Source organism: Shewanella vaxholmensis, assembly GCF_031932135.1.
Lineage (GTDB): Bacteria > Pseudomonadota > Gammaproteobacteria > Enterobacterales > Shewanellaceae > Shewanella > Shewanella hafniensis.
Genome location: NZ_JAUOEV010000005.1, coordinates 115,343 through 222,340 on the forward strand (window position 1 = coordinate 115,343; position 106,998 = coordinate 222,340).

Below are 106,998 nucleotides of genomic sequence, written 5' to 3' on the forward strand. Positions count from 1 at the left end.
ATCTTTATCTTGCAGCAGCCTTTGTGCTTGTTTGTACGCTGTTAGCAACTATCTTTTTTGAAATTATCATCAACATGATAGCCCAGGATTTTTCGTGACTAGGCATCGGTTAGCAAGCTTAAATAGACTTCATGATTTTGCTGTGGCAGATAGGTAATATCAGCCATCCAGACCGGTACAGGTTGCAAAATACTCTGTAGAAAGGATTATTCTAAAGTCTAGGCGTAAGTAAAGATTACCTGCTTGAGTTAGTTTCATGTTGAAAAATGTTAATTAACAAAATCAGTTGGTTCAAAGGTGATTCATCTCAAGATTATGAAATTTAATGTTTTTTATCGATATTTTATTTTGGTTTCTCAATTAAATTAACTTTTTCGGTGATATTTTGTTTAAAAAAACACCTTTCGTAAAATTTTTTATTCATAGCGCATCTTTACACTAGTTTTTAGTCGGCCGAAATGTTGACACAGGTCAACATTTTGTGAAATGATGCCAGCGGGTCTATGCCTGTAAGGGCGTAGGAAAGGGAAGAAAAAACTAAGAATCACAAGAGAAAGACGAACTTACAGTAATTTTTTCGGCGAGCATTTTTTGCTTCTCGTTTTGTTGCTGGTAAGTTAAACCTTTTTATTCACTTCAAATTGGTTGGGAACTATGTCCAAGGTAAGCAATAGAACAAAAATCGCTACTGCACTTGTTGGCGTGCTGGCATTAGCGAGCAGCAACTTCGTGGTTGCAGATCCTCTTACCGACGTGCAGAAAGCGGATAGTATGATCCATGCTGATGCTGCAGCGTCGCAAAAGAATGTTGATAAGTATTTCGATCAAGCACAAGACATGCTTTTTGAGTATGGTTCTGTCGCGGATGAGCGTGAATCACTGAAATCATATAACGATTACGTTGCCAGCTTAGTTGCTGATCAACAAAAGACAATGGATTCAGTACAAAGCGACATTAATGGTGTTGATAAACTTCGCCAAGGTGTTGTGCCATTAATGTTTAAAATGGTTGAATCATTAGAACAATTCGTTCAATTAGATTTACCTTTCAACTCTGAAGTACGTACTAATCGTGTTAATGAGCTGAAAAACCTTCTTAATACTGCTGAAGTGACTTTAGCCGAAAAATACCGTTTAATCCTTGATGCTTATAGCATCGAGCGTGAATATGGTAGCGCGGTTGCTGTTAACCAAGGTAAGTTAAACCTAGATGGTAAAGAAGTGTTGGTTGACTTCTTTAACTTAGGTCGTGTTGCTCTTTATGCACAGAGTTTAGATCAAAAGACTGGCTGGATGTACAACCCAGAATCTAAGGGTTGGGATAAGTTAGATGACAGCTATTTGCGTGAACTGACTAAAGGTATCCGCATTGCCCGTAAACAAGGTGCTCTAGATCTATTTGCGTTACCAATTCCTGCTGCGGAGACTGCACAATAATGAAGAAGTTAATTACTACAGCTGTGTTGGCTGCAAGTTTCTCTTTAACTGCTGGTATGGCTAGCGCTGCAGATGCGCCTAAGTCGATTGACCAATTATTGCAACAAGTTAAAGTTGAACGTGCTGCAGAAGGCAAAATCAACAGTAAACGTGAGCAAGAATTCCAAGCTGAACGTGGTGATAAAGCTGCACTGTTAAAGCGCGAGAAAGATGCTTTAGCGGCTGAAAAACAACGCGGCAAAGATTTAAACCAAGCGTTCTTAGATAACGAGCGTAAAATTGCTCAGTTAGAAGAAGATCTGAAAACTGCTCAAGGTGACTTGGGTGAGATGTTTGGTGTTGTTAAAGGTGAAGCCGGTGATTTCGCTGGTAAACTGGCAAGCTCAAACATCAGTGCTCAATACCCAAATCGTGATAAATTCATCGCTGATTTAGGTGCACGTAAACAATTACCTAAAATTGAAGAGCTAGAGCAATTTTGGCAAGAACAGCTGTTTGAAATGGCTGAGTCTGGCAAGGTTGTTAAGTTTGAAGGTTCAGTTACTGGAATCGACGGTAGCGTTAAAACAACGACTATCCATCGTGTTGGTGCTTACAACTTAACTGCTGATGGCAAGTACGTTGTTTATAACCCTGAGTTAGGTTTAATTCAGCAGTTATCTCAACAACCAGAAGGTTACCAAGTTAGCGCTGTTGCTGACTGGGAAAAAATCACTTCGGGTACTGCGCCATTCTATGTTGATCCTGCACGCGGCGTGCTGCTAAACATCTTCACCAACAAAGCTAGCTTTGAAGATCGTTTAGAAGCTGGTGGTACTATCGGTTACATCATTATTGCTCTGTTGGCACTTGGTTTATTAATCTCTATCGAACGCCTTGTCACTATGACGATTATTGGTGCTCGCGTGAATAGCCAACGTAAGAACGTCGATAAGCCTGGCAATAACGCTTTAGGTCGTATCTTGAAAGTTTACCAAGAAAACAAAGACGTTGATGTTGAAACGTTAGAGTTGAAATTGGATGAAGCGATTCTTAAAGAAACTCCAGCATTGGAAGCGCGTATTTCAATCATCAAAGTATTGGCCGCTATCGCACCTATGATGGGTCTGTTAGGTACAGTGACGGGTATGATTGCAACCTTCCAAAGTATCCAATTATTTGGTACTGGCGATCCAAAACTGATGGCTGGCGGTATTTCTATGGCGCTTATCACTACAGTTCAAGGTCTGGTTGCTGCTCTGCCGTTAATGTTAATGCATGCAGTGGTTGTTGCCCGTAGTAAGTCAATCGTTCAGATCCTTGAAGAGCAAAGCGCTGGTATTATCGCAGCACATGCTGAGAAGAGGGCTGACTAATGACGCTATACCTGATGGACATTTGGGATTCCGTCAGGGGCTTCATGGCCTCCGGAGGCGACGTCCTCTGGCTTGTAGCGGGTGTTCTGTTCTTAATGTGGGTATTGATGCTTGAGCGTTATTGGTATCTTAATTGGATATCACCAAAGCAACATAAAGCAATCATAGCTGCATGGGACGCAAGAGAGGAAACGACCTCTTGGTATGCACACCGCATCCGTGAAGCTTGGATGTCCCAAGCGAAGCAAGATTTGAATGCACGTATGCTGATTATTAAAACCTTAGTGGCAATTTGTCCAATGATAGGTTTGTTAGGTACCGTAACAGGTATGATTTCAGTGTTCGATGTGATGGCAGTTCAGGGGACGAGTAATGCTCGTTTGATGGCGGCTGGTATTTCAATGGCGACTATGCCTACGATGGCAGGTATGGTTGCAGCATTATCGGGAGTATTCTTCAGTACTCGCCTCGATGCCAAAATGAAAATCAGTTTAGAAAAGCTAAAAGACAGCATGCCGCACCACTAGAGAGAGATTGAACATGGCACGTAAAAAGCATTCCAGTATAGATGAGGAAGCGCAAATTGATATGACACCGATGCTCGACATCGTGTTCATCATGCTAATCTTCTTCATTGTAACAACGTCATTCGTGAAACCATCTGGTTTGGACTACAACAAACCAAAAGCTTCACAAGCGACTTCAAAGCCTTCGGCTAACATCTTTATCGGCGTCAGTAAAACAGGCGTGATCATGATGGAAAACCGTCAGGTTGATATCGAACGTGTAACAGCAAACGTTGAGCGTATGCTGGCTGAAGCTCCTGAAGCAGCTGTATTGATTCAGGCTGATAAAGACGCAATGCACGGCTTAGTTGTTAAAGTTCTAGACCAAGTGAAAGCAGCTGGTATAGATAAAATTTCGGTATCTGCGGGGAACGATTAATATGCTAAGAGCACTAGTATCGATCATTATTGGTGCTGCTGTGACTTTTGGTCTGTTCGCTTTTATGGCGTTCTTGGTCGGTGGCGGCGCACAGCGCGGCGAAACATCGGCCGAGACCCCTGTAATTGAAATCACTATGGATAGACAGGATTCAAAAGCACAGAATAAGCCAAGGGTAGTGCCTAAGCCACCACCACCACCAGAGCAACCACAGAAGCCTGATACAACGCCACCTGATTCATCAAGTAATATTGATACGTCAATGTCGTTCAATATGGGTGGTGTAGAGGCTGGTGGTGCAAGTACCGGTTTTAAATTAGGCAATATGATGACTCGCGATGGTGATGCAACGCCTATCGTTCGTATCGAACCACAGTATCCAATTGCTGCGGCTCGTGATGGTAAAGAAGGTTGGGTACAACTTCGCTTCACTATCAACGAACTCGGTGGTATCGATGACGTTGAAGTTATTCAAGCAGAGCCAAAACGTTTATTTGATAAAGAAGCGATCCGAGCACTGAAGAAGTGGAAGTACAAGCCAAAGATTGTTGATGGCAAGCCACTGAAGCAACCAGGTCAGACGGTTCAGCTGGACTTTACCTTAGATAAAGGAGGCAAATAACGATGCGTAATGTTAATAAAATCGCAGCTCTATTATTGCTTTCTATTTGTGGCGGATTATCTGTTTCATCTGCGGTAGCAGCTGAAAAGTGTGAGATCGATAAACGTCAATCTAAAGCTGTAGGTGAAGGCGCTGCGAAAAAAGTTCAGAAGTCGTTTGAAGCTTATACCAATGGTCAGCTGGACGAAGCCATTGCTATTTTGCTCGAAGCAAATGCAAAGAACGATTTCGATAAAGCCTATGTTGCACGCATGCTAGGTAACTTTTATGCCGAGAAAGGCAAAATGGATACTGCGATCAAGTACCTAAAACAAGCTGTTGAAGCTGATATTTTAGGTGGAACAGATCATGCTGCGACCATGCGTCTTTATGCGGATTTACTGTTACAAGAGAAGAAATTTAAGGAAGCGATTCCTTACTATTACAAGTGGATGGATTTTACTTGTAAAGCTGACTCTCAAATTTATCGTCGTATTGGTATTGCACACTCTGAGCTAAAACAGTGGGATAAAGTGATTGAAGTGGCCGATAAAGGTCTTTCATTAGCTGAGACTCCTGATAAAGGCTTATATCAGATGAAGCTAACTTCTTACTTCAATCAAAAGAAGTATAAGAAAGCTGTTGGCGTGTTAGAAGTCATGGTGCCATTATTCCCGGATGATGGCAGATTATGGGTTCAATTAGCGCAGTTTTATCTGATGGTTGAAGACTATGACAAGTCTCTTGCAACTTACGATTTAGCTTATAGAAATGGTTTCTTAGATAGTGCGGGTAACATTACTCGTTTAGCACAATTGATGGCACAGAAAGGTGCTCCATATCAAGCCGCTAAAGTCTATCAGAAGCATATGAAATCGGGCTTGATCGCTGAGGATGCTAAGTCTCTAGAGATTTTGGCTGGTTTTTATCAGAATGCAAAAGAGTTTAAACAAGCCGCTGAGTATTATGGTAAAGCTGCAGCTATCAGCAATGATGGTAAGACTTACTTGAAACAAGGTCGCTTACTGAACTTGAATGAACAATACACTGCAGCGATCCCTGTGCTTGAAAAAGCCATATCTATGGGTATTGATCATCCTGGCGAAGCAAACTTCGAATTAGCTTTGGCTCATTTAAGTTTGAAACAGTACAAGTCAGCTTATAACCGTGCAGTATTAGCCGCCAACGATAAAAAGACTGAGAAGAGTGCAAAAAGCTATATCTCTTATATCAAAGAGAAAGCACGTATGCATAACATCACACTGTAAGTGCTTGGCAGTTTTGTATCAGATTTGAAAGCCCCGTAAGGGGCTTTTTATTTGATGTAATTTAATGTCAAAAATTTACTGTAAGCGGATTAAAGCTTGAGATTGATCATGATTTTTTTCAAGATCTTGTGAGAGTTGGCTGACATTGCTGAAGAGCGATTCGATTTTGTTTTCTTGCGTCGGTAAGCAAATGCAGGCGGCCAGTTTATAATCGATTGTCAGTTTATGATTTTTACCAAAATTTTGATTGAAATCAGAAATTTGTTGTTCTATTCGTTTTAACACCACCTCAGCTCCCTCCTCATCTATGTTGAATAAACCCAGTGCGAAGTGATTATGATCAAGTCTAGCTATCATATCTGTTGCTCTTAATAGTGCTTCTTGCACTTGTTTGGTAAAGAATTCGAGTAAATGGGGTTGTTTGACGGTTTCATGAATGTGAGGGCACAGATACAATAGTGCCAAGCTTTGGTGTTCTCTTATATGACGATGCCATTCTCGGTTGAATACTTCCATGAAATAGGTTTGGTTATAGACTCCAGTTTCTGGATCCCTGAAACCTGAGTTGCGGAACGAGTAGATCATAGATTAACTCCGATAGCAGACCTTGAACTAAGTATAGAAACAGTTCTGCAATAGCGGGCCAAAAAGGAGAAATAATAAAATGAAATTGGGTTTATTGGCAGGATCGATAGCGTTAATCTTTGCCCTTCAAGGTTGTTCTAAGCCTGAAGCCACGGCAGTTCAAGAAAACAGTCAATCAAATGCCGTTGCTGAGCAGGGCGAAACACAAACAGCAGAGCAGCGCTATTTATCGCTAGTGGATGCTTATTTTAAAGATTACCTAAAGCTTGAGCCTATTTACGCTACTTTTGTTGGTGTTAATGACTATAACGCTGATTTCGGCGGTGATTTAACTGAGGATTACCTCAAGGCTCGCCATGATCTTAACACTCACTATTTAGCCCAGGTGCGCGCGATAGATCCAAAACAACTGCCCGCGGATCTACAGTTAAGTTATGACCTGTTTGTCTATGACCGAGATATGGCGTTAGTTGACGAAACTTTCCCTTCACGTTTTATGCCGATAAGCCAGTTCTATAGCACTGTCATTACTATGGTGCAGCTTGGTAGTGGCGAAAGTGCGCAACCTTTTAATACTGTCGATGATTATCGTAATTGGGAACAGAGGGTTGATGGTTTTATCAAGTGGGTAACGCTTGCTGAAAATCGGATGAATCAAGGCATTGAAAGTAAAGTGGTGCTACCGCGGGTGTTAGTAGAGCGCATTATTCCCCAGTTAGACGCTATGCTAACGACTGATGCGACTCAGAGTATTTTTTACTCACCCATTCAACATTTCCCCGAGAGTTTTTCTGAGCAAGATAAAGCCGAATTGACCACCCGTTATCAAGCCATGATAGCCGAGCGTATCGTGCCAGCGTTGACGGACTTGCGTGATTACTTTAAGCAAACCTATTTACCTAAGTCGCGGGCGACTGATGGTTGGTCTGGTTTACCTAACGGCAAAGCTTGGTATCAGCATCTGGCTAACTCACATACGACCACCACTATGTCTGTGGATGAAATTCATCAAATTGGCTTAAGTGAAGTGGCGCGAATTTTATCTGAGATGGATAAGGTACGTGAGCAAGTCGGTTTTAAGGGCGATTTAAAGGCATTTTTCGCCTCTTTATCATCCGAACCTCAGTATTTCTACAGCGACCGTCAAGGTTTGATTGATGGTTATATGGTGTTGAAAGATAAAATCAATCAAGTGCTCCCTAACTACTTTAATGTGATGCCTAAAGCTGATTACGTGGTTAAGCCAGTTGAAAGTTTCAGAGAGCAATCTGCAGCGGGTGCTTCTTACGAATCACCAGCGGTGGATGGCAGTCGTCCAGGTGTGTTCTATATCAACACTTATAATCTTAAGGCGCAGCCAAAGTGGGGCATGACGACCTTATCTTTGCATGAGGCTGCTCCTGGGCATCATTTCCAAATTGCGATCAAGCAAGAGCTAACTGGTGTGCCTGAGTTCCAGCGTTTTAGTGGTTATACGGCATTCGAGGAAGGTTGGGCACTTTATGCTGAGTACTTAGGTATTGAGATGGGCTTGTTTACTGATCCTTATCAGTATTTTGGCAAGCTTTCCGATGAAATGCTGCGTGCGATGCGCCTAGTGGTGGATACCGGTCTTCATTCAAAAGGCTGGAGTCGTGAACAAGCAATTCAGTACATGAAAGATAACTCGCCGATGGCTGAAAGTGACATAGTCGCTGAAGTGGAGCGCTATATGGCAATCCCTGGTCAAGCTTTGTCTTACAAAGTCGGCCAGCTGAAGATCCTGGCACTGCGAGCCCGCGCTGAAAAAGCCTTGGGTGATAAATTTGATTTAAAAGCGTTCCACGATCAAATCCTCACCTCAGGTTCATTACCTATGGCGGTTATGGAAAATAAAATTGACCGTTGGATAGCGTCTAAACAGGCTTAGCCCGTAATATGCCGTTATTTGACTTTGATGTGAATGACGGCATTTTAAGACTTTTTTATTCAACAGAAAGTTTTTATACTGTTGATTCAAAACCTGTTAAAACGGATGTTTTAATGGGAATATCAATGATATTTGGGGCAAATGTCTCATGATCCTCACAGGAGTTTTACTATGGTCCAGGCAACAGCAAGACATTTGTTAGTCAGCAGCGAAGAGCAGTGTCAAGCGCTGAAACAGCAAATATTGGAAGGCGCGGATTTTGCTCAAATTGCTCGCGCGCACTCTTCTTGCCCATCAGGTGCCCAAGGCGGCGAATTGGGGTCATTCGGTCCTGGTATGATGGTGAGAGAGTTTGATGAAGTTGTCTTCAGCGCGCCATTAAACGAAGTGCAAGGTCCAGTTAAAACGCAATTTGGTTTTCATTTACTCGAAGTGACCAGCCGCGCGTAAGTTTTACGGCTTATTTGATACAGCTTGTTTGATACGGCAGCGTTTGCTGCCGTTTTTGTTTTATCAGCTCATCACGGAGTCACTATGCTGGAACTCTACACCGATAGATTGAAACTCAGGAGCTTACAAGATAGCGACTGGGAACAGTTTTATGCGTTGCACAGCGATCCTGAGATTAATCGCTATGTGCGAGTGCCAGAGTCGCAAGAGGTGATCCGCAGTAAGTTTCAGCAGCGCTCCGATACTTGGTTTTACGGTTCAGGCGATTGGCTCACCTTAGTGATTGAGACCGTAGATACAGGGCAATTTGTCGGATTAACAGGCCTTTATTGTCAAAGCCTTGATGAGCAGCGTGCAGAAGTGGGTTACTTACTGGCCGCAGAGGGCCACGGCAAAGGTTATGCGACTGAGAGCTTAATGGCGGTTATTGATTGGGCCTGCTTAAGTTTTAATGTGCATAAATTTGTTGGTCATTGCGCCAAAGATAATCATGCATCGGCGCGGGTTCTTGAAAAGTGTGGCTTCAGGCTTGAAGGCTTACTCAGGCAGCAATTCAAAGTCGGTGAAAACTGGCTTGATGAATCGGTCTTCGGCTTACTTGCCGATGAAAGACGTCTCTAGCCAAATTATCTTCAGCGGATTTTATGCGGTGCTGGTATAATGCCGCAGGTTTATTTTTAGAAGGCGTGTATTAAGTGGCGCAAATTAATCAATTGGCTTTGCATTCTGGCGAAGATTTCATTGAATTGTACAAAGTATTAAAAGTGCAGGGCATGAGCAATGCTGGCGGCGAAGCCAAGCATTTTATCGAGGAAGGTCAAGTCACTGTGAACGGTGAAGTTGAAACTCGTAAGCGTAAAAAAATTATTGTGGGCGATATCGTCAGCTTTAATGCTGAATCAGTTCAAATCATTGCGGCAGAATAAGCCTGAAACAGTGGAGCAAGATATGCAATTTCCAGATGATGACAATGGTAAAATGCTGGCCGCAATGGCTGAAGCAGGAATCGATTTAACGAAAGAGTTAGATGTTGATTTCTTTTTGGTTTTTGATGATCAGCGCGATGCCGAAACGGCGTTAGAAGAACTCACAAATTCTGACTTGCAAGGCGAGCTTGAGTTGAATCTGAATGATGAGCTGGGCAAGTGGGAAATCATTGTTTGCCTCAATATGGTACCTGATTACGATACTTTGGTTGAGCAAGAAGTCATGTTGAATGATTTTGCTGCCGAATTCGGTGGCATGACCGACGGTTGGGGCGTAATGCAACACCAAGACGGTGACGACGAGTTTATGGACGATGATGACCATGAACATGTCCACGGTGCTCATTGCAATCACTGATCCTGATTTGCTTTGACCTTTGAGTTTGAAACCACCTTCTTGGTGGTTTTTTATTACCGTTTTTCTGCGCTCATTTGCTGCGTTTATTTTCAGTACTCCATAGCTTTATTTAGCACATATAGCGTTATTGCACCTTGCTGGAATGGCGAAATTCCAAATGTTGTTTAATGGCGATAAGGGGCAAACACTTCTAATAACCAGTCAATAAAGGCTTGGGCTTTTAACGGCAAGCTAGGGGACTTGGGCGTGAGTAAGTAATATCGATAGGGGCTAGTGAAAGGGGCGTCGAAGGGGATGACTAAACTACCGTTTGCCAATTGCTCTTCGATAAAAAATCGCGGAATTAGTGCTGCACCCATGCCACTGGCTGCCGCTTGGCTCAGCATGTAGAAATGCTCGACGCCAAAGGATTGCGCTTGAGTGAGTGTTAAGCCCACTTTGTCTGCCCAATATTCCCACAGTTCGGGTCTCGTTGTGTGTTTTAGTAAGGTGACGTGATTGATATCCTCAATATTTTGCAGTTTTGGCGCTAACGATGGCGCGCAAACTAAGCACAAGTCTTCATCCATCAGCTTGATATAATTCGCGCCCTTAGGAATGGCTGTGCAGCTGCGAATCGCAATATCATAACGGCCTTGACTAAAGTCCACTGCAAAGTCGCCAATCGACAAATCAACATAAAGGTGTGGATGGCGGGATTTAAACTGCTCCATTCTTGGAATAAGCCAATTAATGGTTAAGCTTGGCAGCACATTGATGGCTAAGGTCTGCGGCTTAGATGGCAGACGACGTAGGTCACTCGTTGCACTTGACAGGGTTTGCAGCGCGGCTTGGACATGGGGCAAATAGCGCTTGGCTTCATCGGTTAAACTGACTCTTTTATGTAGGCGTACAAAAAGCGCAAAACCCAAATAATCCTCTAAAACTCGGATTTGTTTACTGACCGCACCATGGGTGACATGTAACTCCTTGCTTGCCAGTGTCATACTTTGCAAGCGCGCGGCGGCTTCAAAAGCGCGGAGGGAATTCAGTGGCGGCAGTTCGGTCAACATTTTATCTCCTATAACTGGGCAAATCCGAACCGGATTATAGATTTTGCGTGAGTTTAGCTCACGCAGTGGCGACAATAACTCCTTTGCGTTTATTTGGCAAACGCAGTCTAATGCTCAGCAATTACTCCCTTTTTTATCAGAAGAATAATAAATCATTATGGAATTTGAACTGACTCTACAGATCGCAGCGATACTTTTTGCCGTCGCTATGGTGGCTGGTTTTATCGACTCTATCGCCGGTGGTGGTGGCTTGTTGACGATCCCTGCACTCATGTGGGCAGGCTTGCCGCCTGCGGTTGCCTTAGGCACAAATAAGCTACAGGCCTGTGGTGGTAGTTTTTTTGCGAGCTTGTATTTCGTCCGCAAAGGGTTAGTGGATCTTAAATCCGTAAAGTTAGCTTTGATTTGTGCGTTTATCGGCGCGGCATTGGGCACGATTCTCGTTCAACTCGTCGATACTAAAGTGCTGGAATTAATGTTGCCATTCTTGATTTTGGCAATTGGTTGTTACTTCTTATTTTCGAAAAAGATTTCTGAAGACGATAAGCATCAAGTGCTGACACCTACCGCATTTGCTTTTACTGCTGCTTTAGGCGTGGGATTGTACGATGGTTTTTTTGGTCCTGGTACGGGAAGCTTTTTTGCACTGGCGTTTGTATCGTTAGCGGGGTTTGGTCTGGCGAAGGCGACTGCCCATGCAAAACTACTTAATTTCTCAACCAATATAGCTTCGCTGATTTTCTTCGCCTTGGGTGGCAAAGTGATTTGGTTATTGGGGTTAGTCATGCTGGCTGGGCAAGCGATTGGTGCGACTTTGGGGTCACGTTTGGTTGTGACTAAAGGCACTAAGATCATCAAGCCGCTAGTGGTCACTATGTCCCTTGCTATGAGCTTTAAACTCCTCGCAACGCAATATCAATTGTTCTAATAGATTGTTTATTATTAATAAATTTAGCCTTAAGCGGTGAATAAGTTAATCTTGGCGCGTAAGCTTAAGTTAATTGATATTATCTGAGTGATACCCTCCTTGGCTTAAAAGTGAAGCTGAGGTGGAAATCGCTCAGAATATCCTCTAAAGATGATCTAAATATCCCTCCTACTTTGCAATAGGTGTACTCTTTCAAGGTTTTTGAATAGTATAACTTGTCAATTTCAATGCACTTTTTAGGCTTCTCAATTTTCTCTGTGCATGTAAACGCGATGTTTTTATTTAATACGATTCAACCCGATTTATATGCGTGCAGTGTTTATCTCGTGTGCCTTCTTTTTGCATTGATGTGCTGGTACATACTCAGGTTTAGCGCTACCACTTCTTTAAAAGAGCGATTATGAAATTTATCCACACCTCGGACTGGCACATAGGTCGTCAGTTACACAATCAGTCATTACTGGATGATCAAGCCTTTGTGCTCGAGCAAATTATTGCCTTAGCAGCTGAGCACAAGGTGGATGCTGTGATTGTGGCGGGGGATATTTATGACAGATCGATTCCGCCAGCAAACGCGGTTGCGCTGTTAGATGATGTACTCAACCGTTTAGTACAAGATTTAGGCCTGCAAGTGATTATGATTGCCGGTAATCACGATGGCCACGAGCGCTTAGGGTTTGCGGCAAAACAAATGGCGGCAAGTGGCTTATATATTGTGGGGCCCTTGAGTGCTGACATTCATCCTATTACTTTGTCGAGCACAAGTGGTGATGTGGTTTTTTATCCCTTGCCTTACGCTGAACCAGCAACAGTGCGGCAAGTGTTTGAGTGTGAGGCATCGAGCCACGAAATGGCCATGGATGTATTACTGGAAAAAGTGCGCCAGCACGATAGCCAAGGCTTACCCAAAGTGGTGATAAGCCATTGCTTTTTGGATGGTGGCAGCGAATCCGAATCAGAGCGGCCGCTCAGTATTGGTGGCGCCGATAAAATATCGCCAAAGCTCTTTACTGAGTTTGATTATGTTGCCCTTGGGCATTTGCACGGACCGCAATACAAAGGCGCCGAGCATGTGCGCTACTCAGGCTCGATTTTGAAGTATTCCTTTAGTGAACAACATCAACACAAGTCGGTGACCTTAGTTGAACTAGGCGCGCAAACGCCGATTGATATCCGTTTATTGCCGTTAACCTCGCTGCGTGATGTTCGCATCTTAGAAGGGGAGTTAGACACCTTACTCGCCCAAGGTAAAACGGATATCAAGCGTGAAGATTACCTTATGGTCAGGCTCCTCGATAAACATGCCATTTTAGACGCTATGGGCAAACTCAGGGCGATCTACCCGAATGTGCTGCATTTAGAGCGTACAGGCTTGATGGCGGGGCAGCAGCAAGTCGCCTTGAGCCGGGATCATATCAAAAAAGGCGAGATGGATATGTTCTGTGACTTTTTCTCTCAAGTGTCTGGTGAATCTTTAACGCAAGCACAGCAAGCCGTGATGGATGACCTCCTGACTAAGCTACACAATGAGGAGCGCCAAGCATGAGACCCCTTAGCCTTTCAATGTCAGCCTTCGGCCCCTTTGCATCGACTCAGACACTTGATTTTACCGCCCTTGGAACCAATCCATTATTTTTAATCAACGGGCCTACAGGCGCGGGTAAGACGACCTTGCTCGATGGCATTTGTTTTGCGCTCTATGGCAAAACCACAGGTAATGAGCGTGAAGGCAGCCAGATGCGCTGTGATATGGCCGACGATAGTTTACTAACAGAAGTCACTTTCAGTTTTCTGCTCGGTAGTAACAGCTATCGTATTCGCCGGGTGCCAGAGCAAGACAGAGTTAAGAAAAGCGGTGACGGCTCGACAGTGCAAAAGCCTGAAGCGCAGCTCTTTAAAATTGACGCCGATGGCAATGAAAGCTTATTAGTTGCCAGCAAAGTGTCCGAGGCCACCGCTGAGATTGAAGCTTTGACTGGGCTCGATGTGGAGCAGTTTCGCCAAGTGATGGTATTACCTCAGGGTAAGTTTCGCGAATTATTAATGGCGGACTCTAAAGCGCGTGAGCTGATATTTAGTCAATTATTTCAAACGCATATTTATCGCCGGATTGAAGATACCTTAAAAAATAAGGCTGCCGATATTAGCGGCTTAGTGAAAGATCAACGCAGTCGCCGCGATGGTATTTTACAAAGTGCTGGCCTAGCATCCGATGACGAGCTAAGCCGTGAATTAGCTAAGCTCACGCCTGAACTTGCGCTCGCTCAAAGTGCTAAGGAACAGGCATTACAACAGCAGCAATTAGTGATTAAAGCCAGCGATGCCGCCCAGCATCTACTGGCTGAATTTGCGCAGTTTGATACCTTAACTCAAACCGCAGCAGCGCTCGAGGCGCAGCAAGAAAGTATCGCTGCACAAACCCATAAGCTGAACTTAGCCAAACAAGCGCAGCGTTTAGCGCCTATGGTTGAGGTGTTTTTAGCCCGTGAACAAGAAGCAAAAGCTGCCAGTCTCGCCTTTAGCCATGTGCAAACGGCGTTGACTCAAGCCAAGCAAGCCTTTGATGATGCCGAGCTCAAAGCGCAAGATTTACCCGTATTGGAAGCGTCGCTACTGGAGCAGGAACAAGCCAAACAGCAACTGAATGCGCTAGGGCCGCAGCTAAGAGAACTGGATAGGCTCAATAAAACCCTCGAGCAAGAGCATGCACAGTTAGTTAAAGCTAAAGCACAGCTTCAGATCAGTAAAAATGAGTTAATCGCCGCAACCCAAAAACGCCGTGAACTGGAATCGGCTTTGCCACCATTGCAGGCCAATAGCGACACTCGTCTCTCATTGCAACAGGCGCACCAGCAGCAACAGCAGTTATTGTCGACTTATCAGCAATGGCAACAAGTGGCGGCAAGGGTATCGTCGACACAGGCAAAACTTGCCAATGCGAAAGCGCAAGGGCAACAACTCAATGCCGAGCATCAGCAAGCACAGGTTGCGCATAAAGCCTTATTAATGACTTGGCACCAAGGACAGGCAGCCATTTTAGCGCGGCAATTACAGCAAGATGAACCTTGTCCCGTCTGTGGTAGCCAAACCCATCCACAGCCAGCACAGAGCCAAGAGCCGCTCCCAAGTGATGAAGCGCTGCAATTGGCCCAAGACGCTGAAACGACGGCCCAAGAAGTCCTGAGCAAAGCCAGAGCGGAATATCGCGGATTACAGACACAGTTAGAAACCTTGCAGCAACAAGCGCAAGATCTCGCGGCCCAATTGGGCACAGCGGTTGATATTTCTCAAGATGAACATGCGCATACCTTGTCGCAATATGCTTTCTCACTCACGCAAGCTGAGCAAGCTCATCAAGATTTGCAGCAGTTACAGCAAGAAATTGTATTGTTGCACGCGCAGGAAACGCATCTGCAACAAAAGCTGGAGCAAGGACAAACACACGACAGTGCGCTGCAATCTAAAGTGGATTTATTGCAGGGGCAGTTGGCGCATATGCAGCAAAGCGTCCCGCCTGCGCTTGCAACGCTTGAGGCATTAACCGTAGCAATCACGCAAAACCAGCAACAGATAAGCCAGATTAAACAGCAGATTGCTGACGTGAGGGCGCTTCAGCAACAAACAGGGCAAACCTTTGTTGCAGCTAAAGCGGCGCTTAATGGTGCTGAAAATACCGCAGAGGCGGCATTAGCTCAGCAAACGCGTGCCCAGCAGCAACTCAATCAGCAATTAGTCGCAGCGGGATTTACCGACCAACAGGCCTTATTAGCGGCCATGCTGGATGAAGATCAACTGCATGCATTAGCCAGCGAGATTGAGGCTTACCAGCAGCGCAGTGCTTTGACTAAGGTGCAGTGCGAGCAGTTAGCGCTGAAGCTCAAAGATAAAGTACCACCCGATAGCATTAAGCTCGCTGCCGAGCTTGAGTCGGCGCAGCAAGCATTATACGCAGCAGAGCAGGCATGGCAGTTACTTCACACTCGAACAGTACTACTGACACAAACCCAAACCCAGCTCAGTATTGCAGATACGAAAGCTAAGGCGTTAGATGATGAATATGCGGTTATCGGCACGCTTGCCGATGTGGCGAATGGGAAAACAGGCAATAAGATCAGTTTGCAGCGTTTTGTGTTAAGCGTACTGCTCGACGATGTGTTACTCGAAGCGAGCCATAGGCTGCATCTGATGAGTAAGGGACGTTATCGCTTGCTGCGTAAGGAAGATAGAGCAAAGGGCAACAAGGCGTCTGGGCTCGAGTTAGAAGTGGAAGATGCCTACACCTCAAAAGTGCGCCCTGTGGCAACCTTAAGCGGCGGCGAAAGTTTTATGGCGGCCTTGTCCATGGCGTTAGGGCTATCCGATGTGGTGCAAGCTTATGCCGGGGGGATCAAACTCGACACCTTATTTATCGATGAAGGCTTTGGCAGTTTAGACCAAGATTCATTGGAATTGGCGATTCGAACCTTGATGGTTCTGCAGTCTTCGGGCCGCATGATAGGGGTGATCTCGCACGTTTCTGAGATGAAAGAGCAGATAAATACTCGCATCGACATCAATAAAACCTCACATGGGAGCGAAATGACGATAGTTTTGCCTTAGTCGCTCGTTCTCTCAGAGTCCAATAAATAACCTGCTGTTTTGTATATGTTATTTATTGTGACTCTTGCGTGTTTAACATTAGGATAATGTGCGCAAACTGAGTTGAAAATGCCAACTGGCGCATGTTTCTTGTTAATAGTCAGGTAAAAGTACGAAATAGCATTTGTCATAATGGGATTTTTGGGATAAGTTGGAAAAAATTCGGGCTTCCCTCATAGGGACTGGTTCAAAAATAAAACGCAAAGTTAACGAAAGGTGAAAAGCGTTGCAGACAGGCAAACCCAACTTTATCAACTTATCGCAAACCCGTTTGCAGAACTTATCATCGACCCAAAAAAACATTCTATTAATGGGTGGTTTGTTGATTGGCGCTGCTATGTTAATGCCGAATAATGGTCATGTTGTGCCAACTGCTCAGCGTATCCCTGTTGTCCTCGATATTGAAAATATTCTCCCCCAAGTTTCTGAACCTGAAGTCCAAGATCAAGCAGCCCTTATTAATAACGCTCCACAGTTTGAGCGAATTATCGTTTCTGGTGATACCTTAAGTGGGTTATTTTCGAAAGCGGGTGTTGATCAGCAGACCATGTATAAGGTGTTAGAAGCTGATTTAAATATTTTGGCACTTGATACCTTATTGCCTGGTAACAGAATGCAATTTTGGCTCGATAACGAAGGCCAATTACAGAAATTAGAACTTTATTTTAACGCCGCTCGCCAAGTGGTGTTTACACGTTATGAAGACGGCAGTTTTAATGTTGAAGAAGTCAACGTTGAAGGCGTTTGGCAAAATCGTATTATATCTGGCGATATTAAAGGTTCGTTTTACGTCTCTGCACAAAAAATGGGCTTAGCTGCGGCAGACATTCAGCGGATTGAAGATTTACTCAAAGAAAAATTGAATTTCGCCCGTGATTTACGCGTTGGCGATAAATTCTCTGTTTTGGTAAATGATCAATATGTTGAAGGTGAAGCAACGGGCAGTAGCCAAATTTTAGGCGTGAGTATTAAAACAGGCCGTTCTGAAATTAGTGCATTTCAATATACTGACGGCAGTTATTACGATGCCAAGGGCCAGAGTTTAGTGCGTGCGTTCCAGCGTTATCCATTAGCTAAGCAACCCCGCATGAGTTCTCGTTTTAATCCTTATCGTAAGCATCCAATTACTGGCCGTATTTCACCCCATAACGGAACCGACTTTTCAGTGCCTATCGGGACTAAAGTGATTGCTCCTGGTGATGGTGTTGTTAGTTTAGTGACTGATCACCAGTTCGCTGGTAAGTATATTGTGATTGACCACGGTGGTAAGTACCGTACCCGTTACCTGCATTTATCTAAGGCGCTTGTGCGTAAAGGTCAGCGAGTGACTCGAGGCCAAGTGATTGCTTTATCAGGTAATACTGGTCGCTCAACGGGTCCACACTTACATTATGAATTCCATATCAATGGTAAACCTGTTGACCCGTTAAAAGCGGATATTCCTATGTCTAGCAAGTTAGCGAATCAAGACTTACGCACATTTACCAATATGGTGAAGAGTCGTGAAGCTATGATGAACCTTGGCTAATAGAACTAAGTCTCGCCAAGTCTGAATAAACGATAGTACTGGCTTTTCTTGAAGAGTTTACCAATGCCGATGAAATGCAAATTTCATCGGCATTTTTGTTTCCATCATTCTTCTTGTTGTAGATATTTTTCTGCTATCACAAGTATTCTTACAAGTTGTAAGGAAGCTTTAAATTTATTCGATCCGCAGTACTAGCGATATAAACAGAAGGGGATAAATAGAGCGGATGTGGTGAGCTTCAGTTAGGGTGTTATAGCGAGTTATTCTTTTGACAGTTAAGAGACTCAATTTGGCAGCTGATGACCTTTAAAGCTAACTAGCACTCTTTATTAGGGACTGAACAGAACTAAATACCTAGCGTTAAATAGCGTCTCTCAGCTTGCTTGGCGTCTTTGCATAACTTTCAATGCACACTTACACAGTTTACCTTTTAGAGCGGGGCAGCCACCGCAGGGAGACTTTTTAAAAGGACGTAATGCAAAGCTGTGTTCTGTGGGTAAAGGAGTGAGCCGAGTAATCATAGTCGATGAAAATGTCGCATCATTAGCGGCAATAAACTTAGCCTTTGCCAGTTTTAACTGTTTCTTGAGTGCGGATTTATCGCTATGGGCAAATTCTTGTTGTGAAATATGTTTCGTGAGTAATTTGGTGAGGTGCTTACGCTGAGCTTTTTTATTCGTCAAAGATTTATCAGTCAGTGTGTTCAGATGAGATAAGGATGGAATCGCTTTTCCTGAACTTGGAACAGATCTCGGCTGTGTTTTGAGTAACTTTTTAGCTTGTTTTTTACACCACTTGCTCAAAAGTTTATCGATATTCTGTTTCGTCATTGTCGTTACTGAATTCTGCAGCGTGAGATACTTCAATATTCTAAATGAAAACTATTATCAGTCAAGTTGTGGGCGAAAAATATACTAAGGTCAAGTGTCGGCTTTATCTGCGGAATAAGGGGATATGTTGGCGTCGATACAGGTCAATAATAAGCGTAAATCAAATTCAAACTGGTGATAATCCGGCTCCATATGAGTACACAAATTATAGAAAGCCTTGTTGTGATCTTTTTCTTTTAAATGGGCTAATTCGTGTACGACAACCATACGTAATAAAGGCTCTGGTACGCGTTTTAAACGTGAAGAGATGCGAATTTCGTTCTTAGCTTTGATTTTATTGCCTTGAACTCGCGCGACATAGGAATGTAAGCCAAGTGCATGATGACTAATGTTAATTTTGTCATCAAAGATCACTTTCGAGAGTGGTGACGACTGGCGTAAAAATTGGTTTTTAATCGCTTGGGTGTAGTCGTACAGCGCTTTATCACTGCGAACGCTATGTATGACAGGATGACGTTTCAACAGTAGCTTAGGTAATGTGCCAGCATCGAGATGTTGCTGTACCTGCTGTTGAATATCTGGGCTGTAACCGCTTAAGTATTTTAATGGATTCATAGGGAATTTGGCTCCGAATGACTTCGGAGCCTGAGTCATCGCATTACTTAAACTTTGCCGAAAATACGGCGATTTTGCTGGGCGTAAGCGGCTTCGAAAGCTAACTGCTGCACTTTTTTAAGATCTAAACTATCGAAATCAACCTGTGGTGGATTGCGCTTGTTTTGCTCTTTGATAGTGACAGGAGACAGTAAGCTGACAGGTAATTCACCTAATTGAATCGCGGCTTCAAGTTTAAAACTTGTGGCTGAGCCCGCCAATTTACCTTTTTGTTCACGTTCAATGATGACAACTTCATCAACGCGATAATCTTGCATAAGCTTATGAAAAGCGAAGTGAAACTCACGAATAGCTTCTGTGGTAGCAGATTGGGAAACGGTGAAAGACACCTTACGGCATTCTGGCACATTGAAGGTTTCACCTTCATAGCTCAATAAACTGATAATGGCTTCGCCACCTTTTAATTCAACACCACAAACTCTCATGTTACACCTTCAAAATATCGATAATAGCGCTATTGTAGCTGGAAATGACGTGAGGATCAGTGTTTACCCTGCGCTTTTGATTCGCTTGGCGACAGACTGATACGCTTAGTGCGTCAATTCCCAGTATTCGATCAGCCAATGTAATGGGTATCAGAAATAAAATCTGATGTTAAATCCACCGGCATGTATGCTTTAATTTGTTCTAAACTTCTTCTGTATCATTGTCTTGCAGTAATTTCGCCGCAGCAGGCTTTTTACGCATTGGTGCATCGCCAATGTCCACGCCCGTGATAAAACGCTTATCCCGTGAAGGCGCCGGTGTGGCTGCTTTAGTTCTTTTGCTCTTACCTTTAGCAAGCTCGGCTTTAGCAACACGTTTTGCTGGTGTCTGTTTAGCTTTGCTTTTTAGACCACTAAATTTAGCTTCTAGACCTGGAATAGTACTGATCTCAAAGGTCTTTCTAAGGAAGACTTGGACTTTCTTAAAGTTGTCCCAATCTTTAGGCCCGACGAGCGATATAGCATCACCTTTCGCGCCAGCACGGCCAGTACGACCGATACGATGCACGTATTCTTCGGCAAATTTAGGCATGTCGAAGTTAACGACCAAGGACACATTAAGCAAATCCAGACCACGAGAGGCGACATCGGTCGTCACGAGAACTTGTTGTTGGCCACGGGCAAATTGGTCCATGATTTGGTTGCGTGCGGCTTGCTTTAAATCACCGCTGAGTGCTGCGGTTGCAAAACCTTGCGCAGTTAATTTAGCGGCTAAGCGCTCTGTATCTGGGCGTGTCGCGGTAAAGATGATCACTTGCTTATGGGTTTCATCTTTGAGCAAACGGGCTAATAACGCTTCTTTATGGTCTAAGTGGTCACATAAAAAGATACGTTGGTGAATGTCGTTATGCTCAGAGTGAGCCGCGCCAATCGCTACGTGCGCTGGATTTTTTAACAGCGTTGCCGCGATATCATTGATTTCGTCATGATCTAATGTGGCAGAAAACATAAGCGTTTGACGACGTTTATGATCGGCAGCATCGTTGATGGCTTTTAACTGCGGGGCAAAGCCTAAATCTAACATACGGTCGGCTTCATCGAGCACGAGTAATTCTAAGCCATTTAGGAATAGATGTTTTTGCTCTAAATGATCGGCGATACGACCTGGCGTCGCGACAATGAAATGCGGCTCTTTCGCTAAGGCTTTCGCTTGATCGTTAAAGTTTTCACCGCCCAGAACGCTGATGGCCTTGTATTGGGTGTTGGCGACCAGCAGGCGAAGCTGACTATACACTTGATGTGCTAGTTCGCGGGTCGGTAATAAAATCAATACTCTAGGATCGCGTTTTGACAGTGAGCGGGTAGAAATGACTCTTTGCAATGCGGGCAACAAAAACGCTAAGGTTTTACCTGAGCCCGTTTTTGATGACGCCATTAAATCTTTACCTGCCAATGCGATAGGCAGTGCTTGTTCCTGGATGGCGGTGGGTTCTGTGATCCCCATATGTTTTATGCTTTGAAGCAGACGCTGGTCCAGAGAAAAATCGGTAAATTGCAAAGGTATATCCCCTAAATCTTAGTAAGGGCAGATTATAGCCTTAATCGCCCTAACTCAGCTATCCACATCGGCGATTATCTCTGTTTCATACATGGATTTATCGCCAAAGTGTGTCATTTACACTCTGTTGCCTGCATTTGTTTACATTGACGTTACAAGAACTTAATTGTCTTGGTTTCACTAATTGACAGTGGATTTGGAAGGAGTTTACGTTATCGTGTAGCGGGTAGTGTAACAGGAGAATGATTATGGCTAACGGAACAACCCCTTCGGTGGGTATTGCCTTGGGTAGTGGCGCTGCGAAAGGTTGGGCACATATAGGCGTGTTGAATGGCCTTGCCGCCATGGGGATCAAGCCCGATAAAGTCGCGGGATGTTCGGTAGGTGCTTTAGTCGGAGCCGCTTACGCCCATGATAATTTACCTGAGCTAGAAGAATGGGTTCGGAGTTTCTCCAGCTGGGACGTGCTTGGCTTGATGGATATACGATGGCGTAAAGGCGGGCTTATTGGCGGCGATAAGGTATTTGATGTGCTGCAAGCTCGGATAGGCGATGTGAATATTGAGAACCTCAATCGTCCCTTTGCCGCGGTGGCGACCGATTTGTATTCGGGGCAGGAAATATGGTTTACGGAAGGGGATTTACGTCAAGCTGTGCGCGCGTCTTGTTCCATGCCGGGGATTTTAGCGCCCGTAAAACAGGGAGACCGCTGGCTCGTTGATGGTGCTGTGGTGAATCCAGTGCCAGTTTCTGTTAGTCGTGCCATGGGCGTTGATCTGGTGATTGCCGTGGATTTATATGGTTATCATTCTGGCCGTATTCAAGTATTGCCGGTGAACATGACGAGTCAAAAGATAACGGAACCTGAAATGGATCCATCTGCAAGACAAGAAACTGGATTTATGGATTTGTTTGCCCGTGGCCGAGATTATGTCAGCAATCTGACCGATAAGTTTTCACTTGGCACTAAATCGAATCCTGGCATGATTGCTGTAATGTCGCAATCAATGGGCATTTTAGAGCAAAGACATAAACGGGCGCGCTTGATGGGCGATCCGCCAGATATTTGTATTGTGCCTGAGGTCGGCAATATCGGCACTATGGAGTTTCACCGTGCCGATGAGGCGATTGCCGCTGGCGAGGCTGCCGTTGAAAAGGTGGCCCACTTGATTGAAGCTGCGATGTGGAAGGGCTAATCCGTTAAAAGATAAACAGTTGACTATCAAATAGAAAAAGTCGGTATAACTCGCGTTATACCGACTTTTTGCTATCTAAAACTGAGTCTTGTTATCTAAACAGAGCGTTTATGTCACTTTGATGGCGAGTTACGCTAATTTCACCAACATTTTACCGCGATTCTTACCTTCAAACAGACCGATAAAGGCATCCGGTGCTTGTTCAAGCCCTTGATAAATGGTTTGTTCAGCTTTTACTTTACCTTCAGCTAACCATTGAGCCATTTTAGCGGCAAACTCAGGATAATGTGCCCAATGTTCGGATACGATAAAACCTTCTAGTTTAAGTTTACGCATCACTATTAGGGCCAAGTTGTCTGGACCAGGTGTTGGCGCTGTGTCGTTATACTGCGAAATCATACCGCAAACGGCGATACGACCATGATCTTTCATATTGCTCAGCGCTGCGGCTAAGTGTTCGCCACCAACGTTTTCAAAGTACACATCAATCCCTTCTGGCGCGGCCTTTGTGAGCGCTTGGGTGAGATTGCCACAGGTTTTGTAATTGATGATGGCATCAACACCATAGCTTTGCAGCAATGCCGCTTTTTCATCTGAACCCACAGAGGCGATTACGCGAGCCCCCATCAGTTTACCAATCTGGCAAGCAACACTGCCGACGGCGCCTGATGCGGCAGAAACAAACAGGGTTTCACCTGCTTTTAAATCTGCGATGCGAGTCAGTCCCGTCCACGCTGTCATGCCCGGCATACCCAGCACGCCGAGGAAATGTGAACTGTCTAATTCGGTTTGCGGCAGAGCGGTCAGTCCAGTCGTGTCGGTGACAGCGTGCTCGCGCCAACCTAACATACTGCTGACTTTAGTGCCTACTGGGAAATCACTGTTTTTAGACGCGATAACTTCACCAATCGCGCCGCCTTCTAAGACTTGATTCAAGGCGAAGGGCGGAACATAACTCTTACGATCTACCATGCGGCCGCGCATATAAGGGTCGACCGACATCCACAGGTTTTTTATCAACACTTGGCCATCGGCGAGCGGTGATAAGGGTTTATTTACTAAAGCAAAGTTCTCTGCCGTAGGCATGCCTTCAGGGCGACTGGCTAAATGGATTTCACGGGTTTGGGTAATAGTGCTACTCATAGAAAATTGACCTTTTGTTTGTGCGCAAACTAACTGCGTCAACTGTACGTGGCTTCATGGCACAATGCAAATATTTTGCGCGCAAACTAGATGCAATTGGGCGGATCGGATAAGATAGCGCTATGTTTGAATGACAGGCGCTTAAACGTGCAAAATTGTTTATCTCACCCAGAGCTCGGATCTACAGAGCAGAGTCAAAACCCAGAGCTACAAAACCCAGAGTCACAAAGCCTAGCGCCAAGGGATGCACTGTGTTTATCTGATAATGTGTGCTTCGCGTTATATTCTGCGAGCAATGCCTTAGTGCGCGCTTATCGGCCTTTACTCGAGGCATACGAGTTAACTTTTCCTCAATATCTGGTGATGCAAACCCTGTGGCGTCAAAATGGCTGTAGCCAAACCCAGTTATCAATGGCGACTAAGCTCGATATGGGGACGCTAACGCCTATCGTTAAGCGGTTAGAGGTAAAAGGCTTGATCACGCGTTTGGCCTGCGTTGAAGATGAGCGGAAAAAATTGATCACTCTGACGGCTCAGGGAGAGGCGATTAAGCATGAAGCCCTAGCTTTGAAGCAAACCTTACTAAATAAAGTGCAGATGGATGCCGAGGCACTCGATTTACTGAGGCGGCAATGTCTTGCCCTTATTGAAGATTTACAGTCCTAGAGATAAACCTACGGGTGCTGTTCGCTACCCGAGAATTCAGGCTCTGCACAGATTAATACTTGATTGGCTTAGTTTTTGCTTTAAAACCGTCATTGAGTCTTAGACGCCGAATTTTTGACGATGAATTCTATTTTAAATGCCTTCAATCTTAATCGCAGCAGTACCAGTATCGCCGATGCCTATGGTGCCAATAGCCAAAAGACGAGTACGGCTAAAACCGATGCGACCACTGAGACCAAGAAAACTCAGACGGATGCCGCTAAACCCGACACTGGTAGAGCCGATGAGATAGCGCTGTCGCCACGGGCGCAACGTGCACAGAAAATTCAGTCGATGGCGAAGGATTTTTTTGCTGATGGCAAATTTGGTGTCGCCGATATTCCCGCATTAGTGTCACGTTTACAAAAAGACGGCATTTTATCGGACGTGCAACTCGACCGTTTATCGAAAAACGGTATTACAGTTCCGAGCACAACCACGCCGAGCAAGCAGTCGCTGCAAGATTTCTTAGATGATGAACTCAAATCATTAGCCAAAAAATCACCGAACAACCCCCTGATAAATACCTTGGTCGATGCAAAAAACGTTTTGACCAATATGGATGATGCTCAGTCGCCAGTGCTCGCTCAAAAAGCCACCAAAGTCCTTGGTCAATTAACGGATTATTTAAATTCCGAGCCACCACTAACGGATACCCAAAAGCAGCAATGGCAGGGGCTTAAATCTATGATGCAACTCGCTTCGTCTATGGGCTCGCATCAGTCGGCATCGGGCCAACTCAGTAGTTATCTCGCACTCGCTAAGCGTTAATCTTGAGTTATGGTGCTTGATCATCACTGATTTCAGGCATCAACTAGCTGGGTTTAATCAGCAGGTCAAGGCGCAATTTTCAGATAATTGGACCTAGCTGCAGTTCTGGTTTGTTCTTTTATTTCTTCCTAAAAACTATGATCTGGATCATGGACGCTTCATCGTCGTTGTAGCCTAATGCTCTACATATTGTGTTTTATTCTTTTAAAATCACTAGATGTAGTGTTAATTTTTAGGCGAGATGGAGAGGAACTGAACAATGCCAGTCGTAATTAAGCGTGATGGTTGCCGCACACCTTTTGATGAAACAAGGATAAGGGATGCAGTGAATGCCGCTGCAAACTCAGTTGGAATAGAGGATGGCGACTATGCAGCGACAGTGGCAGCGTGTATCAGTCAAAGTGTCGCGACCTTAACCGAAGTTGATATCCATCATTTGCAGGATGCGGTTGAAAACTTGTTGATGGAAGGGCCGTATAAATCATTAGCGCGAGTGTATATCGAATACCGTCACGACAGAGATGTGTGCCGTGAAGCGACCAGTAAACTCAATCTCGAAATCCGTGGTTTAGTCGAGCAAAGCAATGCGGCCTTACTCAATGAAAATGCCAATAAAGATTCGAAAGTTATTCCCACTCAGCGGGATTTGCTCGCGGGCATAGTTGCTAAACATTATGCCAAGAGTCATATCTTGCCTAAGGATGTGGTCGCTGCCCATGAGGCGGGCGAGATCCATTACCACGACCTAGATTACTCGCCGTTTTTCCCGATGTTTAACTGCATGTTGATTGATTTAGCTGGCATGTTGACCCATGGCTTTAAAATGGGTAATGCCGAAATTGAAACCCCAAAGTCTATTTCAACGGCGACAGCAGTGACCGCACAGATCATTGCCCAAGTGGCGAGCCATATCTATGGCGGCACAACTATTAATCGTATCGATGAGGTGTTAGCCCCATTTGTCGCTAAGAGCTACGACAAACATTACCAAATTGCCCTGAATTGGAAGATTACCGACGCTAAAGCCTTCGCCACGGCGCAAACTGAAAAAGAATGTCATGATGCATTTCAATCTTTGGAATATGAGGTCAATACTTTACACACTGCCAACGGTCAAACACCGTTCGTGACCTTTGGCTTTGGATTAGGCACCTCGTGGGAATCGCGCTTAATTCAGCAATCTATGCTCAAAGTACGGATGGCGGGATTAGGTAAAAACCGTAAGACGGCAGTTTTCCCTAAGTTAGTGTTTGCGATTCGTGATGGCATTAATCATAAAGCGGGCGATTGCAATTACGATGTCAAACAGATGGCGCTCAAATGCGCGACTATGCGCATGTATCCCGACATTCTCAACTACGAGCAAGTCGAGAAAGTCACAGGTTCATTTAAAACCCCAATGGGTTGCCGCAGCTTTTTAGGCACCTATGAGGAAAATGGCGAACTCGTGCATGAAGGGCGCAATAATCTTGGGGTAGTGAGCTTAAACTTGCCGCGGATTGCCTTGGAAGCGAAGGGCGATGAGGCGGAGTTTTATCGTCTTTTAGATGACAGATTAGTCTTAGCCCGTAAAGCGCTGGATACGCGTATCGAGCGACTCAATGGCGTTAAAGCCCGCGTGGCACCTATCCTCTATATGGAAGGTGCCTGTGGTGTGCGTTTGCGCGCCGATGAAGATGTCTCTCAAATTTTTAAAAATGGTCGCGCATCGATTTCACTCGGTTACATTGGTCTGCATGAAACCATGAATGCACTCTATGGCACCCAAACCCATGTATTTGACGATGCACAATTAAGGGACAAAGCCGTCGCTATTGTGGCTTATCTTAAAGCCGCCACGGATGCGTGGAAGGCTGAAACAGGTTATGGCTTTAGTCTGTATAGCACCCCAAGCGAGAGTCTTTGCAGCCGTTTTTGTAAACTGGATGCGAAGCAATTTGGCCTAGTCACAGGGGTGACGGACAAGGGCTATTACACTAATAGTTTCCACCTCGATGTGGAAAAAAGCGTAAATCCCTACGATAAAATTGATTTTGAACAGCCATATCCCGCAATTGCGAACGGCGGCTTTATTTGTTACGGCGAATACCCCAACATGCAGCATAATCTCGAAGCGCTTGAAAACGTTTGGGATTATAGCTATAGCCGCGTGCCTTACTATGGCACGAACACGCCAATCGACGAATGCTATGACTGTGGCTTTACTGGCGAATTTAGCTGTACTAGCAAAGGATTCACTTGCCCTAAGTGTGGCAACCATGAGCCAAGTCGAGTGTCAGTCACGCGCCGTGTGTGCGGTTACTTAGGCAGCCCTGATGCGCGGCCCTTTAATTATGGTAAGCAAGAAGAAGTAAAACGTAGGATCAAACACTTGTAACATTATTACCTTATTCTGCCTGTTAGACTTATTCCGTGGCATCAATGGTGTCATGGGGTAAGTACCAATGTTAAAAGATGAAATGCACTGTGAGTGACCATCAATGAATTACCATCAGTATTTCCCTATCGATGTGGTCAATGGCCCAGGTACCCGTGCGACCTTGTTTGTCTCTGGCTGTGAGCACCAGTGCCGCGGTTGTTACAACCAAAGCACGTGGGATCCCCGTTCTGGGCATGTATTTGATAGGACGATGGAAGATAGGATTATTGCCGATCTTAATGATAAGCGGATTGTGCGCCGTGGTTTATCGCTTTCGGGCGGAGATCCTTTATTGCCTGTCAATCTCAGTGCCATTTTGACGCTCGTCAAACGAGTCAAGGCTGAGTGTAAGGGGAAGGATATTTGGCTGTGGACAGGTTATGTGCTCGATGAGTTGAGTGATGAACAGCGCGCCGTGTTGGCCTATATTGATGTGCTGGTGGACGGAAAATTTGAACAAAGTCTTGCCGATCCGAGTCTCGTGTTTCGCGGTAGCAGCAATCAGATCATTCGTTTGTTATAAAAGCGGTAACGAGGATCTGTAACTTGCTGCTATAATCTCAGGCCTTGACACAGACGCTAGCATAATCAGGCTAAGATTTTACTGTGGCTAACTTAGGTAATTTAAGGTAACAGAATGAATTTAAAGCAAGAACTGCAGCAGCTTAACGATAAATTAGATAAATTTCGTCGTAAACTTGCTGCGGCTGAACAAAGAGGCGATGACGTCATTATTGCCCAGTTCAAACGCGAAATCGCTGCGGTCACTAAGCAAATCGGCAGTGTGAAAGGCCAACAAACCCGCTTATTGAATAAGCAAGGGTCAGATATCAAAGGTTTGCCTTTCCATCGTGCTTTGACAAAAGCGGAACAAGCAGACATGGGCAAACTGAAAAAGTCTGTGAAAGGGCTTGTGGTAATCCACCCTATGACGGCTATCGGCCGTGAAATGGGGCTAACGGAAGTTACTGGATACGCTCCCGCAAAATTTTAATGTGGGATTGGATGTCACTGGCACGGGATCGAGTGTCGATCGCGTGTTTGTGCTCCTTGTATTTAATGCACTGCTTCGTTTTAATCCATTCCTTCGTGCTGCCCATCGAAAAGACATTCATGTTTGGTTTAGTTGATTAAAACACTAAAGTATTTCTGGATTGTTCGAAAACACTTTAGAATAGTGCGCTTAGTTGGCTAAGTGCCTAATCCTCGTTTTGTTTCTAGGGATCTTATTCGTCTCATGGAATGAGAGTTGTCGTTAAGGTTAAGTATGTCGATAAAATATGTCGCGACGTCAAAGTTACCCACTCCTTGGGGCGTGTTTGCCATGCATGGTTTTGAAGATACCGAATCAGGTAAAGAGCATGTTGCGCTCACATTCGGTACGCTCAGTGCGGATGAACCTGTGTTGGGCCGTATTCATTCCGAGTGTTTAACCGGCGATGCTTTATTTAGCTTGCGTTGTGACTGTGGTTTTCAGTTACAAGCTGCCATGCAAAATATTGCGGAAACGGGCAGTGGCTTTATCCTCTATTTACGCCAAGAAGGCCGTGGCATTGGTTTGTTGAATAAAATACGCGCCTACGAGTTGCAAGATAAAGGTGCCAACACAGTTGAGGCCAACGAGCAGTTAGGTTTTGAGGCCGATATGCGTAAATATGACATGATCAAACCTATGCTAGAACAGATAGGCGTGAAGCATGTGCGCTTGATGACCAATAATCCTCGCAAAGTAAAAGCGATGAAGGAATTTGGCATCGAAGTGGTTGAACGCGTACCGCTGCAAGTTGGTAAGAATCGTTACAACGAAGCCTACTTAAAGACCAAATCCACTGAGCTTGGACACATGATGTCTGAATATCATTTTATGGATGAAAATAAGTAGCTTTGTATTTATGATGGGTCGACCGATTGAGTCAGAAATGAGTAAGGTTTAAGTCAATTGAGCCATTTTTTCAGTCGGTTGCCATTATGTTTGTCGTTAATTTGCTTAGTGTTACTGAGCATTGTTTCTGACGTTTTCGCCAATAGTACATCCCCCGCAAATACGTTCGCATCTGCGACATTTACGTCTGCGTCTCAAGCAAATGATGTTGGCGTGCCTGTCGTTCCTGTTTCTATCAGTTATGCGCCGAGCAGTAATGCCAATGGCAGCAATCCGATAGAGTCGAGCAGTAATCCCAACTCTGTTTACGCCTTTGGAAGTTATCTCGGTACTGGAGTGTATCGCGCCGCCAACCAAAATGCGACCGTCGTTAGTATTCCGCTAAGTTTTGATTTGAAGAAAGACAGCGGTAGCCAGACTTGGTTACGTTTACCTATCTCCTTTGGATTTTTTGATTATTTAGCCAAAGATATCACCGAAGGTGAGTTACCGTCATCGATAGGGACTATGACCATTACCCCAGGTTTTGAGCATCATTGGCAAGCGAGCGAAAACACTCGAATGGAAGGGTATTTAGATATCGGCTTTGGTACAAACTTCGATAAAAACGATAACGTTGCCATTATCGCATCTGGGATCAGCAGTTTGTATGATTTTACCCTAGCTGGGCAAGATGCGGTGTGGGTGTCGAGATTACGTTTCGCTGGGTACAGTGAGCATTATGGTAAGTTTGCCGATCAATTTGCGGTGTTACAAACAGGCGTGGATTTAGGATTAGCGCCGCGCTGGCAATGGCGGGATCTGCAGGTGCAACCAAGGGTCTTTGCTGTGGGTTATTGGTATTTCAATGAACTCAGATTTATCAGCGAGATAGAGCAAGACACCATAGTTTCTGGCAGCTATGAGGCCGGTTTTTCCCTCGCATTTTCTAAGCCCCTTGGGGGCGAATTGCTGGGTGTTGATCGTATTGGATTCAGCTACCGGCGTGGCGATGGCTTGAATATTTGGCGTTTGATGTTCAGTTTTCCTATCTAAGCAAAGCGGGTGAATAATTGTCGGTTGATTTTGTACAGGCTTGGTAACTAAACTATCTTTAGTTAATCTGACTTTTTAGCATCTTGCATCTTTTTATCCAACAAGGTGGCGATTTGACCACTAAGTAACATTATTTGTTCTTGCAGCATCTTACGTTGCTGATCTGCAGCTTCTGAGTCATCTCCCTTAAGCTTGGCTAGCATCTCTTGTAATTCTTTGATTTGCTCTTTTATCTTTTTGATTTGTTCGTCAATTAACGTTAGGGGTTCCTCTTCTGTTGTTGTGATTTCAGTTTCATTTTTTTTAGCCAAGGCTTTCTCTCTTAAAGGGGCTCCGAAGTCGTTGGATAAAGCCGCGCGGCCCGCATTAGAAATGGAGACTGTCTCTTGGGTATCTTGTGAGTCAGTGGACTCACTATTCGCCGTGGGGGTTTTTATTGCGGCTGGTGTCGCTGCGATATATGCGCTTGATACGGCGGTGAAACCTGAGCCAGTTGCGTTACTGTTTATTCCATTAATGTTCATTTAACACTCCATTCATGCAAATTTGGATCATGCTCCACTTCTATCGGCCATCAATTTGAAAACTGAAGTCACTTTTTGTCGCTCAGCCAAAAAGAGTGCTTGCTCATGGCTCACAGCCGCTTAGTAAACGCTATTAGCCACAATTAAATTAAAGGTGTGGGTCAGTGCAAATAGGTTAGTAAAAACGATGAGTTATTGATTTATTATAACAATACAGCCCTGATTCTAGGGCTGTTTACGCTTTATGGCAGCAGCGGTCTAGGATTAATTGTTACCCCAAATATGGCTGTTTACTTTGCCATCTGAGCTGGATTTCTCGCTTTTAGCTGGCTTGTCTGTCGTAGTTTGAGTCGCTTTTTTAGTTGTGATTTTTGCCGCAGGCTTCTTAGCGGTTTGACTCGCTTCGGCTTTAGGTGGCGGTAAGGGTAATTTGTTGGCTTTTAAATAAAGATATTCGACTTTATCCCGTGCCCACTCTGTTTTTCTTAAAAAACGTAAACTGGATTTGATGCTGGGATCGTGGGTAAAACAGCGGATATTAATTCTCTCACCTAATTCTTCCCAGCCGTATTTCTCGACTAAGTAAGTGATGATCGTTTCCAGTTTAATGCCGTGGAGCGGGTTATTCGATTGATTCATATTATGCATGTTGCAGTGTGCTATGGCGGGAGTATAGCAGTTTTGTATGCCTGATACAGTGTGCAATGGTATCGAGTCAAGCTTGAATACCTTGCTCGCTCACACCAGAGTCTGCAGTTATTGGTGGAGCAGTATGATCAAAACAGGCGCAATAAAGCGCCTGTTTTAGCTTGGTCATTCGGACTGTTTTATGAGTCTTTGACTGTTTCTTTAAGCTCAGTTTCTACCGGTAAATCAATCTCACCTTTACCTTTGGTTTTAACAATCAACAGCGCTGTAATCACTAAGGTGGTGACCACGCCTGCTATGGTTGATACCGTCATCGGTAAGCCTGCACCTAAGGTTGACGAGTTCAGCAGGAAGGTGATGACCACTGTGGTCATAAACATCGCTGGAATAGTCGCAATCCAATGCAGTTTGTTATGGCGTAACAGGTAAGCCGAAGTCGTCCACAGCATTAATACCGCGGTGGTTTGGTTTGCCACACCGAAGTAGCGCCAAATGACACCAAAATCCACTTGAGTCAACATACCGCCGATAACAAACAGTGGGAGAGCTAACACTAAGCGTTTTGGCAGTGAGATTTGTGGCATGTTGAAAAATTCAGCCAGAATCAAACGCGCAGATCGGAAAGCCGTATCACCTGAAGTAATCGGCAGAATAATTACACCTAGGATAGCCATAAAGCCACCGACAGCGCCTAACAGACCAGTAGAAGCCTCATAGACCACGTTGGCAGGGTTGCCTGACATGCCCGCACTTAAGCCTTCAACACCGCCGAAGTATGATAATGCAATCGCACACCAAAGCAGTGCAATAATGCCTTCGCCAATCATGGCGCCAAAGAAGACGAAGCGACCATTGGTTTCGTTTTCAACGCAGCGTGCCATTAATGGTGATTGCGTTGCATGGAAACCTGATACCGCGCCACAGGCGATGGTGATGAATAGCGCAGGCCAAAGTGGCATGTCATTTGGATTTAAGTTTTGGAAGAAATCGCCCGCTTGTACGTTAGGCAGTAAGGTGTGCTCGCTTGATAGGATAATCGCGAAAGCCAGACCGAACGACATGAAGAACAGTAAAGCGCCAAAGAAGGGGTACAGACGACCGATAATTTTATCGACTGGCACCACAGTTGCAATCAGGTAGTAGACGAAGATAATGCCCACAAAGATACTGACGTCCCAACCGGTAAGCTTGCCCAGTAAACCTGCAGGCGCAGAGATAAAGACCACACCAACCAGCAATAACAGCACGATAGCAAACACGTTCATGAAGTGTTTGGCACTCTTTCCTAAATATTTACCCGCAAGGTTTGGCACAGATTGGCCGCCGTTGCGTACTGACAACATGCCAGAGAAGTAGTCATGCACGGCACCCGCAAAGATACAGCCAACCACAATCCACAACATGGCCGCAGGACCATAGAGGGCACCTAAGATAGGACCAAAGATTGGGCCTACGCCTGCGATGTTTAATAATTGAATTAAATAGACTTTACCCTTAGACATAGGCACAAAGTCGACGCCATCAGTTTGAGCGAAAGCAGGTGTTTGACGATTAGCGTTAATGCCGAAGACTTTCTCGACAAAGGCGCCATAGATAAAGTAGCCGCCGATCAGCAGACCGACACAGAGTAGGAACCACATCATTTTTGTTATCTCCCCATTTGAGTTCTGGCGAGTGTAAACAAGTTGTTGATATAAAACTTCGCAATCTCAATGAGTGGTCGAAAATGCAGGGTGAGCGGTAATAGGTGGGCTTGAGTGGTTGCAATCGTATGTTAACGGCGGGTGTTGTTGGCCATCTTGTGACTAAAAATACCCGCTAAGATGGCTTTTTGCTTGAGTTATTGGAAGCCGAACAGCTGTTTAAGGCTCTTAAGATAACGCCGTGAGACGGGCACTTTATCCCCTGAGTGGGTGGTGACTTCGGCGCCCGTGTCTAACAGCTCAATTTCGGCAATTGCCTTAGGTGAAATCAAATACTGCCGATGGCAGCGCACCAGTGGGGTTTTTTCTTCAAACACTTTTAAGGTCAATTGGGTATGGACTTTGCCTTTCGTACTGGCCACATGGATGCCGCTCAAATCACTGAACACATATTCCACATCTTGGATGGCAATCACCTTGAGTTTATTGCCGCTGTAACAGGGAATATGTTCCAGACGCTTTGGGGTAATGGGATCCATGATTTGAGGCGTCAGATTTTTACGCACCCGAGTGAGGGTTTTACTGAGTCTCTCGGCATCTATCGGTTTAAGCAAATAATCGAAGGCATGGTTATCGAAGGCCTTGACGGCAAATTCGTCGTAAGCGGTAACAAACACAATTTTTGGCATGTTATCGGGGTCGAGCATAGCGATAAGTTCCATGCCCGAAATGCGCGGCATTTGGATATCGAGAAAAATTAACTGAGGTTTTTCTTTGGCTATGCTTTGCAACGCCTCAATGGCATTAGCGCATTGACCAACAATTTCAATGTCGTGTTCTTGCCCCAAAAGATCGGCTAATTCTTCACGAGCAAACAGTTCATCATCAACAATTAAACAAGTGATCACGTGCGGGTGTCCATATTGGATATCTCAGGGTTTTCTATGGGTAATCTTATGGTGACACGAGTCAATTCATCGGCTTCGCATTCTACTGTGACACCATATTGCTCGCCAAAAATATTTTGAATGCGTTTATGCACTAAGTTCATCCCTAGGCCTTCAGAGCCCTCAACGGGCTGATATAATCCGGCATTGTCTGTGACTTCTAATTCCAGCACATCATTTTCGAGCTTGCCCGTCACTTTGATCTGCCCTTGCTCTATCATGTGCGAAGTGCCGTGCTTTACCGCATTCTCAATAATCGGCTGCAGGGTAAAGGCCGGTACTTTGCAGTGGTAGAGTGATTCAGGTATCGCGATACTGACTTGTAATTTATCAATAAAACGCGCTTTTTCAATGGTGAGATAGGACGCGATGTGATCGAGCTCATCCCCAAGCGTCACTAAGCCTGTCGTTCGCTTCAAATTAATCCGTAAAAATTGAGATAACTGCTGCAGCAATTGCTTAGACATATCGGGATCGCGCTTGATAATCGCGCTAATGGTATTGAGTGCATTGAACAGAAAGTGTGGATTAACCTGCGCTTGCAGTAATTTTAATTCGGCTTGAGTCAGCAGATTTTGTTGTTGCTCAAACCGGCCATAAAGAATTTGGTTTGATAACAGACGGGCAATACCTTCACCTAAGGTGCGGTTAATATTCAAAAAAAGTTTATTTTTCGGCTCGTAGAGTTTGATGGTACCAATGACTTCGGTATCACTGCGCAGCGGGATCACCAGACTCGACCCTAAACGACAATTACTCGAAATAGAACATGAATAGGGCATTTCAACGCCATCGGCGAACATAACTTTATTTTGATTGATCGCCTCTAAGGTGATCTTGGAAGAAATCGGAGTACCAGGCAGATGATGATCGGCACCTATGCCAATAAAAGCCAACAGTTTTTCCCTGTCAGTGATAGCTACTGCGCCCACATTGGTTTCTTCTATGACGATTTTGGCGACACGGCTGCTGCTTTCTTCGTTAAATCCTTTGGATAGGAGTCCGACACTGCGTTCGGCTATCTTTAACGCTTTAGTTGAAAAACTGGAAGAGAGTTTATCGAACATAGTTTTTTGGTCGCGGATCATGCTCATAAAGAGTGCCGCTCCTACGGAATTGACTAACAACATGGGCGGCGCTATTTGACGCACTAACTCCCATGCATCATCGAAGGGGCGGGCGACCAGTAAGATGATGCTCATTTGCATCATTTCGGCATAAAAAGTCACTAGGCAAACGAGTAATGGATTGTAGATAAGCTCACTTTTACCCGCACGTCTTAAGTAGAAGCTTATCATTCCTGCGGATAATCCTTCTAAGGTGGTGGAAATAGCGCAGGCTATTTCAGTAAAGCCGCCCATACTGTAGCGGTGAAGACCACCTGTTAGTCCTACCAGAAAACCAGTAACGGGCCCGCCTAATAATCCACCTAACACAGCGCCCATAGCACGGGTGTTGGCAATCGCGCCTGATGTTTGCTCACCAAAATAGGTGGCCATGATGCAGAAACTCGAAAAAATCAGATACATAAAAATCTTATGTGGCAGACGCGGGGAGGTTTCGGCAAACAGTTTAAACAGCGGCGTTTTACTGACTAAGTAAACGATCACTAAGTACAGCGACATCTGTTGGGTCAATAATAGGATCAAAGACATAATGGCTCACATTATCGTCACAGATGTCAGCGCAGTGGTATCAATTAGAAAGTCTGTGCGCGAGATCAGGGTTCAAATTCTACCGTTAGGATATAAAGAACAATAATATTGCATCTTTAGGAGGACATATGTCCAATTCTGTTCACGGTCATGATGTTATGGCGCTGATGGTAGCGCAAGGTACCGCTATTATAAAGCCTGAATTATTATCCCTTATGGGACAAAAGTTTGGCTTTGCGGCTCGATACCATACGTGTAGTGCCGCCGATCTTAGCGCTGAAGCATTGATTCAGTTACTCATAGCGAAAGGTAAGTTCCATGAAACGCCCCAAGGCATTGAACTGGCCGCGGGAAGAAAGTGTGAGCATTAATAGATTGTGGTTATACATATTTCGGCAATCGCGTAACTGTTATAAGAGAGCAGATGAGTAATACAAAATCATTAGAGTGTGGAGACGTTTGCTCATAGAAAGACATTGAGCGTGACCGAATATTACCGTTTGGCTTTATCGGCTTAGAAGTTTAGGTTTCGTCGTGGCGTTTATTGGCAATTTGGTTCTGCTGCGCGGGTGTGAGTTGGCTAAACTCATGGATTAAAATACGCAGCAAGCGTGATTTTGCAATGCTGGTGGATTTCGATAAGTCATCGAGCTGGGCAATACTTTTTTCTGTCAGGGTAAAGGTGGCGTGGCGATACATCTTAGTCGACTTTTTATCTAAGCCCTTAACTGTCGCTTGAGTCTGAGCCGCGGCTAATAAACTCGCCTTACCTAAGGCGTAGTTATTGGCATCTTCAATGAAATCATCGACAGAAACCGGCTTGATGATTTGCTTAGGTTTCTTACGTTTAAGATCAGTTAAGCTCATAGCTATTTTCTGGTGGCATAGCAAATAATTCATCCGCTATAGCGCGGATCTCATCGGCGGCTTTTCCATCGGGTTCGATTTCGACCACAGAGGAGCCTTTTTCTTCACTGTCATCATAAATATTTCGACAAAAGGTGACGGAGTTCAATACTCTTAATCCAAAGGATTGCACCACATCTTTAGCCTCTAAAATACGCTTAAATTGTGTAGGAAGCGCAGGGCATTGGGTGAGCACAATCGTGGCGATCATTTTCGGGTTCACCATCTTACAAGTGCTGAGCATGTCTTCCATGTGGGGTAATGTTTTAAGATCGCGTCTTTTGGGTCTGAGGGGGATCACAACATAAGTGGCTACCGACATGGCAGCGCGCATGGCCAAGTTATCCTGACCACCACAGTCAACAATCACGTAATCAAAACGCTCATTGAGGCTGAGTAAATCATTACGAATTTTGCCATAAAGCTGAATGCAGTTAATGCTGGGCAGGCTGGGATCATTATTTCTCGCTTGGATCCAATCTGAAGTGGTGCGCTGGGGATCACAATCGACCATAAGGACGTTTGCTTGAAATTTTTGCTTGATATAAACGGCAAGATTTTGAGCGAGGCAACTTTTTCCGCTACCACCTTTTTCACCACCCACCAGCAAAATCATAGTGACGCCCCTTAATGACTTGTTCAATTCATTGAGTGTAGAACAGACCCATTAAACCTGCGAAAATTAAGTTAAATTAAAGCAATTGCATGGCAATGTGGTAACTTTGGTCGTGGCATTTCGCGCAGCGGCAGACTTGTCCTTTGACGGTATTTTGCTGGGTGGAATCGGGATTAAAGGTCACTTCGATGAGTTCGCCCAGTGCAAAGGGACGTTTATAATCGAATAAAATACCGCGTCTGGCTAAGTCGATACACACGCCTTCATCGGTTTGCTTTATGCCTTGTGCATCAATCCAATGTAAGACGACACGCTCCGCTTCCATGTCCACTCGCAGTGATGTGCGTTTTTCTTCAAAACCAGTAGTATGGTCACCCATAACTCAATTGCCCCGTAAATTATTGATCTCAGTAAAACTAGCATAATTGCTTTTTGGCAGAATACCAATGTGAAAGCTAGGTCTTTGATAATAGTTTTAAAAGGAGGACAACAGGTGCTATTGAATTTGTCTTCAATAGCACCAACTCAGGTGCTTGATTAATTGTCGTATTCTTGGTTTTTCGGATAGGGCATTTTTAATTGACCCCAACGAATGACGATCACAGTTGCCGCTAAAATTAACGTCGACAGTGATATCGCGGCAATACGCCAATCTTCCATACTCTTCATATCTAAAATGAGGTAACGAGCTAAGGCCACAATTGCGATATACAGTGGCATACGCACGGGTAACTTACCTGATTCATAGTAGTTCGCCACCATGGCTAAGACTTCTAGGAAAATAAATAACAGGAGTAAATCCGCTAGTGCAACCATACGGACAGAGACAATATGCACAATTTCTTGGCCTATCGCGACGATAGTGGCAATGGCAATAATAAACAGAACTAAGTGTTCTACAGCTTTGAGGCTCTTAGAACCATATTGGTGATAAAATGGCATGGGCATTCCCTACTTGATGTTTTTTTAAATAGTAACAGTAAAAATCAGCTTGTAGGGAAAAGCGCAGTTATGCTGTGTGACTTAATTCACAGATATGTTCAATCTACATTTAAGTGCCAAATTCAGTATTAACATGTCCTAACCAGGTCGACCATCAATTCTGGCTTGGCACAACATAGGCCCATAGCAGATACAGAAACAGCCGAAGGCGATGACCCAAGATGTTATGGCGGCCAGCAGTAATGATGCCGACCATAGCGGGATTATCCCTGCTAATACTCGAAACACTGCCGCAAGCAGGATTAAGCCAAAGGCATACTTCATTATGCTTGGCGGTTGCAGTGTTCGGCCCGTATGGCCTAACGAAACCCGCGCCATCATAGCTAAAATCATCCCAGCTAACCCACCAACCGTTATCGCGTGCATACCAACGGATAAGGGGAAACCCAAGCTAATCAGTGCTAAACCAATTGGGATACACACATAGCTAAGATGCAGCGACCAGAGCAAAGGTACGCGCCAGCAGGCATGCCAACCCCAGCGATGCCAGCGCAGCAGTAAAACGATACTCGCAATCCCTGCCATACTACGGAGCAATATTTGCTCTTGTAGGATCAAGCTAATGACTAATCCAAAGAGACTGATAAAGCTCAGCCATTCGAGCACTGGAATCGCAGTTTGACGCTGCCATTGGGTGGCGCGCTCGGTGAAAAAAGGGATCACTCGGCCACCTAAGAGTGCGACTATGATGCTGATTAACGCAACCGCACTATATAAGCCTATGTTTATCCATTCAAATTGATTTGTTAAAACGCCGTAGTAACTCAGTGCATTCATTAGGGTGAGCAAGGTGAGAATGGGGATAAACACAAAGTTTCGCCATTGACGAACGCGGATCACTGCTTGGGCGAGTATTAACGCCGTTAGCGGCAAAAATAGTAAGTCGATAAACATGATGAGCGTAAAGGGAATCGCTAGCGGCATGAGTAATAATAGCCGTGGCAATAACCACACACTGAACAACCCTAACAACCAAGTTCCTTTAATTCCAGCTTGGCCTGTCCAGTTTTGCACTGCCGTTAGTAAAAAGCCCGCGACCACGGCGCAGACAAATCCAAAAATCATTTCGTGACCGTGCCACCAAAGTGGATTAACGGATTGCGGCAACAGATTGATCCCTGAAAGAAAACCTCCCCAGATCCCTAATGCCAATACGCTGAATAAACTCGCAAACAGGAAAAAAGGCCGAAAGCCTAATCTAAATAAGGCGATTTGTGGTTGTAAATGTGCGGGCTCATCAATATTCAACATAATTGGCTCTTGAGTATCTGACTAAATCTGTCGGATATTTTAAGCTGCAATTAAAATGAATGTATATATCCCAATATGAGTATTCCTGGTGCGGCGTCTGTTTAAGACGCAATCTAGTCTGCACAGATGGCGCTCAACATGAGAAACGACAATCTCTAGCGTGAAAGGAGTGAGCGCGCGACAGACGTTAAAACGACAGGATGTAAAGCGAGTGGAAGAAGAGCGATTTGGGGGCACATTAGGTCATGAAGAATAAGCTAAGATATTGAACCGCTTATACTGTTACTAAGGTTAATTAGCTTTTGGCTAAAACTGCATCAGCATAAGCGGTGGGAAAGGCGAGGTTATTTATTCTTACGTTTTTGCCACTTAAACATAATCGAATATTTCCACAGATTATTAATCAATAAATAACCCACTGCGGAAAAAATTACCCCGAGCACAAGGCATCCCAGTAAAAACGCCGGACCTATGGTGGCAAGGGAGGCTTCAATCCATTGCCAACTGGCTTCGAAGGCAAAATCTTGCGGCGCATGGCCGAGTATCTTAGCGCCGAGTAAATACGCGCCATAAAACATCACTGGCATAGTTAAGGGATTGGTTATCCAGACTAATGCGACAGAAACGGGAATATTAACGTTAAATAGAATGGCAAAAGCCGCAGCCACTACCATCTGAAATGGCATAGGGATCCAGGCGACAAATAATCCCACTGCGAATGCGCCAGGAGCGGATTTGCGATTTAGCGCCCACAAATTGGGATTATGTAATAAGCGTCCAAACATGCGTAAGTGTTTATGCTCACGCAAGGTTTCAGGCTTAGGCATAAATCTTTTGATTAATTTTTTTGGCATAGGCTGAAATTGCTGTCTTAACTTAATTCACTATGAATCGATTCATGTTTGGCTTTAGTGCCATCTTGTTATCAGCGATGTTGTGGCCTTCGCTGCCGCCAGTCAGTTACATACCCTACCTTGTTGTTGGGGCGCTAATTTTATACCGAAAAATCCCTGTTTGTGCAGGTGGACTCTTTGCAATGGCATGGCTAACTGGTTTTTGCTTAGGATTATCTAGGCAGGATCTTCCAGTGTTACAACAACCTATACAGGTTAGGGGCGAAATCATATCACTAGTTAGTCGAAACAGCGACTGGCTAAGTTTGGATATATCGGTCATTAAACCAAATTTAATCTTAGGGCCAAATGCAAAATTGCGACTCACGTGGAAAGATCCGCCGGAAGTCGATGTCGGTCAGGTTTGGCAGTTTACCTTGATGCCTAAGCGTATTGCTAGCGTGTTAAATCAAGGTGGCTACAATGAGCAGAAACAATTAATCAGCCAACATGTTGTCGGTAAAGGGCGAGTGATTGAGGCACATTTACTGGAGGTTTCACCTTCACTGCGTAACGAGCTGATAAGCGCATTGACGCCTGAATTAGCCTCTTTGCCGCAAGGTGATATTTTACTCGCCTTGCTTATGGGTGATAAGCAGTTGATCACAAAAGCACGTTGGCAAGCACTACGGCAGACGGGTACGGGTCATTTAGTGGCGATCTCCGGCTTGCATCTCTCAGTCGTCGCAGCATGGATTTACACATGCTTTTTGTTTGGATTGAGTCACTTAGCGCCACATCAAAGTCGACGTAATATCACCCTTGCTTTAGTCGCTGCGGGCATAGGCGCCGCATTTTATGCCTATCTTGCTGGCTTTGGTATTTCGACTCAGCGGGCATTGGTGATGATTCTGCTGTTAATGCTGTTGAGTTTATTAAAGCGATTTTCTACCGCGTGGGAGCGCTTGTTATTTGCCCTGTTCATTGTATTGCTGCTTGATCCGCTCGCTTGTTTAAGTGCGGGATTTTGGCTGTCGTTTTGTGCCTTAGGCATCATCTTATACACTTTAGAAATCCAACCAAGGGCATTTACCCCAGCGTCGAGTCGAGGGGCGCGTTTACGCACAGGGATGATACAGTTTTGGGCAATCCAATGGCGCTTGAGTCTCGGGCTTGGATTACTGCAAGCGGCACTCTTTGGCGGCGTGAGTGTACACAGTTTGTGGATGAACATCTTGGCAGTTCCTTGGTTTAGCTTTGTAGTGATCCCCTTAGCAATGGCGGGATTTGTCTGCTGGTGGCTTGGAACTACGTTTGGGTTCTCTTGGTTGGGACTGCTTCGCCTCAGTGATTGGAGTTTATCGCCCTATGCGCAGTTACTCGATATCAGTCAGCACTTACCCGCCCATTGGTTAGCACTCTCTGACAGCCTATTAGCCTTAGGAGTCTGCACGTTCGTTGGTGGTGTGTTATGGCGCTATGTGCCTAAGCATAAAAACAATATTGCTTGGCTAAGCCTATTGAGTTTGTTGTTTATGCCCGTATTACTTTTTTGTATGACGCTGTGGTCTCCCGTGCAAACCCATCGATGGGCCATGCATTTACTCGATGTGGGCCAAGGTTTAGCCGTGGTGATTGAAAAAAATGGCAGGGGAGTCATCTATGACACGGGCGCCGCCTTTGGTGATGATTTCAGTTATGCGGAGCGAGTGATATTACCTTTCCTAAAAGCCAAAGGTATTCAAGAGATTGACTATATTGTTATCAGCCATAGCGATAACGATCATGCAGGCGGCGCGCCTGTCTTGATTGAGGCTTATCCTAAGGCTTGGGTGATCACAGATGTGGCAGGCTTTAGCGGCCAAGATTGCCGCCCAAGGCAAATTCAATGGCAAGGGTTGAGCTTTAACTTACTCTCACCGCCTCAAGTGCTGGCGGGAAATAATGGCTCCTGTGTGGTGCGCATCGATGATGGCTTGCAAAGTCTGCTGCTCACCGGGGACATTGAAAAACAAACCGAAGCGGCACTATTAAGTCGTGAATTAAGTGTAAGCCGTGAGCTGAGTGTGAGCGGTGATCTAAGCGTGAACGGTGATCTAAGTGACCTAAACGAGTTACAAAGCGACGTGCTGGTAGCGCCGCACCATGGCAGCAAAACCTCGTCGACAGAGGCCTTTATCGATGCCGTAGCCCCTAAGTTAGTGCTGTTTCCGGCGGGTTTTGCTAATCGTTATGGTTTTCCTAAATCCACTGTGGTTGAACGGTATCAGCGACGAGAAATAAGGAGTCTGACCACAGGGACAGAAGGGCAGATTAGTGTGATTTTTCAGCAGCCTGAGTTAGAGGTAAAGACCTATCGTGGTGATTTCGCGCCATTTTGGTACAACTCTCTGTTTAGATTTGGTGACTTGATTAATCCAGAGTAGAATGGCTACTTTGCCATAATTTAGTGTTATCAATGACAACATCTCCTAAAGACGAAATGTGGACAGTTTTCAAACGATTACTGGGCTATATAAAACAGATGAAAGGCATGTTTATGCTTTCAGTTGCGGGATTAATTATTTATGGTCTCGTCGATGCCGCCTTTATCGCTTTCATCGGTCCCTTTATTGATAAGGGTTTTTCCGGCGGCGCACCTGCTGCGGTCACCAATGGCATAGCTTTGCCAACCAGTGAAGGTTTCCACGCGAACAACGATGTGCTGATGATGGCGCCGCTTGTGGTTATCGTCATGTTTACACTGCGCGGTTTTGCCAACTTTGTTTCGACCTACGGCATTTCATATATGAGTGCACGTTTGATCATGGACATGCGTCAGCAAGTGTTTGAGCATTATCTTAGCCTGCCAGTCAGTTACATGGACAAGGAAAATACCGGTAACTTGATTTCAAAAGTCACCTTCGATACTGAGCAAATTGCCAGAGCATCGGGTAGCGCTTTGATTTCTATCGTCCGCGACAGTGTAACTGTATTGGGTATGCTGGCACTGATGTTCTATAACTCTTGGAAGCTATCCCTCTGTATTCTTGTGATTGGTCCTATCATGGGCATGGTCATTGCGGTGGTTAGTCGTCGTTTCCGCAAGGTCTCTAAGCAAATTCAAACCGCTATGGGTGGTGTAAGTGCTACGACTGAGCAAATGATTAAGGGCCATAAAAACGTATTGGCCTTTGGTGGACAGGAAACCGAAGCTACCCGTTTTGCTAAAGTGAACGATCAAAACCGCCATCAAAATATGAAGTTAGCTGTGGCACAAGCCATTAGTCAGCCGTTGATCATGATTATCGGCTCATTCGCCTTAGCGTTTGTACTTTATGCGGCAAGCTTAGACAGCATGAAAGCCGATCTTACCGCCGGCACCTTCGCGACAATTCTTGGCGCTATGATGGCCATGTTGCAACCCATCAAAAACTTAACCCGAGTGAACGCCGAATTCCAACGCGGTATTGCAGCATGTACCACAGTGTTTGAATTATTGGATACGCTGCCTGAGTCCGACACAGGCACTTATACCGTCGAGCGCGCTAAGGGTCATCTACGTTTCGATAAGGTCTGTTTTAGCTATGACAGCCAAGATCGTCGAGCGCTGGAAGATGTCGATTTTGAAGTTAAACCGGGTCAAACCCTAGCGCTAGTCGGTCGTTCTGGCTCTGGTAAGTCGACTATTGCCAGTCTAGTAACCCGTTTTTATACGGGGCTCGAATCCGGCGACATTTTGCTCGATGATGTCAGCATCTACGATTACTCGCTAAAATCGCTGCGTAATCAAGTGGCTTTGGTATCGCAGCAGGTGACCTTATTCAACGATACGATTGCTAACAACATCGCCTACGCCTATCCCGGTGAAGCGACGCGTGAGCAGATTATTGAAGCGGCGACCTTGGCCTATGCGATGGAGTTTATTGAACAGCTGCCCCAAGGCCTTGATACCCAAGTGGGTGAAAATGGCGTGTTATTGTCCGGTGGTCAAAGACAGCGGATTGCGATTGCGCGCGCTATGTTGCGTGATGCGCCTGTGTTGATCCTCGATGAAGCGACCTCGGCATTAGATACTGAGTCGGAAAAAGCTATTCAAAAAGGCTTAGATAACCTCAGACAAAACCGCACCTCAGTAGTGATCGCCCACAGGTTGTCGACTATCGAGAGTGCCGATCAAATTCTAGTTGTGGATCAGGGACGTATCGTCGAGCGCGGGACGCACCAGTCGCTATTGGAATTAGATGGCATGTACGCCAAATTGTACCAAATGCAATTTGGTAGTTAGATGCAGGCCTTAGTGAATAAAATCTGGTATCAGGGCCATCCACTGCGATGGCTCTTGTTGCCTTTATCGGGCGTATTCGCGGTGATCACTTATGTGCGCCGCGCCTTGTTTCGCCTCGGATTCAAACCACAAACGGCAATGCCTGTGCCTGTCATCGTTGTTGGTAATATTACCGTCGGCGGTAGCGGTAAGACGCCAACCGTGATTTATCTGATTGAGCTACTGCGCCAGCATGGGTTTCACCCCGGTGTGATCAGTCGTGGATATGGCGTTGATATTCAAGGCGTTAAAACGGTTAACTTAGGCGCGAGCGCGGTAGAGGTCGGTGATGAACCTGCCATGATAGTGGCGCGCACTCAAGTGCCCATGGTGGTTGGCGCTAAACGGGTCGATGCGGCTAATGCGCTTATTGCTGAGTTTGGTGTTGATGTCATCATCTGTGACGATGGCCTACAGCATTATGCTCTGGCACGCGATATTGAGCTGGTGGTAATTGATGGTCAGCGCGGTTTAGGCAATGGCTTGCTATTGCCAGCAGGTCCATTGCGTGAAGGCGCGTGGCGTCTCGATACCGTGGATTTTATCGTCAGTAATGGCGGCCCAGCGGCAAAAGGGCAGTTCGAAATGCAACTGACACCTACGGCAGTGAAGCCTGTTAAATGTGATGCGACGTCTGGTGAATATACTTTCGATAAGTCTCAGCCGCTCGTTGCGATGGCGGGCATAGGTAATCCAGCGCGCTTCTTTGAATCGTTGCGCGCACAAGGCTATCAACTGGCCTTCTGCCATGGTTTTGATGACCATCAGGCTTACGATAAAACCCAGTTAGGTGATTTAGCCCAAGGCTTGCCACTGTTGATGACAGAAAAAGATGCGGTTAAATGTCGCGATTTTGCACAAGAGAACTGGTGGTATTTGGCGGTCAATGCCAAGCTATCCCCACAATTTGATGAGCAGCTGCTCGCACGTCTTCGCGAGGTGGCTGCAGCTAAACAAGGAAACTTCCATGGCATTCGATAAAAAATTGTTAGATATAGTGGCTTGCCCTGTGTGTAAGGGAAAACTTGAGTACGATAAAACGACGCAGCAGTTGATTTGTAAGGCAGATAAGCTGGCCTATCCGATCACTGAAGGTATCCCTGTGTTATTAGAAAATCGTGCTGTGCCACTGACTGAATTAGTCTAGTGTGATGTGAATGCGCGTATTGCCTAATACGCGCATACTTACCTTTTTGAGCTTCTCTTATTATTGTTTTCGCTATTTTTAGCCGATTAACAGTGCTTCTCCAATCTTGCGTCTTTTCGATGCTCAGAGCTTAGCCATGCAAATTTGAGTTACTCAAACCTTCGCTAATAGTTCACAAATTTCTGTTTATCGGCATTGGTCGCGCCTTCTTGGCATTCACCACGAATTTCGCCTCGCCCGGGTTCGATAATCCGACTCAATTCGATATAACCTTCGCGGCAATAACCTGTCATTTCAAGGGTTTTCGTTAAACCTAATTCGACTTGTCGTCCCCAAACTTCTAATGAGTCCTGTAGATCTTGCATCGCGCGACGTTGTTCACGGGGATCTTGCATGCTACGTACGCGGGCATCGTGCGGGAAAGGGCGGTCTGCATCACCCATGTTAGATTTATCATCGACCAGCCGCGCTGTGTAGCTGAAGAGTTTAAGGCCATCGGCTTTAATGTCTGTGGTTAACTTATCCCGTAATTTTCCGGCAAGTTCACTAGGATCGATGGGGGCATTGCTACAGGCGATGAGCGAGAAACAACTTAAGATGGCAAGGCTGAGGTATCGAAGCGGCATAATCAAATTTAACTCTTAGGTTATTAACTGACAGCAGAATACCTTAATATGACCCTAAAGTTCATGGATTTATGGCATCTTCATGGACTGAGTGTGACTCTATTGGCGCAATGGATTAAGGATGGGCGATTAATGTTGGCGTTTTGGTCGAATAAATGGGCGCAAATCGAATGGGATATGAGCCTGACTCAAGGCATATGCCTTATGCTCTTGGCGTTATGGCTCTATGCGATATGGCCAAAAGACGAGTTAGCGCAGATCCGACGGGATAAAAACCTGCAGTTACGCTTGTTACTGACGCTGGTGGGCGTCAATGCGCTGTGGTCGTTAAATGCCAGTATTCAAACTGGGTTGCATCTGCATTTTCTAGGGATAGTGACCTGTATGCTGATGTTCGGTTGGCGTCTTGCGACTGTGGCATTACTGTTGCCCAGCGCTTTTTTTAGTCTTTTTGTACTAAAACAGCCCGCTGATTTTGGGGCTTTTAGTCTGTTCGCTATGGCTGTGCCGCTGTTCCTGTGTTTTGTTTTATACAGTCGCAGTTACCATTTATTTCCTAAACACATTTTCGTGTTTATCTTCGTCGGCGGTTTTATCAATGCGGGTCTTTCAACTGTGTTTCATCAATTGAGTTGGGCGATGTGGTTGTGGTCTGCAGCGGATTACGATTGGAATGTGTTAGTGGATGACTACTTGATGCTAATCCCTTTGCTGGCGTTCCCCGAGGCATTGCTTAATGGTATGGCGGTAACGCTATTGGTGGTGTATCAGCCCCAGTGGTTATTTGATTATTCCGACCGAGAATATTTGTGGCGTAAGTAGATGTGATTAAACAACGCAATAAAAGAACGGCGCCCGAAACCTCGATATTTCAACGGAAAACCCATTGTAAAGTTCATTGGGAAGTCCATTGAAAAGTCGATTAAACAGTTCATTGGAAAGGTTACTGGGCGCACTTATTTGGATATTTACACAGACTGTTGCACCGCGATTTAGGCGAAGCGTTGGTCTAAGTAGTTAATGATTTCTTTAGATTCATACAACCACTGTACTTGGCCGTTTTCTTCTATCCGTAGACAAGGCACTTGTTGTTTGCCGCCTTGAGCGATGAGTTCATCTTTATGCGGCGCTTTTTTAGCGTCGTGGGTCACTATATTGAGTCCCTGACGGCGCATTGCACGGCGGACTTTTACGCAAAATGGGCAAGCTGGATACTGATACAGGGCCAATGCTTGAGTTTGAGTATCAATCTGTTGTTGCTCTGCCAGTGGACGTTGGCGCTTTTTAGGGCTAAATACGAAGTTTAAAAACAGAATGATCCTGCCTAAAATCCAGCGAATGATAAACATGTCAGTGACCTCAATAATAATGTGTGTTGAAAAGTGATTCGTGTGTCAATGGCGCCGTCGCAAATGTGCGACGAAACTGAGATTTAGCGATTCGAGCTTGCGATCCCAGTTACATAAAGGCCGCAGAGTGTAACCTATGGTACAAAGCGCGGCCAACATTTTAGTGTGGATTAACAGGTAGAAGATTCTTTGGCGACAAGGACAGCGTTTTCGCTTAGCGGTAACAATTAGATATGCGCTTAGCTATACATTTAGGCATGCTCTTTAGCATAAGAAAGAAGCCCGTTAAAGCTGAGCTTTAGCGGGCTTCTTTTATCGTAAACACAGCAACATTAACCCATTGCTTGAGTTATTGCGCGTCTATTGCGCGTCTATTGCGCATCTATGGTAAGGCTCACTTGGGCCACATTCTGGGTCAAACTCACTCGGCTTTCGAGCAAGAAGATCCGCTCTGGGGCAATCTCTTTCACGTCTACAAGGTAAGCTTTGACGGCTTTTGCTCTTTCTTGGGCCAAATTACCCAACATGCCATCGTTAACATTCTGCGCTTTTACCGACAGATTATATAAAGCGATATGCCAGCGGGTGGTGATTTCGTCATCGGAAAGCTGCGCGTCTTTGGCCTCTGCGATAACTGTGTCTTTTATTAGTGCCGGATCGGCTTTAACTTCCTGCTCATAGAGCTTCACTAGCGCATCAGCGAGCGGCCCTTGGGTCGGAAATTGGCTTGGACTTAAATCATTAGGTAACGCACTGAACTCGATATTGGCTAACTTAGCCAATTTACGCTTCATGATGCGCTCAGCAATGGCTTGGCTGTCATTGATGGCATCGACTTCCCCTTCAACGCTGAGCTTGAGCATAGGTCTGTCGAGTAAGGCGCTGGCGAGTTTGTCTAAACTTTTCTGCTCATCTTCACTTAGGCTGAATTGACCAGCGGCAAAGCTGATTTTGTCTAAACTTTCGTCTGAACCTATCAGCCCCGCTAAGAAAGTGAAGGGCGCAGTGACGGCTTTAGTGATCACATTGGTAATCGCCGTCATTATGATGCTGCCGACACTAAAGCTGGGTGAGTCTAAATCGCCTGAGACTTCCATGCCTAAATCAATCACGCCGTTACGGTCCTGTAGCAGCGCAATGGCGAGCGTGATAGGTAAGCTAGTGGCAAGGTCACTGTTACTGGGTTTACCGAGTTTCAGTTGATCTATGACTAGATGGTTATTGCCATTGAGCTTGTTCTGATCGAGTTTGTAGTTCAGTGACAGTGATAACTGTCCCTTATCTATGTAGTAACCCGCATAGGTGCCTGAGTAAGGATTGACTGACGTTAGCTCAACACTCTTGAAGACTAAATCGAGATCTAAATATGGCATGTCTAACAAAGGGTTAATATCGCCTTTTAGGGTTACAGGCGCGTACTTGTCAATCTTACCTTTGATATCGACCGAGGCTTTAGTGCCTGGCGTTGACGACAGGTGAGTGATATTGCCTTCAAGCAGCTCAATTCCCGAAGCAAAATTCGGAGTCAGTGAGTTATCGGCAAAGTAAGCCGAGCCTTGGCTAAAGCTAATTTTTTGAATATCTAGGCTCAGCTCAGGCGTTGCTGACTTGCTCGCCATTTGCGGCTCGGTTTCGGTTTGCTTAGCAGGGGGCGTGTTGTTCGTTGTCGTACTATTTGTCGCAGTTGCTGCAATAGGCGCATCGACGATAAGGTCGCTGATATTAGTGCTTCTATCTTTAGCGATCACCACTTTGGCGTAGGGTTGGCTAAAGGCTAAGTGATCGATTTTGATTTGATTTTTTTGTTGGTCAAAATCTAGCTGATTGATATTCATCTTTTGCCATTTGACCAGCGGGGCATTACGCAATTTGTCATGAATGGCTAAATCATCGAGCTCAACACTGCCGCCGTAAATGGCTTTACCCTTGGCATCAGCCGTGAGCTTGCCTGCAGAGCTTAATAAACCACTCTTAAGCTGGATATTCACGTAGGGGGCAAGATACGGTTGGAACTGGATTAACGCGAGCTTATCGAGTTGAATATCGGCATCTATGGCTTCGCCTGGCACATCGACCTGGCCTTGAGAGCTTAAAGTACCTTTGTCATTAATGCTGAGTTGCAGCGCATAATCAATCGGCTCGGCCAAGGTGCTGGTGATAGTTTTTGTTGAAAAATTAAGTGGATACACACGCCATTGCTGCGGTGTCTCAGTTAACTTTTGCTCCGACAGATTAAGATCGTAGTTTTCAATATTGAGCGCATCGAGTTGCACGAACCAAGTGTCTGTTGACGCCGTTACAGGCGCTTGCTTGATTGGCTGTTGAGGCTTTTCTTCCACTTGCGTGACTTGTGCACTCTCAACAGCTTTAGTCTCTACTGACTTAGCGGCTGCCGGTTTAGTTTCTATCGACTTAGCATCTGCCGGTTTAGTTTCTATCGGCTTAGCAACTGGCGGCGCTGCACTTGTAGACGCACTGGCGGATTTAGGCATGAACAAGCTCGCGAGATCGAGTCCGTCTTGATTCAAAATGGCGTTTACAGTGAGGCCATCACTGTGAAGCTTATTGATGCGTACTTGCTGCTGCTTCAGATCCATCGAAATACCGTCGAGGGCAAAGATTGGTAGCTTGACCACTGAGCGCTCTTGGTCGTTAAAGTTCAGTTTTTCAACAATAAACTGGCCATTGTTGCTGGTGACTTGTAACTCGCCATTCTCGGCAAAATCCACTTGATACTGAGTCTTAGCAGTGATCTCGCCATCGGTAAGTGCTGGCTTAAATTGATCGTCGATAAATCGCCACAGGGGGGGCAGTTTCAGTTTGGCGATGTGGACGTCACCCGCAACTTTTAGTGGGAACAGTTGGAATTGCCCCTGCAAACTGATTTCACCAGCATGATCATCACTGAGTTGTATCGCATAGTGATTGTGCTGAATTGGCATAACTTGGGAGCCAGAGCCAGAGGCTGATTGGGCGTTTGGTGTCGGGTTGGCTTCAGTCTTATTTGCTTTTGTGGCTGGTGCTACTGAGGCCGACAATGCCGACATCAAATATTCAGTATCGAGCTGACTGAGTTTTAAATTGATATTGGGATAATTAACTTGAGCATGGGTAATTTTGTCATCGAAGTTAAATTGCCCTGCATCTAATACAAATTGGCTGAGCAGGACACGAACGGGGGCGCTGGCTTCTGCGGGTGTTGTTTCTGTGCTCGCAGAGGAATGCTCGTTCAAGGTCTGCAGAATATCGTCGAAGTTGAATCCAGCTTTGCCTTTTTTCTCCACGCGGATGATGTGTGCGTAGGGCGCTTGTATGTGTATGTTTTCGATAACGGCGGCGCGATTAAAAACAGATTGCCAAAAGTTCACTTCGAATTGGACTTGCGCTAAGCCTGCAAACGGTTTTTCGTCTTTTTCTTTAATGGCCAGTTGGTCAATTTCGACTTTGAAATTAAAGGGATTGATGCGGATATCCCCGAGGGTGACGGGACGGCCGAGTAAAGCAGAGAGTTTTTCGGGTGCCAGCGTGGTTATCGCATAGGGCAGGATTAAACCTAATGTGCAGACATAGCTAAGATAGACGGCGGTGAGGTAAACAAGCACACGCAGGTACCTTGGGAGAGCAAAAAAAGTGTGTTTGAATTGCGATAGCTGGGTCAGCATTAATATCAAGGCTCCAATGCATAAGACAGGGAAAAACTGCCATAAGTGCGAACATTCTAGCGATTAACGCTAATGTTTCCAGAGATTATTTATATTTTATCAATGAAATCTTGGCATTACCCGACGACAACTTCTTCCGACCCCCGTCGTTGCTGAATGACAACCTATCTTCTACATTGATAGCTACATCGGTATCAACCTGCGGCGTATCCCTTGAGTCGAAACTCATCATCATGTTTAGGTCAGTTTTTACATCAGCGTTTTAAATAGCTAATGGCCGCAATAATGGCGCCCTGTGGGTCTTTTATCCAACAAAAACGGCCCACCTCCGGAATGTCTTCAGGGCCAAACAGAATGTCACCGCCGAGTTTTTTGGCACTGATAGCCACTTGATCCACATCGTTAACCGTAATATAGCCTGTCCAATGTGAGGGAAGGGTGGGGATTAAACTGTCGGTAATTCCGCCAATGCTGATCCCCTCGTTTTCAATAATGTGATAGTGACCGTGAGGCAATTTAACGGTTTTAAAATGCCAGCCAAAAATTTCAGCATAGAAGCGCATGGCCTCTTCGGTATTATTGGTTGTGAGTTCATGCCAACTTAACTCCCCTGCAGTGTTAAAAGCCGATTCCATAAGCGCATCCCTAATTTATTGTGGTTAACTTTTGTATTTGAGCCGATGTTCAGTGGCTGTGTTTAAGGCCCGTATTTAAGGCTTGTGTTTAAGCTCTGAATTCTGAGCTTGCATTTGGAAACCCTATTTCGGGTTTCTGACCCAAATTGAGTGTAGTTGAGGCCAGTTGATAATTCACAGGCAGTAAATTAAAATTTATGCATTTTGAGCTTTACGAGCATTAAATTAACTTAATGTTATACAAGGAAATTCACTTATTTAGCATAGGCCAGTCGGCCGTTAGCGGCTCTGTGATGTTGCGGCTTTAGCGATGAGCTGGATGCAGCTTGTCGCGCCAAGACTTAGTACTGAAAACAGATTTGAAAATGGGTTCGCTTACTGTGGTTTGAGTGTTAGACCTGACTCCCGTTAACTTGTTAATATAGGCCAGTTTTGCATCTTATCGATGCCACCTTAGGGGATACGAGATTGAATAAGAGTTTAGTAACAAATTTATTGGCGGCTGCTTTGGTGGTTGTCGGTTACCTGATGCATTCGGCAATTGTCCTGAATGTCGGATTGTTTGCCTTATCGGGTGCGATTACCAATTGGGTTGCGGTTTATATGTTGTTTGAGAAAGTCCCCGGACTCTATGGCTCGGGAGTCGTGCCTTCTCGTTTCGAAGAGTTTAAGGCGGGCATTGCTCATCTGATGATGAAGCAGTTTTTTACCACAGAAAATATCGACCGATTTCTGTCTGAAAAAGAAGGGCTGAGTAAAATAGACTTGGCCCCCGTGATTGAGAAGGTCGATTTAGCGCCTTCTTTCGATGCCTTAATTAGTACAGTCGCGCAATCTTCCTTTGGCGGCATGTTGTCTATGTTCGGCGGTACGGATGCGTTATTACCGCTAAAAGAGCCGTTTATTGTGAAGATGAAAGCCTCTTTAGTTGAAATGGCGCAAAGTGATGCATTCCACGAGCTGTTGAAACAAGAAATCGAACAGCCAAATGTGATGGCCGATCTGCAAACTAAAATTGCCAATATAGTGGAACAAAGGTTAAACGAGCTGACACCGCAAATGGTGAAACAAATCGTTCAGGACATGATCCAAACGCATTTAGGTTGGTTAGTGATCTGGGGCGGGGTGTTTGGTGGTCTGATTGGACTTGTCGCAGCCTTAATCCAAGGTTAACCTGAGTTAAAGCCGCGAATGGAATGGGGGCTTTGGCTCCCATTTTTTATTCATGCATTTTGTGCCCATCATTTTGTTCCTCATTAAATAGCAAGGAAGTCTATGAACCTTCAACACAGCATCAATTATTTGGAAATCCCGAGCCGCGATATTGCGAGTTCTAAGGCCTTTTTTAGCCAGGTATTTGGCTGGACCTATGTCGATTACGGTCCTGAATACAGCTGCTTTATGGATGTCGGGATCACAGGTGGCTTCTATCAAGCCGAGGTGGATTTTACCCTCGCAAAAGGCTGCCCGCTGATAGTGATCTACAGCCAGAACTTAGAATTGACTCTGACGGCTGTCGTGGCCGCTGGCGGCGCAATCACGGCAGACATCTTTAGTTTCCCCGGTGGTCGCCGATTCCACTTCACTGAACCCTGTGGCAATGAATATGCCGTCTGGTCAGAATGATCCTAATGCCAATCCCTGTATACGCAATTGTTGTTTAGATCAGCAAGATATTTGCTTAGGTTGCTTTAGGCATCTCGATGAGATTTTAGCCTGGCGCGCTATGTCAAATGTGGAGCGGCAAGCTTGTTTTGCCAGAATGGCACAGCGTAAAGCTGAGCTTCAGGCGAGAAGAAGTGGCGTAAATAGAACTCTGGATAGTGAGTAGCCTTGCATAATTGTGCTGAGGTTAACCATTTATGCCGAGTTAGCTTTCACATTTGAATACTCAGCGTTACGTTTAAGTACTAGAAGGGTATGTTTGAGTACTGGCAGTTAGGTTTGAACACTAGGCGTAACGTTCGAGGACTGGGTGTTAGGCATTAAAGTTCAATACAGCTACTTTGGCGTCAGCATTAGCGCTTTATAACTTGATGTTGAAGTATTAATCGAGTGTTCCAACGGCGAAATACGCATTAACGTATTTCGCCGTTGGCATCTTGAAGCAGACGTTACACGGGATCTATGACTATGTGCTCAAGTTCGATGGCGGCAACGGTATGGAGTGCATCCATAGTCGCGCCGACTAAACTGATTTTTCCTTGAGATGATTCAATCAACACCGCACGGCTGATATCGCTAAATTCACGATTATGGCGAACGAGATTTGACAAGGCCATCTGCATCGGCAGCATAGAAGGATTGAATGCCGCGTTCTCTGCATAGCGACCACAATAGGTTGCGCCATCGCGTGTTTCTAAAACCACGGCAGCAAAACTCTGAGTGTAAGGCGCGTAACTTAAACCAGCATGATCTAAACCTTCGATGATCATAGGATCGGCACTATCTAAAGCAAATTCAGTTTGTTGCTTCGCCATTAAAGGCGAAGTGACATTTAAGTCTTTTGGGCCAAAGGCATAGGGTAAATAATAAGCCAGTGGATGGCTTTCCTGTGCGGGTAGATGAATGCTGATCTTACTTCCTTCAACCAGCTCATTCATAAATTGACGGCAATGGCCGCAAGGGCTGGCATTGACTATGATATCAACAATTTGGCTTTCACCGCTGAGCCATGCATGGCTGATCGCACTTTGTTCTGCATGGACAGAATGAAACAGCGCTTCACCGGGTAATTCTAAGTTGGCACCCATGTAGATATCGCCACTTTTGCCTTTGGCAATCGCACCGACATAAAACTCACTGATAGGCGGTTTCGCCAGTGCAGCAGCTATCGGCAGCAGTGCCAGTAACACTTCTGCTTCGGTCATCTTGCTTGCACTTGTGAGTGTGGCAAGTTGCTGCGCATCTAAGTGTCCAGCAAAATTCTGGTGCAACATCGGAATGAGAGCATCGGCTAACGGCGTTGGCAGTTGGGTTATGCTACGAATGAATCTATCTTGCATTTCCCGATTCCTTATTTGTTAAGTTCATGGAAGAACATTCTAGTAATTTTGTTACAGCATAAATGCGAGTTAGCTCGCGTTTATACGCTGCAAATGTGTGTGTTCGATAGTAAACAATTTAAGTTATGCGCCTAATAGAGTGAGTCTATTCATGAATATAAACAAGCTTAAGACTATTAAATAAAAGACTTAAGCTTGAATTGTTCAAACTTAAAGTTCACGCAAATAATGGCAAAGGGCAGCCAGTAACTTCTGCTTAGTCTCATCCGCTTGCGTATCTTGCAGCAGATTTTCTAATTTAAGTACGTAGTCTTGATCGGCTAAGCGACTTTGACAGAATTCACGCCAGCGCTGCGACTCTTCGTAATCGAGTAGTTCAGGGTAATTACGGGCACGGTAACGAAACAGCATTTCAGGGATACGTGGATCATCAAACTGCAAGTCTAACGCCGCTAGATTTTGCGGTAGGGTATGGCGGATGATTTCCATTTTCGCTTTATCAGCTTGGCTAAAGAAACCACCTGAATAGAGCATCAAATCGGGATCTGTGGTCGCTCTGCTGTCATCGTGCTCAAATAAGAGCGCCAGTTTTTCACGTAGTTCTGGGTGAAGTTTAAGGCGTTTATATTGCTCTCTGGCAAATTCTTTATCTATGCCTAAACGAGCGGCATGTTCATCGCTGAGGATTTTAGCCGAAGTGATAAAAGGGCACTTATTTAAATGAATTTGTTTTACCGCGATCGGTAATTCGTCTTCGGCAAGATCGGCTCTTGGCGTATACATACGCGTTTTAATTTGCTCGATATCTAGCTCAAAGAGTGGCGTTAAATCCATGGCTAAATTAACGCAAATAACGGCATTTTTATTGGTTGGATGGTGCGCCACGGGGGAAATCAACGTCGTACAACCATTGCGCGCACTGATCTTAGAGCTCACGTGTACTAACGGCTGCATATTGAGCACATCGATTTGATCGCTCACCGCTTGTTTACGGCGCAGGTCAAAATAGTACTGATATAACTTAGGCTGTTTCTCGCGAATGAGTTTTGCCATAGCGATGGTTGCATACACATCAGACATGGCATCATGGGCTTTCTCATGGCTTAAACCATTCGCTTGGGTCAAATGTTCTAGCTTAAAACTAGGAGATCCATCTTCCTTGGTTGGCCAATTGATCCCTTCGGGTCTAAATGCGTAACACGCGCGTACTAAATCAATGATATCCCAACGAGAGTTGCCATTTTGCCATTCACGGGCATAGGGATCGATAAAGTTTCTATAAAAGCCATAACGAGTCACTTCATCATCAAAACGCAGTGAGTTGTAGCCCGCGACACAGGTGTTTGGCTGGCTAAACAGTGCTTGAATACGCCCCATAAACTCAGTTTCAGGGATGCCTTTTAAATTGGCTAACTGCGGAGTGATCCCTGTGATCAATATCGCTTCTGGTGACGGCAAATAATCAGGGGCTTGCTTGCAATAAAATGTCTCAGGCTCGCCGATAATATTGAGATCTAAATCCGTGCGAATACCGGCAAATTGCGAGGGTCTGTCTTTCGCCGGGTTAGCCCCGAAGGTTTCGTAGTCGTGCCAAAATATGCTTGGCTGGGAATGGTTAGACATAATTAAATTCAAATGACAGTTTGTCGAATAATAACATCTTAACACCGAAACTCCCCGAATGAACATTTACATCATTAAGGTAATTAAGTCATTATCTTGAGAATATAAAGACTTAATTGGTGATCTTCATTCAGATTCAAAGGTACAATCGCGGCTGAACAGGGGAATAATGTCTTATGTATCATCAATTTTTAAATGAGCCTATGGTGCTTGATGCCGAAAAAGCGTCGATACTCACGTTGCGGTTACCCGACGATATCAGTGATTTTATTGTGTTACAGGCGTTCAGTGCGCCTTTACTAGAGGTTATCGTTATTGCTGAAGCTGGAACCCCACAAAATATTGCGATTCGTTTTCAACCGTTTATGGGTCTTAAAGTTGAATCGTTACCGCAAACTGCACAGGCCTTTAATACACCGATCACTCGAAGTCTTGGGCAAGGTTTTCGGCTCTATACGCGAATGGGCACTGCTGCAAAATTTTGCGCGGCAGAATTGAGACGGGGCGTATCTTTTACCTTAGACATGACTAATGGTTTAGATGAAGATAATTCAGTCGTAAATAATTGCTTAACGTTTGCTTTACAAGCGGATTCAAAGTTTGAGTTAGTACCTTTAGAAGCCGATTTACGTGTTTTGCATGAACCTAAAGCGCTAATGGTCGCTAAAGCTCTGTTAGCAAGGCAATACGATTATGCCGCATCATCTGAATCCCTCGCCATTTACATGACCGAAATTGAGCAAGTTAGGTTAGAATTACAAGCTTTTTTACGTGGGGAACTTGGTCAATGTCAGGCTAGCCTTGCCGATGAGGTATTAAGGCTCGATCCCTTGTTACTTCAGAAACAGCAGTGGTTATTTAGAACCTATACCCATATGTTTGAGCGTCCCAATTATAGTCGCGCCGCTAATGATGCTGATAACACAGACAAGTTATTAAGAAAATTAGAGTGTTATGAGTTACTTGCGCCACCTGAACTGATCCAGATGGTTGACCGATTAATGGAAGACGAAACGTAAACCTTTCTTGCCCAAATTTAGTTAAAGATAAGAGTCCACTATGCACTATTTATGTCCCCTGTGTTCCGCGCCGCTGACGTTAACGGACCGCACTTGGGGTTGTCCACAGCAACATAAGTTTGACATGGCTAAAGAGGGTTATGTCAACTTATTGCCCGTACAGAAGAAAAACTCAATAGATCCTGGTGATAACAAGCAGATGATGTTTGCTCGGCGTGAATTTTTAAACGAAGGGTATTATCAAGGCTTGAGTGATAAAGTGAATGAACTCGCGATCGAGTTTAGTGCTGATGCAAAACAGATCCTTGATATAGGCTGTGGGGAAGGGTACTACAGCCAGCGTTTATTCAATGTGTTGAGTCAGCACCATGATTGTGATTTACAAGGCATAGATATTTCTAAGTCAGCAATTAAATATGCGGCTAAACGCTACCCCAATTTAGCATTTTGTGTGGCAAGTGCCTATGAGATGCCCATCGCCTCTCAAAGTGTCGATCTTGCCATTCGCATTTATGCACCTTCCAAAGTTGAAGAGTTACAACGCATTATGGCCGATGGTGGTATCTTGATAACAGTCTCTCCCGGACCTTCGCATCACTTCGCTTTGAAGCAACAAATTTATGCAGAACCTAGATTGCATCCTGTATCTGCTGCGTATATTGCTGGTTTTGAGTGCCTGCATCAGGAACGCTTAATTTCTCAGCTTGAACTGACAAAAAGTGATCACATTGCTCATTTTTTAGAAATGACGCCTTACGCTTGGAAGTTTACCGATGCGCAAAAGCAAGCATTTGCTCTGCAAGGACTAAGCTGTGAATTGGATTTCCAAATTGAAGTGCATCGCATTTCAAGATAAGTGAATAGATTAAGCTATTGAAATAAATTATTTAAAGTGTTTAACTGTAAATGCTAAGCAGCATGAACTGAATGTTCTGCTAGCCGGTTGCAAAACCGCAAAGTAGATTTAGGCAAAATAAATAATCCAAAGTGTCGCAGTGTGTTGACTTATCTTTAGAATGGTTTATAGTCTTATCAGCTTGAAGGTTGGGCTTATATTTATGTGTTCAATACGACCAGTTCGTCCTGTAAACATAAGTAATACCGGCATTTTCCAGCTCCACCGCCGTTAAGGCTTTAATTTTTTATTTACAGGATTTATATCATGTCTCAAGTTACTGGTGTTGTTAAGTGGTTCAACTCTGACAAAGGTTTCGGATTCATTGAGCAAGAATCTGGTCCAGACGTATTCGTACATTTCCGTGCGATCAACTCTGACGGTTTCAAAACTCTTGATGAAGGCCAAAAAGTGTCTTTCACTGTGACTCAAGGTCAAAAAGGTCCACAAGCTGAAAACGTAACTATCATTGGTTAATTTTCAGTGCTGTTAGCCTAGAGCTGATAGCAATGGATTAAAGGGCTATGGTTTATTTCATGGCTCTTTTTATTTGTGTGAAATTTAACATTCTTTTGTAGGTTAGTTGGTCTTCTAGATTGTGTAGTCTTCTCCGTTAAAAGTTATATAAATAGTCGCTAGATTAATGAGCTTAGTTTGCTCAACTGGCATCTTAGCTTACCGTAATAGTTGTTAGCACCTACTTTCAGATTTTCTCTTTATCTCTAAGACAGATCATTTCTAGAGAGTTAAACTTCAATAAAGCTCTTTCGATTCATCCTCCATGTTTTGCATCAGTTGCATTAAACACTATTACACCTCTCGATACTGTATTCTCGATACTGTATTCTCGATACTGTATTCAGTGTAAGCGTAACCTCAATTCTAGGCCGATAACGCATTTATCCCATCATATTCTCGTTGCATGGATTAGCAGGGGCATTATGACTGCTTTGGAGTCTGTTGGTGTAGGTCCGCATAGGTGAATGCATAACTATAAATCTCGTCATGACTAAGTTTAGACGTGTTAGAACTGAGGGGATGAGGAGTTACTTATTGATATAAAACAGCTTTACCGTTAAATGATTAGCGATAATAAAAAAGCCTGAACATTGCGATTCAGGCTTTGGTATTTCATATATAAGCTAGCACTTATTGTTGAAAATTAGATTATGAATCCAGCTTATCATCGGCCACTTTATAGTGAGGATCATCGAGTTGATTCACTTCGACAAGATTTCCCGCTTTATACAGTAGGGCTTTACAGTCAGCGCTCAAGTGGATCAAGTGTAACTTCTTACCAGCATTGCCATAACGCTCAGCGAGCGTGTCTATTGCTTCTAATGCGGAGTGATCGGCAACTCGAGAGTTCTTAAAGTCGATAACCACATCTTGAGGATCTTTTGCTGGGTCAAATAATTCGAGGAAGTTTGCGATTGAGCCGAAAAACAATGGACCATTGAGTTTGTAGACTTTCCAGCCTTGATTGTTCTGCTCTTCAGTCACATTGATATGCTTGGCATGTTCCCAGGCAAAGACTAAGGCTGAAACGATGACACCGACAAATACCGCAAATGCTAGATCGGTAAATACGGTTACCGTTGTCACTAGCACGATAACGAAGGCATCGTGTTTCGGGACCTTGCCCATAAACTTAAAGCTTGCCCATTCAAAGGTGCCGAGCACAACGATAAACATCACTCCAACCAGCGCCGCAAGTGGAATAATCTCAATAAATGAAGCGCCAAATAAGATAAAGGCAAGCAGGGCGACTGCAGCTGTAATTCCTGATAATCGGCCGCGTCCACCCGAGTTAATGTTAATCATAGATTGACCTATCATGGCACAACCACCCATAGCGCCGAAGAAACCGCTGGTGATGTTTCCAAGGCCTTGGCCGACGCATTCTTTGTTGCTGCGGCCACGGGTATTGGTCATCTCATCTATCACAGTCAGCGTTAGCAGAGATTCGATAAGACCGACTGCCGCCAAGATGCAGGAATAGGGCAGGATGATATATAAGGTTTCAAGATTAAAAGGCACAGAGGGAATCGCAAAGCTAGGTAATGAACCTGCTATGGTCGCATTGTCGTTACCACTCATGGTTTTGAGGAAATCGAGTACGTTACGAGTATCCAGATCGAGTCCTACGACAAGTGCCGTCACAGTGAGGATTGCGGCTAATGATGAAGGGACTGCTGTGGTGATCTTAGGCAGAAAATAAATAATGGCCATCGTCAGAGCCACTAAACCTAACATCAACATTAATGGTTCTTGGGGCAGCCAGACTAGATTTCCGCTGGCATCCTTAACTTTAAACTGACCTAACTGGGCGAGGAAAATTACAATCGCTAGACCATTCACAAAGCCAATCATGACGGGATAGGGCACTATGCGAATGAATTTACCGAGTTTACACACGCCAGCAGAGATCTGGATAAGTCCCGCTAAGACCACGGCAGCAAATAAATATTGGACACCGTGCTCAACGACCAAAGACACCATGACAACGGCCATAGCGCCCGTCGCACCCGAAATCATTCCAGGACGGCCACCAATCAGTGCCGTTATTAGCCCCATAATAAAGGCGGCATAAAGTCCAACCATAGGCTCTACATGGGCGACAAAGGCAAATGCGACCGCTTCAGGAATAAGCGCAAGTGCAACTGTTAGCCCTGAAAGCACATCGGCTTTATGGCTAGACGTTTTGTGGCGAATGAGATCAAACATTGAACCTCTGTTATTAAGTTGTTGTGTGGATAAAAATAAGGCGCGAATACTAACAAAAAAATGGATTGAGCTAAACCTTAAATATAGTGTGAGTTTTACGATAGAAATAAAAAAGCCACGCAATCGCATGGCTTTTCTGACTAACTAAAGTGGTTATGGACGAGCCATATCCGACTCAGCACCGTTAGTGAGTTTAATTTTGGCGGTAGGCTCTTCGGTTGCAGTATTCTCATACTCGCGTCCTTTAGGCACTGCCACTTGCTCTCTCACTTCAACTACAGGCTTGGTCATATCCGAAGACACCATAGAACCAAAACGGCTTGCGGCTTTCGGCTTGTTGACTACAAGGGCGTCAGTGATTTGCGGATTCACTGTCGTTGGGGCCACTTGCACTGTTGCTTGAGGCTTAGCGATAGCAGCAGGTTTTGCCATTGGAGCAGAGGCTGCAGCTTTAATCGCTTCTTTAACTTCAACACTTGGTGCAACGCTTGGCTCTACAGCAGTTTCAGTCTTAGCCACTTCAACTTTAGCCGCAGCTGGTGTAACCGCTGGGCTTTCAACTACAGGGGCGTTACCCACTTCGGTTTCTACTGCAACGCTGGCTACTGGAGCTTCAACGACTGGTGCAACGTCAATTTTCACTTCAACCGTTTTTGGCGCATCCGCTTCAGTGGCTTTAGTCTCAACTTGCTGAGTTTCGACTGATGCAACGTCACTTGCTGGCGTTTCAACTTTCGCCTCAGCTTTAACGACTGCAGGAGCTTCAACAACAGGTGCTTCGCTAGCTTGTGCTGTTTCTACTTCAACGGACTTAGCAGTTACTTGAGTTTCAGTCACTGCATCTGTTTTAGTCGCAACAACTGGCGCTTCTACACGGACACTGGCGACTTCGCTTGGATACTCTTGGTCAGCACCCAATTCATCGTTAGGGATGAATTGCGCTGGCGTTGATGTACCTTGGTCATCTTCGTCGCGACGACGGCGTTGACCCGCTGCACGAAGGTGACGCGGGCTTCGACGGCTACGACGTTGACCATCTCTTTGCTCGCGTTTTGCTTGATCATCAGCAGTTTCGCTTTCAGTATCAATTGCGTCGTTATCTTGCGATATCGCATCCATAGGTGCTGTAACATCAGCTGTAACCACTTCAGTTTGTTCAGCTGTTATCACTGGCTCAACTGCTGGGGCTTCAGTTTCTGTAGAAATTATCGCTTTTTCTTCTACTGCAATATTTTCTGGCGCTTCTTGAACAGGTGCCGTTTCTTTACGAGGCTGACGACGTGTTCTTGGTGCTTTTGTTTCAGTTGGTGCTTGGACAACTTCAGTTTTAGTGTCAACACTGATAGTGCTCGCCGCCGCGGCGTTAACGGCAGCAATCTCAGCTAATACTTCAGCGGCATCTTCTGGTGCAATTGGAATAGCATTATCTGGCGTGTTATGGCCATTATCGATACGCACCTTACGGCGCATGTTACGACGTTGACGACGTTCACGGGCGACTTCTTGCTTAGGTGCATCGGCTTCTACGTCAGCAACCACGTCTTTTGGTGCTTGTACACGTGGCTTAGGTTCGGATCGCGCTGGACGTTTAGTTTCTTCTTTCTCACGAACAGGACGTTCTTGAGCGCTTGTATTTACCGCTGCATCGGCCGGTTTTTTCGAATTACGGCTGCGTGGCTCACGAGTGCCTTCTTTTGCTTTGTCGGCATCTTGGGCATTACGTGGGCGGCGAGTATCGTTGCGACGGTTACGGCGGTTAGCGTTAGCTGCACTGGTATCGGTTGTTTTAGTTTCAACAACTTTTACGGGTTCTGCTTTTTCGCTTGGTGCAAACATAGCACTGATTGCACTCACAAGCTTGCTGAAGAAACCTGGTTGTGGCGCTTCAACTTTCACCGTTGGTGATGGGGCTTGTTCCACTTTCTGTGGCGCGGCAAACCCTTTTAATGCCGGAATAGGCGCTGCGGTACGTTCCAGTTTACGTGGCTCATACAATTTAGCTTCAGGCTGTTCGATACGCTTATAGCTCGATTCGCTGATTTCATCATCACTACGGTGACGGATCACGCGATAATCTGGCGTCATCATGTGCGCATCAGGTATCACATATACTTCGACATCGTGACGTTGCTCTGTGATGCGAATGGCTTTGCGTTTCTCGTTTAACAAGAATGCCGCCACATCGACAGGTACAATGGCTTCGATTTGCGAGGTGTTTTCTTTGATGGCTTCTTCTTCCATCAAACGTAAAATCGACAGTGCTAAAGACTCAGTACTGCGAATTGTGCCTTGGCCATGACAGCGAGGGCAGATGTGTGCCGCTGATTCTTCGAGTGATGGGCGTAGACGTTGACGCGACATTTCCATCAAACCGAAACGAGAAATACGGCCTAATTGCACACGGGCACGGTCGTGGTGAACTGCATCACGTAAGCGGTTTTCAACTTCACGCTGATGGCGCACAGGCGTCATATCGATAAAGTCGATCACCACTAATCCACCTAAGTCACGTAGACGTAATTGACGGGCAATTTCATCGGCGGCTTCAAGGTTAGTGTTCAGCGCAGTCTCTTCAATATCGCCGCCTTTAGTGGCACGGGCAGAGTTGATATCGATTGAGGTTAAGGCTTCCGTTGGGTCGATAACAATCGACCCACCAGATGGCAGACGCACTTCGCGTTGGAAAGCGGATTCGATTTGCGATTCAATTTGGAAGTGAGTAAATAATGGCACTTCGGCTTCGTAAAGTTTTACGCGCTCGACGAAATCTGGGCGAACTAAGGCGATATGTTGCTTAGCTTCTTCGTAAATACGTGGGTGGTCGATGAGGATCTCGCCTACATCACGACGTAAATAGTCACGAATAGCGCGCACAATCACGTTGCTTTCTTGATGAATTAAGAAAGGAGCGCCTTTAACTTGTGAAGCTTCGGTGATAGCAGCCCAGTGGTGTTGCAGAACTTTTAAGTCCCACTTTAATTCGGCTGATTCTTTGCCTACACCGGCAGTACGAACGATAAGCCCCATGCCCGCTGGCACTTCTAAATCGGCCATTGCTTCTTTTAACTCAGTACGCTCATCACCTTCGATGCGACGAGAAATCCCGCCTGCACGTGGGTTGTTTGGCATTAATACTAAGTAAGAGCCTGCAAGGCTGATGAAGGTCGTTAAGGCTGCGCCTTTATTGCCGCGTTCTTCTTTGTCAATTTGGACAATAACTTCCTGTCCTTCACTGACCACTTCTTTGATATTTGGGCGACCTTGAAATGAATACCCTTTCGGGAAATATTCTCTGGCGATTTCTTTTAGTGGTAAAAAGCCGTGACGATCAGCACCGTAGTCAACGAAAGCGGCTTCTAAAGACGGTTCTACGCGGGTAATTTTACCTTTGTAAATGTTTGATTTTTTTTGCTCATGACCTGGACTTTCAATATCTAGATCATAAAGTTGTTGCCCATCAACAAGGGCAACACGCAACTCTTCTGATTGAGTTGCATTGATTAACATACGTTTCATGATGACGTCATTCTTCTTTAAATAGAGGTCATCAAACATCGCGCTTCGCTGCATTACGGGCCTAGCAGTAGGTCAACTGAGCCTCACGGCTGGTGGCTAGGCAAGAGGTGCGCATTGCTGTTAGACGCAGTCGCTGCGTGTCGCATCCTATTTATGGCTTATTTTTTAATGATTACAAAAACAAGGAATTCGTTGTAAAACATCAACCAACCCCATAAATTCTTTAGTTTCTTTCCGGTAATGCCCAAGTCGAATCGGTTTGTCTGACGACAAGTTAAAATATCCTTCGAAATCGGGGAGGAAAATCTAGGGTAAACCTTATTAAAGTAAGGCGACTTTCTCGATTTAATCGTAAAAAACGCATTTGTGGTATTTTTACTTATTATACGATTTGCAAATCAATGACTTGCTATCAGGAAAGTGTTTTTTTATCCGTTAAATTTTCCGCTTGGGATCAGGGCGTTGTGAACACTTTATTCACGGCTTATCCCTAATCGCTGGTGAAATATAGCAATAATCAAAAAATTCAGCAATGGAAAGGCACAATTCTTCTCAGTTGTTGTACAATGGCGACCGTTATAATTAGATGGCGCATCATGAATATAGAATCCACCCCACAACAGGTTCAGTTGATCACGATTGATGAAGATCACTTCGAACAGCGTATCGATAACTACTTAATGACCAAGCTGAAGGGCGTGCCGAAAAGCATGATCTATCGGATTGTCCGCAAGGGCGAAGTTCGAGTAAATAAGAAACGCATCAAACCCGAGTATAAGTTGCAGATTGGTGACATAGTACGTATTCCGCCTGTCCGAGTGGCAGAGCCAGATAATCGTACCGCGCCATCGGCGAACTTAAGCAAAGTTTCGCAACTCGAAGACCGTATTCTGCACGAAGACAATCATTTGATCGTGTTGAATAAACCTGCAGGCATTGCTGTGCATGGCGGTAGTGGTGTCGATTACGGTGTGATTGAAGCCCTGCGTTCGCTGCGCCCTCAACAGAAGTTTTTAGAGTTAGTACATCGTCTCGATAAAGATACTTCGGGTGTGTTGTTGGTGGCGAAAAAACGTAGTGCGCTTAAACATCTGCATGATCAGCTTCGATATAAAAAGATGCAGAAAGACTATTTGGCTTTAGTGAAAGGTGAATGGTCAGCACAAGATAAAGCCGTTAAACAGCCTTTATTAAAAATCACCCTAAAATCCGGTGAACGCATTGTACGTGTTAATGCGGAAGGGAAACCTTCAGAAACGCGCTTTAAAATTATGCAGCGTTACCAAGGTTGTACGCTTGTGAAGGCAAGCCCTGTCACTGGGCGGACTCACCAAATTCGGGTGCATTGCCAATTTGCGGGTCATCCTATCGCCTGTGATGATAAATACAGCGAGCAAGGGTTTGATGACAGCATGCGTTCATTAGGCTTAACTCGACTCTTTTTACATGCGGCTGAGTTGATGTTTATTCATCCAGAAAATGATGAAGTGATGCGGGTCTCTGCGCCTTTAGATGAAAATTTGTCGCAATTACTCGATAAGTTAAAGCGTGCGTAATTAACAGGGATAGGTTTCAAGGATGAAGATAAAGCAATACGATTTAGTGATTTTCGATTGGGATGGCACTCTGATGGATTCCATCGGTAAAATTATCACTTGTATTGAAAATATGGCTAGGGCATTGCAGTTACCTATCCCAAGCGAAAGCGATATTCGCGATATTATCGGTCTTTCTATGACAGAAGCGCTGCGAGTCCTGTTTCCTCAGGGACTCAATCTCAGCGCTTCTTCTGTATATTCTCAGCCTCAACATCCTAAAAATGCATTTGGTCAAGGCAAAGATGATCAATATCAGCAGATGCGCGCCGAGTTTAAAGCGCAATATTTGCATTTAGACGCCACGCCAACACCGCTCTTTGCACAAGCGCCCCTTTTAATTGACGAGTTACATACTCAAGGTTATCAATTAGCCGTTGCAACCGGTAAGGCCCGTGCGGGACTTGATCGCGTTTTTGAGCAAACGGGCTTAGGTCGATACTTTGTTGCGTCACGCTGCGCCGATGAAGTGCACAGTAAACCCCATCCTGAAATGATCTCAAGCTTACTGAAAGAATTGAATATTGCACCGAGCAGAGCTTTAATGGTGGGTGATTCTCTGCTGGATTTAACCATGGCGGCCAATGCAGGTATTGATAGCGTTGGTGTGACCTATGGCGCTCACAGTGCCGAAACGCTGCTGCGGGCGAAACCTATTGCCTTGATTGATTCACCTGCGCAATTGCTGCAATACCTCTAGCATTGCTATTTAGTGCTGAAGCGGCAATACATGCCGCTAGGCATGAGTACTTGCTGGTTACCTTTATTTACGTCCCATCTTTTCCGTCAATGAAACGAATCTGCTGCTCGGCATTTTGGGGTGCGCTTAATCGATTTAATAGACAGAGCACGCTGAGCAAAACCTCAGTAAACGAATAAGCTAACGTGTAAGCCGGTTAAGCGAGAACGTCTACACCTTGGGCCAACAGCATTTCTGTCAGTAATATCAGTGGTAAGCCAACTAAGGTATTCGGATCGCGACCTTCAAGCTCGGTAAATAACGCTATGCCTAAGCCTTCACTCTTAAAACTGCCCGCGCAGTAGTAGGGCTGTTCTTTTTCTATGTAGGCGACAATCTGTGCATGGCTAAGATGCCTGAAATGAACCGTAAAGGGTTCAACCTCGGCGGCCATGGCGCCCGTTTCGGCGTTGTAAAGTGCAAGACCCGTATAAAAGGTGATGGTTTTACCAGAGGCTTGGGTGAGCTGCGCGACGGCATTGTCAAAATGATGTGGCTTACCAATAATCTTGCCATCAATGACGGCAACTTGATCGGAGCCAATAATCAGCCCCTCGGGGAATTGTTCTGCACCTGCGACGGCTTTTGCTTGGGCTAATCGAAGCACTAAGGCATGGGCCGATTCATCGATATACGCTGTTTCGTCAATATCAGGATTACAGCATTCGAAGGGAAGACCGAGTTTCTGCAGTAAAGATTGTCGGTATACAGAGGTCGAAGCTAATATCAATCGGGTTGGCATAATGGGGTATCCGCAAAAGAGTGACTCATATTGTGACCAATCTGCGCGAGAGAGTGCAAGAATTTTGTCTTTTACGGTTTCTTTTCAGCGAATGCGGCTATTTTAGTCGGCTTATGCTTGTATGCGACCTCGTGCTTGGGTAATATTTCGCTTCCGTCAATTTCAATGTTGGGGCTGGAGAAAGGCTTAAGTCGCAAACTGGGACTTAAGTTAGTAATTTTTCTTTGACTCTAGCGTTTTCAAACTATAATATGCGCGCCTTATGCAAACAGTAAAGATACCGGTTTCAATTGATCCTATCCGCGCCGCCTCGAGCTGCTCCTCTTATCAGGGGATAGTGCCTGGGCAGCAATTGAAAAGATTAAATGAGTTATGTGCCGGCGACTGTTCCGATGTGGCAGTGTCGCTTGAATGTGGCGTAGATTTACAGGGGATAGTCTACCTGAAAGGGAAGGCTGTGACGGAGCTCACTCTGATATGTCAACGTTGCATGACACTATTTACCACTGAGGTTACGGTCGAGTTTTGCTTCGGTCCATGCCGGACTAAGGCAGAAATCGATGAGCTCCCGGATGCGTATGACCCAATTGAGTGCAATGAAATTGGCGAAGTGCGTCTACATCAATTGATCGAAGATGAATTGATAGTCGCTATGCCGATAATCCCAATGCATCAAGAAATTGATTGCAGTGCGGGATCTAAAGACATGGTTGTAGGCGAGATCGAACCCGCTCAAGAGGAGCGTCCAAATCCGTTTGCAGTGTTAGAAAAACTGAAGAGCAAGTAATCTAGGAGACAGGCCAATGGCTGTACAACAGAACAAAAAATCACGTTCAAAGCGCGGAATGCGCCGTTCACATGACGCACTGAGCACTGCTCAGCTGTCTGTAGACGCTACCAGCGGTGAAATCCATATGCGTCACAATGTGACTGCAGATGGCTTCTATCGCGGTAAAAAGGTAATCAACAAGTAATTTGTTGGTTTCCTAATGACGAATCTGACGCTTGCGTTAGATGCAATGGGTGGTGATCATGGCCCCCACGTCACGGTGCCTGCAGCCTTGCGGGCACTAAAATTACATTCTTTTCTTAAAATCATTTTAGTCGGTGACAAGACTGAAATTGATGTCTATCTACGTCAAACCGAAGCAAATCTACTTTCACGCATAGAAATCATTCATACCGATGAAGTCGTTAGTATGTCCGATCGACCTGTGCATGCTTTGCGTACACGTAAAAACAGTTCCATGCGATTGGCGATTGAGTTAGTGCGTGACGACCGCGCGCAAGCGTGTGTGAGTGCCGGTAACACAGGTGCGTTAATGGCAATGGCGAAAGTATTGCTGAAGACTTTACCTGGCGTTGACCGTCCCGCCTTAGTGAGTTGTTTACCTGCCGTAACGCAGAAACCTGTTTATTTGTTGGATTTAGGCGCGAATATTTCCTGTGACTCGGAAACCTTATTTCAATTTGCTGTGATGGGCTCAGTCCTGTGCGAAGCGGTAGATAAGAAATCTCGGCCAAAAGTCGCTTTGCTCAATGTGGGCATTGAAGAGATTAAAGGTAACGATCAAGTTCAGCAAGCGGCGCAGTTACTGCAACACACAGAACAAATCAATTACACGGGTTTTATCGAAGGGGATGAAATCTACTCCGGTAATGTGGATGTCATTGTTTGTGATGGCTTTGTGGGTAACATCACGCTTAAAACCTCCGAAGGCATTGCCAAATTATTGGTACATCAGTTAAAACGGGGACTAACCCAAGGTTTATTTGTTCGTTTTCTGGCTAAACTTATCGCCCCACGTATTCAGGCGGTCCTTAGTCAGATGAACCCCGACCACTATAACGGTGCAAGTCTGATAGGATTGCGCGGAATAGTTGTAAAAAGCCATGGAAACGCGGATGAAACTGCCTATTTACAAGCAATTAGTTTGGCAGTAACGGAAGCTCAACGTCGACTCCCTGAAATGATAAAAGATCGTTTGGAGTCGATTCTTTTAGATATAAATAACTGATCCCTCCTTATGCATACAAAAATTCTCGGAACTGGTAGTTATCTGCCAGTGCAGGTGCGTAGCAATCAAGATTTGGAACAAATGGTGGAAACCAGTGACCAATGGATTGTTGAACGTACAGGTATATCAGAACGTCGCATCGCGGCCTTCGATGAAACCGTTTCAACTATGGGCTACCAAGCGGCACTCAAAGCGCTGGAAATGGCTGGCATAGAAGCATCAGATTTAGACATGATCGTTTGCGGCACCACCAGTGCCCCCAATGCTTTTCCAGCAGCGGCATGTGAAATCCAAGCCATGCTTGGCGTGCATACCATTCCAGCATTTGACATCGCTGCGGCTTGCTCAGGCTTTGTTTATGCTTTATCTGTCGCCGATCAATTTGTAAAAACGGGCGCGGCTAAAAAAGTATTAGTGATTGGTGCCGATGTGCTGTCTCGACTATGTGAGCCAGAAGATCGTTCAACCATTATTTTATTTGGTGATGGTGCGGGCGCCGTTGTGATTGGCGCATCTGAAACGCCAGGGATCATTTCGACCCACATTTATGCCGATGGTCGCCAAGGCGACTTATTGAAATGCGCATTTCCACCACGTAAAGGCGAAACCTCTGAAGCGGTCGGCTTTATGACCATGAAAGGTAACGATGTCTTTAAAGTGGCTGTGACTCAATTATCCCATGTTGTGACAGAGACCTTGCGCATTAACAATATCGATAAGTCAGAAATTGACTGGTTAGTCCCACATCAAGCTAATTTCCGTATTATTAATGCCACCGCGAAAAAGCTCGATATGAGTCTCGATAAAGTCGTATTGACCTTAGCTAAACACGGTAATACCTCGGCGGCCTCTGTGCCTATCGCATTAGATGAAGCCGTGCGTGATGGCCGTATTCAGCGTGGGCAACTCCTGCTGCTCGAGGCCTTTGGTGCTGGTTTTGCGTGGGGTAGTGCGCTTATCCGCTTCTAAGCTCTACATGTGTTTCCACATGATTTTCAATAAATTAAGTTAGCCATAGGTAATTTGAATATGGAAAATGTTGCTTTTGTATTTCCAGGCCAAGGTTCACAAGCTCTAGGCATGTTAGCCGAGCTTGCCGAATCACACGCCGTTGTTGGGCAAACCTTTGCCGAGGCGAGTGACGTCTTAGGTTATGACCTGTGGGTATTGGTTCAGCAAGGTCCCGTTGAAAGCTTAAATGAAACCGATAAAACCCAGCCAGCCCTATTAGCGGCGAGCGTGGCGATTTGGCGTGCCTACGTGGCTTCAGGTAAATCTATGCCGGCCATGTTAGCGGGTCACAGCCTAGGCGAATATTCTGCTTTAGTGTGCGCCGGAGTCATGGATTTTAAAGACGCAATTAAGTTGGTGGAATTACGCGGTCAGCTGATGCAGCAAGCGGTTCCCGCTGGCACAGGCGCAATGTATGCCATTATTGGGTTAGACAATGACGGTATCGCCAATGCCTGCGCCGAAGCGGCTCAAGGTGACGTGGTGAGCCCTGTCAACTTCAACAGTCCTGGTCAAGTGGTTATCGCGGGTCAAAAAGACGCCGTTGAGCGCGCTGCTGCAGCTTGTAAAGCTGCGGGTGCTAAAATGGCGGTGGCTTTACCTGTCAGCGTGCCATCACACTGCGCATTAATGAAACCTGCGGCGGATAAACTGGCCGTGGCATTAAATGATGTACAGTTTAATGCCCCAACGATTACTGTGATTAATAACGTTGATGTGGCATCACCCACCTCTGCTGATGACATTAAAGATGCATTAGTACGTCAGTTATATTGTCCTGTCCGCTGGAGCGAAACTGTTGAATTAATGGCCCAAAAAGGCATTACCCAACTGGTGGAATGTGGTCCTGGTAAAGTATTGACAGGATTAGCAAAACGAATTAATAAATCACTATCAGCCCAAGCGGTTAATGATGTTGCTTCATTAGCAGCATTAACTGAGTAAGGAGTTTATATGAGTTTCAACCTGAATTTAACTGGCAAAGTGGCTTTGGTGACTGGTGCGAGCCGCGGTATTGGCCGTGCGATCGCTGAAACACTGGTCGAAGCCGGTGCTGTGGTTATTGGAACCGCAACCAGTGAGAAGGGCGCTGCGGCTATCCAAGAATATCTGGGTGACAAAGGTTTTGGTTTAGTGCTTAATGTCACAGATAGTGAATCTGTTACACATTTATTCGCCTCGATCAAAGAAAAAGCCGGTGATGTTGATATTCTAGTCAACAACGCGGGTATAACCCGTGATAATCTGCTGATGCGGATGAAAGATGATGAATGGCAGGATATTATCGACACTAACCTGACATCGTTATTTAGACTATCAAAACCTGTGATGCGTACCATGATGAAAAAGCGCTTTGGCCGAATCATCAATATCGGTTCAGTGGTAGGCACCATGGGCAATGCAGGTCAAGTTAACTACTCGGCAGCAAAGGCAGGTTTGATTGGATTTACAAAATCTCTTGCAAGAGAGGTTGCATCTCGTCAAATTACAGTTAATGCTATCGCTCCTGGATTTATCCAGACCGATATGACAGATGAGCTGACCGAAGAGCAGCAAAAAGCTATCATGTCACAGGTTCCGATGGAACGATTAGGGCAAGCGCAAGAAATTGCCAATGCAGTGCTCTTTTTGGCCTCGGACTCAGCCGCTTACATCACAGGCGAAACTTTGCATGTGAATGGCGGCATGTACATGGTTTAAGGGCGAATGGCAGGGATTTCTGTCGCAACTGAGTAGTGATCTGTATCAATTGATAGTGAAATTTCGTGGTTAGACCACGAAAACTAAGCTTGCATTGTCAGCCAAATCTAATAAACTACTCGCAATCTTACGCAAGTGCGTAATTTGAATAGGAAAGAAAACTAATGAGCAACATCGAAGAACGTGTAAAGAAAATCATTGTAGAGCAACTGGGCGTTAAAGAAGAAGACGTTAAGCCAGCGGCATCTTTCGTTGACGATCTGGGTGCAGATTCTCTGGACACTGTTGAGTTGGTTATGGCTCTGGAAGAAGAGTTTGATACCGAGATCCCTGATGAAGAAGCTGAAAAGATCACTACTGTTCAAGCAGCGATCGACTACGTTTCTAAGAATCAGTAATTCTGAATTCTTGAAGACAGGCGGCATTTTTGCCGCCTGTTTTTGTTTTACCCCCGTCAAATTCTGCCTCCGTGCCATTCAATCGTCTCTGGATCGTGTTTTAATTGTTATCCACGAGATGCTCGCCGCAGATTGGCGAATTGTTCTAAATAAAGTTATTTAAGAAATTGTCTAATGATAGAAAGCCTTGTTTTATCTATCAGAACTAAAAAATTTAGCATTTAAAGGTGACTGCCGTGTCTAAACGTCGTGTAGTGGTAACCGGTTTGGGGTTAGTAACTCCAGTGGGCAATACTGTCGATACTACTTGGAAGGCTTTGCTTTCGGGTAAGAGTGGTATTGCACCGATAACCAAATTTGATGCCAGTGAATTTACCACTCGTTTCAGTGGTTCAGTAAAAGATTTCGATATTGAGCAATACTTAACGAAAAAAGATGCCCGTAAGATGGACCTCTTTATTCAATACGGTATGGCGGCTGGCATTCAAGCTATCCAAGACTCAGGTCTGGATATGAGCAAAGAAAACCCAGGTCGTGTCGGTACTGCTATTGGTGCAGGTATGGGCGGTATGTGGTTAATTGAACAAAACCACAGCGCATTGATGAATGGTGGCCCGCGTAAGGTTTCTCCTTTCTTTGTACCTAGCACTATCATCAATATGATTTCGGGCCACTTGTCGATCATGTTTGGCATGAAAGGACCCAATTTCGCCGTGACGACCGCTTGTACTACGGGCGTGCACAATATCGGTTTTGCGGCGCGTACCATTGCCTATGGCGATGCAGACGTGATGGTTGCGGGCGGTGCTGAGGATGTCACTTCTCCTTTAGGCGTGGCAGGTTTTGGTGCTGCGAAAGCATTATCGACACGCAATGACGATCCGACTGCGGCAAGTCGTCCATGGGATAAAGACCGTGATGGTTTTGTGATCGGTGACGGTGCGGGCGTGATGGTGATGGAAGAGTACGAACACGCTAAAGCGCGCGGTGCGACCATTTACGGCGAGTTAGTCGGTTTTGGTATGAGCGGTGATGCTTTCCACATGACATCGCCTCCAAGCGACGGTGCTGGCGCTGCTGCGGCTATGGTCAATGCCATTAATGACGCTAAGTTATCACTGGAGCAAATTGGCTATATCAACGCCCACGGTACGTCGACGCCAGCGGGTGATAAAGCAGAAGCGGCAGCGGTTAAGTCTGTATTTGGCGACCACGCCTATAAAGTACTGGTTAGCTCGACTAAATCGATGACGGGTCACCTCTTAGGTGCTGCTGGTGCAGTTGAAGCGATTTTCACCTTACTAGCACTGCGCGACCAAGCCGTACCGCCAACCATCAACTTGGATAATCCAGATGAAGGTTGTGATTTAGACTTTGTCGCCCACACTGCCCGTGACGTGAAGATGGATTACGCTCTGTGTAATTCCTTCGGCTTTGGTGGGACTAACGGTTCATTACTGTTTAAGAAAGTGTAAAACTTGCATTGATAGTGAGAAAAAGACAGTGAAGAAATGCGCCTGAGGGCGCATTTTTTATGGATAAAATCCATTGAGATTGTGAATTGAGTAGCATTATTTCACGCCTTTATTGTGATAAGAATCACTTTCTAACTAACTGATATCCATAACGTTAACCTTTGTTCATCAAGCTTGTTTAATTCTATTGGCCACAGATAATGACAGATATATTTAATCTTGATGGAGTGTGTCATGTTAAACCCTGCGGTGATCCCGCTTGTCCCCCTCATCGGCGCATTAACGGCCAATCTGACCGAATTGATCCGCGGTGAATTTAAAGTCTGGCACCCTAACATGGACATAGGGATCAAGACTTTTACCTTAGCAATAGCCGCTTATGTGGTCGTCTGGTTTGCCTTATTGGTGACGGCGATTAATGTCGGTGGCGACAGCAATATGTCCTCGGGTCTTGAAGTGCTGGGTTTCTTCATGCTTGGCTTAGGTGTGTACACTTTTGCGAAGGGCACACGATTTGTTAGCAGCGCGCTACAGCTATGGCTTTACCGCTTAGCCCTGCCGAGTTTACTGCTTTGCTGCGTGCTTATTAGTCACTTTGGTTAAATCGAATTCTTTGGCGAGGCCAATCGTAATTATCTTTACGCTATTGGGGATTTCTATCGTAAACTCAGCTTATTGCACGAAGACATTGAGCCACAGTGGCTGAATAAGTTGAGGTTATATGGCTGGTATCGATAGACAAAGTACCCTGAGATTTTTGTCAGAGCCTGCGGATGTAAATTTTGGTGGTAAAGTTCACGGTGGCGCTGTGATGAAGTGGATCGATCTCGCGGCCTATGCCTGTGCAGCGGGTTGGAGTGGTAAATATTGTATTACTGCTTATGCGGGCGGTATTCGTTTTGTGCAACCCATTTTGGTGGGCAATATCGTTGAAGTCAGCGCAAAAGTGATTTATACGGGTAAAACTTCTATGCATATCGGTATCGATGTGCGAGCGGGCGATCCTAAAGTTTCTGAGCGTCATCTCACCACCCATTGTATTGTGATCATGGTTGCAGTTGATGAAGATGGCCTACCTACGCCTGTGCCTGAGTGGATACCACAGACGGAACATGATATTCATTTGCGGGATTCTGCACTACGCTTGATGGAAATGCGTAAAAAGATTGGCGCCGAAATGGAAGCCCATGTGGTGAAATAGCCCCATAAATTAAATCAGCAAAGGCGCTTAAGGCGCCTTTGTTGTCTCTGCCGAAAAGTGCGTTTGCCTGTCGGTCCGATTTCAACCTGACGCTATGCGGGATGAATGCTAAACTGCCGCCATTATTTTTCACTGCCTATTTCCCTAAATAAACATCCGTAATTGAACCCATAGATTGAAACACTTACTGGCACTTTATTAGTATTTGTTGTTGAGGGTTTAGCGGTAACATATTGGGCAGACGAAATACAACTCGATTCAGCAATTTCTACTTGATTCACCTTGTTTACCTATTTGAGGATCACTTCATGGCAAAAGTCGCATTTATTGGTTTAGGCGTAATGGGATATCCCATGGCGAGGCATTTATTGAACAAAGGCCATGAGGTCACTGTTTATAATCGCACTTTTGCCAAGGCACAAATTTGGGTCGACACCTATGGCGGACGCTGCTGCCCAACGCCAAAGGAAGCGGCAGAGGGTCAAGATATTGTGTTTACTTGCGTGGGTAATGATAACGATCTGCGTGAAGTGGTATTAGGCAGTGATGGCGTTATTCATGGGATGAAAAAGGGCGCAGTGCTGGTTGACCATACTACGGCTTCGGCCGATGTCGCTCGTGAGCTTCATCAAGTGTTAGCGGAAAAGGGCATTGATTTCCTCGATGCGCCTGTGTCGGGCGGTCAAGCGGGCGCCGAAAATGGCGCCTTGACTGTGATGGTTGGCGGCGATGAAGCTGTGTTTGCCCGTGTTAAACCTGTGATTGAAGCCTTTGCCCGCTGCGCCGAGCGTTTAGGTGAGGTTGGTGCAGGTCAGTTAACTAAGATGGTGAACCAAATCTGTATCGCGGGCGTGGTGCAAGGTTTAGCTGAAGCATTACAGTTTGCGCGCAAGGCAGGACTCGATGGCAAGAAAGTGATTGAAGTGATCAGTAAAGGCGCGGCGCAAAGCTGGCAAATGGAAAATCGCTACAAAACCATGTGGGGCCAAAGCTATGATTTTGGTTTTGCCGTCGATTGGATGCGTAAAGATTTAGGTATCGCCTTAGAAGAAGCCCGCCGCAATGGTTCACACTTGCCATTAACCGCGTTAGTCGATCAATTCTATTCAGAAGTACAGGGCATGGGCGGTAACCGTTGGGATACGTCTAGCCTGTTGGCGCGCCTAGAGAAATCGGCGAAATAAGCTTTATCTTAAGTTTCATCGTTATAAAAACTGAGGTCTTGTAGTGATAGAAACTCTGGTTTCGAAGTGATAAAAACTTGGCTTTCGGAGTGATAAACACTCAGATTTCGCAGTGATAAAAATGCCCAGTCCCGATTGCGTTGGCAAATCGAACTGGGCATTTATGTTTGTATCGTTTTTTGACTAGGATTTAGAACTAGATATTAAGCTCTCGATTTTAAGCTCCAGATTTTAAGCTCCAGATTTTAAGCTCTAGATTTTAAGAACTAGGATATTAAATCGTTAGTCTTTCCAGCGAATATGCGTCACTAAACTGTGGGTTTCATCTGGGGCAAGCACGACTTTATCTTCTAAAACATTGGCCGCTTCTAGACAGACCATGGTCAAATAATCTTCTGGATTAAACCGGCCAAGGCGTTGTGACTTTTCAATCCATGGATTCCATAATACGGCGGACTGGCTGTTTTCACGGCTGACTTCGATTATTCCCTGCGGCGTATGCAATAATTGCACAGGGCCGAGATCGGTATAGACACGATCTGTCTCGCGATCAAAGCGCACTTCATCCGTGGTTTGTGGATAAGGCCCCTCAGCAAATTCGATGTATTTTGAGCCACTAAAACCGCTCGCTTTGAGTTGGTGGATATCCTCAATCGGGAAATAAGTGTGCAGCGCTTGGGTAAGCGTCACGGTTTCATCGCCTAAGTTGGTATTCACAAGACTGATGCTCAGGGTGTCGCCTAGGGTGAATAACACGCTGACTTGAGTGTTATGCGGCCAATAAATTTTATCTTGCTCACTGATCTTTAAGCTAAAACGTAAATCCACTAACTGATTACGCATTTCTACCGATTCCAGCGCCCAAATGCGGGTACGGGCGAAACCGTGTTGGGGGAAGTTTGCTTCACTACTCATGCCAAACCAAGGCCAGCATACGGGCACACCGCCACGGATCCCATTACCGGGTTGATAATCATCAGCCGATGAAACCCACAGCAAAGGTGGTTTTCCTACGGGTTGAAAATAGTCTATTTGCGCGCCCTGCAAAAAAATTCTTGCCTGACATAACGCCGTATTCACTTCGACATAATCGAGCCCGTTGGCGTGCTTTTTAGTAGTGACAGAACCCATAGTAGCAATATCCTTAACTCTGCTGGCATATCAGAAAAACAGGCAGTTAGCTTACAAAGTTTTCCGCGATAACATAAGGCTTTGTTGCGATCAATTTACGGTTTCGCTGTTCGTTTGTGTAAACAAAAATCTTTGCTGATAGTTGGGGTGCTTTCTTTTTCGGCAGATTTAGCTAAAGTGGTCAGAGCACCAAAGTGGTCAGATCACTTAGTTGAGTTGCAGTCTAACAAGAAAAGGGAAGCGATTATGCCAGTCTATCAAGCGCCGCTGCGCGACTATCAATTTATCCTCAATGAAATGTTACATATTTATCAGCAAGATGCTCTTAAGGGGTTCGATGAAATCGATCCAGATCTTGTTGATGCGATCCTGCAAGGTATGGCTGACTTTAGTACTGAAGTCATGCTGCCGCTCAATAGTGTCGGCGATCTGCAAGGCTGTAAGTTGGTAGATGGCAAGGTGATTACCCCGGAAGGATTTGATAATGCCTATCGGCAATTTGTTGATAATGGCTGGCCGACGCTGACCTGCGATCCTGAATATGGCGGCCAAGGTCTACCCGAAGTCGTGGGGATTTTTGCAACTGAGATACAAACGGCAACCAACATGGCCTTTGCCATGTATCCTGGTTTGACCCATGGCGCCTATGCCGCCATCCATGCCCACGGTAGTGATGCGCTCAAGCAAAAATATTTAAGCAAATTAGTCAGCGGTGAATGGACGGGAACCATGAACTTGACTGAGTCCCACGCCGGTACTGACTTAGCCTTATTACGCACCAAAGCCGTGCCAGTATCCGAAGGCGTTTTTGCCATTACTGGCGAGAAGATTTTTATCTCCTCAGGCGATCATCAACTCACCGACAACATAGTGCACCTCGTATTAGCTCGTTTGCCGGATGCGCCTGAAGGCGTGAAGGGCATATCTTTGTTCGCAGTGCCTAAAGTATTAGTGAATAACGATGGTAGTTTAGGCGCACCGAACACTTTATATGCCAGTGGCCTTGAACATAAGATGGGCATTCACGGTAACTCAACTTGTGTAATGGTATTTGAAGGTGCATTGGGTGAGCTTGTCGGCGAGCCACACCAAGGACTGCGAGCCATGTTTACTATGATGAACCAAGCGCGTTTAGGTGTGGGCGTGCAAGGGCTGGGCGTCTCTGAGATTGCCTATCAAAATGCGCTGGCCTATGCCAAAGATAGATTACAGAGCCGCGCCTTAAGCGGTGCCAAAGCACCCGAAAAAGCTGCCGATCCGATTTTGGTTCATGGCGATGTGCGCCGCATGTTGCTGTCGCAAAAAGCCTTTAATGAAGGCGCAAGAGCCTTAGTTGGACAACAAGCTTTGTGGCTCGATGAAGCCGAGCGTCATACCGATCCAGCCAAGGCCAAAGTTGCTTCCCAATTAGCGGCACTGTTCACGCCCGTAGTGAAAGGTTTTATCACTAACCGTGGTTTTAATGCCTGTGTTGATGCACAGCAAGTGTTTGGTGGGCATGGTTATATTCATGAGTGGGGCATGGAGCAATTTGTGCGTGATAGCCGTATTGCGCTGATTTATGAAGGCACTAACGGTATTCAGGCATTGGATTTAGTGGGGCGTAAGCTGCTTAGCGACCGCGGCGCGGCGATGCAGCAATGGTCGGCGTTAGTGACAGAGTTTATTAAGTCACATAGCACGAATGCGGCGATGCAACCCTATGTGAGTGGTTTAATGGATTGTGCGGGTGATTTGCAAAAGGCTAGCGGTTATTTAGCTACGCAGGCAGCGACCAATCCTGACATTATCGGCGCAGCGTCTATGGCTTATTTGGAGTTGTTCGGCGTGACTGCACTGGCATGGATGTGGGCCAGAAGTGCCGCGGTGGCATTAGCGGCGTTGGAGCAGGGCACCGAAGAAACCGCATTTTACCAAGCTAAATTGAAAACTGCTGATTTCTACATGGCTTACTGGGCGGTGCAAGGTCGCAGTCTGCGTAAGCAAATTGAGCAGGCGAGTGAAATGCTAACTCAATTGGATGAAGCTATCTTTTAAGCATTCACCTTATAGGCTGAGTTAAGCCTTTGCTTAAAAACAGCTCAACAACAGTCAAAACCAGCGTCTTGTCGCTGGTTTTTATTTTTATATCGTTTAAATTTTTAACTTATTGTTTTTATTAAGCTGCACGCAAATACTCAGCTTGATGCTGTGAGTCTCTATTTCATTCCACATTAAAACTTCCATCGAAGGTTTGTGTTACTGGCGCTCTCTTTCGTTTGAGTCATAACCAAACATAACGAGGATTATGTGGGTTGATGTCGATGATTTATTAAACGCGTTTCACAATTGTGTAAATTCAAATGATAATTACTGTCATTCGTAAATCATTCTTTATAATGACGGACAATTCGTTTGAATACATTTGTAAACCCTTTGGTTTATGCCATTTTTATGCGCTCGCGCTGGGAACATTCTGTGAAGACTCGTTTCGCCTACTCATTAATTGCACTTGCACTCGCTCAACATCAGTCGGCATTCGCCGCTGAAACTGTACTCGATAAAGAGGCTCCACAGCAGACCTTGTCTACGAGCTCACCAGTCCCCAGTCCTGTATCGACTCAATCCGCAGCTGATGGGGAGATAAAACTCGCAGCACCTGAGCGTATTGCTGTCCATGGCCGTGCAATGCAAATGTACGTCGATAAAGAAACGACGGTTGGCACTAAGACGGCGATTAATGTGATGGAATTGCCGCAGTCGGTGCAAGTGCTGACCGAGCAGTTAATCGTCGACCAAGCGGCGCGCAATATTACCGATTTATATCGCTCAATCGCGGGTGTGAGTGAGTTTAGTTATTCTGGCGTAACCTTTCGCGGTTTCCGTGACGATGCCAACGTCTTTTATGATGGCGTAAGGGGCGATCCCTATTCGGGATTTTCTGTGCCGCAACTCTTTAACGTGCAGCGGGTTGAAGTGTTAAAAGGTCCTGCATCCGCACTTTATGGCGGCGGTGAACCCGGCGGCATGATCAACTATGTCACTAAAAAACCAACCTTTGTCGAGAGTAAAGAGCTGACCTTAAGTACGGGCAGCGAGGATATGATGGGCGGCTCGCTGGATTTCACCGGTGGCTTAACCCAAAATCTTGCCTATCGCTTTGGCGCCTATTATCAGCAGGAAGATAGCTTTCGAAATAATGCCGATAGCCAAAATGCCGAAGTGGCGGGTGGGTTACTCTACGAAATCAGTGATGATACTAAGCTCACCACGACCTTCGATATCATTAAGCAGGATTTAGGCGGCAATCGACTGCGCGGTGTGCCTGTCGATAATGACGGTAATTTCCTTGTTGCGCCATCCTATAATGCCAATGAGAAGAGTGACTTCCAGAAGATGGATGCACTGGTGCTGCAATCGATTCTCGATCATCAATTTACCGATAATTTCTCGGTCAAGACGCAGATCCGCTATCTGAATAATGATTCCACGCAGCAATATCATGAATCGAGAGGTTGGGTCGATGTAAATGGTGATGGTAAAGCCAATAGTGCAGATGGCACCATTAAGCGTGAATACCGAGTGCAAGCACGGGCAAATGATGAAATCAGTTTAACCAATGATTTTGTTTATGCATTCGATGCCTTAGGTTTTGAACATGAGTTCCTGTTCGGTGGCGATTATCACTATGTGGAAACCGAATATAGCTACAAGTTGGCGACGGATAAAACAGGTGTTGGCAACCTGAATATTTTTGACCTTAATTATGGTGAAACTGACCCAAGTACTTACACGCTGCAAGACAAAAATACCGATGGCACTCGCGCTAACCGCTATGGCGTGTATGTGCAGGAACATCTGCACTTTAACGATCAGTGGTCATTGATTGCGGGTCTGCGTTTCAGCCAGTTTGACGATTATGATAAAAAGACTGGTTTCTCCTTCAGCGATAACGCCAAGGGCAGGGCTTAATTATCGCCCAATTGATTCAATGTCCTTTTATTTGAATTACTCTGAGAGCTTTAATCCAGCATCTTTAACCGATCAAGCACAAGATATTGCTGACGGTTTCCTCGATCCAGAAACGGGTAATCAAATTGAACTTGGGATGAAAAATGAGTGGCTTGATGGCCAGTTTATGACCACGCTCGCTGTATATCGCATTGAAAAACAAAATGTCGCTCAAGCTAACCCTTTAAATACTGGCGATGACGATGGTATTCCCGCTTTACTTAATTTGGGTGAAGTACACAGTCAAGGCCTTGAATGGACGCTGGTGGGGGATTTAACCGATAACCTGACTGTCACGGCAAACTATGCCTATAACGAGACCGAAGTGGTTAAAGGAGTCACTAACGACAGTTTAACCAATACTTTTGATAGTAAGCACTTTGCCAATGCGCCGCGTCATCAAGCGGGAATATGGACTCGTTACGATATCAATGCAATCGATTCGGCGATTGCCTTTGGTATGGATTACGTGGGTGAACAGTTCAGCCTCGATGGCCAAACGGTGAAGCCCTATACGATTTTTGACATGAGCTGGACGACTCAGTGGGATCAAACTCAAGTTCGCTTAAATCTTAAAAATATCTTCGACAAAGAATATGCCGTTAGTGGTTTTAGTGAGCGTAATGGCCATTTCCCCGGTGAGCCACGTAATATCACCCTTGAACTGAGTCATAAGTTTTAATGCATTGATGTGAAAATAGCTTGTTCGTTAAGGATGACGAACAAGCTAACCTGCCTAACCTTGTTCATCATTGCCATTATTTCTGCCAGTATTTGCTGTCGTTATCATCACCGGCTAATGCTTGTACACTATCTTAATAGTATTTTCCTATTAAGATGATAGCTTCTATCCGTTATCCTTTCTAATCCGTCTTGTTTAGACTCGCCTTATATGAATTATTCGATAAGGTTTCCCTATGCACGCCGTCAGCCACTTAGCCTCCAAAGACGCTCAATCTAACGCTAGCCCACAGGTGGCCTTGATTGCAGAAGGTGGTGGTCAACGCGGTATTTTCACCGCAGGCGTGCTCGATGCTTGGCTTGATGACGGCTTCGATCCCTTTGATTTATTTATTGGTACTTCTGCTGGCTCACAGAATCTCAGCAGTTTTTTGGCCCGTCAGAAAGGTTATGCCAAACGTTTGATCCGCGGTTTATCGCGCCATAAACGCTTCTATCGACTCGGTCGCGGGTTAGTTGGTGGCAATGTGGTCGATTTAGATTGGTATTTTGAGCAGACTCGACAAGGGATGTTCAAATTAGATCTTAATGCGGCGACAGCCTCACTCGGTCATCGGCAGTTACTTATCACAACTACGAATGCCAGTGATCGCAAGGGTTATTTTTTAAGTCCAAGCAGTAAAAGCCAGTGGCGCGAATTGCTTAAAGCTTCTAGCGCATTACCATTTCTGTATAAACAAGGGGTGAAACTCACGCCTTGGCTAAATGATAATGCCTGTAATAGTGATAAGGCCTGTAATAACGGTGCGGCTGAACATGGCGCCTCTGATAAGAGTGCCTCTGCTCACGGTGTAGCATCAAGCGAAGGTATTGGCAGTGATTTTTATCTCGACGGCGGCTTAGCCGCGCCTTTACCTGTGCGTGAGGCCTATCGTCGTGGTGCCCGCAAAATTGTGGTGATCCGCACAGTGAATGAGGACTTTCAGGCGCAATCGGCTTGGGTTCACAAGCTAAAATCGTGGATTTGTGTTTCTGGTTTTTGCCCGAAAACCATAGATTATCTAGTGCAGCACGAGCAAGCCTATCAGGATGAATTGGATTTTATCGCTAATCCGCCAGAGGATGTGGAGATAGTGCAGATTTTTGCCGCTGAAAATTTGCAGAGTAAGTTACTGGGCAGTACCGATGCGGATTTGCGCCATGATTACCATGCGGGCATGAATGCCGGAAAGCAGTTTTTAAGCTTAGATCCGATGGCGTTGACGCAGAGTAATGCTTATTTTCAAACTCAAGTGCAAACCAACGCTCACACTCAAACCCACATTCAAGCTCACTCTCAAGCTAACTCTCAAATCCAGCCATTTAGTGCGCTGTCGGCCTAGCTTGGTTTCGAGTTAAGCCACAATGTAGTGCGTGAGTAAGCAATAAAAGTAAACTGCATTGAAATACAAAAGCCACCCTAGGGTGGCTTTTGTGGTTGGCTATCTTAACCTGTGCATCAATCTAGTTAATTAACTTATATGATTAATCAAGCTCATCAACGTTAGACCATTAATAACTTGAGGTGTGCACTGAGCGTACTGCTCGGCCCGATGGGTCGATAATGCCGCGTAAGCTTTCGTCCCAAGCCAGCGCTTCTGGCGTTGAACAGGCGACGGATTTACCACCTGGAACCGTTTCAGCGGCGCCGCTCAATGGATAATGTTCTTCAAAGAAGCAGCGATAGAAATAGGCTTCTTTGGTTTCTGGCGTGTTGTATGGGAAACGGAATTTCGCGTTTGCCAGTTGTAAATCATCCACCCGCGCTGCAGCTTGTTCTTTCAAACCGTCAATCCAAGAGTAGCCTACGCCGTCACTGAATTGTTCCTTTTGACGCCACGCCACTTCTTTTGGCAATTTATGCTCAAAGGCTTGGCGCAGAATGTGTTTCTCGATACGACCATCCTTAGACATTTTTGCTTCTGGGTTGATGCGCATCGCCACATCCATAAACTCTTTATCGAGGAAGGGCACACGGGCTTCTAATCCCCAAGCGGCCATAGCTTTGTTGGCACGCAGACAATCGAACAGATGCAGCTTATCGAGTTTGCGGACTAATTCCTCGTGGAATGCCTGTGCGTTTGGCGCTTTATGGAAGTATAAATAGCCGCCAAATAGCTCGTCAGCACCTTCACCCGATAACACCATCTTAATGCCCATGGCTTTGATTTTACGCGCCATTAAATACATAGGTGTCGCGGCACGTATGGTGGTGACATCGTAGGTTTCTAAGTGATAGATCACTTCTTTAATCGCATCTAAGCCTTCTTGGAAGGTGAAATGGATCTCATGGTGAATAGTTCCAATGGCATCTGCGACTTTTTTGGCAGCGATTAAATCTGGCGCACCTTCAAGGCCGACGGCAAAAGAATGCAACTGTGGCCACCAAGCGTTGGTTTCGCCATCGTCTTCAATGCGGCGTTTCGCAAAGGTTTGCGTCACGGCGGAAATGATCGATGAATCTAAGCCGCCTGATAGCAACACACCATAGGGTACGTCTGACATTAATTGGCGTTTGACCGCCGCTTCTAATGCGTCACGTAATTCTTCTTGGCTGGCTGGGTTATCTTTAACTGCATCATAGCTTTGCCAATCGCGGCTATAGTATTTAACGGCTTCACCATCTTTTGAATACAGATACTGGCCCGGTAAGAACTCTTCTACCGTTTTACACACTGGCATCAGCGCTTTCATTTCAGAGGCAACATAGAAGTTACCCGCAGCGTCACGGCCTGTGTATAGCGGGATGATACCCATGTGATCGCGGCCGATAAGGTATCTGTCCTGGGCTTTGTCATATAACACAAAGGCGAAGATACCGTTTAATTTATCAAGGAAGTCAGTGCCATATTCTTGATACAGCGCCAAGATTACTTCGCAGTCAGAGTTGGTTTGATAGCTGTACTTATCGCCTAACTGGGCTTTCAATTCTTTGTGGTTATAGATTTCGCCGTTGACCGCAAGGATTAAACTGCCATCTTCGGTCAGCAGTGGCTGAGCACCGTGTTCAATGTCAACAATGGCTAAACGTTCGTGGGCAAGAATTGCCTTATCACTGGCATAAATACCTGACCAGTCAGGGCCACGGTGGCGCATTAGCTTAGACATTTCTAGCGCGACTTGGCGCAGTTCTTTGGCATCAGATTGGATATCTAAAATCGAAAAGATTGAACACATAGTACAACTCCCACACTGTCTGTCATTTGAGGATGTCTCAATTGAGGTTTAATGTGCCAGCAATTTAGGCATTTGCCAAACACTATTTTTGATGTTTTATCTGTTTATTGGTGTTTTTGTTGATTTAGATGTTTGTGTTTAATGCTTTTATTTGAGAATAATTCATTTAATTTGCGTTATTTTTGATGATTTGTTTTTATTATCTGTTTTGGCGTGAGGGGTTTTGGGGAATTCACAATGTATTTTGAAAAAGTGTCGATGATAGAAAAACCGCTAAAAAAGACCTTAAATAATGAGTTGGCTCGTTTAAGTGTTTTATTTTTAATCAATTTATGCGCCGAGTTTGACATCAACCAATGGCATAAGCCTATGCAGAATAGTGTGGCAGGATGGATATTTCGCGATAACTGCATTGTTTGTGAGCTGAAAACAAAAAAAGCACGTGAATGATTCACGTGCTTTTCAATCTTGTCTGGCGCTTTGGCTTACAGGCAGAGATGGCGCTTTATTTCGCAGGTGCGACTAGCGGGCGTCAATAAGAGACGACTAACCTAGTCGCCTCTCACAAGCTGTCACTGATACAAGCTGCTATTTTGTATCTGTCACCAGCGTCGTTTTAGCTGGGCGCAGGCTATTGAACTCTGTGCCTTGATAGTATCCCGGCCAATCTTTGCTGTTGCCCAATGTGCGCGTGACTTGGTAGTAGATTTGCAAATCTTGCAGCGCGCCGCTCAAATCCCAGTTTTCATGGTATTCATCGCAGACATTGTGATAACAGCCTTTCATTGTGGCTTGCATCTGGGTTTTATAAGCCGCCGTGGCCTCATCAACGGGGTCGCTACCGCCGCCGGCAAAGACGGCTGGGACGCCCAGTTTGGCAAAGCTGAAATGATCTGAACGGAAGAAACCGCCCGAAGCGGGATTTTTCTCACCCATGGCGATGCGGTTCTGTTGTTTCGCCGCATCAATAAGGTAAGTTTCTAACTCAGACTTGCCTTTGCCGACAATCGTAAAATCCTTGGTTTTGCCGTAGATATTGGTGCTGTCGAGGTTTAACACTGCCACGGTTTTGTCGATAGGATAAAGTGGATTGGCGGCGTAATAGCGCGAACCGAGTAAGCCTTGTTCTTCACCTGTGGTGGCAATAAAGGTGACCGAGCGCGCTAAACCGTGGCCTTGTTTCGCATTGTCGGCTAATTGTCTGGCGATTTCGAGAATACCGGCAGTGCCCGAGGCGTTGTCCATGGCGCCGTTGTAGATCTGATCGCCTGCTTTCGTCTCGTCTTTACCTATGTGATCCCAATGGGCGGTGTAGAGGATTTGCTCGTCGGCTTGTGTGCTGCCGGTGAGCGTGGCGACCACGTTGTAGCTATTTGCGTATTCGGCTTTATTTTTAAAGGCGATACTGGCAGTTTGCTCAAGGGGGACATTGATTGGGCTGTCGGCGGCGCGCGCCATCAAGCTCGGCAGTGATAAACCCGCTTTATCAAACAGTTGGGCTGCTGCGTCCAATGTAAGCCAGCCTTCGACTTGAATGCGACTATCTTGTTCGGCTTTACTCAGTACTAGATCTTGCTGTGGCCCAGTCCAGCTATTTTCTACCACAGACCAAGGATAAGAGGCGGGCTCAGTATCATGGATGATCAGTGCACCGAGGGCGCCTTGACGGCTGGCCTCTTCAAACTTATAACTCCAGCGGCCGTAATAGGTCATGGCTTTACCATTGAACTTACCCGAGTCAGGGCGAGCAAAGCCGGGATCGTTCACTAAGATCACCGCGATTTTGCCTTTCATGTCGAGATCTTGGTAATCATTCCAACCATATTCGGGTGCGTTCACCCCATAGCCAACGAAGACTAATGGCGCATTTTCAATGTTAATGCCACCGTTATCGTGGCGACTGCTGAGCACCAGATCTTTTCGGTATTTAAAGGGTAATCCTGCCAGCGTAACTTGCTGCGCTTCATCTGCGGTATAGCTCACCATAGGCACAGGTTGCAAAAAGCTACCTTGGTACGCGCCCTTGAGCCCCATTTCTGTAAAGGCTTTAGTCAAATAGTCCAAGGTGAGTTTTTCACCGTGAGTGGTCGGTGCTCGACCTTCAAATTCATCGGATGACAGGGCTTTAATATCATTTCTAAAGCGCGCTTCATTAAACTGCACTGTTTTAAGTTCAGCCAAAGTACTGTTGCCATCGGATTGGGATGAATTCGGACTACAGGCACTGAGCATAGCCAGCGCACAGAGTGGATACAGACGTCGCATAGGTTAATCCTACTGTTGTTTTAATTAAGGAATTTTAGATTTCTGTTAATCAATCAGAAGCGAGGCTTATCATGAAGCAAGCCGCTGCGAGCCACAAGGCTGAGCGGCAGGTGAATGTGTTACTTAATGTTGCTTTACCCTATGCAATACGCCTTTGGGCTAGGCGTATTGCATGGGAAATGTTGGAATGGCTAGCTAGCAAGAAGGAGTGGCTACGCAGGGTTAGATAAAGGTTTAGATTATTGTTTAAACAACATCGATGTCGCCCGCGCAGGCAAATACATGGTTAGGGCGGAACGGTTCTTTGTCGATATCTTCAAGTTTACTCACGCCACTGGTGACCAGAATGGTTTCAAGCCCCGCTTGGAAGCCCGCTAAAATATCGGTACGCATATTGTCGCCGATGATGACAGTGTCTTCCGAGTGCCCATCAATATGATTTAGCGCTGAGCGAATGATCCAAGCACTCGGTTTACCCACGTAGAAAGGTTTTTTACCGGTAATACGCTCGATTGGCGAACATAAAGCGCCGCAGGCAGGGCTGTAAGCTGGGCCGTGAGTATCAGGGTTAGTGGCAATAAAGCGCGCGCCACGTGCGATGAAGCCCGCGGCTTTATGGATCATCTCCCAGTTGTAGGAGCGGGTTTCACCGACAATCACAAAGTCAGGGTTGATGTCGGTTATGGTAAGGCCTGCTTTGTAGAGTTCGTGGGTGAGGGCACCTTCACCAATAACATAGGCCTTGCTGCCTTCTTGGTGTTTTAAAAAGTCGGCGGTGGCCATGGCGGAGGTATAAAAGCATTCTTCAGGAATATCAATACCGGCGGCGCTTAAACGGTTTTGCAGATCCTTTCCCGTTTGTACGGGATAGTTAGTCAATACGACTAACGGATTGCCTTGTTCTAAAATACGCTGGATAAATTTGTCGCTGCCGGGGATCAGTTTATTGTCGTGCAGTAGTACACCATCGATATCGCAGATAATATTTTTCATCTAATAGTCTCTTGTCATGCCGAGCAAAAATCACTTTTCGTTAAGTTATCTAATGCCACATTGCCCCAGAAAACAATGCTTTTGTGGAAAATAGTTAAAAAAATAGAGACCCTAAGGTCTCCATTTGCGATCTCGCTACCATTGCTTTTAAGCGGAACTAATCAGGCGCGTAACCGCTCGGGCCGATAAGAGTGCCATCAAGATAGGCTTGGCCGTTTTGCATGTTAAGACGGTGCTGACTAAACCATTTCACCACGAGTGGATAAATGGCATGTTCTTGTTCATGCACGCGTGCGGCGAGCATGTCAGCGGTATCTTCTTCATAAACAGGCACTTTGGCCTGTAAAATCACAGGACCTGCATCCAGCTCTGGCGTGACAAAATGCACGCTGGCACCATGTTCGCTGTCGTTAGCGTCAATGGCACGTTGATGGGTGTTTAAGCCAGTGTATTTCGGTAACAGTGACGGATGGATATTGATCATGCGACCTAGGTAATGATTCACGAAATCATCGGTTAAGATCCGCATAAATCCTGCCAACACGATTAAATCGGGTTGGTACTGTTCAATTACTGTCATTAAACGTGCATCGTATTCAGAGCGAGATTCACCTTGGTGAGCTATCACGCAGCTGGTATCAATTTCGCCATGATGGGCGCGCACTAGGCCATAGGCATCGGGTTTATTACTGATGACTCCGACAACTTCGGCCTGCAGGTTATCGTCGCAACCGTCGATAATCGCTTGCAGGTTACTGCCATTTCCGGAAATTAATACAACTACACGACAGCTCTGGGGCATTACAGGATCTCCACTTGCTCTTCATTGCCTTCACGATCTGCGATAGCACCGATCAGCCAAGCTTGTTCGCCTTCAGCAGCCAGTAATGCAAGTGCTGCATCCACTTTATCGGCTGGTAGCGCGACCAACATGCCGACGCCACAGTTGAAGGTGCGATACATTTCGTATTCTGCAATGTTGCCATTTTCCATTAACCAACTGAAAACAGCAGGCCATTGCCATGAATCACCTTGGATAACCGCTTTTAAATTATCTGGCAGTACGCGTGGGATGTTTTCCCAGAAGCCGCCGCCAGTAATGTGTGCCATTGCATGTACGTCTGATGCTGCGATCAGTTTTAGCAATGATTTCACGTAAATTTTGGTTGGCTCAAGTAGATGTTCAATTAGCGGTTTGCCATTGAGATCTTGTTGAGGGTCTGCTTGGCTCACTTCTAATACTTTACGTACTAAAGAGTAACCATTTGAATGAGGGCCGTTCGAGGCTAATGCGATAAGCGCATCACCCGCAGCAACTTTGCTACCGTCAATGATGTCGGCTTTTTCAACTACGCCTACGCAGAAACCTGCTAGGTCGTAATCTTCACCTTCGTACATGCCTGGCATTTCAGCGGTTTCACCGCCGATTAACGCACAACCAGATTGGAAACAACCTTCGCCGATACCGTTGACGACAGACGTCGCGGTTTCAACATCCAGCTTGCCTGTCGCATAGTAATCGAGGAAAAACAGTGGCTCAGCGCCTTGAACGATTAAATCGTTCACACACATAGCAACTAAGTCTATGCCGACAGTGTCGTGTTTTTTATAGTCGATGGCTAAACGCAATTTAGTTCCAACACCGTCGGTGCCAGACACTAAAACCGGTTGCTTGTATTTAGTGGGGATTTCACACAGGGCGCCAAAACCACCTAAGTTGCCCATAACTTCTGGACGACGGGTACGTTTAACGGCTGCTTTAATGTTACTTACCAGTGCATTACCTGCATCAATATCAACGCCGGCATCTTTATAGCTCAGTGGGGTAGGTGTGCTCACGGAGGGATCCTCTCGGGTACATCGTTATTGGATTTTATGCGGCGGTATTCTACCAGCTTGTGCTAGGGGTCGAAAGTCATGATTTGGATTTATGCTCCTCGGCGGAGTATTTTTGGCCGAGTAAAACTGTATTTCAGTTTCTGAGGTCTTGAGATTGGTCACAAAATAGTAAATTAAGGTACGTATCTTAGGCGATTGGGAATTATTCTTGGGAGATAGCTCACGATTAGGCCTAGTGGCAAAACTTTATGTTTTACCTAGTAAACAAATCAACTAGAATCTGAAAAATTTGCCTAAAATAATACGCCGAAAAATAAAGTAGGAGAGAAAAATGAAAGTTGTCGAGGTTAAACATCCTTTAGTGCGTCACAAAATCGGTTTAATGCGCGAAGGTGACATTAGCACTAAACGTTTCCGTGAGCTAGCCGCCGAAGTGGGCAGTTTATTAACCTATGAAGCTACCGCAGATTTCGAAACTGAAACGGTGACGATTGAAGGCTGGAACGGTCCGGTTGAAGTCGACCAAATCAAAGGTAAAAAAGTCACTGTTGTGCCGATTTTACGTGCGGGTTTGGGCATGATGGACGGTGTACTTGAGCATATCCCAAGTGCGCGTATTTCAGTTGTCGGCATTTACCGTGACGAAGAAACCCTTGAGCCTGTGCCATATTTTGAAAAACTCGCCAGTGACATGAACGAGCGTATCGCCTTAGTTGTCGACCCAATGCTCGCGACTGGTGGCTCTATGATTGCGACCGTCGACTTATTGAAGAAACGCGGTTGTACTTCAATCAAAGCCTTAGTGTTAGTGGCTGCACCTGAAGGGATCAAAGCGTTAGAAGCGGCGCATCCTGATATCGAGTTATATACCGCTGCTATCGATAAGTGCCTCAATGAGAAGGGCTATATCCTGCCAGGTCTTGGTGATGCGGGCGATAAAATCTTTGGTACTAAATAACCAAAGCTGTTAAAAATCAAGTTGCTAAATAATTAGCGTAGCTGATGCTCAGTTGAGCGGATGTACTCAGTAAGGGAGCCTAGGCTCCCTTTTTGTTTTTTTGTTCGCCACAGTTATAACAACTTTGTTTTAAGCTGCTAAAGTTTAGCATTAAGACAAATAGTTATTCGCAATTGCAGTTGTTTTTATTGGTTTATTTTGTGGTTTAATGGGGCATTACTTAAGTTTTGGTCAAGGCATATTGTCGGTATAACAAGGATTAAGAGGGATTATGGGACATTCGGCACTCAACTGGTTGTTATTACGTCGGTCACTTGCACTTGCGACCCTGTTATTTGTCATATTCTTGTTGATCCTATTGCCGTTTAAAATCGATAGAGAACACCAATCCTTTGTGTCTTTTGTAAAAACCAAGCAAATCACACCGAGCTATATTGAACTGCTCGGTAAAAGCTTATCCCTGCACGACATCATTGATTTCAATAAATCTTCTTTAGCGCCTTTTCAGCTCGATCCCACCCGATTAATGCTGCCCCAAGGGGTGGAGCTTTCTGCTGAAGAAGCGCAAGTCTTACGCTACTTTGATTATCTCTACTCCAGTAAAAAGACAAATGCAGAAGATATTTTCCTGTATGTGGGGCTTTATCGTAGTGATGCTGTGTATTTTGCTACCCCAATCCCTGAGGACGTAAAAGCGCGGCTGATTAATGACCGTACTTCGACAAATGAGTTTTGTCTGAGCCTGCACTATTGTGCGAAAGACGCGACGCCAGAGTCCTTGGCCGATGGCATAGTGTTATCCATTCCTTATCAGGATGAAGTGACTGGTAAAGTCATTTTATCTATGGCCTCGCCGATTACATCATCTAGCGATCCTAATCATTTTATTGGTGATGTGATTGCCGACACGGCCTTTATGACGTCGGGTTTTATGCGTAATAAACATGTGGAATGGCGCAATACCGATTATGGCACTGAGTTGGTGATCACGACAGATAGCCTTTGGGCTGAACTGACGCCGGAGTTCTTGTTTTATTCGATGACAAATCATTTAGATAACATGACTTCACTGACATACAAAATCAGTATATTTCGTTTTATTGTGTGGAATTTGCCCCTGTGGTTTTTGTTATCTATTGTGATCTTCTTCGTTCAAATTAATATCAATCGTTTTAGGAAACTTCGTACTGAGCGTCAACGGTTTAGTGAAGCGATGTTATTGGATGCTTTTACTCGCACCTACAATAAGAAAGTCTATGAGACCGCACTGTTTGATGTCGCAACGAAGGGGCATTACGCAGTGATCTGTGTGGATGGCGATAAAATCAAAACCATTAATGATACCTACGGGCATAAACTCGGGGACATGGCGATCATGCAAATTGTCGATGCAATGCGCGGCGTATTTCGAGAAAACGATTTGTTAATCAGAACCGGCGGTGATGAGTTTGTCGTCATCTTAGCTAATTGTACTTTTGAACGGGCTTTGGTATTGGCTGAACATTTACGTCAAGCTGTGGCAGAGCGACAATTTTTAAATGTGTTGACCGTTTCCTGCGGTGTCGCTGATTCGCAAGACTATGCTAACTTTGAGGCCGTGCTGCAAGCGGCGGATAAAGCGCTGTATGAGGATAAAAAGAATAAGCAGGGTAGCTGCAAGCTCGAAGCGACACGGTAACTATCATGTTAGTTATCAGGCTATTATTGCGTTAACTATTGAGATTGCGTTAACTATTGATATTGAGTTAGCTATTAGGTTAAGCATCGAGTGAATTAACGCGTCACGTGACCGCTATAAAGTTGCAGCCAGCAATAAAAAAACAGCGCGGACAATGTCCGCGCTGTCATTACTTTCTATTACTGCTATTCAATCTATTCAATCGTGTTTACAACACCATGGCTGCAATCCAGCCAAACACTAACAGTGGAATATTGTAGTGGATGAAGGTGGGGATCACGCTGTCACGAATGTGGTCGTGTTGCCCATCGGCATTCAAACCCGCAGTAGGCCCTAAGGTGGAATCCGATGCTGGCGAGCCCGCATCACCCAGCGCCGCAGCGGTGCCGACTAACGCGATTGTCGCCGCCACTGAAAAACCAAAACTTAACGCCAATGGCACATAAATCGTCGCGATAATCGGAATAGTGGAGAAAGACGAGCCGATCCCCATAGTGATCAGTAGACCTACTAGCAGCATCAAGAAGGCGGCGAGGGCTTTATTATCCCCAATGATGTCGCTAAGCGAAGCCACAAGCGTGCCCACTTCACCGGTTTCTTTCACTACCGCGGCAAAGCCAGCGGCTGAAATCATGATAAAACCGATATTGGCCATCATACGCACGCCTTGATTGAAAATATCTTGGTCGGCGACATGCTTTAAGGCGCCCGAGAAACTGAAAATCATGAAGCCGACTAGGGCGCCAAAAATCATCGAATCGGTTTCAAGTTGCACCACTAAGGTGGCTAATATCGCCACTGCGGCAATGATAATATTGCGTTTGTTGAGGGTTTCTTCTGGCTCAGCAACCAATACTTTGGCTTCATCGTAGATCCGAGGTTTACGGTAACTGATAAACACAGCTGTCAGTAAACCAACTATCATGCCCGCCGCTGGAATTAACATGGCTGGTGGAATTTGCTCACGTACAGCCGCTAAGCCATTGCTGGTTAAGTTGGAAAGCAGAATGTCATTTAAGAAAATGCCACCAAATCCAATCGGTAAAATCATATAGGTTGTGACCAGACCAAAGGTCAAAACACAGGCGACTAAACGACGGTCGATGTTCAGCTTGGTCATTACATGTAACAGGGGTGGCACTAAAATCGGAATGAAGGCGATATGAATAGGTAAAATATTCTGCGAGGCCATCGACATGACAAGTAGCGATAACAGCAGTAACCAGCGAACCCAGTTAGTGTTGGTGGGATTAGGATCTTGCCCAAGACTACTGATGATGCTTCTTGAGATAAGCGTGGTTAAGCCTGAGTGCGATAGTGCGACAGCGAAGGCACCTAATAATGCATAACTGAGCGCAATTTGCGCGCCGCCACCTAAGCCCGTATTAAAGGCATCTATGGTTTGGTGCAGATCCATTCCGCCCACAAGTCCCGCCACAAGGGCGCTCACGGTGAGGGCGATAACTACATTCACCCTAGCTAAACTGAGTGCCAACATTAAGCACACTGCAATAACGACTGCATTCATAGTCAATTTTCTTAATTCTTTAAGCCAAAGACGCTATTTTTGACTGCAAAGGCTGTCGATGTCCAGTTTGCCGAGGGCTTATCTGAAAAATATCTGAAAATGTGATCATGCTGGGTTTTGTCTGTTAGCCGAATGTGGATTGCTCCGCACACAGGATACGCAGATTGCTCTATCCTTAGTCAGGCAAAACGGAAATGCCCTTGAAAAATGTGATATTGGTCTTAAATAGGTTGTAAGGCACAGCACACGACTTATAATGCCTAAAGATTTGATTGGTAAGAACACCTTTTAATCGGTAAGGATTTAACTCGACCTAGGTTGAGGAGAGCATACTGATTTGAGGGCATCTTGCCTTACACTTAGTTCAACTCATAGATGGAGATATAAAATGAGCGTATTAGTAGGCCGTCAGGCTCCTGATTTTACTGCTGCAGCTGTATTAGGTTCTGGCGAAATCGTTGATAGCTTCAACTTAACTGCAGCCATCAAAGGCAAACCAGCAGTCGTATTCTTCTATCCACTTGACTTCACTTTCGTTTGTCCATCAGAGTTGATCGCATTTGATCACCGCATGGAAGAGTTCACTAAGCGTGGCGTAGAAGTGATCGGTGTGTCTATTGATTCTCAGTTCACTCACAACGCATGGCGCAACACCCCAGTTGAAAAAGGCGGTATTGGCCAAGTTAAGTACGCGTTAGTGGCTGACGTTAAACATGAAATCTGTAAAGCATACGATGTTGAGCATCCAGAAGCGGGTGTGGCTTTCCGTGGTTCATTCCTGATCGACAAAGAAGGCATGGTTCGTCACCAAGTTGTTAACGATCTGCCATTAGGCCGTAACGTTGATGAAATGCTACGTATGATCGACGCACTGCAATTCCACGAAGAGCACGGTGATGTATGTCCTGCTGGCTGGGAAAAAGGCGATAAAGGTATGAATGCAAGCACTGAAGGTGTTGCTGCTTACCTGTCTGAAAACGCAAGCTCACTGTAATTAGTATTTGCTAATCACAGTCGCCTGTTAAATGAAAAAAGCTGCCAATGGCAGCTTTTTTGTTTTTAAATGGCTTAAGATCTAGTGTGAACCGCTAAATTTATGCCTCAGTACCGCTTTGTGTATCCTGCTCATCCACGGTCAGTAACGGCCAACCGCCTAATGATTTCCAACGATTCACTATGTGACAAAAAAGCTCTGCGGTACGTTCGGTATCATATAGCGCAGAATGGGCTTCTTTATTATCGAAGGGAATGCCCGCCATGATGCATGCTTTGGCAAGTACGGTATGACCAATGGCAAGTCCGGCGAGTGTAGCAGTATCGAAAGTAGCAAAAGGATGAAACGGTGAGCGTTTTAAGTCGCAACGTTCAATCGCCTTACTCACAAAACCATGATCAAAAGCGGCATTATGCGCCACTATGATACTGCGATGGCAGTCAGAGGCTTTTTGGGCTTTTTTCACCGCTTTAAAGATTTCTAAAAAAGCTTCTTTCTCGCTCACAGCTCCGCGTAACGGATTAGTGGGATCAATGCCGTTGAATGCTAACGCTTCGGGTTCTAAATTTGCGCCTTCAAAGGGCTCAATGTGGAAGTGTAGGGTTTTGTCGATTCCTATCACGCCTTCATTGTCCATTTTCAGTAGGGTGACGGCAATTTCTAGCAACGCATCGGTTTGAGAGTTGAAGCCCGCAGTTTCGACATCAATGACTACGGGAAAGTAGCCTCGAAATCGGTATTTCAATTTGTTCGCGTCGCAAATGTCACTCATAAAGTACTCTAGAAAATTCACAGGGCGCTATTATGCTAAATGTGTTGGGGTGTGTCATGCTTGATTGATGGTTTTATGAGCTAAAGGAACTAAATAGTTTGCCGATAAAGCCATGTAACCGATTAAACATGAGTAAAGGCTATGTGGCGAAAACTGATATTAGTATCAATTTTATGCGTTCCAGCAACTGCAACGGCAGAGTTGCGCCATTATGTCGCCTCTTTAAGTGATTCCCAATGGCGAGTGAGCGAGAATTCTCCCATCGTTTGTCGCCTCGAGCACGATATCCCTTCCTACGGTAAAGCGATTTTTACCAGCGAAGCGGGTAAGCAGCAAAATATGAATTTTACCTTAGACATGTGGGTAAAGCCGGACCAAGTCACGCAAGCTAAGTTAATTAGTCGCGCGCCGCAGTGGCGTCCGGGAGTGGTCTCAAAAGAGATCACGTCACTGCATTATCAAAAGTACTTTAATGGTGAGGTGCCTAAACGTGCTGCTTGGTCTATGTTGGCTGAGTTGAGTCGCGGGATGGAACCGACGTTTTACTATGCCGATTGGTATAACGAGTCAAATAAGATCGCTGTGGGTTTGTCATCGGTTAATTTTGGCCGTAAATATAGCGAGTTCAAAGCTTGTCTAGCGCACCTGTTGCCCTATAGTTTTGAAGATATCGCATTTACTGTGCTGAACTATGATGAAGGCGGAACCGATTTAACTCGTTTCTCCCAGCAGCAACTATCTCGGGTTCAAGAATACTTAGCCTATGATCCTTTGGTGGAGCTAGTGCTGGTGGATGCGTATACCGATAGTTACGGTGGCCGTTCAGTTAACCAAAAAGTCTCAGATAAACGGGCTGAGTCGGTAAAAGATTTCTTTGTTGCCAGTGGTATTCCGCAAGATCGTATCGTTACTGTAGGGCACGGTGAGCGCCGTCATGTGGCTTCGAACGATGATATGGACGAAAGGGCACGTAACCGCCGCGTTGTGATACGGATAAGTAAGCCTTTGTAGTGCATTTGCGCAGTGTTTAACCTGTGCTACATCAATATAGTTAAACCTAATCCAATGCCAAGTCACTGACTTGGCATTGTCATTTCTGGATGCGGAGATGGTTATTTTTGGATAGCTTGGCAGTATTTCGCTCAACCTCAACCTCAACCTCAACCTCAACCTTTGCAGCATCAGCGAGCTTTGAATAGGATTATGAGTTTTTCTTATTTGTGATATTCGCGAGCAGGTAACCGTTAAGCACCTTAGACAACTTAACTGGGGTGAGGGCATGAATAGTGATAGCGGCATAAAGCCTGATATCGTCGTAAGTAGGATGGTGTTTGAAATGGATAAAAAAAAAGCCCGCTTAAACTAAGCGGGCCGCAAAAATAATGCATTTGCAATCAACAAATTGAAGGAAGGAAGTCAAGCATAAGAACCAGGGAAGAAACTGAAGTGTTGGGAACACACCAGTTTAAAAGTTCTTTGTTTTCGATATCTGCAAGCAGGTATCTCCTGAAAACAAGCACATTCTATGGTGAACTCGGCGGTAAAACAAACGAGAAAAATTGCCCATAAACATTAGTAATTCTAATGAAGGTAAAGGTGATCTATATCACTTAAGTCACTATTTACCTTGATTAATAACTTATAAATCACTATTAGTGCATAATAATACACTTCAATAAGCTTATCCTTGCTGCCATTTTGTTAAATCTGCGATACAACCTAAAAATCTTCTTATTAAGTTACGGCATTGCCATGATTTTTTTTGCTTGTATAGTACTTGCTGAAAAGGCCTTAAGCCCGAAACCACAAGAAGGACGATAACAAGATGGCATTAAGATTTCGCCTTGCAAAGCAAGGTTTGTTAGTGGCCACATTGGGAATGGCACTCGGTGCCTGCCAAAGTGGCAATGCACCTGAACAAAATTCGACTGAGCAGGCAAGCGCAAATAAATTGGTTTACCCTGTGACTCAAAAAGATGATCTCGTCGAAACCATTCACGGTGTTACCGTGGCGGATCCTTACCGCCATTTAGAGGCCAATACGCCAGAAACGGAAGCTTGGGTAAAAGAACAACAAGCCTTCGGTCAAGCCTATTTAGCCAAGATCCCCAATAAACAAGCAGTGGTCGATCGCATCACTGAGCTGTGGAATTACGAAAAAGTCTCCGCCCCATTTGAGAATGGCGACAATCAATTTTACTACCGTAATGATGGCCTGCAGGCGCAATCTGTTTTGTATGTCAAAGGGTTAGATGGCGTTGAAAAGCCAGTTCTCGATCCAAACAAACTGTCAGCGGATGGCACTGTGGCGCTATCAGGTGTTGCAGTGAGTAACGACGGTAAAATTTTAGCCTATGGTGTGTCAAATTCGGGCTCAGATTGGCAGCAATGGCAGTTTGTTGATATCGCAACCGGTAAGAAACTTGCCGATGAATTGAAATGGATTAAATTTTCTAGCGCAGTGTGGGATAAAGAAAACCAAGGTGTGTTTTATGCTCGCTATGATGCCCCTGCGGGTGGAGATGTCTTAGCCGACGTTAATTTCAACCAAAAAGTGTATTACCATAAATTAGGCACAGATCAGCGCCAAGATTTATTGATTTACGAGCGCCCACAGAATAAAGATTGGGGCTTTGGTATCGAGGTATCCGAGAAAGGCGAATACTTATTACTGTCGATTTCTCAAGGTACGGATAAGCGTAATCGTTTCTTCTATAAATCCTTATTTGAGCCTAAATCACAAGTGGTGGAATTGATCCTCAACTTAGAAGCTGAATATGAGTTTCTCGGTAATGATGGTTCAGTGTTTTATTTTAAAACCGACTTAGATGCGCCTAACGGTAAAGTGATTGCGATTGATACCCGTAATAGCGATAAATCCCAATGGCAAACCATTATTCCAGAGTCTACTGATCCGATAAATAACGTCGCCATAATTAATGACCATTTAGTGGTGAGTTATTTACACGATGTATTAGGCCAATTATCGATTTACAGCATGGGGGGGCAGAAACGCCAAGACGTAGCATTACCCGGTCAAGGCAATGTGGCTGGGCCTTTTGGTAAAGCAAGCAAAGACTATTTCTATTATGTGTTTAATAGCTATATTCAACCTGAAACCACCTATAAGTTTGACTTTAAAACCGCTGAATCAAGCGTAATTGCCAAACCTAAAGTATCGTTTAATCCCGATGACTATGTTTCTGAGCAAGTGTTTTATAGCAGCAAAGACGGCACGCGTGTTCCTATGATGCTGTCCTATAAAAAAGGCCTAGTGAAGAACGGTCAAAACCCAACATTACTGTATGCCTATGGTGGTTTTGCCATTTCGATGACACCACGCTTTAGTCCTGCCAACATTGCTTGGTTAGATATGGGCGGTATTTACGCTGTGCCGAGTTTACGTGGCGGCGCTGAATACGGCGAAAGCTGGCATCAAGCGGGGATGTTCGATAAAAAGCAAAATGTGTTTGATGACTATTTTGCTGCCGCGGAATATCTAGTGAGTGAGAAATACACGAATAGCACTAAGTTAGGTGCCTATGGCCGCAGTAACGGTGGTCTGTTGATGGGCGCTGCGGTGACTCAACGTCCTGAACTTTTCGCCGCGGTATTACCTGCGGTGGGCGTTCTGGATATGCTGCGCTTCCATAAGTTCACTATCGGTTGGGCTTGGACGAGTGAATATGGCAGTGCCGATAAAGCAGATCAATTCCCTGCGCTATTAGCATATTCGCCTTATCACAATGTAAAAGCGCAAGCTTACCCAGCGACTATGGTGATGACGGCCGATCATGATGATCGCGTTGTGCCATTGCACAGTTTCAAGTTTGCGGCCATGTTGCAGGATAAGCAACAAGGTGCTGAACCTGTGATTATGCGTATTGAGTCCAATGCGGGTCACGGAGCCGGTAAACCGACGGCGATGAAGATTGACGAATTTGCCGATATCTACAGTTTCTTGTGGCAGAGTTTTGGCTTAACACTGCCACAAACTATCGCAAAATAACTAACTATGTTAATAAAATGGGGTCCTTTGACCCCATTGTCTTTTACAATTGCTCCTATTCATCTGAAACCCGCGCTATTCCTATCTATATCTTCGTCGGGTCATTCACAAGTCTTGTTTCCCTAGGTATAGTAAGCGTCAATTTTTCAACCAAAATTTGCTTATTTTCAAATGATGTTTCATTGGCCTATTTCAGTCTATTACGAAGACACCGACGCTGGCGGCGTTGTCTATCATTCGAACTATCTCAACTTTTTTGAGCGGGCGAGAACCGAGTGGCTAAAAGCCCTTGGCGTGAGTCAGACTGCGCTTTTAGCCGACGATACCGCCTTTGTGGTAAAGCGTGCGGAATTAGATTTTCGCAAAGCGGCACGTTTTGAACAGAACCTTATTGTTGAAACTAAGGTCATAGAGTTGAAAAAGGCCTCGTTGATCTTTCATCAACGCTTGGTCGATAAACAGGGAGACTGTTATTGTGAAGGCACAGTGCTGGTTGTTTGTGTTGTGCTGTCACGAATGCGTCCCCGAGCTATTCCCTTAAATATTGTGCAGGAGTTTGACAGTGCAAGCTGATATGTCGATTGTTGGGTTATTTTTACAAGCCAGTTTATTAGTGAAATTTGTTATGTTCACCTTACTTTGCTTGTCAGTGATGTCTTGGACGGTGATTTTACAACGCCGTAGCTTACTGACATCCGCAAAAAGTAAATCGGCGAAGTTTGAAGATAAATTTTGGTCTGGCGTTGATTTAAACCGTTTATATAAAGAATTATCGACTCGTCCAGATAATAGCGGTTTAGAGTCATTATTTGTGACTGGCTTTAAGGAATATTCACGCCTGAATAAATTAAATAGCAAAGTGCCTGATGCTGTGATGGACGGTACATCACGTGCGATGCGTGTGACACTTTCTCGCGAAATGGAAAAGTTAGAAGCAAACTTACCCTTATTAGCGACCATAGGTTCGACTAGCCCTTATATCGGTTTATTTGGTACGGTATGGGGGATTATGAATTCATTTATCGCCATTGGTTCGATGGAAAACGCGACCTTAGCTATGGTGGCCCCAGGTATTGCTGAAGCCTTGATTGCAACGGCTATGGGTCTATTTGCAGCGATCCCAGCGGTTATTGCGTACAACCGTTTTTCGACTCAAGTTGATAAATTAGAAATGGCCTACGCAAACTTTATGGAAGAGTTCTCCAGCATTTTGCATCGCCAGGCATACAGTGAGAAGGAAGGGGCATAATGCAACCAGCTTATCAGCGCAAACGTCGTCGCCCCGTTGCCGAAATCAACGTGGTGCCCTATATCGACGTGATGCTCGTGCTGTTAATTATTTTTATGGTAACAGCGCCCATAGTCACCCAAGGGGTAAAAGTGGAGCTGCCTCAAGGGGCAGCGGAAGTTTTACCTGCTGACAGTAAGCCACCTGTGGTAGCTTCGATTGACGGTGATGGTGATTATTATCTGAATAAAGGCGGTTCGACCAACGTACCTATGGACTTGGAAGAGCTCGCGACGGAAGTTGCTGCGCTTATGGTGACAGAGCCTGAGCGTCCCGTGGTGGTTAAGGCCGATAGAAATATTCCTTACGATAAAGTGATTCAGTTGATGGTTACCTTGCAAGGTGCTGGCGTGCCATCAGTCGGTTTGATGACGGATTCACCCAAGGAGAAATAGGTGGCAGATAAGTCAGATGTAACATTACCTCTGTCAATTTCAGCGGGTATTCATATTGGCGTGATAATTATTCTGGCGTTGGGGATCGATTTCTCTCACAAACCTGAGCCTATGCAACAAGTTAGTGCGCCAGCGGTTAAAGCTGTGATGGTTGATCAGCAAAAAGTCGCTAATCAAGTTGAGAAACTTAAGCAAGAAAAGCGTGATGCCGAGCGCCGTGAGCAAGAACGCCAAGCCGAGCTTGAGCGCAAAGCGCAAGAAGCGAAGCAAGCGCGCGAACGTGAACAGGCTCAAATTAAAAAGCTAGAGCAAGAACGTAAGCAGCAGGAAATTGAAACCCAAAAGGCCAACGAAGCGGCCAAGCTCGCTCAAGTAAAACAGCAGCAGGAAAAGGAAAAAGCAGTTAAAGCCGAAGCCGACCGTAAGCTGAAAGAGCAGGAGCGTAAAGTCGCTGAAGATGCCGCGCAGAAAGCTGCGGAAAAACGCAAAGTGGAAGAAGCTGCAGCAGCAAAAGCCGAGACCGATCGTAAGCAGAAGGAGGCGGAAGCTAAGGCCAAAGCTGATAAAGCTAAGGCTGATGCAGAAGCGAAAGCCAAGGCCGAAGCTAAAGCGAAAGCAGATGCTAAGGCCAAAGCGGATGCTGAAGCCAAAGCCCGCGCCCAGCAGGAGCAAGAAATGGCTGATGCATTAGCAGCGGAGCAGGCGGCATTGTCGCAAACCATGAATAAGCAGATGCAGAGTGAAGTGGGTAAGTATCAGGCAATGATTAAATCGACTATCCAACGAAATTTGGTGGTGGATGAATCTATGCGTGGCAAGACTTGTACTGTCTCTGTACGATTAGCAAATGATGGTTTTGTGATCAGCAGTCAGACTAAAGGCGGTGATCCAAATGTTTGTCGTGCAGCAAAAGCAGCGATTTTGAAGGCGGGTAAATTGCCAGTGTCTCCGGACCCTGCGGTTTATAACTTGATGAAAGAAATTAACTTAATCGTTGAACCAACGTTTTAATTAAAGGAGTCCCATGAAAATATTGGCAAAATGGTTAGCATTGGCGGTTCTGCTTTGCACCACCCCCGCAAAAGCGGCATTGGATATTGTGATCACAGAAGGTGTTGACGCTGCGCGTCCTATCGCTGTGATGCCTTTTGTTTGGCAAGGTCCTGGCGCCGCGCCGCAAGCGATTGCGGATGTAGTGATGTCAGACTTAGTGCGTAGCGGTACGTTTAAACCTTTAGACGAACTTGGGCTGCCTCAGCGTAATATTGGCACTGTGGCACAGTTTCAAGCTAATTCTTGGTCAAGTGTTGGCGCCGAAGCGTTAGTGCTAGGCACCGTTAAACCTTATGGTACCGATCAATATTTGGTGAGCTTTGATTTAATTGATTTAGTCAAAGCCCAAAACCAAGCGTTGAAAGGCCCAGTTAGTGCAACAGAATTTTTGATGGACAGCCGTCAAACTGTGATTTCAGCGGCGCAATTTCGCCAATATGGACACAGGATCAGCGATATCGTCTATGAAAAGTTAACTGGTATTCGCGGCGCATTCTTAACGCGGATCTCCTATGTTGTGGTCAATCATACTCAAAAAGCCCCATATCAATTGATGGTTGCTGATTATGATGGCGTCAATGAACAAATGTTACTGCGCTCGCCAGAGCCGTTGATGTCACCGACTTGGTCACCCGATGGTCGTCGTCTAGCGTACGTAAGCTTTGAAAACAAAAAAGCTGAGATCTTCGTGCAAGACCTTTATACCCAAGTGCGCACTAAAGTGAGCTCTTTCCCTGGTATTAACGGTGCGCCGGCGTTCTCACCCGATGGTAAATCTTTGGCTGTGACTTTATCTAAAGACGGTCAGCCTGAAATTTACATCATAGATATTGCAACTAAAGCGATTAAGCGTATTACCAATCACTATGCTATCGATACTGAGCCATCATGGTATCCTGATGGAAAATCGCTGATTTTTACATCAGAGCGCGGTGGTAGACCACAGATTTATCGCGTAGAGTTGAGCTCTGGTAAAGTGAGTCGCGAAACCTTTGAAGGTGAATGGAACCTCGGTGGTTCAATTACCCCAGATGGTCGCAGTATGATTTTTGTTAATCGCACGAACGGTAAATTTAATATTGCGCGTATGGATTTAAGTACGCGTTTTATGCAGGTGCTGACATCGACACGTTTGGATGAATCTCCAAGTGTGGCCCCTAATGGTACTATGGTGATCTATGGCACCACATACCAAGGCAAGCAAGTATTAGCAGCTGTTTCTACGGATGGACGTTTTAAAGCAAGATTACCGGCAGGTCAAGGTGAGGTGAAATCACCTTCTTGGTCACCGTTTCTCTAATGTTATACCTTGATTTAATCACATTTAATTTTATAAGGAACACGTAATGGATCTGAATAAGTTGTTAAAAGCTATGTTGGTAGCACTTCCAATTATGGCTCTTAGTGCATGTAGCTCAACTTCAGAATCAGAAACTGATGCAATGGGCTCAACAAACGGTTCAGGTAGTGAACTGAATGGTGGTGGCATTCAAACTGGTGGTGTAGGCGCAATGTTGTCTGCTGAAGAGCAACAACGCCAGCAGTTAGAAGACTTAAGAAAGCAACACATCATTTACTTCGACTTTGACCGCAGTGAAGTTCAAACTGATTTCGCCGCAATATTAGAAGCCCATGGCACTTACTTAGTTGAGCACCCAAGTGTGCGCGTACTGATTGAAGGTCATGCGGATGAGCGTGGCACGCCTGAGTACAACATTGCTCTGGGCGAGCGTCGTGCTAAAGCCGTTGCTAAATACCTACAAGGTATGGGCGTACAGCCAAGCCAAATGAGCATAGTCAGCTATGGCGAAGAAAAACCACTTGATTTTTCTCGCACTGATGAAGGTTTTGGCAAAAACCGTCGTGCAGTTTTAGTTTACTAAGATTGAATCTCGGAGAGTAACACAATGAAACGTGCCGTCTTAATTACGGCAATGTTCCTTGGTGCAGGTGCTGCTGTTGCAGCACCTGCTCCTGTGGAAGATATTGCTGGTGGTTCGGGTGATGACAGACTTGCTCGCATAGAACGTATTGTAAAATCAAGACAACAAAGCGAGCTCGAAATGCAGCGCCGTCTTGATACACTGCAGCAGGAAGTACTCGATTTACGTGGTTTAACCGAACAACAGAATTATCAGATTGAGCAGATGCAACAGCGTCAGCGTCAGTTATATGATGAACTTGCTAATTTATCCTCAAAGGCATCTGCCGCTCCAGCAGCCGCAGCCGCGACATCCACACCCTCAGTCGCCGCGACGAATGCTGCTTCAAGTAGTTTAAGTGAAACAGCAAGCTATGAGAGTGCGGTTAACTTAGTCTTGAAAGAGCGTAAGTATGATGATGCGATTCCTGCCTTCCGTGCTTTTATCAAACAATACCCAGATTCTGTGTATGCCGCGAATGCTAACTATTGGTTAGGACAGCTGTTATTTAATAAGAGCGAGTTTGCAGAAGCCAAACAAGCCTTCAAAACTGTGGTTGACCGTTTTAGTGATTCTAATAAACGCGGTGACAGTTTAGTGAAGCTTGGCATGATCGCCGAGAAAACCGGTGACAAGGCTGGGGCGACGCAATACTACCAACAAGTCGTCAAAGATTACGCAAACAGCGCAGCAGCACGCATTGCACAGCAGCAACTGGCTGCAATTAAAGCGTAATTAACCAAAAAACATACTCTTAGTCTGTTTTTCATGCAAACGACAAAAAATTGGGAATTTGCGCTTGCATGAGAAGATGAAAAAGGTATTATAGGCGCCCTCAGAGCGGCGAGGTCGTTCGGGGCGTAAAATACCAGTAAATGGGTCGTTAGCTCAGTCGGTAGAGCAGTTGGCTTTTAACCAATTGGTCGAAGGTTCGAATCCTTCACGACCCACCACTTACTCTAATAAATAGAATAAGTTAGTGGTATTTAGCGAGATAGGCAGTAGTAC

At 45.3% G+C, this 106,998-nt stretch carries 98 protein-coding genes, 1 tRNA gene and 2 pseudogenes (1 of these 101 running past the window's edge); 65 read left to right on the forward strand and 36 right to left on the reverse strand.

Annotated elements, in window-relative coordinates:
- A pseudogene (locus tag Q4Q46_RS06745) lies at positions 1–173 on the reverse strand (transposase); its annotated part reaches 226 nt to the left of the window's first position; the annotation flags it as partial.
- 481 nt (positions 174–654) lie between these two features.
- Between Q4Q46_RS06745 and Q4Q46_RS06750 the strand changes: the two are divergent.
- From Q4Q46_RS06750 to Q4Q46_RS06775, 6 genes are read left to right on the forward strand one after another with little or no spacing between them, the layout of a single operon-like run.
- On the forward strand, positions 655–1,437 hold the full coding sequence (locus Q4Q46_RS06750) for a DUF3450 domain-containing protein (RefSeq protein ID WP_220592594.1): 783 nt from the start codon (positions 655–657) through the stop codon (positions 1,435–1,437).
- Positions 1,437–2,792 (forward strand): MotA/TolQ/ExbB proton channel family protein, encoded by a 1,356-nt coding sequence (locus Q4Q46_RS06755; RefSeq protein ID WP_006087404.1) that lies wholly within the window; start codon positions 1,437–1,439, stop codon positions 2,790–2,792. Before Q4Q46_RS06750 ends, Q4Q46_RS06755 begins: the two co-directional genes overlap by 1 nt.
- Positions 2,792–3,319 (forward strand): MotA/TolQ/ExbB proton channel family protein, encoded by a 528-nt coding sequence (locus Q4Q46_RS06760; protein ID WP_006087405.1) that lies wholly within the window; start codon positions 2,792–2,794, stop codon positions 3,317–3,319. Before Q4Q46_RS06755 ends, Q4Q46_RS06760 begins: the two co-directional genes overlap by 1 nt.
- A gap of 13 nt (positions 3,320–3,332) precedes the next feature.
- Entirely contained in the window at positions 3,333–3,737 is a 405-nt protein-coding gene (locus Q4Q46_RS06765; protein ID WP_006081158.1) for an ExbD/TolR family protein, read from the forward strand.
- A 1-nt stretch (position 3,738) separates the two neighbouring features.
- Entirely contained in the window at positions 3,739–4,359 is a 621-nt protein-coding gene (locus Q4Q46_RS06770) for an energy transducer TonB (RefSeq protein ID WP_012088830.1), read from the forward strand.
- Between the two features lie 2 nt (positions 4,360–4,361).
- A complete protein-coding gene (locus Q4Q46_RS06775) occupies positions 4,362–5,606 on the forward strand; it encodes a tetratricopeptide repeat protein (protein WP_220592595.1) in 1,245 nt (414 codons plus the stop codon).
- Positions 5,607–5,681: 75 nt separating this feature from the next.
- Here the strand turns inward: Q4Q46_RS06775 and Q4Q46_RS06780 are convergent, their stop codons facing one another.
- A complete protein-coding gene (locus Q4Q46_RS06780) occupies positions 5,682–6,191 on the reverse strand; it encodes a diguanylate cyclase domain-containing protein (RefSeq protein WP_006087408.1) in 510 nt (169 codons plus the stop codon).
- Between the two features lie 79 nt (positions 6,192–6,270).
- Between Q4Q46_RS06780 and Q4Q46_RS06785 the strand changes: the two genes are divergently transcribed.
- The 5 genes from Q4Q46_RS06785 (at position 6,271) to Q4Q46_RS06805 (ending at position 9,894) form a co-directional block, all read left to right on the forward strand.
- Entirely contained in the window at positions 6,271–8,100 is a 1,830-nt protein-coding gene (locus Q4Q46_RS06785) for a DUF885 domain-containing protein (protein WP_311905565.1), read from the forward strand.
- Between the two features lie 171 nt (positions 8,101–8,271).
- Entirely contained in the window at positions 8,272–8,550 is a 279-nt protein-coding gene (locus Q4Q46_RS06790) for a peptidylprolyl isomerase (RefSeq protein WP_006081163.1), read from the forward strand.
- Positions 8,551–8,634: 84 nt separating this feature from the next.
- Positions 8,635–9,171, forward strand: coding sequence for a GNAT family N-acetyltransferase (locus Q4Q46_RS06795; RefSeq protein WP_107947067.1), 537 nt, complete (start codon positions 8,635–8,637; stop codon positions 9,169–9,171).
- A 74-nt stretch (positions 9,172–9,245) separates the two neighbouring features.
- On the forward strand, positions 9,246–9,476 hold the full coding sequence (locus Q4Q46_RS06800; RefSeq protein ID WP_311905566.1) for an RNA-binding S4 domain-containing protein: 231 nt from the start codon (positions 9,246–9,248) through the stop codon (positions 9,474–9,476).
- Positions 9,477–9,498: 22 nt separating this feature from the next.
- Positions 9,499–9,894 carry a ribonuclease E inhibitor RraB gene (locus Q4Q46_RS06805; protein WP_006087411.1) on the forward strand — a complete coding sequence of 132 codons (396 nt, stop codon included), beginning with the start codon at positions 9,499–9,501 and terminating at the stop codon, positions 9,892–9,894.
- A 164-nt stretch (positions 9,895–10,058) separates the two neighbouring features.
- On the opposite strand, the gene Q4Q46_RS06810 is transcribed toward Q4Q46_RS06805, so the two are convergent.
- Positions 10,059–10,946 (reverse strand): LysR family transcriptional regulator, encoded by an 888-nt coding sequence (locus Q4Q46_RS06810; protein ID WP_106650168.1) that lies wholly within the window; start codon positions 10,944–10,946, stop codon positions 10,059–10,061.
- Between the two features lie 157 nt (positions 10,947–11,103).
- Here Q4Q46_RS06810 and Q4Q46_RS06815 point away from each other — a divergent pair, with 157 nt between their 5' ends.
- The 4 genes from Q4Q46_RS06815 to Q4Q46_RS06830 all read left to right on the forward strand — a co-directional run bounded on the left by Q4Q46_RS06815 (position 11,104) and on the right by Q4Q46_RS06830 (position 18,040).
- A complete protein-coding gene (locus Q4Q46_RS06815; protein ID WP_220592600.1) occupies positions 11,104–11,874 on the forward strand; it encodes a TSUP family transporter in 771 nt (256 codons plus the stop codon).
- A 400-nt stretch (positions 11,875–12,274) separates the two neighbouring features.
- On the forward strand, positions 12,275–13,420 hold the full coding sequence (locus Q4Q46_RS06820) for an exonuclease SbcCD subunit D (protein ID WP_261272675.1): 1,146 nt from the start codon (positions 12,275–12,277) through the stop codon (positions 13,418–13,420).
- On the forward strand, positions 13,417–16,473 hold the full coding sequence (locus Q4Q46_RS06825; protein WP_311905567.1) for an SbcC/MukB-like Walker B domain-containing protein: 3,057 nt from the start codon (positions 13,417–13,419) through the stop codon (positions 16,471–16,473). Before Q4Q46_RS06820 ends, Q4Q46_RS06825 begins: the two co-directional genes overlap by 4 nt.
- A 265-nt stretch (positions 16,474–16,738) precedes the next feature.
- The gene (locus tag Q4Q46_RS06830; RefSeq protein WP_259523674.1) at positions 16,739–18,040 is read left to right on the forward strand and encodes a peptidoglycan DD-metalloendopeptidase family protein; all 1,302 of its coding nucleotides are present in this window, start codon (positions 16,739–16,741) and stop codon (positions 18,038–18,040) included.
- 374 nt (positions 18,041–18,414) lie between these two features.
- Here the strand turns inward: Q4Q46_RS06830 and Q4Q46_RS06835 are convergent, their stop codons facing one another.
- From Q4Q46_RS06835 to Q4Q46_RS06850, 4 genes are all read right to left on the reverse strand, one after another.
- Complete coding sequence (locus Q4Q46_RS06835) at positions 18,415–18,870, reverse strand: hypothetical protein (protein ID WP_311905568.1); 456 nt, start codon at positions 18,868–18,870, stop codon at positions 18,415–18,417.
- A gap of 90 nt (positions 18,871–18,960) precedes the next feature.
- Positions 18,961–19,485 carry a M48 family metallopeptidase gene (locus Q4Q46_RS06840; RefSeq protein WP_006081173.1) on the reverse strand — a complete coding sequence of 175 codons (525 nt, stop codon included), beginning with the start codon at positions 19,483–19,485 and terminating at the stop codon, positions 18,961–18,963.
- A gap of 47 nt (positions 19,486–19,532) precedes the next feature.
- Positions 19,533–19,970 (reverse strand): DUF3010 family protein, encoded by a 438-nt coding sequence (locus Q4Q46_RS06845; protein WP_006081174.1) that lies wholly within the window; start codon positions 19,968–19,970, stop codon positions 19,533–19,535.
- Between the two features lie 202 nt (positions 19,971–20,172).
- Positions 20,173–21,528 carry a DEAD/DEAH box helicase gene (locus Q4Q46_RS06850; protein WP_006087417.1) on the reverse strand — a complete coding sequence of 452 codons (1,356 nt, stop codon included), beginning with the start codon at positions 21,526–21,528 and terminating at the stop codon, positions 20,173–20,175.
- 248 nt (positions 21,529–21,776) lie between these two features.
- On the opposite strand from Q4Q46_RS06850, the gene rssA reads away from it, so the two are divergent.
- Positions 21,777–22,724 (forward strand): patatin-like phospholipase RssA, encoded by a 948-nt coding sequence (gene rssA / locus Q4Q46_RS06855; RefSeq protein ID WP_220592606.1) that lies wholly within the window; start codon positions 21,777–21,779, stop codon positions 22,722–22,724.
- A 129-nt stretch (positions 22,725–22,853) separates the two neighbouring features.
- Here the strand turns inward: rssA and Q4Q46_RS06860 are convergent, their stop codons facing one another.
- On the reverse strand, positions 22,854–23,867 hold the full coding sequence (locus Q4Q46_RS06860) for an NADP-dependent oxidoreductase (protein WP_311905569.1): 1,014 nt from the start codon (positions 23,865–23,867) through the stop codon (positions 22,854–22,856).
- A gap of 147 nt (positions 23,868–24,014) precedes the next feature.
- On the opposite strand from Q4Q46_RS06860, the gene Q4Q46_RS06865 reads away from it, so the two are divergent.
- From Q4Q46_RS06865 to Q4Q46_RS06895, 7 genes are all read left to right on the forward strand, one after another.
- Entirely contained in the window at positions 24,015–24,533 is a 519-nt protein-coding gene (locus Q4Q46_RS06865) for a MarR family winged helix-turn-helix transcriptional regulator (protein WP_311905570.1), read from the forward strand.
- Between the two features lie 120 nt (positions 24,534–24,653).
- The gene (locus Q4Q46_RS06870; RefSeq protein ID WP_311905571.1) at positions 24,654–25,343 is read left to right on the forward strand and encodes a hypothetical protein; all 690 of its coding nucleotides are present in this window, start codon (positions 24,654–24,656) and stop codon (positions 25,341–25,343) included.
- A 259-nt stretch (positions 25,344–25,602) separates the two neighbouring features.
- Complete coding sequence (gene nrdD, locus Q4Q46_RS06875) at positions 25,603–27,720, forward strand: anaerobic ribonucleoside-triphosphate reductase (RefSeq protein WP_106650181.1); 2,118 nt, start codon at positions 25,603–25,605, stop codon at positions 27,718–27,720.
- Between the two features lie 103 nt (positions 27,721–27,823).
- Positions 27,824–28,285, forward strand: coding sequence for an anaerobic ribonucleoside-triphosphate reductase-activating protein (gene nrdG / locus Q4Q46_RS06880; RefSeq protein WP_198572215.1), 462 nt, complete (start codon positions 27,824–27,826; stop codon positions 28,283–28,285).
- A 114-nt stretch (positions 28,286–28,399) separates the two neighbouring features.
- Positions 28,400–28,756 carry a YibL family ribosome-associated protein gene (locus Q4Q46_RS06885; protein ID WP_028760414.1) on the forward strand — a complete coding sequence of 119 codons (357 nt, stop codon included), beginning with the start codon at positions 28,400–28,402 and terminating at the stop codon, positions 28,754–28,756.
- Between the two features lie 273 nt (positions 28,757–29,029).
- Positions 29,030–29,644, forward strand: coding sequence for a GTP cyclohydrolase II (ribA, locus tag Q4Q46_RS06890; protein WP_006087423.1), 615 nt, complete (start codon positions 29,030–29,032; stop codon positions 29,642–29,644).
- Between the two features lie 57 nt (positions 29,645–29,701).
- A complete protein-coding gene (locus Q4Q46_RS06895) occupies positions 29,702–30,679 on the forward strand; it encodes a hypothetical protein (protein ID WP_311905572.1) in 978 nt (325 codons plus the stop codon).
- A gap of 62 nt (positions 30,680–30,741) precedes the next feature.
- Here the strand turns inward: Q4Q46_RS06895 and Q4Q46_RS06900 are convergent, their stop codons facing one another.
- The 5 genes from Q4Q46_RS06900 to Q4Q46_RS06920 all read right to left on the reverse strand — a co-directional run bounded on the left by Q4Q46_RS06900 (position 30,742) and on the right by Q4Q46_RS06920 (position 36,096).
- Positions 30,742–31,203 (reverse strand): FlxA-like family protein, encoded by a 462-nt coding sequence (locus tag Q4Q46_RS06900; protein WP_311905573.1) that lies wholly within the window; start codon positions 31,201–31,203, stop codon positions 30,742–30,744.
- A gap of 264 nt (positions 31,204–31,467) precedes the next feature.
- Positions 31,468–31,851, reverse strand: a complete 384-nt coding sequence (locus Q4Q46_RS06905) for a VF530 family protein (RefSeq protein WP_106650186.1) — start codon at positions 31,849–31,851, stop codon at positions 31,468–31,470.
- A 179-nt stretch (positions 31,852–32,030) separates the two neighbouring features.
- Positions 32,031–33,494, reverse strand: a complete 1,464-nt coding sequence (locus tag Q4Q46_RS06910; RefSeq protein ID WP_311905574.1) for a carbon starvation CstA family protein — start codon at positions 33,492–33,494, stop codon at positions 32,031–32,033.
- A gap of 197 nt (positions 33,495–33,691) precedes the next feature.
- A complete protein-coding gene (gene btsR, locus Q4Q46_RS06915) occupies positions 33,692–34,402 on the reverse strand; it encodes a two-component system response regulator BtsR (protein WP_006081188.1) in 711 nt (236 codons plus the stop codon).
- Entirely contained in the window at positions 34,399–36,096 is a 1,698-nt protein-coding gene (locus Q4Q46_RS06920) for a sensor histidine kinase (RefSeq protein WP_006087428.1), read from the reverse strand. The genes btsR and Q4Q46_RS06920 overlap by 4 nt, the downstream gene beginning before the upstream one ends.
- A gap of 128 nt (positions 36,097–36,224) precedes the next feature.
- Here Q4Q46_RS06920 and Q4Q46_RS06925 point away from each other — a divergent pair, with 128 nt between their 5' ends.
- Entirely contained in the window at positions 36,225–36,467 is a 243-nt protein-coding gene (locus Q4Q46_RS06925) for a YecH family metal-binding protein (RefSeq protein ID WP_311905575.1), read from the forward strand.
- A 151-nt stretch (positions 36,468–36,618) separates the two neighbouring features.
- Here Q4Q46_RS06925 and Q4Q46_RS06930 read toward each other — a convergent pair whose 3' ends face one another.
- From Q4Q46_RS06930 to Q4Q46_RS06955, 6 genes are all read right to left on the reverse strand, one after another.
- Positions 36,619–36,963 (reverse strand): ribbon-helix-helix domain-containing protein, encoded by a 345-nt coding sequence (locus Q4Q46_RS06930; RefSeq protein ID WP_106650191.1) that lies wholly within the window; start codon positions 36,961–36,963, stop codon positions 36,619–36,621.
- A complete protein-coding gene (locus Q4Q46_RS06935; RefSeq protein ID WP_106650192.1) occupies positions 36,950–37,618 on the reverse strand; it encodes an AAA family ATPase in 669 nt (222 codons plus the stop codon). Before Q4Q46_RS06935 ends, Q4Q46_RS06930 begins: the two co-directional genes overlap by 14 nt.
- A 76-nt stretch (positions 37,619–37,694) precedes the next feature.
- The gene (locus Q4Q46_RS06940; RefSeq protein ID WP_106650193.1) at positions 37,695–37,997 is read right to left on the reverse strand and encodes a PilZ domain-containing protein; all 303 of its coding nucleotides are present in this window, start codon (positions 37,995–37,997) and stop codon (positions 37,695–37,697) included.
- Positions 37,998–38,155: 158 nt separating this feature from the next.
- The gene (locus tag Q4Q46_RS06945; protein ID WP_106650194.1) at positions 38,156–38,560 is read right to left on the reverse strand and encodes a phosphate-starvation-inducible protein PsiE; all 405 of its coding nucleotides are present in this window, start codon (positions 38,558–38,560) and stop codon (positions 38,156–38,158) included.
- Positions 38,561–38,698: 138 nt separating this feature from the next.
- Positions 38,699–39,871, reverse strand: a complete 1,173-nt coding sequence (locus Q4Q46_RS06950) for an NnrS family protein (protein ID WP_311905576.1) — start codon at positions 39,869–39,871, stop codon at positions 38,699–38,701.
- A gap of 344 nt (positions 39,872–40,215) precedes the next feature.
- On the reverse strand, positions 40,216–40,725 hold the full coding sequence (locus Q4Q46_RS06955) for a DUF2062 domain-containing protein (RefSeq protein ID WP_006087434.1): 510 nt from the start codon (positions 40,723–40,725) through the stop codon (positions 40,216–40,218).
- A gap of 32 nt (positions 40,726–40,757) precedes the next feature.
- On the opposite strand from Q4Q46_RS06955, the gene Q4Q46_RS06960 reads away from it, so the two are divergent.
- Genes Q4Q46_RS06960 through Q4Q46_RS06975 form a run of 4 tightly spaced genes read left to right on the forward strand, consistent with a single transcriptional unit; the run spans position 40,758 to position 46,157 of the window.
- A complete protein-coding gene (locus Q4Q46_RS06960; RefSeq protein WP_311905577.1) occupies positions 40,758–43,130 on the forward strand; it encodes a DNA internalization-related competence protein ComEC/Rec2 in 2,373 nt (790 codons plus the stop codon).
- Positions 43,131–43,162: 32 nt separating this feature from the next.
- Complete coding sequence (msbA, locus tag Q4Q46_RS06965; RefSeq protein ID WP_311905578.1) at positions 43,163–44,971, forward strand: lipid A export permease/ATP-binding protein MsbA; 1,809 nt, start codon at positions 43,163–43,165, stop codon at positions 44,969–44,971.
- The gene (gene lpxK, locus Q4Q46_RS06970; protein WP_311905579.1) at positions 44,972–45,991 is read left to right on the forward strand and encodes a tetraacyldisaccharide 4'-kinase; all 1,020 of its coding nucleotides are present in this window, start codon (positions 44,972–44,974) and stop codon (positions 45,989–45,991) included. It abuts the gene before it with no gap.
- A complete protein-coding gene (locus tag Q4Q46_RS06975; RefSeq protein WP_115334989.1) occupies positions 45,978–46,157 on the forward strand; it encodes a Trm112 family protein in 180 nt (59 codons plus the stop codon). The genes lpxK and Q4Q46_RS06975 overlap by 14 nt, the downstream gene beginning before the upstream one ends.
- 164 nt (positions 46,158–46,321) lie before the next feature.
- Here the strand turns inward: Q4Q46_RS06975 and Q4Q46_RS06980 are convergent, their stop codons facing one another.
- Complete coding sequence (locus Q4Q46_RS06980) at positions 46,322–46,783, reverse strand: hypothetical protein (protein ID WP_311891457.1); 462 nt, start codon at positions 46,781–46,783, stop codon at positions 46,322–46,324.
- Between the two features lie 132 nt (positions 46,784–46,915).
- Here Q4Q46_RS06980 and Q4Q46_RS06985 point away from each other — a divergent pair, with 132 nt between their 5' ends.
- The gene (locus tag Q4Q46_RS06985; protein ID WP_107404795.1) at positions 46,916–47,605 is read left to right on the forward strand and encodes an energy-coupling factor ABC transporter permease; all 690 of its coding nucleotides are present in this window, start codon (positions 46,916–46,918) and stop codon (positions 47,603–47,605) included.
- Between the two features lie 170 nt (positions 47,606–47,775).
- On the opposite strand, the gene Q4Q46_RS06990 is transcribed toward Q4Q46_RS06985, so the two are convergent.
- From Q4Q46_RS06990 to Q4Q46_RS07000, 3 genes are all read right to left on the reverse strand, one after another.
- Positions 47,776–48,132, reverse strand: a complete 357-nt coding sequence (locus Q4Q46_RS06990) for a glutathione S-transferase N-terminal domain-containing protein (protein WP_012196875.1) — start codon at positions 48,130–48,132, stop codon at positions 47,776–47,778.
- A 371-nt stretch (positions 48,133–48,503) separates the two neighbouring features.
- On the reverse strand, positions 48,504–51,794 hold the full coding sequence (locus Q4Q46_RS06995) for a DUF748 domain-containing protein (protein ID WP_311905580.1): 3,291 nt from the start codon (positions 51,792–51,794) through the stop codon (positions 48,504–48,506).
- A gap of 254 nt (positions 51,795–52,048) precedes the next feature.
- On the reverse strand, positions 52,049–52,429 hold the full coding sequence (locus Q4Q46_RS07000) for a VOC family protein (RefSeq protein WP_012196877.1): 381 nt from the start codon (positions 52,427–52,429) through the stop codon (positions 52,049–52,051).
- Between the two features lie 468 nt (positions 52,430–52,897).
- Here Q4Q46_RS07000 and Q4Q46_RS07005 point away from each other — a divergent pair, with 468 nt between their 5' ends.
- From Q4Q46_RS07005 to Q4Q46_RS07015, 3 genes are all read left to right on the forward strand, one after another.
- Positions 52,898–53,602 (forward strand): DUF445 domain-containing protein, encoded by a 705-nt coding sequence (locus Q4Q46_RS07005; RefSeq protein WP_037391578.1) that lies wholly within the window; start codon positions 52,898–52,900, stop codon positions 53,600–53,602.
- 102 nt (positions 53,603–53,704) lie between these two features.
- A complete protein-coding gene (locus Q4Q46_RS07010; RefSeq protein ID WP_107404793.1) occupies positions 53,705–54,055 on the forward strand; it encodes a VOC family protein in 351 nt (116 codons plus the stop codon).
- Positions 54,030–54,260 (forward strand): DUF1289 domain-containing protein, encoded by a 231-nt coding sequence (locus Q4Q46_RS07015; protein WP_311905581.1) that lies wholly within the window; start codon positions 54,030–54,032, stop codon positions 54,258–54,260. The genes Q4Q46_RS07010 and Q4Q46_RS07015 overlap by 26 nt, the downstream gene beginning before the upstream one ends.
- 283 nt (positions 54,261–54,543) lie before the next feature.
- Here Q4Q46_RS07015 and cdd read toward each other — a convergent pair whose 3' ends face one another.
- On the reverse strand, positions 54,544–55,434 hold the full coding sequence (gene cdd, locus Q4Q46_RS07020; RefSeq protein ID WP_006087443.1) for a cytidine deaminase: 891 nt from the start codon (positions 55,432–55,434) through the stop codon (positions 54,544–54,546).
- A gap of 210 nt (positions 55,435–55,644) precedes the next feature.
- Positions 55,645–57,057: an exodeoxyribonuclease I gene (sbcB, locus tag Q4Q46_RS07025; RefSeq protein ID WP_259566653.1), complete on the reverse strand. Its 1,413-nt coding sequence runs from the start codon at positions 57,055–57,057 to the stop codon at positions 55,645–55,647.
- A 176-nt stretch (positions 57,058–57,233) separates the two neighbouring features.
- Here sbcB and Q4Q46_RS07030 point away from each other — a divergent pair, with 176 nt between their 5' ends.
- The 3 genes from Q4Q46_RS07030 (at position 57,234) to Q4Q46_RS07040 (ending at position 59,448) form a co-directional block, all read left to right on the forward strand.
- Entirely contained in the window at positions 57,234–58,076 is an 843-nt protein-coding gene (locus tag Q4Q46_RS07030; protein WP_220776141.1) for a hypothetical protein, read from the forward strand.
- 40 nt (positions 58,077–58,116) lie between these two features.
- A complete protein-coding gene (rlmA, locus tag Q4Q46_RS07035; RefSeq protein ID WP_311905582.1) occupies positions 58,117–58,932 on the forward strand; it encodes a 23S rRNA (guanine(745)-N(1))-methyltransferase in 816 nt (271 codons plus the stop codon).
- 306 nt (positions 58,933–59,238) lie between these two features.
- The gene (locus Q4Q46_RS07040) at positions 59,239–59,448 is read left to right on the forward strand and encodes a cold-shock protein (protein WP_011789734.1); all 210 of its coding nucleotides are present in this window, start codon (positions 59,239–59,241) and stop codon (positions 59,446–59,448) included.
- Between the two features lie 690 nt (positions 59,449–60,138).
- Here Q4Q46_RS07040 and Q4Q46_RS07045 read toward each other — a convergent pair.
- Together Q4Q46_RS07045 and rne are read right to left on the reverse strand one after the other, a co-directional pair.
- Complete coding sequence (locus tag Q4Q46_RS07045; RefSeq protein WP_311905583.1) at positions 60,139–61,698, reverse strand: SulP family inorganic anion transporter; 1,560 nt, start codon at positions 61,696–61,698, stop codon at positions 60,139–60,141.
- A gap of 153 nt (positions 61,699–61,851) precedes the next feature.
- On the reverse strand, positions 61,852–65,268 hold the full coding sequence (rne, locus tag Q4Q46_RS07050) for a ribonuclease E (protein WP_311901076.1): 3,417 nt from the start codon (positions 65,266–65,268) through the stop codon (positions 61,852–61,854).
- Positions 65,269–65,810: 542 nt separating this feature from the next.
- Between rne and rluC the strand changes: the two genes are divergently transcribed.
- Positions 65,811–66,770, forward strand: a complete 960-nt coding sequence (gene rluC, locus Q4Q46_RS07055; protein WP_049821723.1) for a 23S rRNA pseudouridine(955/2504/2580) synthase RluC — start codon at positions 65,811–65,813, stop codon at positions 66,768–66,770.
- A 22-nt stretch (positions 66,771–66,792) separates the two neighbouring features.
- Positions 66,793–67,509, forward strand: a complete 717-nt coding sequence (locus Q4Q46_RS07060; protein ID WP_311901073.1) for an HAD family hydrolase — start codon at positions 66,793–66,795, stop codon at positions 67,507–67,509.
- A 196-nt stretch (positions 67,510–67,705) separates the two neighbouring features.
- On the opposite strand, the gene Q4Q46_RS07065 is transcribed toward Q4Q46_RS07060, so the two are convergent.
- Positions 67,706–68,290 carry a Maf family protein gene (locus Q4Q46_RS07065; protein ID WP_311905584.1) on the reverse strand — a complete coding sequence of 195 codons (585 nt, stop codon included), beginning with the start codon at positions 68,288–68,290 and terminating at the stop codon, positions 67,706–67,708.
- A 262-nt stretch (positions 68,291–68,552) separates the two neighbouring features.
- Between Q4Q46_RS07065 and yceD the strand changes: the two genes are divergently transcribed.
- From yceD to Q4Q46_RS07120, 11 genes are all read left to right on the forward strand, one after another.
- A complete protein-coding gene (yceD, locus tag Q4Q46_RS07070) occupies positions 68,553–69,077 on the forward strand; it encodes a 23S rRNA accumulation protein YceD (protein ID WP_106650215.1) in 525 nt (174 codons plus the stop codon).
- Between the two features lie 16 nt (positions 69,078–69,093).
- The gene (gene rpmF, locus Q4Q46_RS07075) at positions 69,094–69,264 is read left to right on the forward strand and encodes a 50S ribosomal protein L32 (RefSeq protein WP_006081226.1); all 171 of its coding nucleotides are present in this window, start codon (positions 69,094–69,096) and stop codon (positions 69,262–69,264) included.
- 15 nt (positions 69,265–69,279) lie between these two features.
- On the forward strand, positions 69,280–70,308 hold the full coding sequence (plsX, locus tag Q4Q46_RS07080; RefSeq protein ID WP_220592683.1) for a phosphate acyltransferase PlsX: 1,029 nt from the start codon (positions 69,280–69,282) through the stop codon (positions 70,306–70,308).
- Between the two features lie 9 nt (positions 70,309–70,317).
- Positions 70,318–71,277, forward strand: a complete 960-nt coding sequence (locus tag Q4Q46_RS07085; protein ID WP_311905585.1) for a beta-ketoacyl-ACP synthase III — start codon at positions 70,318–70,320, stop codon at positions 71,275–71,277.
- 60 nt (positions 71,278–71,337) lie between these two features.
- Complete coding sequence (fabD, locus tag Q4Q46_RS07090; protein ID WP_311905586.1) at positions 71,338–72,264, forward strand: ACP S-malonyltransferase; 927 nt, start codon at positions 71,338–71,340, stop codon at positions 72,262–72,264.
- Positions 72,265–72,273: 9 nt separating this feature from the next.
- Positions 72,274–73,020: a 3-oxoacyl-ACP reductase FabG gene (gene fabG, locus Q4Q46_RS07095; RefSeq protein WP_006081230.1), complete on the forward strand. Its 747-nt coding sequence runs from the start codon at positions 72,274–72,276 to the stop codon at positions 73,018–73,020.
- Positions 73,021–73,184: 164 nt separating this feature from the next.
- Positions 73,185–73,418: an acyl carrier protein gene (gene acpP / locus Q4Q46_RS07100; protein WP_006081231.1), complete on the forward strand. Its 234-nt coding sequence runs from the start codon at positions 73,185–73,187 to the stop codon at positions 73,416–73,418.
- A gap of 236 nt (positions 73,419–73,654) precedes the next feature.
- On the forward strand, positions 73,655–74,893 hold the full coding sequence (gene fabF / locus Q4Q46_RS07105; protein WP_311901069.1) for a beta-ketoacyl-ACP synthase II: 1,239 nt from the start codon (positions 73,655–73,657) through the stop codon (positions 74,891–74,893).
- A gap of 234 nt (positions 74,894–75,127) precedes the next feature.
- Positions 75,128–75,496: a hypothetical protein gene (locus Q4Q46_RS07110; protein WP_012088890.1), complete on the forward strand. Its 369-nt coding sequence runs from the start codon at positions 75,128–75,130 to the stop codon at positions 75,494–75,496.
- A 118-nt stretch (positions 75,497–75,614) separates the two neighbouring features.
- On the forward strand, positions 75,615–76,094 hold the full coding sequence (locus Q4Q46_RS07115) for an acyl-CoA thioesterase (RefSeq protein WP_105252855.1): 480 nt from the start codon (positions 75,615–75,617) through the stop codon (positions 76,092–76,094).
- 308 nt (positions 76,095–76,402) lie between these two features.
- A complete protein-coding gene (locus Q4Q46_RS07120) occupies positions 76,403–77,278 on the forward strand; it encodes an NAD(P)-dependent oxidoreductase (RefSeq protein WP_311905587.1) in 876 nt (291 codons plus the stop codon).
- Positions 77,279–77,560: 282 nt separating this feature from the next.
- On the opposite strand, the gene Q4Q46_RS07125 is transcribed toward Q4Q46_RS07120, so the two are convergent.
- A complete protein-coding gene (locus Q4Q46_RS07125; protein ID WP_311905588.1) occupies positions 77,561–78,409 on the reverse strand; it encodes a D-hexose-6-phosphate mutarotase in 849 nt (282 codons plus the stop codon).
- A 246-nt stretch (positions 78,410–78,655) separates the two neighbouring features.
- Here Q4Q46_RS07125 and Q4Q46_RS07130 point away from each other — a divergent pair, with 246 nt between their 5' ends.
- The 3 genes and pseudogenes from Q4Q46_RS07130 to Q4Q46_RS07140 all read left to right on the forward strand — a co-directional run bounded on the left by Q4Q46_RS07130 (position 78,656) and on the right by Q4Q46_RS07140 (position 84,462).
- Positions 78,656–80,446 (forward strand): acyl-CoA dehydrogenase C-terminal domain-containing protein, encoded by a 1,791-nt coding sequence (locus tag Q4Q46_RS07130; protein WP_311905589.1) that lies wholly within the window; start codon positions 78,656–78,658, stop codon positions 80,444–80,446.
- A gap of 396 nt (positions 80,447–80,842) precedes the next feature.
- Positions 80,843–83,081, forward strand: a pseudogene (locus tag Q4Q46_RS07135) (TonB-dependent siderophore receptor).
- Between the two features lie 235 nt (positions 83,082–83,316).
- The gene (locus tag Q4Q46_RS07140) at positions 83,317–84,462 is read left to right on the forward strand and encodes a patatin-like phospholipase family protein (protein WP_311905590.1); all 1,146 of its coding nucleotides are present in this window, start codon (positions 83,317–83,319) and stop codon (positions 84,460–84,462) included.
- Between the two features lie 169 nt (positions 84,463–84,631).
- On the opposite strand, the gene asnB is transcribed toward Q4Q46_RS07140, so the two are convergent.
- Positions 84,632–86,296: an asparagine synthase B gene (gene asnB / locus Q4Q46_RS07145; protein ID WP_006087458.1), complete on the reverse strand. Its 1,665-nt coding sequence runs from the start codon at positions 86,294–86,296 to the stop codon at positions 84,632–84,634.
- A 237-nt stretch (positions 86,297–86,533) separates the two neighbouring features.
- On the opposite strand from asnB, the gene Q4Q46_RS07150 reads away from it, so the two are divergent.
- Positions 86,534–86,746, forward strand: coding sequence for a hypothetical protein (locus tag Q4Q46_RS07150; protein ID WP_259482556.1), 213 nt, complete (start codon positions 86,534–86,536; stop codon positions 86,744–86,746).
- 138 nt (positions 86,747–86,884) lie between these two features.
- Here Q4Q46_RS07150 and Q4Q46_RS07155 read toward each other — a convergent pair whose 3' ends face one another.
- The 4 genes from Q4Q46_RS07155 to purM form a co-directional block, all read right to left on the reverse strand.
- The gene (locus Q4Q46_RS07155; protein ID WP_311905591.1) at positions 86,885–88,561 is read right to left on the reverse strand and encodes a M28 family metallopeptidase; all 1,677 of its coding nucleotides are present in this window, start codon (positions 88,559–88,561) and stop codon (positions 86,885–86,887) included.
- A gap of 246 nt (positions 88,562–88,807) precedes the next feature.
- Positions 88,808–89,554 carry an HAD-IIA family hydrolase gene (locus Q4Q46_RS07160; RefSeq protein ID WP_311905592.1) on the reverse strand — a complete coding sequence of 249 codons (747 nt, stop codon included), beginning with the start codon at positions 89,552–89,554 and terminating at the stop codon, positions 88,808–88,810.
- Between the two features lie 157 nt (positions 89,555–89,711).
- On the reverse strand, positions 89,712–90,356 hold the full coding sequence (gene purN, locus Q4Q46_RS07165) for a phosphoribosylglycinamide formyltransferase (protein WP_311905593.1): 645 nt from the start codon (positions 90,354–90,356) through the stop codon (positions 89,712–89,714).
- Positions 90,356–91,393, reverse strand: a complete 1,038-nt coding sequence (gene purM, locus Q4Q46_RS07170; RefSeq protein WP_311905594.1) for a phosphoribosylformylglycinamidine cyclo-ligase — start codon at positions 91,391–91,393, stop codon at positions 90,356–90,358. The genes purN and purM overlap by 1 nt, the downstream gene beginning before the upstream one ends.
- A gap of 331 nt (positions 91,394–91,724) precedes the next feature.
- Between purM and upp the strand changes: the two genes are divergently transcribed.
- Positions 91,725–92,351 carry a uracil phosphoribosyltransferase gene (gene upp / locus Q4Q46_RS07175; protein WP_006081245.1) on the forward strand — a complete coding sequence of 209 codons (627 nt, stop codon included), beginning with the start codon at positions 91,725–91,727 and terminating at the stop codon, positions 92,349–92,351.
- Positions 92,352–92,622: 271 nt separating this feature from the next.
- The gene (locus Q4Q46_RS07180) at positions 92,623–94,029 is read left to right on the forward strand and encodes a GGDEF domain-containing protein (RefSeq protein ID WP_311905595.1); all 1,407 of its coding nucleotides are present in this window, start codon (positions 92,623–92,625) and stop codon (positions 94,027–94,029) included.
- Positions 94,030–94,237: 208 nt separating this feature from the next.
- On the opposite strand, the gene Q4Q46_RS07185 is transcribed toward Q4Q46_RS07180, so the two are convergent.
- Positions 94,238–95,557 (reverse strand): Na+/H+ antiporter family protein, encoded by a 1,320-nt coding sequence (locus Q4Q46_RS07185; protein WP_006081246.1) that lies wholly within the window; start codon positions 95,555–95,557, stop codon positions 94,238–94,240.
- 388 nt (positions 95,558–95,945) lie between these two features.
- Between Q4Q46_RS07185 and Q4Q46_RS07190 the strand changes: the two genes are divergently transcribed.
- Positions 95,946–96,551, forward strand: a complete 606-nt coding sequence (locus tag Q4Q46_RS07190) for a peroxiredoxin C (RefSeq protein WP_311905596.1) — start codon at positions 95,946–95,948, stop codon at positions 96,549–96,551.
- A 100-nt stretch (positions 96,552–96,651) separates the two neighbouring features.
- Here Q4Q46_RS07190 and rnt read toward each other — a convergent pair whose 3' ends face one another.
- Complete coding sequence (gene rnt / locus Q4Q46_RS07195; protein WP_259566674.1) at positions 96,652–97,323, reverse strand: ribonuclease T; 672 nt, start codon at positions 97,321–97,323, stop codon at positions 96,652–96,654.
- A gap of 141 nt (positions 97,324–97,464) precedes the next feature.
- On the opposite strand from rnt, the gene motY reads away from it, so the two are divergent.
- The 10 genes from motY to Q4Q46_RS07245 all read left to right on the forward strand — a co-directional run bounded on the left by motY (position 97,465) and on the right by Q4Q46_RS07245 (position 106,943).
- The gene (gene motY / locus Q4Q46_RS07200) at positions 97,465–98,334 is read left to right on the forward strand and encodes a flagellar protein MotY (RefSeq protein WP_063883092.1); all 870 of its coding nucleotides are present in this window, start codon (positions 97,465–97,467) and stop codon (positions 98,332–98,334) included.
- A gap of 814 nt (positions 98,335–99,148) precedes the next feature.
- Positions 99,149–101,332: a prolyl oligopeptidase family serine peptidase gene (locus Q4Q46_RS07205; RefSeq protein ID WP_311905597.1), complete on the forward strand. Its 2,184-nt coding sequence runs from the start codon at positions 99,149–99,151 to the stop codon at positions 101,330–101,332.
- A 171-nt stretch (positions 101,333–101,503) separates the two neighbouring features.
- Positions 101,504–101,905, forward strand: coding sequence for a tol-pal system-associated acyl-CoA thioesterase (ybgC, locus tag Q4Q46_RS07210; protein ID WP_311905598.1), 402 nt, complete (start codon positions 101,504–101,506; stop codon positions 101,903–101,905).
- A complete protein-coding gene (gene tolQ, locus Q4Q46_RS07215; RefSeq protein WP_006081252.1) occupies positions 101,895–102,581 on the forward strand; it encodes a protein TolQ in 687 nt (228 codons plus the stop codon). The genes ybgC and tolQ overlap by 11 nt, the downstream gene beginning before the upstream one ends.
- Complete coding sequence (tolR, locus tag Q4Q46_RS07220; RefSeq protein WP_006081253.1) at positions 102,581–103,015, forward strand: protein TolR; 435 nt, start codon at positions 102,581–102,583, stop codon at positions 103,013–103,015. The genes tolQ and tolR overlap by 1 nt, the downstream gene beginning before the upstream one ends.
- Positions 103,016–104,026, forward strand: a complete 1,011-nt coding sequence (gene tolA / locus Q4Q46_RS07225) for a cell envelope integrity protein TolA (RefSeq protein WP_106650234.1) — start codon at positions 103,016–103,018, stop codon at positions 104,024–104,026.
- A gap of 13 nt (positions 104,027–104,039) precedes the next feature.
- Complete coding sequence (gene tolB / locus Q4Q46_RS07230; protein WP_006081255.1) at positions 104,040–105,368, forward strand: Tol-Pal system beta propeller repeat protein TolB; 1,329 nt, start codon at positions 104,040–104,042, stop codon at positions 105,366–105,368.
- Positions 105,369–105,414: 46 nt separating this feature from the next.
- Positions 105,415–105,951 carry a peptidoglycan-associated lipoprotein Pal gene (pal, locus tag Q4Q46_RS07235; protein ID WP_220592695.1) on the forward strand — a complete coding sequence of 179 codons (537 nt, stop codon included), beginning with the start codon at positions 105,415–105,417 and terminating at the stop codon, positions 105,949–105,951.
- A 24-nt stretch (positions 105,952–105,975) separates the two neighbouring features.
- Positions 105,976–106,725: a tol-pal system protein YbgF gene (ybgF, locus tag Q4Q46_RS07240; RefSeq protein ID WP_106650236.1), complete on the forward strand. Its 750-nt coding sequence runs from the start codon at positions 105,976–105,978 to the stop codon at positions 106,723–106,725.
- 142 nt (positions 106,726–106,867) lie between these two features.
- A tRNA-Lys gene (locus Q4Q46_RS07245) sits at positions 106,868–106,943 on the forward strand.
- Positions 106,944–106,998: the final 55 nt, after the last annotated feature.

Excerpts from the sequence above, each read along its gene's own strand:
- rlmA (WP_311905582.1), top strand. The coding sequence starts at position 58,117 with ATGCACTATTTATGTCCCCTGTGTTCCGCGCCGCTGACGTTAACGGAC.
- Q4Q46_RS06835 (WP_311905568.1), bottom strand. The coding sequence starts at position 18,870 with ATGACGAAACAGAATATCGATAAACTTTTGAGCAAGTGGTGTAAAAAA.
- msbA (WP_311905578.1), top strand. The coding sequence starts at position 43,163 with ATGACAACATCTCCTAAAGACGAAATGTGGACAGTTTTCAAACGATTA.
- Q4Q46_RS07010 (WP_107404793.1), top strand. The coding sequence starts at position 53,705 with ATGAACCTTCAACACAGCATCAATTATTTGGAAATCCCGAGCCGCGAT.
- lpxK (WP_311905579.1), top strand. The coding sequence starts at position 44,972 with ATGCAGGCCTTAGTGAATAAAATCTGGTATCAGGGCCATCCACTGCGA.
- upp (WP_006081245.1), top strand. The coding sequence starts at position 91,725 with ATGAAAGTTGTCGAGGTTAAACATCCTTTAGTGCGTCACAAAATCGGT.
- fabG (WP_006081230.1), top strand. The coding sequence starts at position 72,274 with ATGAGTTTCAACCTGAATTTAACTGGCAAAGTGGCTTTGGTGACTGGT.
- ribA (WP_006087423.1), top strand. The coding sequence starts at position 29,030 with ATGTCGATAAAATATGTCGCGACGTCAAAGTTACCCACTCCTTGGGGC.
- cdd (WP_006087443.1), bottom strand. The coding sequence starts at position 55,434 with ATGCAAGATAGATTCATTCGTAGCATAACCCAACTGCCAACGCCGTTA.
- Q4Q46_RS06910 (WP_311905574.1), bottom strand. The coding sequence starts at position 33,494 with ATGATGTGGTTCCTACTCTGTGTCGGTCTGCTGATCGGCGGCTACTTT.
- tolR (WP_006081253.1), top strand. The coding sequence starts at position 102,581 with ATGCAACCAGCTTATCAGCGCAAACGTCGTCGCCCCGTTGCCGAAATC.
- rne (WP_311901076.1), bottom strand. The coding sequence starts at position 65,268 with ATGCAGCGAAGCGCGATGTTTGATGACCTCTATTTAAAGAAGAATGAC.
- Q4Q46_RS06785 (WP_311905565.1), top strand. The coding sequence starts at position 6,271 with ATGAAATTGGGTTTATTGGCAGGATCGATAGCGTTAATCTTTGCCCTT.
- Q4Q46_RS07205 (WP_311905597.1), top strand. The coding sequence starts at position 99,149 with ATGGCATTAAGATTTCGCCTTGCAAAGCAAGGTTTGTTAGTGGCCACA.
- nrdD (WP_106650181.1), top strand. The coding sequence starts at position 25,603 with ATGCCAGTCGTAATTAAGCGTGATGGTTGCCGCACACCTTTTGATGAA.
- asnB (WP_006087458.1), bottom strand. The coding sequence starts at position 86,296 with ATGTGTTCAATCTTTTCGATTTTAGATATCCAATCTGATGCCAAAGAA.
- Q4Q46_RS07045 (WP_311905583.1), bottom strand. The coding sequence starts at position 61,698 with ATGTTTGATCTCATTCGCCACAAAACGTCTAGCCATAAAGCCGATGTG.
- pal (WP_220592695.1), top strand. The coding sequence starts at position 105,415 with ATGGATCTGAATAAGTTGTTAAAAGCTATGTTGGTAGCACTTCCAATT.
- Q4Q46_RS06985 (WP_107404795.1), top strand. The coding sequence starts at position 46,916 with ATGTTGGCGTTTTGGTCGAATAAATGGGCGCAAATCGAATGGGATATG.
- Q4Q46_RS06770 (WP_012088830.1), top strand. The coding sequence starts at position 3,739 with ATGCTAAGAGCACTAGTATCGATCATTATTGGTGCTGCTGTGACTTTT.
- Q4Q46_RS07060 (WP_311901073.1), top strand. The coding sequence starts at position 66,793 with ATGAAGATAAAGCAATACGATTTAGTGATTTTCGATTGGGATGGCACT.
- Q4Q46_RS07115 (WP_105252855.1), top strand. The coding sequence starts at position 75,615 with ATGGCTGGTATCGATAGACAAAGTACCCTGAGATTTTTGTCAGAGCCT.
- Q4Q46_RS07130 (WP_311905589.1), top strand. The coding sequence starts at position 78,656 with ATGCCAGTCTATCAAGCGCCGCTGCGCGACTATCAATTTATCCTCAAT.
- Q4Q46_RS07110 (WP_012088890.1), top strand. The coding sequence starts at position 75,128 with ATGTTAAACCCTGCGGTGATCCCGCTTGTCCCCCTCATCGGCGCATTA.
- purN (WP_311905593.1), bottom strand. The coding sequence starts at position 90,356 with ATGCCCCAGAGCTGTCGTGTAGTTGTATTAATTTCCGGAAATGGCAGT.
- ybgF (WP_106650236.1), top strand. The coding sequence starts at position 105,976 with ATGAAACGTGCCGTCTTAATTACGGCAATGTTCCTTGGTGCAGGTGCT.
- Q4Q46_RS06760 (WP_006087405.1), top strand. The coding sequence starts at position 2,792 with ATGACGCTATACCTGATGGACATTTGGGATTCCGTCAGGGGCTTCATG.
- Q4Q46_RS06755 (WP_006087404.1), top strand. The coding sequence starts at position 1,437 with ATGAAGAAGTTAATTACTACAGCTGTGTTGGCTGCAAGTTTCTCTTTA.
- Q4Q46_RS07065 (WP_311905584.1), bottom strand. The coding sequence starts at position 68,290 with ATGCCAACCCGATTGATATTAGCTTCGACCTCTGTATACCGACAATCT.
- Q4Q46_RS06750 (WP_220592594.1), top strand. The coding sequence starts at position 655 with ATGTCCAAGGTAAGCAATAGAACAAAAATCGCTACTGCACTTGTTGGC.
- Q4Q46_RS06845 (WP_006081174.1), bottom strand. The coding sequence starts at position 19,970 with ATGAGAGTTTGTGGTGTTGAATTAAAAGGTGGCGAAGCCATTATCAGT.
- Q4Q46_RS06860 (WP_311905569.1), bottom strand. The coding sequence starts at position 23,867 with ATGAGTAGCACTATTACCCAAACCCGTGAAATCCATTTAGCCAGTCGC.
- Q4Q46_RS07085 (WP_311905585.1), top strand. The coding sequence starts at position 70,318 with ATGCATACAAAAATTCTCGGAACTGGTAGTTATCTGCCAGTGCAGGTG.
- nrdG (WP_198572215.1), top strand. The coding sequence starts at position 27,824 with ATGAATTACCATCAGTATTTCCCTATCGATGTGGTCAATGGCCCAGGT.
- Q4Q46_RS07160 (WP_311905592.1), bottom strand. The coding sequence starts at position 89,554 with ATGAAAAATATTATCTGCGATATCGATGGTGTACTACTGCACGACAAT.
- acpP (WP_006081231.1), top strand. The coding sequence starts at position 73,185 with ATGAGCAACATCGAAGAACGTGTAAAGAAAATCATTGTAGAGCAACTG.
- Q4Q46_RS06995 (WP_311905580.1), bottom strand. The coding sequence starts at position 51,794 with ATGCTGACCCAGCTATCGCAATTCAAACACACTTTTTTTGCTCTCCCA.
- Q4Q46_RS06815 (WP_220592600.1), top strand. The coding sequence starts at position 11,104 with ATGGAATTTGAACTGACTCTACAGATCGCAGCGATACTTTTTGCCGTC.
- Q4Q46_RS06975 (WP_115334989.1), top strand. The coding sequence starts at position 45,978 with ATGGCATTCGATAAAAAATTGTTAGATATAGTGGCTTGCCCTGTGTGT.
- rssA (WP_220592606.1), top strand. The coding sequence starts at position 21,777 with ATGGCTAACGGAACAACCCCTTCGGTGGGTATTGCCTTGGGTAGTGGC.
- Q4Q46_RS06790 (WP_006081163.1), top strand. The coding sequence starts at position 8,272 with ATGGTCCAGGCAACAGCAAGACATTTGTTAGTCAGCAGCGAAGAGCAG.
- Q4Q46_RS06955 (WP_006087434.1), bottom strand. The coding sequence starts at position 40,725 with ATGCCAAAAAAATTAATCAAAAGATTTATGCCTAAGCCTGAAACCTTG.
- fabD (WP_311905586.1), top strand. The coding sequence starts at position 71,338 with ATGGAAAATGTTGCTTTTGTATTTCCAGGCCAAGGTTCACAAGCTCTA.
- Q4Q46_RS07180 (WP_311905595.1), top strand. The coding sequence starts at position 92,623 with ATGGGACATTCGGCACTCAACTGGTTGTTATTACGTCGGTCACTTGCA.
- Q4Q46_RS06940 (WP_106650193.1), bottom strand. The coding sequence starts at position 37,997 with ATGGGTGACCATACTACTGGTTTTGAAGAAAAACGCACATCACTGCGA.
- rluC (WP_049821723.1), top strand. The coding sequence starts at position 65,811 with ATGAATATAGAATCCACCCCACAACAGGTTCAGTTGATCACGATTGAT.
- sbcB (WP_259566653.1), bottom strand. The coding sequence starts at position 57,057 with ATGTCTAACCATTCCCAGCCAAGCATATTTTGGCACGACTACGAAACC.
- Q4Q46_RS06765 (WP_006081158.1), top strand. The coding sequence starts at position 3,333 with ATGGCACGTAAAAAGCATTCCAGTATAGATGAGGAAGCGCAAATTGAT.
- Q4Q46_RS07185 (WP_006081246.1), bottom strand. The coding sequence starts at position 95,557 with ATGAATGCAGTCGTTATTGCAGTGTGCTTAATGTTGGCACTCAGTTTA.
- Q4Q46_RS06935 (WP_106650192.1), bottom strand. The coding sequence starts at position 37,618 with ATGATTTTGCTGGTGGGTGGTGAAAAAGGTGGTAGCGGAAAAAGTTGC.
- Q4Q46_RS07120 (WP_311905587.1), top strand. The coding sequence starts at position 76,403 with ATGGCAAAAGTCGCATTTATTGGTTTAGGCGTAATGGGATATCCCATG.
- Q4Q46_RS07140 (WP_311905590.1), top strand. The coding sequence starts at position 83,317 with ATGCACGCCGTCAGCCACTTAGCCTCCAAAGACGCTCAATCTAACGCT.
- Q4Q46_RS06980 (WP_311891457.1), bottom strand. The coding sequence starts at position 46,783 with ATGCCGCTTCGATACCTCAGCCTTGCCATCTTAAGTTGTTTCTCGCTC.
- Q4Q46_RS06960 (WP_311905577.1), top strand. The coding sequence starts at position 40,758 with ATGAATCGATTCATGTTTGGCTTTAGTGCCATCTTGTTATCAGCGATG.
- Q4Q46_RS06930 (WP_106650191.1), bottom strand. The coding sequence starts at position 36,963 with ATGAGCTTAACTGATCTTAAACGTAAGAAACCTAAGCAAATCATCAAG.
- Q4Q46_RS06990 (WP_012196875.1), bottom strand. The coding sequence starts at position 48,132 with ATGTTTATCATTCGCTGGATTTTAGGCAGGATCATTCTGTTTTTAAAC.
- Q4Q46_RS06805 (WP_006087411.1), top strand. The coding sequence starts at position 9,499 with ATGCAATTTCCAGATGATGACAATGGTAAAATGCTGGCCGCAATGGCT.
- Q4Q46_RS07150 (WP_259482556.1), top strand. The coding sequence starts at position 86,534 with ATGTATTTTGAAAAAGTGTCGATGATAGAAAAACCGCTAAAAAAGACC.
- Q4Q46_RS06920 (WP_006087428.1), bottom strand. The coding sequence starts at position 36,096 with ATGTCTTTGATCCTATTATTGACCCAACAGATGTCGCTGTACTTAGTG.
- Q4Q46_RS06795 (WP_107947067.1), top strand. The coding sequence starts at position 8,635 with ATGCTGGAACTCTACACCGATAGATTGAAACTCAGGAGCTTACAAGAT.
- Q4Q46_RS06780 (WP_006087408.1), bottom strand. The coding sequence starts at position 6,191 with ATGATCTACTCGTTCCGCAACTCAGGTTTCAGGGATCCAGAAACTGGA.
- plsX (WP_220592683.1), top strand. The coding sequence starts at position 69,280 with ATGACGAATCTGACGCTTGCGTTAGATGCAATGGGTGGTGATCATGGC.
- tolB (WP_006081255.1), top strand. The coding sequence starts at position 104,040 with ATGAAAATATTGGCAAAATGGTTAGCATTGGCGGTTCTGCTTTGCACC.
- Q4Q46_RS07000 (WP_012196877.1), bottom strand. The coding sequence starts at position 52,429 with ATGGAATCGGCTTTTAACACTGCAGGGGAGTTAAGTTGGCATGAACTC.
- Q4Q46_RS07190 (WP_311905596.1), top strand. The coding sequence starts at position 95,946 with ATGAGCGTATTAGTAGGCCGTCAGGCTCCTGATTTTACTGCTGCAGCT.
- Q4Q46_RS07015 (WP_311905581.1), top strand. The coding sequence starts at position 54,030 with ATGAATATGCCGTCTGGTCAGAATGATCCTAATGCCAATCCCTGTATA.
- Q4Q46_RS06950 (WP_311905576.1), bottom strand. The coding sequence starts at position 39,871 with ATGTTGAATATTGATGAGCCCGCACATTTACAACCACAAATCGCCTTA.
- Q4Q46_RS06825 (WP_311905567.1), top strand. The coding sequence starts at position 13,417 with ATGAGACCCCTTAGCCTTTCAATGTCAGCCTTCGGCCCCTTTGCATCG.
- Q4Q46_RS07030 (WP_220776141.1), top strand. The coding sequence starts at position 57,234 with ATGTATCATCAATTTTTAAATGAGCCTATGGTGCTTGATGCCGAAAAA.
- Q4Q46_RS06885 (WP_028760414.1), top strand. The coding sequence starts at position 28,400 with ATGAATTTAAAGCAAGAACTGCAGCAGCTTAACGATAAATTAGATAAA.
- Q4Q46_RS06820 (WP_261272675.1), top strand. The coding sequence starts at position 12,275 with ATGAAATTTATCCACACCTCGGACTGGCACATAGGTCGTCAGTTACAC.
- Q4Q46_RS06925 (WP_311905575.1), top strand. The coding sequence starts at position 36,225 with ATGTCCAATTCTGTTCACGGTCATGATGTTATGGCGCTGATGGTAGCG.
- yceD (WP_106650215.1), top strand. The coding sequence starts at position 68,553 with ATGCAAACAGTAAAGATACCGGTTTCAATTGATCCTATCCGCGCCGCC.
- Q4Q46_RS07125 (WP_311905588.1), bottom strand. The coding sequence starts at position 78,409 with ATGGGTTCTGTCACTACTAAAAAGCACGCCAACGGGCTCGATTATGTC.
- Q4Q46_RS06900 (WP_311905573.1), bottom strand. The coding sequence starts at position 31,203 with ATGAACATTAATGGAATAAACAGTAACGCAACTGGCTCAGGTTTCACC.
- Q4Q46_RS06870 (WP_311905571.1), top strand. The coding sequence starts at position 24,654 with ATGAATTCTATTTTAAATGCCTTCAATCTTAATCGCAGCAGTACCAGT.
- ybgC (WP_311905598.1), top strand. The coding sequence starts at position 101,504 with ATGATGTTTCATTGGCCTATTTCAGTCTATTACGAAGACACCGACGCT.
- Q4Q46_RS07040 (WP_011789734.1), top strand. The coding sequence starts at position 59,239 with ATGTCTCAAGTTACTGGTGTTGTTAAGTGGTTCAACTCTGACAAAGGT.
- rnt (WP_259566674.1), bottom strand. The coding sequence starts at position 97,323 with ATGAGTGACATTTGCGACGCGAACAAATTGAAATACCGATTTCGAGGC.
- Q4Q46_RS06905 (WP_106650186.1), bottom strand. The coding sequence starts at position 31,851 with ATGCATAATATGAATCAATCGAATAACCCGCTCCACGGCATTAAACTG.
- Q4Q46_RS06810 (WP_106650168.1), bottom strand. The coding sequence starts at position 10,946 with ATGTTGACCGAACTGCCGCCACTGAATTCCCTCCGCGCTTTTGAAGCC.
- Q4Q46_RS06775 (WP_220592595.1), top strand. The coding sequence starts at position 4,362 with ATGCGTAATGTTAATAAAATCGCAGCTCTATTATTGCTTTCTATTTGT.
- rpmF (WP_006081226.1), top strand. The coding sequence starts at position 69,094 with ATGGCTGTACAACAGAACAAAAAATCACGTTCAAAGCGCGGAATGCGC.
- Q4Q46_RS06945 (WP_106650194.1), bottom strand. The coding sequence starts at position 38,560 with ATGCCATTTTATCACCAATATGGTTCTAAGAGCCTCAAAGCTGTAGAA.
- Q4Q46_RS07155 (WP_311905591.1), bottom strand. The coding sequence starts at position 88,561 with ATGCGACGTCTGTATCCACTCTGTGCGCTGGCTATGCTCAGTGCCTGT.
- Q4Q46_RS06840 (WP_006081173.1), bottom strand. The coding sequence starts at position 19,485 with ATGAATCCATTAAAATACTTAAGCGGTTACAGCCCAGATATTCAACAG.
- motY (WP_063883092.1), top strand. The coding sequence starts at position 97,465 with ATGTGGCGAAAACTGATATTAGTATCAATTTTATGCGTTCCAGCAACT.